At 63.6% G+C, this 115343-nt stretch carries 101 protein-coding genes, 2 tRNA genes, 5 pseudogenes and 1 other annotated feature (1 of these 109 running past the window's edge); of the genes and pseudogenes, 44 read left to right on the top strand and 64 right to left on the bottom strand.

The window, feature by feature from the left end:
- Window positions 1–5 precede the first annotated feature (5 nt).
- From A7W11_RS27815 to A7W11_RS00020, 6 genes are all read right to left on the bottom strand, one after another.
- A complete protein-coding gene (locus A7W11_RS27815; protein WP_156522943.1) occupies window positions 6–296 on the bottom strand; it encodes a hypothetical protein in 291 nt (96 codons plus the stop codon).
- Between the two features lie 108 nt (window positions 297–404).
- Window positions 405–1436, bottom strand: coding sequence for a YagK/YfjJ domain-containing protein (locus tag A7W11_RS27155; RefSeq protein WP_162270233.1), 1032 nt, complete (start codon window positions 1434–1436; stop codon window positions 405–407).
- Window positions 1437–1640: 204 nt separating this feature from the next.
- Window positions 1641–2021 carry a helix-turn-helix transcriptional regulator gene (locus A7W11_RS28635; protein ID WP_235816759.1) on the bottom strand — a complete coding sequence of 127 codons (381 nt, stop codon included), beginning with the start codon at window positions 2019–2021 and terminating at the stop codon, window positions 1641–1643.
- Between the two features lie 687 nt (window positions 2022–2708).
- A complete protein-coding gene (locus A7W11_RS00010; protein ID WP_066406232.1) occupies window positions 2709–3071 on the bottom strand; it encodes a helix-turn-helix transcriptional regulator in 363 nt (120 codons plus the stop codon).
- Window positions 3072–5193: 2122 nt separating this feature from the next.
- Window positions 5194–6525: a tyrosine-type recombinase/integrase gene (locus A7W11_RS00015; protein ID WP_066406236.1), complete on the bottom strand. Its 1332-nt coding sequence runs from the start codon at window positions 6523–6525 to the stop codon at window positions 5194–5196.
- Between the two features lie 209 nt (window positions 6526–6734).
- Window positions 6735–6811 (bottom strand) — tRNA-Arg (locus A7W11_RS00020).
- A 152-nt stretch (window positions 6812–6963) separates the two neighbouring features.
- Between A7W11_RS00020 and A7W11_RS00025 the strand changes: the two genes are divergently transcribed.
- On the top strand, window positions 6964–8268 hold the full coding sequence (locus A7W11_RS00025; protein WP_066406238.1) for a phospholipase A: 1305 nt from the start codon (window positions 6964–6966) through the stop codon (window positions 8266–8268).
- 46 nt (window positions 8269–8314) lie between these two features.
- Here A7W11_RS00025 and A7W11_RS00030 read toward each other — a convergent pair whose 3' ends face one another.
- The 12 genes from A7W11_RS00030 to A7W11_RS00085 all read right to left on the bottom strand — a co-directional run bounded on the left by A7W11_RS00030 (window position 8315) and on the right by A7W11_RS00085 (window position 18884).
- Window positions 8315–9049 (bottom strand): flagellar brake protein, encoded by a 735-nt coding sequence (locus A7W11_RS00030; protein WP_082852834.1) that lies wholly within the window; start codon window positions 9047–9049, stop codon window positions 8315–8317.
- A gap of 204 nt (window positions 9050–9253) precedes the next feature.
- Entirely contained in the window at window positions 9254–9988 is a 735-nt protein-coding gene (locus A7W11_RS00035; protein ID WP_066122618.1) for a flagellar brake protein, read from the bottom strand.
- A gap of 243 nt (window positions 9989–10231) precedes the next feature.
- A complete protein-coding gene (locus A7W11_RS00040) occupies window positions 10232–10837 on the bottom strand; it encodes a glutathione S-transferase family protein (RefSeq protein ID WP_066122620.1) in 606 nt (201 codons plus the stop codon).
- Between the two features lie 32 nt (window positions 10838–10869).
- Window positions 10870–12069 carry a class I SAM-dependent rRNA methyltransferase gene (locus A7W11_RS00045; protein ID WP_066406240.1) on the bottom strand — a complete coding sequence of 400 codons (1200 nt, stop codon included), beginning with the start codon at window positions 12067–12069 and terminating at the stop codon, window positions 10870–10872.
- 107 nt (window positions 12070–12176) lie between these two features.
- Window positions 12177–12410, bottom strand: a complete 234-nt coding sequence (locus A7W11_RS00050) for a hypothetical protein (RefSeq protein WP_066406243.1) — start codon at window positions 12408–12410, stop codon at window positions 12177–12179.
- Window positions 12411–12462: 52 nt separating this feature from the next.
- Entirely contained in the window at window positions 12463–13398 is a 936-nt protein-coding gene (locus A7W11_RS00055) for a DNA/RNA non-specific endonuclease (protein ID WP_066406245.1), read from the bottom strand.
- Between the two features lie 121 nt (window positions 13399–13519).
- Window positions 13520–13765 (bottom strand): hypothetical protein, encoded by a 246-nt coding sequence (locus A7W11_RS00060; protein ID WP_066122632.1) that lies wholly within the window; start codon window positions 13763–13765, stop codon window positions 13520–13522.
- A gap of 12 nt (window positions 13766–13777) precedes the next feature.
- On the bottom strand, window positions 13778–15277 hold the full coding sequence (locus A7W11_RS00065) for a S8 family serine peptidase (protein ID WP_066406250.1): 1500 nt from the start codon (window positions 15275–15277) through the stop codon (window positions 13778–13780).
- Window positions 15278–15405: 128 nt separating this feature from the next.
- Window positions 15406–16107, bottom strand: coding sequence for a GntR family transcriptional regulator (locus A7W11_RS00070; RefSeq protein ID WP_066122641.1), 702 nt, complete (start codon window positions 16105–16107; stop codon window positions 15406–15408).
- Between the two features lie 91 nt (window positions 16108–16198).
- Complete coding sequence (locus A7W11_RS00075; RefSeq protein ID WP_066122644.1) at window positions 16199–17020, bottom strand: ABC transporter ATP-binding protein; 822 nt, start codon at window positions 17018–17020, stop codon at window positions 16199–16201.
- Window positions 17021–17025: 5 nt separating this feature from the next.
- Window positions 17026–17868: an ABC transporter permease gene (locus A7W11_RS00080; RefSeq protein WP_066122647.1), complete on the bottom strand. Its 843-nt coding sequence runs from the start codon at window positions 17866–17868 to the stop codon at window positions 17026–17028.
- A 2-nt stretch (window positions 17869–17870) separates the two neighbouring features.
- Window positions 17871–18884 carry an ABC transporter substrate-binding protein gene (locus tag A7W11_RS00085; RefSeq protein WP_066122650.1) on the bottom strand — a complete coding sequence of 338 codons (1014 nt, stop codon included), beginning with the start codon at window positions 18882–18884 and terminating at the stop codon, window positions 17871–17873.
- A 465-nt stretch (window positions 18885–19349) separates the two neighbouring features.
- On the opposite strand from A7W11_RS00085, the gene A7W11_RS00090 reads away from it, so the two are divergent.
- The 9 genes from A7W11_RS00090 to A7W11_RS00130 all read left to right on the top strand — a co-directional run bounded on the left by A7W11_RS00090 (window position 19350) and on the right by A7W11_RS00130 (window position 29339).
- Entirely contained in the window at window positions 19350–19736 is a 387-nt protein-coding gene (locus tag A7W11_RS00090) for a nuclear transport factor 2 family protein (protein ID WP_066122651.1), read from the top strand.
- A gap of 29 nt (window positions 19737–19765) precedes the next feature.
- Window positions 19766–21154, top strand: a complete 1389-nt coding sequence (locus tag A7W11_RS00095) for an NAD(P)/FAD-dependent oxidoreductase (RefSeq protein ID WP_066406255.1) — start codon at window positions 19766–19768, stop codon at window positions 21152–21154.
- Window positions 21155–21222: 68 nt separating this feature from the next.
- Window positions 21223–22797: an ABC transporter substrate-binding protein gene (locus tag A7W11_RS00100; protein ID WP_066122655.1), complete on the top strand. Its 1575-nt coding sequence runs from the start codon at window positions 21223–21225 to the stop codon at window positions 22795–22797.
- On the top strand, window positions 22794–23759 hold the full coding sequence (locus A7W11_RS00105; protein ID WP_066122658.1) for an ABC transporter permease: 966 nt from the start codon (window positions 22794–22796) through the stop codon (window positions 23757–23759). Before A7W11_RS00100 ends, A7W11_RS00105 begins: the two co-directional genes overlap by 4 nt.
- On the top strand, window positions 23756–24628 hold the full coding sequence (locus tag A7W11_RS00110) for an ABC transporter permease (RefSeq protein ID WP_066122661.1): 873 nt from the start codon (window positions 23756–23758) through the stop codon (window positions 24626–24628). Before A7W11_RS00105 ends, A7W11_RS00110 begins: the two co-directional genes overlap by 4 nt.
- 1 nt (window position 24629) lies before the next feature.
- Window positions 24630–25640 (top strand): ABC transporter ATP-binding protein, encoded by a 1011-nt coding sequence (locus tag A7W11_RS00115; RefSeq protein ID WP_066122662.1) that lies wholly within the window; start codon window positions 24630–24632, stop codon window positions 25638–25640.
- Window positions 25637–26689: an ABC transporter ATP-binding protein gene (locus tag A7W11_RS00120; protein WP_066406259.1), complete on the top strand. Its 1053-nt coding sequence runs from the start codon at window positions 25637–25639 to the stop codon at window positions 26687–26689. Before A7W11_RS00115 ends, A7W11_RS00120 begins: the two co-directional genes overlap by 4 nt.
- A gap of 32 nt (window positions 26690–26721) precedes the next feature.
- A complete protein-coding gene (locus A7W11_RS00125) occupies window positions 26722–28371 on the top strand; it encodes an amidohydrolase (protein ID WP_066406261.1) in 1650 nt (549 codons plus the stop codon).
- On the top strand, window positions 28368–29339 hold the full coding sequence (locus tag A7W11_RS00130) for a CobW family GTP-binding protein (protein ID WP_066122671.1): 972 nt from the start codon (window positions 28368–28370) through the stop codon (window positions 29337–29339). The genes A7W11_RS00125 and A7W11_RS00130 overlap by 4 nt, the downstream gene beginning before the upstream one ends.
- 26 nt (window positions 29340–29365) lie before the next feature.
- On the opposite strand, the gene A7W11_RS00135 is transcribed toward A7W11_RS00130, so the two are convergent.
- The 6 genes from A7W11_RS00135 to A7W11_RS00160 form a co-directional block, all read right to left on the bottom strand.
- The gene (locus tag A7W11_RS00135; protein WP_066122674.1) at window positions 29366–30118 is read right to left on the bottom strand and encodes an SDR family oxidoreductase; all 753 of its coding nucleotides are present in this window, start codon (window positions 30116–30118) and stop codon (window positions 29366–29368) included.
- A 10-nt stretch (window positions 30119–30128) separates the two neighbouring features.
- A complete protein-coding gene (locus A7W11_RS00140) occupies window positions 30129–30863 on the bottom strand; it encodes a sulfite exporter TauE/SafE family protein (protein WP_066122677.1) in 735 nt (244 codons plus the stop codon).
- A 124-nt stretch (window positions 30864–30987) separates the two neighbouring features.
- Entirely contained in the window at window positions 30988–32457 is a 1470-nt protein-coding gene (gene pdxR / locus A7W11_RS00145) for a MocR-like pyridoxine biosynthesis transcription factor PdxR (RefSeq protein ID WP_197488071.1), read from the bottom strand.
- Between the two features lie 179 nt (window positions 32458–32636).
- Window positions 32637–35141: a branched-chain amino acid ABC transporter ATP-binding protein/permease gene (locus A7W11_RS00150; RefSeq protein ID WP_066406266.1), complete on the bottom strand. Its 2505-nt coding sequence runs from the start codon at window positions 35139–35141 to the stop codon at window positions 32637–32639.
- Entirely contained in the window at window positions 35138–36016 is an 879-nt protein-coding gene (locus tag A7W11_RS00155) for a branched-chain amino acid ABC transporter permease (protein WP_066122685.1), read from the bottom strand. Before A7W11_RS00155 ends, A7W11_RS00150 begins: the two co-directional genes overlap by 4 nt.
- A gap of 10 nt (window positions 36017–36026) precedes the next feature.
- Window positions 36027–37211 carry an ABC transporter substrate-binding protein gene (locus A7W11_RS00160; protein ID WP_066406270.1) on the bottom strand — a complete coding sequence of 395 codons (1185 nt, stop codon included), beginning with the start codon at window positions 37209–37211 and terminating at the stop codon, window positions 36027–36029.
- Window positions 37212–37483: 272 nt separating this feature from the next.
- Between A7W11_RS00160 and A7W11_RS00165 the strand changes: the two genes are divergently transcribed.
- The 4 genes from A7W11_RS00165 (at window position 37484) to A7W11_RS00180 (ending at window position 40988) form a co-directional block, all read left to right on the top strand.
- Entirely contained in the window at window positions 37484–37927 is a 444-nt protein-coding gene (locus A7W11_RS00165) for a nuclear transport factor 2 family protein (protein ID WP_082886999.1), read from the top strand.
- Window positions 37924–38829, top strand: coding sequence for a polysaccharide deacetylase family protein (locus A7W11_RS00170; protein ID WP_066406275.1), 906 nt, complete (start codon window positions 37924–37926; stop codon window positions 38827–38829). The genes A7W11_RS00165 and A7W11_RS00170 overlap by 4 nt, the downstream gene beginning before the upstream one ends.
- Before the next feature lie 12 nt (window positions 38830–38841).
- The gene (locus A7W11_RS00175) at window positions 38842–40080 is read left to right on the top strand and encodes an amidase (RefSeq protein WP_066406281.1); all 1239 of its coding nucleotides are present in this window, start codon (window positions 38842–38844) and stop codon (window positions 40078–40080) included.
- Window positions 40081–40301: 221 nt separating this feature from the next.
- Entirely contained in the window at window positions 40302–40988 is a 687-nt protein-coding gene (locus A7W11_RS00180) for a GntR family transcriptional regulator (protein ID WP_235816760.1), read from the top strand.
- Window positions 40989–41000: 12 nt separating this feature from the next.
- Here A7W11_RS00180 and A7W11_RS00185 read toward each other — a convergent pair whose 3' ends face one another.
- On the bottom strand, window positions 41001–41600 hold the full coding sequence (locus tag A7W11_RS00185; protein WP_066406282.1) for a nitroreductase family protein: 600 nt from the start codon (window positions 41598–41600) through the stop codon (window positions 41001–41003).
- A 156-nt stretch (window positions 41601–41756) separates the two neighbouring features.
- Complete coding sequence (locus tag A7W11_RS00190; RefSeq protein WP_066406284.1) at window positions 41757–44078, bottom strand: hypothetical protein; 2322 nt, start codon at window positions 44076–44078, stop codon at window positions 41757–41759.
- A 162-nt stretch (window positions 44079–44240) separates the two neighbouring features.
- Here A7W11_RS00190 and A7W11_RS00195 point away from each other — a divergent pair, with 162 nt between their 5' ends.
- From A7W11_RS00195 to cynS, 8 genes are all read left to right on the top strand, one after another.
- Window positions 44241–45800, top strand: coding sequence for an argininosuccinate lyase (locus tag A7W11_RS00195; protein WP_066406291.1), 1560 nt, complete (start codon window positions 44241–44243; stop codon window positions 45798–45800).
- Between the two features lie 150 nt (window positions 45801–45950).
- Complete coding sequence (locus tag A7W11_RS00200; RefSeq protein ID WP_066406296.1) at window positions 45951–47111, top strand: sensor histidine kinase; 1161 nt, start codon at window positions 45951–45953, stop codon at window positions 47109–47111.
- Between the two features lie 55 nt (window positions 47112–47166).
- Window positions 47167–47805 (top strand): response regulator, encoded by a 639-nt coding sequence (locus tag A7W11_RS00205; RefSeq protein WP_066406297.1) that lies wholly within the window; start codon window positions 47167–47169, stop codon window positions 47803–47805.
- A gap of 143 nt (window positions 47806–47948) precedes the next feature.
- A complete protein-coding gene (locus A7W11_RS00210) occupies window positions 47949–48632 on the top strand; it encodes a DJ-1/PfpI family protein (protein WP_066406299.1) in 684 nt (227 codons plus the stop codon).
- A 16-nt stretch (window positions 48633–48648) separates the two neighbouring features.
- A complete protein-coding gene (locus A7W11_RS00215; protein ID WP_066406300.1) occupies window positions 48649–50001 on the top strand; it encodes a CmpA/NrtA family ABC transporter substrate-binding protein in 1353 nt (450 codons plus the stop codon).
- Window positions 50001–50852 carry a nitrate ABC transporter permease gene (ntrB, locus tag A7W11_RS00220; RefSeq protein WP_066406303.1) on the top strand — a complete coding sequence of 284 codons (852 nt, stop codon included), beginning with the start codon at window positions 50001–50003 and terminating at the stop codon, window positions 50850–50852. The genes A7W11_RS00215 and ntrB overlap by 1 nt, the downstream gene beginning before the upstream one ends.
- Window positions 50853–50856: 4 nt before the next feature.
- Window positions 50857–51648 carry an ABC transporter ATP-binding protein gene (locus tag A7W11_RS00225; protein WP_066406307.1) on the top strand — a complete coding sequence of 264 codons (792 nt, stop codon included), beginning with the start codon at window positions 50857–50859 and terminating at the stop codon, window positions 51646–51648.
- A 15-nt stretch (window positions 51649–51663) separates the two neighbouring features.
- The gene (gene cynS, locus A7W11_RS00230; protein ID WP_066406632.1) at window positions 51664–52107 is read left to right on the top strand and encodes a cyanase; all 444 of its coding nucleotides are present in this window, start codon (window positions 51664–51666) and stop codon (window positions 52105–52107) included.
- Here cynS and A7W11_RS00235 read toward each other — a convergent pair whose 3' ends face one another.
- Window positions 52108–52485 (bottom strand): T6SS amidase immunity protein Tai4 family protein, encoded by a 378-nt coding sequence (locus A7W11_RS00235; protein WP_066406311.1) that lies wholly within the window; start codon window positions 52483–52485, stop codon window positions 52108–52110.
- A gap of 249 nt (window positions 52486–52734) precedes the next feature.
- Between A7W11_RS00235 and A7W11_RS00240 the strand changes: the two genes are divergently transcribed.
- Both A7W11_RS00240 and A7W11_RS00245 read left to right on the top strand, forming a co-directional pair.
- Complete coding sequence (locus tag A7W11_RS00240; RefSeq protein WP_066406312.1) at window positions 52735–54729, top strand: PIG-L family deacetylase; 1995 nt, start codon at window positions 52735–52737, stop codon at window positions 54727–54729.
- 107 nt (window positions 54730–54836) lie between these two features.
- Window positions 54837–55901: a suppressor of fused domain protein gene (locus A7W11_RS00245; protein WP_173678798.1), complete on the top strand. Its 1065-nt coding sequence runs from the start codon at window positions 54837–54839 to the stop codon at window positions 55899–55901.
- A 52-nt stretch (window positions 55902–55953) separates the two neighbouring features.
- Here A7W11_RS00245 and A7W11_RS00250 read toward each other — a convergent pair whose 3' ends face one another.
- Together A7W11_RS00250 and A7W11_RS00255 are read right to left on the bottom strand one after the other, a co-directional pair.
- Window positions 55954–57264 carry a PQQ-dependent sugar dehydrogenase gene (locus A7W11_RS00250; RefSeq protein WP_066406313.1) on the bottom strand — a complete coding sequence of 437 codons (1311 nt, stop codon included), beginning with the start codon at window positions 57262–57264 and terminating at the stop codon, window positions 55954–55956.
- Window positions 57257–57700 carry a hypothetical protein gene (locus A7W11_RS00255; protein ID WP_066406317.1) on the bottom strand — a complete coding sequence of 148 codons (444 nt, stop codon included), beginning with the start codon at window positions 57698–57700 and terminating at the stop codon, window positions 57257–57259. The genes A7W11_RS00250 and A7W11_RS00255 overlap by 8 nt, the downstream gene beginning before the upstream one ends.
- Window positions 57701–58065: 365 nt before the next feature.
- Here A7W11_RS00255 and A7W11_RS00260 point away from each other — a divergent pair, with 365 nt between their 5' ends.
- The gene (locus tag A7W11_RS00260; protein ID WP_066406320.1) at window positions 58066–58725 is read left to right on the top strand and encodes a YrbL family protein; all 660 of its coding nucleotides are present in this window, start codon (window positions 58066–58068) and stop codon (window positions 58723–58725) included.
- 7 nt (window positions 58726–58732) lie between these two features.
- Here the strand turns inward: A7W11_RS00260 and A7W11_RS00265 are convergent, their stop codons facing one another.
- Window positions 58733–59683, bottom strand: a complete 951-nt coding sequence (locus A7W11_RS00265) for an OmpA family protein (protein ID WP_082887002.1) — start codon at window positions 59681–59683, stop codon at window positions 58733–58735.
- A 142-nt stretch (window positions 59684–59825) separates the two neighbouring features.
- Window positions 59826–60509 (bottom strand): annotated as a pseudogene (locus A7W11_RS27165) (tripartite tricarboxylate transporter permease); the annotation flags it as partial.
- A gap of 204 nt (window positions 60510–60713) precedes the next feature.
- On the opposite strand from A7W11_RS27165, the gene A7W11_RS29190 reads away from it, so the two are divergent.
- Together A7W11_RS29190 and A7W11_RS00280 are read left to right on the top strand one after the other, a co-directional pair.
- Window positions 60714–60797: a small membrane protein YohP gene (locus tag A7W11_RS29190; protein WP_456236467.1), complete on the top strand. Its 84-nt coding sequence runs from the start codon at window positions 60714–60716 to the stop codon at window positions 60795–60797.
- A gap of 211 nt (window positions 60798–61008) precedes the next feature.
- Entirely contained in the window at window positions 61009–61374 is a 366-nt protein-coding gene (locus tag A7W11_RS00280; protein ID WP_066406635.1) for a PRC-barrel domain-containing protein, read from the top strand.
- Window positions 61375–61460: 86 nt separating this feature from the next.
- Here A7W11_RS00280 and A7W11_RS00285 read toward each other — a convergent pair whose 3' ends face one another.
- From A7W11_RS00285 to A7W11_RS00305, 5 genes are all read right to left on the bottom strand, one after another.
- Window positions 61461–61832: a DUF3325 domain-containing protein gene (locus tag A7W11_RS00285; RefSeq protein ID WP_066406338.1), complete on the bottom strand. Its 372-nt coding sequence runs from the start codon at window positions 61830–61832 to the stop codon at window positions 61461–61463.
- Window positions 61829–63712, bottom strand: coding sequence for a PepSY-associated TM helix domain-containing protein (locus A7W11_RS00290; RefSeq protein WP_082887003.1), 1884 nt, complete (start codon window positions 63710–63712; stop codon window positions 61829–61831). The genes A7W11_RS00285 and A7W11_RS00290 overlap by 4 nt, the downstream gene beginning before the upstream one ends.
- Window positions 63713–63714: 2 nt before the next feature.
- Window positions 63715–66195 carry a TonB-dependent siderophore receptor gene (locus A7W11_RS00295; protein ID WP_066406340.1) on the bottom strand — a complete coding sequence of 827 codons (2481 nt, stop codon included), beginning with the start codon at window positions 66193–66195 and terminating at the stop codon, window positions 63715–63717.
- A 155-nt stretch (window positions 66196–66350) separates the two neighbouring features.
- The gene (locus tag A7W11_RS00300) at window positions 66351–67343 is read right to left on the bottom strand and encodes a FecR domain-containing protein (RefSeq protein WP_066406348.1); all 993 of its coding nucleotides are present in this window, start codon (window positions 67341–67343) and stop codon (window positions 66351–66353) included.
- Window positions 67340–67846 (bottom strand): sigma-70 family RNA polymerase sigma factor, encoded by a 507-nt coding sequence (locus tag A7W11_RS00305; RefSeq protein WP_066406638.1) that lies wholly within the window; start codon window positions 67844–67846, stop codon window positions 67340–67342. Before A7W11_RS00305 ends, A7W11_RS00300 begins: the two co-directional genes overlap by 4 nt.
- 153 nt (window positions 67847–67999) lie before the next feature.
- Here A7W11_RS00305 and A7W11_RS00310 point away from each other — a divergent pair, with 153 nt between their 5' ends.
- Window positions 68000–68203 (top strand): hypothetical protein, encoded by a 204-nt coding sequence (locus tag A7W11_RS00310; RefSeq protein ID WP_066406349.1) that lies wholly within the window; start codon window positions 68000–68002, stop codon window positions 68201–68203.
- Window positions 68204–68375: 172 nt separating this feature from the next.
- Here A7W11_RS00310 and A7W11_RS00315 read toward each other — a convergent pair whose 3' ends face one another.
- Window positions 68376–68738: a hypothetical protein gene (locus A7W11_RS00315; RefSeq protein ID WP_066406350.1), complete on the bottom strand. Its 363-nt coding sequence runs from the start codon at window positions 68736–68738 to the stop codon at window positions 68376–68378.
- 24 nt (window positions 68739–68762) lie between these two features.
- Window positions 68763–68933 (bottom strand): hypothetical protein, encoded by a 171-nt coding sequence (locus A7W11_RS27820; protein ID WP_156522944.1) that lies wholly within the window; start codon window positions 68931–68933, stop codon window positions 68763–68765.
- 302 nt (window positions 68934–69235) lie between these two features.
- On the opposite strand from A7W11_RS27820, the gene A7W11_RS00320 reads away from it, so the two are divergent.
- Window positions 69236–70759, top strand: coding sequence for a tyrosine-type recombinase/integrase (locus A7W11_RS00320; protein WP_081398509.1), 1524 nt, complete (start codon window positions 69236–69238; stop codon window positions 70757–70759).
- A 51-nt stretch (window positions 70760–70810) separates the two neighbouring features.
- Here the strand turns inward: A7W11_RS00320 and A7W11_RS28950 are convergent, their stop codons facing one another.
- Entirely contained in the window at window positions 70811–71350 is a 540-nt protein-coding gene (locus A7W11_RS28950) for a JAB domain-containing protein (protein ID WP_054505142.1), read from the bottom strand.
- Window positions 71351–71602: 252 nt separating this feature from the next.
- Here A7W11_RS28950 and A7W11_RS27175 point away from each other — a divergent pair, with 252 nt between their 5' ends.
- Entirely contained in the window at window positions 71603–71743 is a 141-nt protein-coding gene (locus tag A7W11_RS27175; protein ID WP_306653495.1) for a DUF3606 domain-containing protein, read from the top strand.
- A gap of 33 nt (window positions 71744–71776) precedes the next feature.
- A pseudogene (ligD, locus tag A7W11_RS28645) lies at window positions 71777–71995 on the top strand (non-homologous end-joining DNA ligase LigD); the annotation flags it as partial.
- Between the two features lie 265 nt (window positions 71996–72260).
- On the opposite strand, the gene A7W11_RS00330 reads toward ligD, so the two are convergent.
- From A7W11_RS00330 to A7W11_RS00340, 3 genes are read right to left on the bottom strand one after another with little or no spacing between them, the layout of a single operon-like run.
- Complete coding sequence (locus A7W11_RS00330; protein ID WP_063589394.1) at window positions 72261–73487, bottom strand: NAD(P)/FAD-dependent oxidoreductase; 1227 nt, start codon at window positions 73485–73487, stop codon at window positions 72261–72263.
- Window positions 73488–73496: 9 nt separating this feature from the next.
- Window positions 73497–73814, bottom strand: a complete 318-nt coding sequence (locus A7W11_RS00335) for a non-heme iron oxygenase ferredoxin subunit (RefSeq protein WP_063589393.1) — start codon at window positions 73812–73814, stop codon at window positions 73497–73499.
- On the bottom strand, window positions 73811–74971 hold the full coding sequence (locus A7W11_RS00340; protein ID WP_063589392.1) for an aromatic ring-hydroxylating oxygenase subunit alpha: 1161 nt from the start codon (window positions 74969–74971) through the stop codon (window positions 73811–73813). The genes A7W11_RS00335 and A7W11_RS00340 overlap by 4 nt, the downstream gene beginning before the upstream one ends.
- 131 nt (window positions 74972–75102) lie before the next feature.
- Between A7W11_RS00340 and A7W11_RS00345 the strand changes: the two genes are divergently transcribed.
- The gene (locus A7W11_RS00345; protein ID WP_063589391.1) at window positions 75103–76413 is read left to right on the top strand and encodes a citrate/2-methylcitrate synthase; all 1311 of its coding nucleotides are present in this window, start codon (window positions 75103–75105) and stop codon (window positions 76411–76413) included.
- On the opposite strand, the gene A7W11_RS00350 is transcribed toward A7W11_RS00345, so the two are convergent.
- On the bottom strand, window positions 76405–77322 hold the full coding sequence (locus A7W11_RS00350; RefSeq protein WP_235816761.1) for a LysR family transcriptional regulator: 918 nt from the start codon (window positions 77320–77322) through the stop codon (window positions 76405–76407). The two genes, A7W11_RS00345 and A7W11_RS00350, sit on opposite strands and share 9 nt — an antisense overlap.
- A 70-nt stretch (window positions 77323–77392) precedes the next feature.
- Between A7W11_RS00350 and A7W11_RS00355 the strand changes: the two genes are divergently transcribed.
- The 4 genes and pseudogenes from A7W11_RS00355 to A7W11_RS00375 all read left to right on the top strand — a co-directional run.
- Window positions 77393–79021 (top strand): FAD-dependent monooxygenase, encoded by a 1629-nt coding sequence (locus A7W11_RS00355; RefSeq protein WP_063589389.1) that lies wholly within the window; start codon window positions 77393–77395, stop codon window positions 79019–79021.
- Window positions 79022–79069: 48 nt separating this feature from the next.
- Complete coding sequence (locus A7W11_RS00360; RefSeq protein WP_082886977.1) at window positions 79070–80074, top strand: Bug family tripartite tricarboxylate transporter substrate binding protein; 1005 nt, start codon at window positions 79070–79072, stop codon at window positions 80072–80074.
- 39 nt (window positions 80075–80113) lie between these two features.
- Window positions 80114–81363, top strand: a protein-coding gene (locus A7W11_RS00370; RefSeq protein ID WP_123786977.1) for an IS3 family transposase whose coding sequence is annotated in 2 segments (ribosomal slippage) — window positions 80114–80408 and window positions 80408–81363 — 1251 coding nt in all. Because the reading frame shifts where the segments join, the coding sequence is not laid out codon by codon here.
- Window positions 80407–80523 (top strand) — a sequence feature (AL1L pseudoknot). It overlaps the preceding gene by 117 nt.
- 173 nt (window positions 81364–81536) lie before the next feature.
- A pseudogene (locus tag A7W11_RS00375) lies at window positions 81537–82113 on the top strand (LysR substrate-binding domain-containing protein); the annotation flags it as partial.
- On the opposite strand, the pseudogene A7W11_RS29100 reads toward A7W11_RS00375, so the two are convergent.
- Window positions 81996–82810 (bottom strand): annotated as a pseudogene (locus A7W11_RS29100) (SDR family NAD(P)-dependent oxidoreductase). The pseudogenes A7W11_RS00375 and A7W11_RS29100 overlap by 118 nt on opposite strands.
- 443 nt (window positions 82811–83253) lie before the next feature.
- Here A7W11_RS29100 and A7W11_RS00380 point away from each other — a divergent pair.
- The 4 genes from A7W11_RS00380 to A7W11_RS00395 all read left to right on the top strand — a co-directional run bounded on the left by A7W11_RS00380 (window position 83254) and on the right by A7W11_RS00395 (window position 88200).
- Window positions 83254–84765 carry an aldehyde dehydrogenase family protein gene (locus tag A7W11_RS00380; RefSeq protein ID WP_063589230.1) on the top strand — a complete coding sequence of 504 codons (1512 nt, stop codon included), beginning with the start codon at window positions 83254–83256 and terminating at the stop codon, window positions 84763–84765.
- A gap of 16 nt (window positions 84766–84781) precedes the next feature.
- Window positions 84782–85309: a cupin domain-containing protein gene (locus A7W11_RS00385; protein ID WP_063589229.1), complete on the top strand. Its 528-nt coding sequence runs from the start codon at window positions 84782–84784 to the stop codon at window positions 85307–85309.
- Window positions 85310–85362: 53 nt separating this feature from the next.
- Window positions 85363–86340 (top strand): tripartite tricarboxylate transporter substrate binding protein, encoded by a 978-nt coding sequence (locus A7W11_RS00390; RefSeq protein ID WP_082886979.1) that lies wholly within the window; start codon window positions 85363–85365, stop codon window positions 86338–86340.
- A gap of 72 nt (window positions 86341–86412) precedes the next feature.
- Window positions 86413–88200 (top strand): thiamine pyrophosphate-binding protein, encoded by a 1788-nt coding sequence (locus A7W11_RS00395; RefSeq protein ID WP_063589227.1) that lies wholly within the window; start codon window positions 86413–86415, stop codon window positions 88198–88200.
- A gap of 108 nt (window positions 88201–88308) precedes the next feature.
- On the opposite strand, the gene A7W11_RS00400 is transcribed toward A7W11_RS00395, so the two are convergent.
- The 11 genes from A7W11_RS00400 to pcaH all read right to left on the bottom strand — a co-directional run bounded on the left by A7W11_RS00400 (window position 88309) and on the right by pcaH (window position 98887).
- Window positions 88309–89088, bottom strand: coding sequence for a sulfite exporter TauE/SafE family protein (locus tag A7W11_RS00400; protein ID WP_054505147.1), 780 nt, complete (start codon window positions 89086–89088; stop codon window positions 88309–88311).
- Between the two features lie 182 nt (window positions 89089–89270).
- Entirely contained in the window at window positions 89271–89816 is a 546-nt protein-coding gene (locus tag A7W11_RS00405) for a MarR family winged helix-turn-helix transcriptional regulator (RefSeq protein ID WP_054505148.1), read from the bottom strand.
- A gap of 74 nt (window positions 89817–89890) precedes the next feature.
- Window positions 89891–91084 (bottom strand): Gfo/Idh/MocA family protein, encoded by a 1194-nt coding sequence (locus A7W11_RS00410; RefSeq protein WP_054505149.1) that lies wholly within the window; start codon window positions 91082–91084, stop codon window positions 89891–89893.
- 14 nt (window positions 91085–91098) lie between these two features.
- The gene (locus tag A7W11_RS00415) at window positions 91099–92070 is read right to left on the bottom strand and encodes a PDR/VanB family oxidoreductase (protein WP_054505150.1); all 972 of its coding nucleotides are present in this window, start codon (window positions 92068–92070) and stop codon (window positions 91099–91101) included.
- A 42-nt stretch (window positions 92071–92112) separates the two neighbouring features.
- Entirely contained in the window at window positions 92113–93102 is a 990-nt protein-coding gene (locus A7W11_RS00420; protein WP_054505151.1) for an ABC transporter substrate-binding protein, read from the bottom strand.
- Between the two features lie 12 nt (window positions 93103–93114).
- Window positions 93115–94431 carry a Rieske 2Fe-2S domain-containing protein gene (locus tag A7W11_RS00425; protein ID WP_054505152.1) on the bottom strand — a complete coding sequence of 439 codons (1317 nt, stop codon included), beginning with the start codon at window positions 94429–94431 and terminating at the stop codon, window positions 93115–93117.
- Between the two features lie 116 nt (window positions 94432–94547).
- On the bottom strand, window positions 94548–95564 hold the full coding sequence (locus A7W11_RS00430) for a Bug family tripartite tricarboxylate transporter substrate binding protein (protein WP_081398533.1): 1017 nt from the start codon (window positions 95562–95564) through the stop codon (window positions 94548–94550).
- Window positions 95565–95805: 241 nt separating this feature from the next.
- Window positions 95806–96180 (bottom strand): 4-carboxymuconolactone decarboxylase, encoded by a 375-nt coding sequence (gene pcaC / locus A7W11_RS00435; RefSeq protein WP_054505153.1) that lies wholly within the window; start codon window positions 96178–96180, stop codon window positions 95806–95808.
- A complete protein-coding gene (locus A7W11_RS00440) occupies window positions 96167–97573 on the bottom strand; it encodes a 3-carboxy-cis,cis-muconate cycloisomerase (protein WP_054505154.1) in 1407 nt (468 codons plus the stop codon). Before A7W11_RS00440 ends, pcaC begins: the two co-directional genes overlap by 14 nt.
- Window positions 97574–97583: 10 nt before the next feature.
- Entirely contained in the window at window positions 97584–98174 is a 591-nt protein-coding gene (gene pcaG, locus A7W11_RS00445) for a protocatechuate 3,4-dioxygenase subunit alpha (protein WP_054505155.1), read from the bottom strand.
- A gap of 2 nt (window positions 98175–98176) precedes the next feature.
- Window positions 98177–98887 carry a protocatechuate 3,4-dioxygenase subunit beta gene (pcaH, locus tag A7W11_RS00450; protein WP_076472461.1) on the bottom strand — a complete coding sequence of 237 codons (711 nt, stop codon included), beginning with the start codon at window positions 98885–98887 and terminating at the stop codon, window positions 98177–98179.
- A 95-nt stretch (window positions 98888–98982) separates the two neighbouring features.
- Here pcaH and pcaQ point away from each other — a divergent pair, with 95 nt between their 5' ends.
- From pcaQ to A7W11_RS27825, 3 genes and pseudogenes are all read left to right on the top strand, one after another.
- Window positions 98983–99924, top strand: coding sequence for a pca operon transcription factor PcaQ (gene pcaQ, locus A7W11_RS00455; protein WP_054505156.1), 942 nt, complete (start codon window positions 98983–98985; stop codon window positions 99922–99924).
- 90 nt (window positions 99925–100014) lie between these two features.
- Window positions 100015–101245 (top strand): annotated as a pseudogene (locus A7W11_RS00465) (IS3 family transposase).
- Between the two features lie 900 nt (window positions 101246–102145).
- Window positions 102146–102577, top strand: a complete 432-nt coding sequence (locus tag A7W11_RS27825; RefSeq protein ID WP_155257655.1) for a hypothetical protein — start codon at window positions 102146–102148, stop codon at window positions 102575–102577.
- 117 nt (window positions 102578–102694) lie between these two features.
- On the opposite strand, the gene A7W11_RS00470 is transcribed toward A7W11_RS27825, so the two are convergent.
- A complete protein-coding gene (locus tag A7W11_RS00470; RefSeq protein WP_026384017.1) occupies window positions 102695–105625 on the bottom strand; it encodes a DEAD/DEAH box helicase in 2931 nt (976 codons plus the stop codon).
- Window positions 105626–108048: 2423 nt separating this feature from the next.
- Window positions 108049–108125: transfer RNA gene (locus A7W11_RS00475), tRNA-Pro, on the bottom strand.
- 303 nt (window positions 108126–108428) lie between these two features.
- Between A7W11_RS00475 and A7W11_RS00480 the strand changes: the two genes are divergently transcribed.
- The gene (locus A7W11_RS00480; RefSeq protein WP_066406352.1) at window positions 108429–109442 is read left to right on the top strand and encodes a ProQ/FinO family protein; all 1014 of its coding nucleotides are present in this window, start codon (window positions 108429–108431) and stop codon (window positions 109440–109442) included.
- Window positions 109443–109717: 275 nt separating this feature from the next.
- On the opposite strand, the gene A7W11_RS00485 is transcribed toward A7W11_RS00480, so the two are convergent.
- The 7 genes from A7W11_RS00485 to A7W11_RS00515 all read right to left on the bottom strand — a co-directional run.
- Complete coding sequence (locus tag A7W11_RS00485; protein WP_066406354.1) at window positions 109718–110158, bottom strand: hypothetical protein; 441 nt, start codon at window positions 110156–110158, stop codon at window positions 109718–109720.
- A 263-nt stretch (window positions 110159–110421) separates the two neighbouring features.
- On the bottom strand, window positions 110422–110889 hold the full coding sequence (locus A7W11_RS00490) for an RES family NAD+ phosphorylase (RefSeq protein ID WP_156522945.1): 468 nt from the start codon (window positions 110887–110889) through the stop codon (window positions 110422–110424).
- A gap of 14 nt (window positions 110890–110903) precedes the next feature.
- Complete coding sequence (locus A7W11_RS00495) at window positions 110904–111290, bottom strand: MbcA/ParS/Xre antitoxin family protein (protein ID WP_235816763.1); 387 nt, start codon at window positions 111288–111290, stop codon at window positions 110904–110906.
- A 43-nt stretch (window positions 111291–111333) separates the two neighbouring features.
- A complete protein-coding gene (locus A7W11_RS00500; RefSeq protein ID WP_066406639.1) occupies window positions 111334–112338 on the bottom strand; it encodes a peptidylprolyl isomerase in 1005 nt (334 codons plus the stop codon).
- A 63-nt stretch (window positions 112339–112401) separates the two neighbouring features.
- Entirely contained in the window at window positions 112402–112908 is a 507-nt protein-coding gene (locus A7W11_RS00505; RefSeq protein WP_066406361.1) for a YbjN domain-containing protein, read from the bottom strand.
- Window positions 112909–112992: 84 nt separating this feature from the next.
- Window positions 112993–113730, bottom strand: coding sequence for a DNA repair protein (locus A7W11_RS00510; RefSeq protein ID WP_235816764.1), 738 nt, complete (start codon window positions 113728–113730; stop codon window positions 112993–112995).
- A 5-nt stretch (window positions 113731–113735) separates the two neighbouring features.
- Window positions 113736–115343, bottom strand: partial view of a putative porin gene (locus A7W11_RS00515; protein ID WP_066406362.1) — the 3' portion only. It continues 114 nt past the right edge of the window; 1608 of the gene's 1722 nt are visible here — the last part of the coding sequence; its start codon lies beyond the right edge, outside the window; it ends in the stop codon at window positions 113736–113738.

Consider the following 115343-nt stretch of genomic DNA (forward strand, 5'->3'; position numbering starts at 1 on the left):
CTTGCTCATGGCTCGCATTCTCTCAAGAGTTGGAGCCTCCGCAAAACCCGGGGCGATTCAGAGATCTTCTTGAGCGATGGCGTGATCGATGCTGCAAGTCCCGTTCCGATCCCTCCCGGCGCCAGGCTAGCTGGCGCATAAGCATCAAGACCGAAATCTTTCTTGCGCTGCCGGGCGATAAGCTCGGGCCAGCGCAACTTGCCAATCACGACCGCCAGCCCCTGAAAACGCATTCCCTCTTCTTGAGAGGCCAGCTCATCAAGGGCTCTTTCGATGTCAGTTCTAAGAGTGACCATTTTGTGAAATTAGAAAGAAGCAGAGCGGCATGATGAAGATCCAATCCGAGCAGAGCTGGCAAAACGGAGCCTGCTTTTTTCATGATGCCACACTGCGTTCCGAACAACCTACGATTCCAGTCCCGCTCGACGGCGTCCTCGCTGAGAGACTTTTCGCGGAGTGTTTCCTTTGCCGAATCTCCTCTCTCCATTCATCACAAGAGGTAGATACATATCAGGCTTAGTGAGGTAGGACACGACAAATTCAGAAAGTATTTCTCTCTTCTTCTCGTCACTCCAGTCGATCGGCCCTAGCGCCGCGTACTTGTACTTCTTTGCGTTGCAGTTGAAGTAGAGGCCTTGGCCATCTGGAACAATTCTCTGCCAACACTCACCCACTTTTCTTGCAATCAAAACATCCTTCCTAACTTTCGAACCATCGAGAAGCAGCATGATATGAATATGGAACTTCTTTTCAGGACCGTACTCAATCTTGTATGCAAATCCCTCGAGCTCGATTTCAGAAAGATCATTCTGTAAAGCGCTATACATCTTTGACCAGTCGTTTTTCACAAGCGACATCTGCAAGCGTCGCTCTATTGCTCCCGGGTCATCAACTCTTTTCCTATACGTTAGGTCCACACGAACAACCAATAGCCGAGCTCTTTTTTCAAAAATTGCATCGACATAGCGATCCAACTCCCTCTTATTCTTGGCAGATGACCTGGTGAAATCCTTCAGATCTCGCTGGAAAACTGCATCCATAGACTTGGTTCGCATCTCGCGAATGGCACGGTTTATTCTTTTAGCTAGGATCTCGGATGTCGCTCTGGATGACATCTCTTTTTTCGATAGCCACCTATGCGCAGCCCGTTCAGCACGCCCCCCTTTCGCAAAAGCGTCATCTACGAGAGCAATATATGGATTTTCTCTGTAACGCGGGAGAGCCTTTCGAAGGCGCGGCAAATAAGTTTGAACGGCCTGCGCTATTTTTCTGCATCCGCCAAGATGAGACGATACAGAAGGGCTCGCAACATCTAGCGAGAAGAATCGGCACTCCGAACTGAGCGCCAGCTTCGCTACCTCGACAACTCTATCAACTGCAGTAGCGAGATCCTCGTTTGATCCAAAGAACTTGAGAGTGTCATCAGTTTCTAGCACCGACGCTCCATCCACATGCGAGCTGCGATGTGAAATATCTAAGTTCGAATGTGCCCTACGGTTTGATTTCAATTCAAATAACATAAGAACCAGAACCCTTCAGATAAAATTGGTGCACTCTTCTTGCTCTGGCATAGAAAAACGCATATTTTTCATCTGGCCATGTTGTGAAAGTTAGTGTTTGATCTGCCCTTCTCTTTGAAGCTACAGTTCAATCAACGCGCGGATTTCTTTCACATTCCACACGGTGATCCTAGGACCAAAGATCCTCACGGGCTTCGGGAATCTTCCTGACTTGACGCCCGCCCACCAGGTGGATTTGCTAACAGGAATTGGCCCATTAGGAGCGATGATCTGCTTGATGCGCACAAAGCCCTCAAGGGGAAGTTGTGACTGCGCGGTGTTGGGTACGGTGGAGTGCATCGAAACCTTCAGACGTGACGCCATGAACCGGCAAGACAACATGCCCATCCATTGCGTGTAGATTCTTGTTGAGCGGTGCACTCGATCGAAGTGCACAAGCCCGATAGCGAGCTCAAGACCATTAACAAGAATCGCCGATGCAAAAAAACCGCGATAAACCACCGTTTTTTGGCTTGCAGGCGTCGATGGCCCAACAACCTAGGCGCGAACCACTAGATCGTTCTTCGTCACGACAACTACAAAGACGAAGTCGAGCTGCGAGTCACTGGTCAGCAGACCAGTTGACGAATTTGATGCTGGCTAGCTGATGTCTCGTGTGATTGCATATAGAAGCGGCGAAGAAAGCGGAGGCACGACGCCCGCCCAACGAGCGCAGCACTCTCGGCAAGACCTACCATGCGGCTCACACAACGTGGAAGGCCGGGTCTGCAACCATGATGGGCATCGCGATACCGCCCAACAACCGCATACCTAGACGAATCAGAGTACACAGTTGGTGCACGACTGGCGGAGGCCGTCACTAAGTTTTTTCTCGCATTAGGACATGCCTAGCCCGATCGCGTTAGCCAGCAGAGAATCTTCTGCTCTCGCATAAACGCGATCTCGCAGCAAAAGCTCGCGAAGGAATCAAGCAAAAATTTTAGTGCTGAGGGGTCACAGCGCGAGAACTCAGAGGCTTGAAAGCTTCGCGGTGCCTCCGTAGCTGGCGCGTCTTGGCCAGCACTTCTCGCTCATTACGAATAGGTTTGCGAGCAGGTCTCAGCCTAGATCTCCGAGTGGAACTGATCACGCCCAAGCTGCGCTTCAAGAGATTCTTCAACCAGGTTCTGTGTGCCAAGAACCGATTTTTTATACGTCAAAGTCATCCGCAGCTTTGCTCAGCCGCTTCGAGAGACGCTCAATGATTGCAAGGATCAGAGTTCGGTCTGATTCGCTGAGCCCCTCCAGCATCCTGGCGACGCGCTCCCCCACATCACTAGGCCTCCGACTACCTTCGACAAAAAAACTTTCGATTCCACAGTCGAACAAATCGGCGAGCTGGAAGAGTTTCGGAAATCCCGGACTGACAAGACCACGTTCAATTCTCGAAACCGCCTCGCTGCCGATTTCCAATTTATCTGCAACTTGTTCTTGCGTGTAGTCAGCCGCTTTCCGCTTCTTGGCGATCGTTCGCCCCAGTCTCTTCAAGAACTTTTGTTCATCTTGTGTCATTACCAACTCCAACTGTGCAGGTGGAGATGGTTAGGCTTTAACACGAATGACGTAACACACCAAAAGGTTGATTGTCAACCTATTTAGTTGAAATTGACATCTGGATAATTTGTCACTCAACCTTTAAAGTCTAATTTGTCGACTTTCTAAGGTGGATGGAACATGAGCTGGGCATCAAACCGATGCTTCGTCATTGGGCGCGGACTCTTGGCGATGTATCTCTCTACAGTTGGTTGGGCCGCCCATAGTGCGCAGCCGACAGAAGCACACAGGCATGTGCAGACGTACTACAACGCGCATGATCAATGCGCCGGCAGCTCAGACACGAAGGTGCAGCAAAAGTATTGCCCCATTCGGGATCAAGAGAGCAAATGGCTCCGAGAGCACGGTTGGTGCTATGGCCCCGAGGATGCTCCGTCTTACAAGCAAGGTTGGGCGCCTTGCTCACCCAAAACCGCCGCAAGGAAATCACCTCCTACAGAAGTCAAGTTAGCCGCCCCTTTGCGCAGTGCTTCGGATCAAGATTGGTCCGGAGGCACTTTCGTTGGAGAAGCCCCTGGGTGGTACCGGTATGTGGCTCAAAAGTGCATGGAAGGTGATCGAATCTCCTGCGAATGGGCAACTACTGCTGCGCAAAGCCTGCGATCAGCCGGTTGGTGTACATCGGGCGTCGAGTCAGCCCCATGCCCTGGATATGTCCTAGCTACACCAGATCAGTGGAACGCCCACTTAGCTGATCTCGAACGGCAGAAGCCTCGACCGAAGTTGGATCCAAACAATCCTTACGCACGTGAGTTGGCTCGCCGCCTGAAAGACATGAAGGATTGGGCAGAGTATCAAGAAGCCATCAATCCGTACTGACGTCAGTCAGCCAACTCAATCCAATTTGCAGACAATCTCTCGATCACCCACGAAGTGTTCGAAATTTACGCCGCTCTGGGTCAGTCGGCGCAGTGCCTCGGTTCCCGTCCGAGTTGCACGCTGATCCGTAGCGGCAGCTTGCTGATTAACAAGATCAAAGAGTACGAAGAGTCTCCAAAGTGCTGAGAGACTTACTACTCTGCGGCGGATCTCACGCACATGCGAAAACCTGAAAGAAAGAGCGTGCCGATGTGCCGGACGATGCTGTGGCTAGACAGTAGGACTAGGTGAGCGAGCAGCAAGCATCTGCAGCCTTTTCATCACGCCCCTCTTGATCAACCGAAGAGAACGCGAAGAGAGCCGAAGAGCTTAGAGAACGCGCAACTTTCATGTAGAGCAATGAGAAGACTACTGAGAAATAATTTTGGTGGAGCCATCGATGAGCCTTCAAAGCTTGCACCAGCCCAAAGCTTGCACTCCTTGACTGCAGCTAAGAATTTCTGCCGGAGAATCATTAACAGGAAGGGCCGAAATCCGCGAGAAATTGCGGTTTTTTGAGGAATAGCCGTGTCCGCCCCCCCCTGCAGTGGCATGATTAGAGAATTTTTCGGATCGCGGATTGCAAGCGCAAGGTCTACATGACCTTGCCCACCGTCCGCCAAGCCGCAAAATTTCTCTCGAGCCCTGTTTCGAAAGATGCTACGGACATAATACGCCAGCAACTTTCTGCTAGCAGTCCGCACAATGCAAGTCTGGACATAGGGTTTGGTGGCACTCTTCGATGAGCCTGCACAAGCCAAAAGCGTGCACTCCTTGCCGGCAGCTAGGAATTTCCGCCGGAGAGTCATTAACAGGAATGGCCGAACTCCACGAGAAATCGCGGTTTTTTGAGCCCCCTCCGGTGCCGGCTGCTCCCCTGCAGTGGAGTGAGTAGAGAATTTTTCGCCTCGCGGATTGCAAGCGCCAAGTCTACGTGACCTTGCCCAACGTCCACCAAGCCAAAAACGTTCTCTCAAGCTCCGCCTCGAAAGATTCGGCGGACATAATGCGCCAGCAACTTTCTACTAGCAAATCCGAACAACGCAAGTCTGGACTTTGGATACGCCCAGGAATCCTGGCCGAAGCATCATAGAAAAAAGAAACGAACATGGTCGAAATCTGTGAGAAATCGAGGTGTTCAAGGAGCAGCGACGGCCAGCACCCCACCTCTGCAGTGGCGCGCGTAGCGGTTTCTGCGCCTAGCGGACATCTAGCGCTAGAGCTACGTGCTCGTGTCTTTACTCTCCGCCAAATCAAAAACCTCCTCGAAAGCTCCATCCCAGGAGGTGCTGCGGACACAATGCGCCTGCATCTTTTCGTCCAAATAATCTGCCCACATTTGCATCACCGCTTTACGCTCATCCAAGAACTGAGTCCGGTCATACGCGGCCTGCACATCATCTTTCTTGGCATGTGCCAATTGGGCTTCCAGCACATCGACGTCAACTTTCAAACGCTCTCGTGCCAACGTACGCAGAGACGCCCGGAATCCGTGCGGGGTATGCTTGCCGCGGAACCCCATATCCCGCAAGGCTTTGGATAGCGCGTCTCTGTGAACATGTTCTTGGTTCCACCCCCCCATAGGCGGAAACACGAATTTCTGCTTTCCTGTCAGCTTTGCCATTTCCCTCAGCATCGACACTGCCTGGCGTGGAAGCGGGACGATGTGATCGAATCCCATCTTCATTCGATTCGTGCCGTCTTCGTTCTGGCCACGGATGTGCCATTCTGCGCGCCGCAGATCAATCTCATCCCAACGTGCACTGGCGACCACGCCTGGCCTTAAGATGGTCCATGAGCAAAGCAGCAAGGCGTCACGCACGACAAAGCCGCCGTACCCGTGAATGGCTGTCATCAACTCGCCGATGAAGCGTTCGTCCGTGACGCCTGGGATATGCTTCTTGCGCCTTTTCTTGGGCAAGACGCCTCGAAACTGAAGGCGTTGATCTTCTTCCCGAATGTTCTCTGCAATGCAGTAGTCAATCATGCCGTAGATGCAGCGCATGGCAACCTCTGCCTGAGCCGGTGTGTCAGCGGCCATGCGACGAAGCATCGTAGTCAGATCCCCACTACGAAGGGTGCGCATATCCAGGTTGCCGACTTGGGGCTGAAAGTGTTCCTCAACGATGTACCGCACCTGGTAGTTCGTTTTTGCGGCATGGGTTCGCGCGTATTCCTCAAGCCATTTTTTGGACACGGCCGTCAAAGAGTACGACTGCCAGTCCTCGTTCTGGTCTTCCCAACTGGTCGCGCTTGCCTCTTCACGTCGAGCCTTGCGCTCGGCCCGAGCACCCGAGATCGTTTCGCCCGCCTTCACATTCATTCGCAGCTCGGACGACTTGGCTCTGGCTTGTGCCAGCGCCATTGCGGGGTACTCGCCGATCACCACTGCGTTCTGCTTGCCGTCGACTCGATAACGGAACGACCAAGACTTCTTGCCCGCAGGCGATACGACCAGAGACAGCCCCTCGCCATCCGCCAAGGAATACGCCTTCTCTTTTGGCTTCGCGTTCTTGATCGAACGGTCATTTAGCCCGGTTGCCAGCTTGGGCATACGGCAAATCCTTTTAGTGATGACTGATAAGTTTGTCTCGTCTTTAGCGAGCCAATCTTACCAAAATTTTACTCAAAAGTTTACTTACCACCGCTGGATTCCGTTGAAGCACCTTGGACAAGGTTGGACTACAAAAAGAAAAATCCCCATCAAGATCAATATCTTAAATGGGGATTCTGGAATTTATCGGACCAATCCGGACGATCAATTGGCCCGCCCTACACGATTCGAACGTGTGACCGCTCGCTTAGAAGGCGAGTGCTCTATCCACCTGAGCTAAGGGCGGCCGGGGCCGAAATGCGGTGCATATTATAGAGGCCGAAACCGCCGACATGCACCGACACGCGCTTTGCAGCCACTCTTACACGGCGTAGCACCGCGCTTACAGGCGGGTGATACAGTTCAGCGACCCTTTTTCGGCCTCGATACTGGACCGTCATGCAAGCTTCGGCCCCTTCCGCTTTCCCCTCCCGCCACGCCTGGCGCACCATTTTCGCAGCCGCCACATTGGCCGCCGCGTGCACGCCCGCCCTGGCCGGCGTCACCTACAAACTGGACCGCCCCGCGGCCTCGCCCGGCGACACGGTGCGGCTGGAGGCGGTGTATTTCAACGACGGCGGCACCAGCGTGCGCTGGAATGCCCCCCGCCAACTCGTGCTGCAATGGCGCAGCGCCGCCGGCGTCATGCGCACCGTGGCCACCCTGCCCGGCGAGCCGGCCATCCTGACCATCCCCGTCAACAACTTCGCGCGCGTGGCCTGGGACGTGGTCGTCCCGACGCAGGCGCGCGGCGTGCAGGCCGTGTCCATCGAAGGCGAACCCGCGCTGCTGGCGCTGGAAGCCACGGGCCGCGACGACGGCCGCAGCATCACCGCCGCGCCGGCCAACGTACCCGTGGTGGATGCGCGTACCGGCCAACCGCTGTCCGATGCGCAGGTCACGCAAGCCGGCGCCTCGCCGACCTCCGGCCCCGCCCCCGAGGCCGCCGTGGCCGGACGCGCCCCCGTCGACCACAACTCGGGCTTCGACACCTTCCGCAGCGCGCTGTCGGCCTATCAACCCTCGTATTTCGTAGTGGGCACGCGCGAGCGCACCAGCGCGCGCTTCCAGCTCAGCGCCAAGTACCGGCTGTTCACGCCGCCCAGCGACCGGCCGGCCACCTTCGCCGAGAACCTTTACCTAGGCTATACGCAGACGTCGCTGTGGGACTTGGAAGGCGATTCCAAGCCCTTCGTCGACACCACGTTCAATCCCAGCTTCTTCTGGTTGAAGGATGACGTGTGGCAGTCCGCCAACCAGAACTGGCGCCTCGGCATGAACGTGGGCGTGGAACATATGTCCAATGGCAAGGACGGCGCGGATTCGCGTTCGATCAACGACGGCTACATTCAACCCTCGCTGCACTACCGCTTCGACAGCGGCAGCACGCTGAGCTTCGGCCCCAAGATCAAGGGCTATTTCGGCAAGGCGTCCGAGAACAAGGACTACAGCGACTATGCCGGCCATGTCGACTGGAACGTGCGCTGGGCGCTGGACAACGGCCCCGTGCTGTCGGCCATGTACCGCCAGGGCGACCAGCGCCGCCGCACCACGCAGGTGGACTTCGCCTGGCCGCTGCGCTCGTGGTTCGACATGAACGGCTACGTGCACCTGCAGTACTTCAACGGCTACGGCGAAACGCTGCTGGGCTACAACCAGCGCAACGAGTCGCAGTTCCGGATCGGCGTGTCGATCGTGCCGTAAAGGTTCGCGGACGCCCTGGCTGCCTGGCAGCCGAGGCGTCCGGACATCAGGACAAGCCGCGCTGCTTGGCGATCTGTATGCGTTGCAACGCGTCCACATACGACTGCACCCGCCACGACGCCATGCGGCCCAGCTCATCGAAGATGCAGCCGATGCGGCGAATGCGTCCGCCCATGGCCAGCCACTCTTCCTGGTGATGCACCACTTTCAGGTGGAACTCGAAGGCATCGACGTCGGGCAGCTTCAGGCGCGCGCGGTATTCGGTGCCCGGTGTCACGGGCAGCGACCGCGAGCTGTCGACCAGGGCGATGCCCGTGCCGCTGATATCGCGCACCTTCAGCCGGAACGGCGTCTTGCGGGTGCTGCTGATGGGCCAGAGCTCACAGACCAGGCCGTGGCTGGTCGGGATGTCGACGCGGAAGGTATCGCGGCGTTGCGCATACGAGGCGCGCTCGGGTAGATGGCTATGCAGCGCCGGGTGGCCCGAATAGTCGATCAACGACAGGCCAGGCGTTTCGAACATCAGGCCAAGCTGGTCCGCCGGCGTCTCGAAGACGACGCGGCCGCCGCGCACCAGCATCCGGTTCACCGCGTCTTCGCGGACCGGTTTCATCAGCAGGGTATTCGAGGCGACATCCGCGTGCAGGACCGCGGTCACGCCGGCAACGCTGTCGCTGGACAACGAGACCGTCAGCGGAACGCGTTGGGACTGGGCCAGCTCCAGCAATCGGACGATTTCGAGAGGCGAGTTCGCCACGCGAGATGGAAACGTCGAATCCATCGACAGGACATCCTTGAGACAGGTCGGACGCGCTACGCGTGCGACCGGGGCGCCAAGGCAGTCCCGATCGAGGCCGGTTCAGTGAGATATCTCCGGCAACGTAGCAAACAGCGTCAAAAGTCTCCAAATCCTATCAAAGTGTTCCGTCAGTTTTTTGACAAACGCGGTGTGGCACACCGCGTTTCTCGATGAGGGTGAGCGAGATCAGGACAAGCCGCGCTGGCGCGAGATAAGTTCGCGTTGCAGCAGGTTGACGTAAGCCTGAATACGGATGCCGGTGGAGCCGTCCAGGCCATCGAACTGGCAGCCGACCCGGCGAGCCAGGCCGCCCTTGGCCAGTTCGTCGTCATGGTGGTGCACCACGCGCAACGACAGCTCGAACGAGCCCACGCCGGGCAGTTCGAGGTTGCAACGGTACTTCGACCCCGGCGCCACGTTGATGGCCATGGCGGTGTCGGCCAGGGCCAGGCCCGTGGAGCTGATGTCGCGCACGACCAGACGGATCGGCGCGGAATCGTAATCGTGTTCGGCCCACAGTTCGCAGATGGCGGGTTGCTGCATCGGCACGTCCATGCGGAAGTTGTCGCGGCGCTGGGCGTACGAGGCAGCTTCGGGCAGTTGCGAGTGCAGCGCCGGATGGCCTTCGTACTGCACCATCTTCACGCCCGAGGTTTCGAACGCCAGCGTGATGCTGTCGATGGTGGTCTCGAACAGCACGCGGCCGCCGCTGATCATGCGGTGGTTCAGCTCGACATCTTGCGCGGCATCGAGGTACAGCGAATCGGCGTGGCCGTCGGCGTGCAGCACCGTGGTCAGGCTGGTGACCGGACGGCCAGGAATGCGCATCAACACCAGCGCGTTGCGGGTTTGGGCGAGGTGCAACAGCCGGGCGATCTCGAGCTTCGAAGTCACCGAATAAAACTGATTGGAGTCGTTCATGGCATTGTCTGCGGGGCGACGAAACACGCGTGGATGACAGCCTGCCCCTGAGCGGTCGGCAGGCGCCTACTGACGGCAGATACGCGCTCGCCGCCGTATAAAAAAGTAACAACTGTCGGGAAATCTTACCAGAGAGATTTCACCGGCTCTGCGACATTCACGTTTCTTTTCTGTAACTGTGGAGATGTTCCCACGGTGCGCCGCTCCCGCGGCCATGCGCCGCGGGACGGCAGGGATGGAGGCTTACTGCGGCGGCAACGTTTGCTGCATCGACGAACGGGCGTTGAACGAGGCGAACCACTTCGCCGCGCTCGGGTACTGGCCACGCCAGTCCAGGCCGGCGAAGCGGAAATCCAGGTAGCCCAGCGCGCAACCCAGGGTGATGGTGCCGATGTCGAGCTTGTCGCCGAAGCCGCCAGCCAGTTGTTCCAGGCGCTCGAGGCAACTGGTGATCTTTTCGTTCTGGCCGCGCTTCCAGTCTTCCCAGCGCAGCGCCTCGGGACGCGGACCGACTTCATAGCGCACCAGCAGCGCCGCATCCAGCAGGCCGTCGCCCAACGCCTGGTTGGCCAGCGCCACCCAGCGGTCCTGGCCCGCCGGGAACATCTTGCCGCCGCCCAGGGCATCCAGGTACTCGCAGATCACCCGGCTGTCGAACAGCGCCAGGCCGTCGTCGGTCACCAGCGTGGGCACCTTGCCCAGCGGGTTCACCGGCACGATGCTCTGGTCGCGGTTGATCGGGTTGGCGGCGGCGGGCAGCCGTTCGATGCGGCCGTCCAGTCCCAGTTCGAGTGCCAGGACCACGCACTTGCGCACGTACGGGGAGGTGGGCGAGTAGAAGAGCTTCATGTCGGTTTGTCTCCGGGGGGTTGAATCGTCGTTCAGATGCGTTGCAGCCAAAGCCCTTTCAGGTACTCGCCTTCGGGGAAGCTGGCCAGCATGGGATGGTCGGCGCCCGCGCCCAGCCGGTCCAGGATGCGCAAATCCACGCCCGCGTCGGCCGCGGCGTCGGCCACGATCTTCTGGAACAGCGGCGCGCCGATGGCGCCGGAACACGAAAACGTGGCCAGCATCCCGCCAGGCCGCAGCAGCTTCAGGCCCGTCAGATTGATGTCCTTGTAGGCGCGCGCCGCGCGGTCGACGTGCTGCTGCGAGGGCGCCAGCTTGGGCGGATCGAGCACGATCAGGTCGAACTGCCGGCCTTCCTGGTGCAGCGAACGCAGGGTGCGGAACGCGTCGGCGTCCAGCCATTGGGCTCGCCCGGCGTCGAAGCCGTTGGCCAGCACGTTGGCCCGCGCATGCGCCAGGGCCTCGCCCGAGGAATCGACGGACAGCACGCTGGCCGCCCCGCCCTTCAGGGCTGCCAGCGAAAAGCCGCCCGTGTAGCAGAAGCAGTTCAGCACGTCGCGGCCGGCGGCATGCCGCGCGATCAGGGCCCGGCTGTCGCGCTGGTCTATGTAGAAGCCTGTCTTGTGGCCGTTGCGCACGTCGATCTGATAGCGCACCCCGCCCTCTTCCACCAGCAGCAGTTCGGGCGGTTCATCGCCCGCCAGCACGCCGGTGGTCTGGGCCAGGCCTTCCTTCTCGCGCACGGACGCATCCGAGCGTTCGTAGACGTGTCCGCAGCCGGTCTCGCGCACCAGGGCATCGACGATGGCCTGCTTCCAGGCCTCGACGCCGATGGCCATGAACTGGCAGACCAATTGCTGGCGTTGGCCGTCCAGCGAACGGTAGTGATCGACCACCAGGCCGGGCATGCCGTCGGCCTCGCCGAACACCAGGCGCACCGCGCCGGTGCCGCTGACCTGGTCGGCGCGCAGGGCCAAGGCGCGCTGGATACGGCGCTTGATGAAGGCGTGATCGACGGGCTCGGCCTCGTCGAAGGTCCAGACGCGCGCCCGGATGGCGGATTCGGGACTGTAGGCGGCCCGCGCCAGGAAACGGCCGTCGCAGGCGTGCAGCGCGACCGTGGCGCCGGGCGAGACCCGGCCCTCGACACGATCGACCGCACCCGCGAACAACCAGGGATGCCGGTGCAACAACGAGCGTTCCTTGCCCGGCTTGAGAATCAACCTGCCCATGCGGCCTTGCTATGTGCGGGGCCAGCCGGCGCCGGCTGGCCCGTGGAGAAAAGGAAACGGGGCGCGGTCTTGCGAACCGCGCCCCGCGAGGATCGTATCACGCTGGACTAGTTCGTCAGCACGATGAACACCCCCACCAGCACCGCGAACAGCACCAGGATCGCCAGGGCGGAATAGGCCGGGGGGATGGCGTCGCGGTCGGGTTCGATGACCTCGCCCTCGACTTGCCGGACCTCCCTCGGCGCCTTCTTCACCCAATGCCAATAGACCAGCCGGCCCACCAGCGCCGCGATGAGCGCAAGCAATACACAGAACACACCGATGGCGATCTGTTGGTGCATGTCTCCTGGTGCCCGTAAATGTGTTTATTTGTCTATAGGCGGCAGGATACCGCTACGCGAGCATGATGTCGCGTACGTCGCGCAGCGCCGCCGCAAAATCGGCGCCCGCCCCCGCCAGCACGTCGCACTGCGCCAGGTCCGGGAAGGTCAGGCCGGCCAGTTCCTCGATGGCCGCCAGCGGACGCTGCTGATGCTCGATGTCGCCGAAGACGAAGGCGGGCCGCAGGTCCGAGATGGCCTTGGCCTGCGACGCCAGGTAGCCCGATGCCGCCAGTTGGCCGGTTTCGTCATGGATGAAGGCCACGATCTTCCAGAAGCGCACCGGGATCTGCACGCCATGCACCACCGGGTCGTCCTCGGCGAAGACCGGTCCGGTGAAGACGCTGACCCGCATGTTGTCGGTGTCGGCGTTCTCCAGGATGTAGTCCTCGATGCGTCCCCACAACCCGCCATTGAAGAACTGCACCTGCGGCGCGGCGTTGGTGGCGTGGAAGGTGTCGGCATCGGCCAGGGTCGCCACTTTCTTGCTGCCCCAGTTCGGATCCTGCCGGCGCGTCATGTGGCCCCGGCTGAAATAGCCCTTCTGTTCGGCGCCGTAGGCTTCGCGCAGGATCTGGTACTTCTCGGGAATGCGCGGATCGATCTTCCACACATTGCTGCGCGGCACCGAGCGCAGGTTGGCGCCGTCGATGTTGCAGGCGCTGAAGATCGGCAGGCGGCGCGACTTGGACACGGCCGTGGAGAAATGCGTATAGGGCAACACGTGGGTCTTGGCGCCGCGCCAGGCATGGGTGGCGGCGTCCCGCTGCAATGCCTTGCCCAGCACGGGCAGGCCGACGGGCCGCTGCGGATCGATGAACGCAGGGTCGTAGCCCTCGCGGTCGCCGTAGCTTTCCAGCGGCTCGGGAGCCGTCTTGACGCGTTCGATTTCGAATTGGGTTTCCGGGGCGAACCGGAACCGGGGAGCGGTCTTGCCTGACTTCGCCATTGCTGTGCTGCCTCAGGGTGGAAACGCAGGTTGAAGAAATCGGAGGTCTGCGCCGGACGCGGCTATCCGGCGGCAAAACAAAAGCCCGGGCGGCCGGGCTTTGGATGTCGACACCTGCCGCTCAGGCAGGCTGCTTGATGTGCTTGCGCGGCGGCCGGATGCGGACGCTGCGTTCGGGGGTGTATGTCCAGTGTTCGAGCCGGTCCAGGGCGGCGGCGATGTCGGCCTCGATGCCGTCCACCAACAGGGACCCTGGCATTTGCTCGATGACCGTGGCGGCATGCTTGTTCAGGGACGACATGACCTGACGTTCCTCTTTGCGGGGAGGATCGCAATCGCCCTGATAGCAGATGACGTAGCGGCTCATGATGAATTCATCCTACACCAAAATTCCGGCCCCCTCAAAGCCCGCGCCCAGCCCCAGTGGCCGGGCCGCGTCGAGTGCCATTTTTACGACAGCGTCGGAACGGTTTTGGTTCCGATCCATCCCCAATATCCTGGGCGAACGCGCCAGCAGCCGGGCCGCCGCGCCGACGATGGCCGGGCATGCCATCGAGGTGCCGTCCATCACGGCGTAACCGCCTGGATAAGCGGAAACGATACCCACGCCAGGGCCGATCAGGCTGATCTCGCTGCCCACGTTGCTGAAGTCCGCCACGTAGTCTTTCGGATCGGTGCCGAAGGGCTTGGCGGCGCTGAGCACCTGGGCGGCGTGCGCGGGATAGACCCCCTTGCGGCCGCTGGCGCTGACGGCGAGCACCTGGCTGTAGCGGCCCGGGTAATCCACCTCGGAACGGTAGTCGTTACCGGCGGCGGCAATGCAGACCACGCCCATGGCGCGGGCGCGCTGGATCTCGCGCAGCACGTCGGGCACCTCGCTGTCGCCGCCCAGCGACAGGTTGACCAGGTCGCAGCCGTCGTCCACCGCCATGCGGATGGCCTTGGCGATGTGGAAGGAAGAGGCCGTTTCCTCTTCCTTGCCGAAGACCTTGTAGACGTGCAGGTCGGCGCCGGGCGCCACGCCGCGCACGCCCTGCCCCGGCCTGCCGCGTCCGGCGATGATGCCCGCGACGTGCGTGCCGTGGCCGATGTGGTCGGTGACGTCGGCGGGCGGCTCGCCCTTGACCACGTTGCGGCCGCGCCGCACGTGCAGGTCGGCATGCCGGGACGCGCCCGTGTCGATCACGCCCACCTTCACGCCGTGGCCGTCGGCATCCTCGCCGATCAGTTTGAAATGGCTGCGGATGTCCTGCGCGGCCAGGTCGATGGGCGGCGCCTGCAGGCGCGCGCGGCCATCGGCCAGGGAAACGCGCCGCACATAGGCCGGCCAGTAGCCGGACTCGGGAATGGCCTCGACCGATTCCAGCGACGTCACGCTGGCCGGAAAGGCCAGGCGGGCGATGCCGCGGGCGTTGGTGCGGCCGGTGTTGCCGACGCGCTCGGCGCGATCGGTGAAGCCGACCACGTCCACGCCGGCCAGCGGCTTGCCGGTGGCGGCATCCACCACCTCGACGTCCAGCGTCTGCTTGCGGCCGGACGACGCGCCCATCACGGGCGAGACGTCGATACGGCGCAGCCACAACGGCGCGAGCCGCGTGACGGGCACGATGCGCAGGCCGGGATACTCGCGTTGCAGGGCCAGGCGCTGTGCCTGGTCCAGGGACAGCAGCACCGTGTCATTGGGCGCCACGCGGTCCAGCGCCGCGGCGGCATGGATCATCGCGGGCCGCGCCGGGGCCTTGGCCTCGGGACCGCGCACCGCCATGCGGCTGGCCGAACGCATGAAGGACTGGCTGCTGCCGGGATCGTCGGTGTTCCACACGTTGACGTTGGGAAGCACCACGAACAGCAGGGAACGCTTGGGATCGGCCTGGACCACTGGGTTGCTACTCCTGTTGGTGACGGGATCGCTGAAGGCGATGCCTCGTGGCAGCAGGCAATTATGCAAAGGACCGTGGGCGGCGTCCGTATCCGTCGGTAAGGATGACGGTCGTGTGACAGTACCGTTCAACCACGCAGGCGAGCGAGGTGTATCTCGTGCAGCGTGATCTTGCGCACCTCGGCCTGGCTGGCGGCGATGTGCTCGCCAAGCAGGCCGCAGGCCTCATCGGCCTGGCGTGCCAGGATGGCCCGCAGGATGGCGCCGTGCTCGTCGTAGGTCGCCGACACCCGTGACTGCTTGGTGAAATCCAGGCGACGGATGATCCGGATACGCTCCGTCAGCTCGCGGTGCACGCGCGCCATCTCGTCATTGCCGGCCGCCGCTACCAGGGTGCAATGAAAAGCCTCGTCCCACACGCTGACTTGCGCCATGTCCGCGCAGCGCTCGGCCACGCCGCACAGCCAGATCGCCTGCAATCCATCGAGCGCGGCAGGGTCGATGTCCGGGCCTGCCGAGCAAAGGCGGCGAACTGCTTCCGATTCCAGCACGCGACGCAGATCGTACATGGCATCGAACCGGGCAAAGTCGAACGGCAGCACCCGCCAGCCGCTGCGGAACATCACTTCGACAAACCCCTCCTGCTGCAGGCGGAACAAGGCCTGGCGCACGGGCGTTCGCGACACGCCGAGCCGCTGGGCCATATCGCCCTCCGTGAACCTGTCGCCAGGCAGCAAACGGAAATCCGCGATGGCGCGCTTGACCAGCGCGTACACGTCATCGGCGCGCGTGCGATGCGTGGACGGCGACCGCATGACGCCGCCGGGCATCTGCCGAGTCCCGGTCGGCGGCCGTTCGGCAGCCCACCCCTGCGTCATGCCCGGTATCCCGGCGCAGGCATCCGGCCCGATGCGTCCTGGCTCATCGCCGCACCTCGCGCTGGAATATCTCCAGGCTCAGTTTCTTGGCCGCCACGAAACTGGGCTGCGACAGCGTCTCCACCGTGCGCGGGCGAGCATCGTCGTAGGCCAGTATCTCCGCGACCTTGGTCGGCCGCTTGGTCAGCAGCAGTATCTGGTCCGCCAGATACACCGCCTCTTCCAGGTCGTGCGAGACCAGCAGCATGGTCGTGCCCGTCTGCATGAAGACTTCCTGCAGCTTCTCCCGGATGAACAGCGTCATCTCGAAGTCCAGCGCGGAGAACGGCTCGTCGAGGAACAGCACCTCCGGCCGAGGCGCCAATGCGCGCATGATGGACGCGGTCTGCTGCTGGCCGCCGGACAATTCGTAGGGATAGCGGTTCAGGTCGAACTTGACGTCGAACGAAGCGACCAGCTCTTCCATGCGGCGATCGACCTCTGCCTTGCCACGGCCTTCCAGCAGCAGGGGATAGGCGATATTGTCGATGGTGCGCATCCAGGGAAACAGCGCTTCCCGGTAGTTCTGGAAGACGTAGCCGATGCGGGTGTCCTTCAGCGATTTGCCATCGAACAGGATCTCGCCGCGATCGATCGGGACAAGCCCCGCGATCATGTTGATCAGCGTGCTCTTGCCGCAGCCGTTCGGGCCGAACACCGAGACGATCTTTCCCTTCGGGATGTCCAGGTCGAAGTTCTCGTACAGCGGCCAGCCGGCGAAGTACTTGGTCAGGCCGCGGATGGTGATGTGCGTGCCTGCCGGGCCGGGCGTGAAGCGCGGCGCCGGCACGTCGGCGTAAGCCGGAGGATTGATGACGATACTCATTGAATCTACCTTCCGCTCCAGTGGACCACGCGCCGCTCCAGCACGAGGAACAGGATGTTCAGCACGTAGCCCAGCGCGCCGGCCGCCAGGATCGCGGCGTACATGGTCTTGACGTTGAGGATCTGCTGGGCATCGATGATGGCGTGGCCCAGGCCGTTCTCGGACCCGATGAACATCTCGGCGACGATGACGATCACCAGCGACATGGACACCGCCGAGCGCAGGCCCACGAAACTGGGCTGCAGGCTTTCCCAAAGCAGGACGTCCTTGAAAATGCGCCAGCGCGACGCCCCCATGACCTTGGCCGCCATCACGCGCTGCTTGCGCGCATTGATCACGCCGTAGGCGCTGTTGAACACCACGATCAGCAATGCGCCGAATGCCGCGATGGCCACCTTGTTGATGTCGCTGACGCCGAAGACCAGCAGGAACAACGGAATCAACGCCGACGACGGCGTGGACCGGAAGAAGTCGATCAGGAACTCGACGCTGCGGTAGGCCCGTTCGTTGCTGCCCAGCAGCACGCCCAGCGGCATGCCGATCACCGCGGCGATCACGAAGGCCTGCACGGTGCGCATCACCGTGACCAGGAAGTCCGTCAGCAACGGCCCGCCCGCCAGGCCGGAGACCAGCGCCACCAGCGTGTCGGCCGGACTGGGCAGCAGGATGGCCTTGATCATCCCCGCGCGCACCACGAGGTCCCAGATGAGGAACAGCACGACGGGGCCCATGAAAGGCAGGAGCCGGTCGCGCAAGGGCGCCCTGGGCGGCGCCGCGTCGTGCGAGGCAGGCGGCGCCCAGCCGGGCGCGGCGTCCGCCTGCGTGGAGGAAGTAGACGCCTTGGACATGGTCAGGCCTTGTAAAGCAGCGAGGCGACGTCGACCTTCTTGGCGAAGATGCCCTTCTCGGTGAACAGGTCGTAGAACTTCTGGAAGTACGCCACGTCGCTGTCCTTGAACTCGTCGTGCAGCATGTAGGCGGCCAGCGGCACTTCCTTGGTCAACTGGCCCTCGATGGCCGTATAGCCCTTCATGAATTCGCGTGCCTCGTCCGGCTTCTGCCGCACGAGATCGACACCGCGCTTGTAGGCGGCGATGTACTTGGCCGTGGCGTCGGGATGCTTCTTGATGAACTCCGTGGTCAGGCTGGCCGCGCCGCCATGCCAGGGCGCCAGGGGATCACCCAGGATGTAATGCGCCACGACACCGGCTTCCAGCACGCGGGTCGTGCCGTTCAGGCGCCCCACGGTGCCGGTGGGTTCCAGCGTGTAGGCGCCGTCCACCTGGCCGGCGGCGATGGCGGCGACGTGCTGGCCGATGGGCAACTCGGTCACGGTGGCGCCGGTGGCGCCGGCACGCTCGAGCATGGTCTTGGCCAGCGTCACGTTCTGGATGCCCGGGCCGCAGGCGACGCGCTTGCCCTTGAACTCCGCCGCGGTCTTGATGGGGCTGTCCTTGGCAACGAGGAACTCCTCCAGCACGTTCCTGGCATTGCTGGGGTTGGTGCAGAAGATCTTGAAAAGGCCGGGCTGGGCGATCTCGCCGATGGCCAGGTTGGCCGCGCCGGTGCCATTGGCGCTGCCATCGCAACGTCCGGCCAGCATGCCTTCCATCACCTGCTGGGGCCCCGCGAACTTCAGGGCCTCGACGTCCAGTCCGGCTTCCTTGAAGTACCCCTTCTCGATCGCGGCGAAGAACGGCAGTCCCGCCGCCACCGGCCAATAGCCGACGCGGATCTTCGGGCTGGACTGCGCGCGCACGAACGCGGGCGCGGCCAGCACGCCCAACGCCGCCGCGCCCGTCAACAACGTGCGGCGCCGTCCGGCATTCGGCGGGCTGGCGAGGTCGGCAATACGGTTGCTCATGAAGAACTCCAGGATCGTTGACGAGGATGCCGGAGACAGCAAGGCGGCCAGGCGCACCACTGAATCCAAGCTTGTGTACAAGTTTTCGAAGCAACATCCGTGCCAGCGATGCGGGCAGCCTCGCCCCAGAAGAAAAGACGCCGATCGACCGCCTTTCAGACGGCAATGCGCCCTGCCCGGAGGGGCAGTGGCTTCTCGCAGAGGGCTGAAGGTGCATGGCGGATCCGACATGCCTGGCACCAATACCATGCATGACCCGCACCACCCGCGGGCGGCGCACTGTATCGATGCGCCGCATGGCCAGCGTGGCATCCGACGATGCGGATCGTCCTGGGCCGGGCGTGTGGACCACTGGCTCCAACATCCCTCGGCGCTGGATCTATGGCTCGCATCCGAGGCTGCGTAAGGTCTAGTCCCATGCGAGGCCGTGCTGGCCTCATTCACGACATGGAAACAGACGCACACATGGAAACCACACCCGACGCGGCAATGCTGGAAGCGTTCAGCGCAGCCTGGAACCGCCACGACTTGCCGGCCCTGATGTCCTTCATGCACGAGGACTGCGTGTTCGAAACGGCCGCCGGTCCCCTGACCTGCGGTGCGCGCCACGAAGGCCACGAGGCCGTGGCCCGCGCATTCGCGGGAGCATGGCAGACCGTGCCGGACGCGCAGTGGGAAAACGGCCGGCACTGGGTAATCGGCGACCGCGGCGTCTCGGAATGGACTTTCACGGGCACCGCCGCCGATGGCAGCGCCATCGAAGTCGATGGCGTGGACATCTTCACGTTCCGCGAAGGAAAGATCCTGGTGAAGAACGTGTTCCGCAAGCAGCGCATCGCTGCAGCGGCCTGAGCCGCACGCGAACATAGACAGGATCGATCATGGATACGTCAGCACGCCCGACACGCAGCCAGGCCTACAACCCCACCTACGATCCCCTGGTGTCGCCGGGCCCCGGCAGCGGACAGGACTATGCCCCCACGTACTGGGTGGACACCGCGGGGGCGCCGGCGCAGGACGACGGCCCGATCGCGGGCGACCGCGACGTCGACGTCGCGGTCATCGGCTCGGGCTTCACGGGCCTTGCCACCGCGTTGTTCCTGGCGAAAGAACATGGCATCAAGTCCGCCGTGCTGGAGGCCAACCAGATCGCCTGGGGCTGCACCAGCCGCAACGGTGGCCAGGGCCAGAACGCCAGCGGCCGGCTGTACCGCTCGCAATGGATAGCGCGCTGGGGCATGGATATCGCGCGGCGGCTGGACACCGAGATCCGAACGGGCTTCGCCACCTTCAGCGAACTGGTCTCCAGGATCGATTGCGATCCGCAGCCCGGCGGCCATCTGTACATCGCGCATCGCGAGAAGAAGATGGCCTTCCTGCGCAGCGAGGCCGCATTGATGCGGGATCAGTTCGGCTATGCCACCCGCGTTCTGAGCCGCGACGAGGTGCATCACGACTACGTGCGCGACGCCGAAACCCACGGCGCCATGCACGAACCCGACGGCATCAGCGTGCATCCGCTCAAGCTTGCCCGCGGCTACATGCGCATGGCAAGAGAACACGGCGCGACGCTGCACCCGTGCAGCCCGGTCACCGGCTGGAAGACAGAGGGCGAGCGGCACCTGCTGCGCACGCCAGGCGGTACCGTGCGTGCCCGCGCCGTGGCCATCGCCACCGGCGCCTACACCGCCGCAAGCCTGCACCCGAGCCTGGCGGGACGCTGCTACCCCATCCTGTCCAACAGCATCGTGACGCGTCCCCTCGACGACGCCGAGCTGGCGGCGACGAACTTCCTGACCCACGAAGCCATCACGGATACCCGTACGCTGCGCTTCTATTACCGCCTGCTGCCCGACCGCCGCGTGCAGATCGGCAGCCGCAGTTCCATCACGGGCGCGGATGCCCGGCATCCGAAACATGAACGGCTACTGGTCAATGGCCTGTACCGGAAGTTTCCCGCCCTGCGCGGCATCGACATCGATTACTCGTGGTGGGGATGGGTGGACGTCAGCCACGACATGATGCCCCGCATCGCGCAGCCTGATCCACGCCAGAACGTGTATTACGCGCTGGGCTACGGCGGCAACGGCGTCAGCTTCTCCGCGCACGCGGGGCGGCGCATGGCCCAACGCATCGCGGGCCGCGCCGACCCGGCGTTCGACCTGCCCATCTACGACAGCAGCCTGCCCACCCACCCGCTGGCGCCGTTCAGGCGACTGGGCCAGGCGCTGCTGTACCGCTGGTATCACCTGAAGGACGAAGTGCTGTAGAGCAAGACCGCGGCACACCGCGGCTGCATGAGCCGATCAAGGCGAGAAACTCATTCAAGGGAAAAACGATGCGTACACCCAATCTCCGAAGACTCCTGGCCGCCTGCGGCCTGGCCCTGGCCACGGCGGGTGCCCCCGCCGCGCACGCCGCCGGCGGCACGCTGGTGGTCGGCAGCACGGCCGTGCCACGCCACCTGGACGGCGCGGTGCAGTCGGGCCTGGCCACCGCCATGCCATCGACCCAACTGTTCGCCAGCCCGCTGCGATTCGACGACAAATGGAATCCCCAGCCCTATCTGGCCGAATCGTGGGAGTTGTCGCCGGACAATCGCACGCTGACGCTGCACCTGCGCAAGAATGCCGTGTTCCACGACGGACAGCCCGTCACGTCGGCCGACGTGGCGTTCTCCCTGATGGCCATCAAGGCCAACCACCCCTTCTCGACCATGCTCGCGCCGCTGGAGAAGGTCGACACGCCAGATGCGCATACCGCCATCCTGCGCATGAGCCAGCCGCACCCGGCCATCCTGCTAGCCATGTCGCCGGCCCTGGCTCCGATCCTGCCCAAGCACATCTACGACGATGGCACGGACCTGAAAAACCATCCGCGCAACACCAAGGACGTGGTCGGGTCCGGCCCCTTCAAGCTGGTGGAGTTCGTGCCCGGCCAACGCGTGGTGCTGGAACGCTTCGACAAATTCTTCCTGCCCGGCCGCCCGAAGCTGGATCGGGTGATCTTCAACTATATGCCCGACCTGTCCAGCCTGACCCTGTCGCTGGAGCGCGGCGACATCCAGATGCTGCCCAGCCTGAGTTCGCCGGTCGAACTGCGCCGCCTGCAGGGCAACCCGAACCTGGTGGTGACCGACAAAGGCTACGAAGGGATAGGCGCGATCAACTGGCTGGCCTTCAACCTGCGGCGCGAACCGTTGTCCAAGCTCGAAGTGCGGCAGGCCATCGCGCACGCGGTCGACCGCAACTTCATCTCGAAGGCGCTGCACGCCGGCTTCTCCAAACCCGCCATCGGCCCCATCGTGTCCGGCAGCCCCTTCGCCGCCAAGGACCTGGCACCCTACGCGCTGGACCTGAAGAAGGCGGCTGCGCTGCTGGACGCCGCTGGCTACCCCGCCAAGGACGGCGGCGAGCGCCTGAAGCTGACGGTGGATTACATCCCGGGCAGCGACGACCAGCAGAAGAACGTGGCCGAGTATCTGCGCTCGCAACTGAAAAAGATCGGCATCGCCGTCGAAGTGCGCGCGTCGGCCGACTTTCCCTCGTGGGCCAAGCGCATCGCCAGCGGTGATTTCGACATGACGATGGACAACGTCTTCAACTGGGGCGATCCAGTGATCGGGGTGGCGCGCACCTACCTGTCCAGCAACATCAAGCCCATCATCTGGACCAATACCCAGGCGTACGCCAATCCGGCGGTCGACAAGCTGCTGGAGTCCGCCGCCGTCGAGCCCGATCCGCAACGCCGCAAGCAGCTCTACGTTGACTTCCAGAAGGCCGTCACGCACGACCTCCCGATCCTGTTCATCAACGAGGTGCCCTACCGCACTGTCACCAGCAAGCGCGTCGGCAACGTTCCCACCTCGATCTGGGGGCCGCTGGCGCCGTACGACGAGGTCACCTTGCAATGATCCGCTTCCTGCTGTCGCGCGTGCTGCGGGCGGTGACGCTGGTCGCCCTGGTCGTGGTGCTGAACTTCCTGCTGGTGCACAGCGCGCCCGGCGATCCGGTGGAAACCATCGCCGGCTCGATGGGCGGCATGTCCGAGGCGGCCATGACCGCGCTGCGCCAGCAGTACGGGCTGGACAAGCCGCTGCTGACGCAACTGGGCCTGTACCTGGCGCAGATGTTCAGCGGCGACCTGGGCTACTCGTACTATTTCAACCTGCCGGTGGCCGACCTGATCGCGCAGCGCGTGCCCGCCACGCTGCTGCTGGTCGTGTCCTCGGTACTGTGCGCCATGGTGTTGGGCACGGCGCTGGGTGTGCTGTCGGCGCGGCGCCCCAACGGCCTGCTGTCCCAGGCCGTCACCCTGGTCTCGCTGGTGGGCTTCGCCGCGCCGGTGTTCTGGACCGGCATCATGCTCATCATCCTGTTCGCCGCGACCTGGCCGATCTTTCCGGTGGGCGGCATGCGGGCCGTGGACGCGGTCCAGGGCGGCTGGCGCGACGTGCTGGACGTAGCCCACCACCTGGTGCTGCCGACGCTGACGCTCAGCCTGATCCACCTGGCGCAGTACAGCCGGCTGGCGCGCGCCAGCATGCTGGACGTGCTGGGCGCGGACTACGTGCGCACCGCGCGCGCCAAGGGTCTGCCGGAATTCCTGGTGCTCTACAAGCATGCGCTGCGCAATGCCGTGCTGCCGGTCGTCACCCTGGTGGGCCTGCAGTTCGGCAACGTGCTGGCGGGCGCCATCCTGGTCGAGACCGTCTTCAACTGGCCCGGCCTGGGCCGCCTGGCCTCCGATGCCGTGCTGCGGCGCGACTACCCCACCATCCTGGGCACGCTGCTGTTCTCCTCGCTGGTCGTGGTGGTGATGAACCAGCTCACGGACCTCTGTTATCGCCTGGTCGACCCACGGATCAAGACATGACTACCGCTACCGCTCTGGCGCCCGCGCCCGCCCATCCCCTGGCCGAGGCCGCGCGCATGTTCGCGCGCAACCCGACCGCCCTGGCCGGCCTGGCCCTGCTGGCACTGATTCTGGCCGTGTCGCTGCTGGGTCCGTTGCTGCTGCAGGCCGACCCCTTCGAGATCGTCACCGCGCCCTTGAGCCCGCCCGGCTCGCCCGATGCCTGGCTGGGCAGCGACTATCTGGGCCGCGACGTGCTGACCGGCCTGATCTACGGCGGCCGCGCCACCCTGCTGGTGGGCGCGGTGGCGGCCATGCTGTCGGTGCTGATCGGCATCACCGTGGGCGCGCTGGCCGGCTTCTACGGCGGCACGGTCGAGAACGTGCTGATGCGGGCCACCGAGTTCTTCCAGGTGCTGCCCACGCTGCTGTTCGCCATGGTCATCACTACCCTGTTTTCGCCCACGCTGCTGAGCATCACGCTGGCCATCGGCGTGGTCAGCTGGCCCAACACGGCGCGGCTGACGCGCGGTGAATTCCTGAAGTTTCGCGAGGTGGAGTTCGTGCGCGCCGAGCGCAGCATCGGCGCGGGCAACGCGCGCCTGATCTGGCGCGTCATCCTTCCCAATGTGCTGCCGCCCCTGATCGTGTCGGCCACCCTGGCCGTCGGCAGCGCCATTCTGTTCGAGGCCGGCCTGTCGTTCCTCGGGCTGGGCGATCCCAATCTCATGAGCTGGGGCCTGATCATCGGCTCGAACCGCCAGTACGTGCTGGCCGCCTGGTGGGCGGTGACCTTTCCCGGCCTGGCCATCTTCCTGACCGTGCTGGCGGTCAGCCTGGTGGGCGATGGCCTGAACGACGCCCTCAACCCTCGTCTGCGGGAGCGCTGACATGACCGCATCCACTGTTCAACACGACAACGCATTGCTGCAGGTGCAGGCGCTGCGCGTGGAGTTCCAGACGCGGCGTGGCCGTGCCGCCGTGCTCAACGGCGTGGACTTCGAAGTGCGACGCGGCCAGACCCTGTGCATCGTCGGAGAGTCCGGCTGCGGCAAGAGCATGACCGCGCTGGCGATGCTGCGGCTCATTCCCACGCCGCCCGGACGCATCGCCGGTGGCCACGTGCGCTACGACGGCAACGATCTGCTGGAACTGGCCGAAACCGACATGCGCGCCATCCGCGGCAACCGCATCTCGATGATCTTCCAGGAACCCATGACGGCGTTGAATCCGGTATTCAGCGTCGGCGACCAGATCGGCGAATCGCTGCGGCGCCATCAGGGCGCCGGGGGCCGGCAGGCGCGCCAGCAGGCCATCGAACTGCTGCGCGCGGTCGGCATCCCTGCCCCCGAACGGCGCGTCGAGGAGTATCCGCACCAGTTGTCGGGCGGCATGCGCCAGCGCGTCATGATCGCCATGGCGCTGGCGTGCGAGCCGGACATCCTGATCGCCGACGAACCGACCACGGCGCTGGACGTCACCGTGCAGGCGCAGATCTTCGATCTGCTGCGCGACCTGCAGGCACGGCGCAACACGGCGATCGTGCTGATCACCCACGACATGGGCGCGGTGGCCGAAATGGCGGATCGCGTGATCGTCATGTATGCCGGACGCGTCGTCGAACAGGGCAGCGTGGACGAGGTGCTGGGCGCGCCCTCCCATCCCTACACGCAAGGCCTGATCGCCTGTCTGCCCGAGCTGGGCGCCAGCCGGCAGGACACACGCACCGAGCTGGCCGAGATTCCCGGCATGGTGCCTTCGTTGTGGGAACTGGGCGAGGGTTGCGCATTCCGCGAACGATGCCCGCATGCCATGCCACGTTGCGCGCGGCAGATTCCCCCCATGATTGCCGACGCAGGAGGCCATGGCGCGGCTTGCTGGTTGAAGGAGACGCCTCAATGACATCCGCATCCGCTACGCTGGCGCAGGGCAGTCCCGCCCCCGCGGTGCTCACCGTGACCGATCTGAAAGTCCATTACCCGCGCGGCCGCTCCGGCTGGTTCGGCAAACCCGAGGTGGTGCGCGCCGTCGACGGGGTGTCGTTCGAAGTGCGGCGCGGCTCGACGCTGGCCATCGTCGGTGAATCGGGCTCCGGCAAGACCACCACCGCCATGGCAGTCATGCGCCTGGCCCCCGTGTCGCATGGCAGCGTGCGCCTGGGCATCACCGACCTGAGCCTGCTGAGCGGACCCGCCCTGCAGGAAGCGCGGCGCCGCGTCCAGGTGATATTCCAGGACCCGTTCTCGTCGCTGAATCCGCGCCAGCGCGTCGGCGACGCGGTGCGCGCGCCGCTGGAGCTGATGCAGATCGGCACGGCCGCCGAGCGCACCGCGCGCGTCGACGAACTGTTCCACGCGGTGGGCCTGCGCCCCGAACAGCAGCGGCTCTTTCCGCACCAGTTCTCGGGCGGACAGCGCCAGCGCATCAACATCGCACGCGCCCTGGCCACGCGGCCCGAACTGGTGGTCTGCGATGAACCGGTGTCGGCGCTGGACGTCGCGATCCGCGCCCAGATCCTGAACCTGCTGGGACGGCTGCAACGCGAGCTGGGACTGACCTATCTGTTCATCTCGCACGACATGGCCGTGGTGGAACACATCTGCGACGAGATCGCCGTGATGTATCTGGGCCAGATCATCGAGCGCGCGCCGCGTCGCGCCTTCTTCGCGGCGCCCTTGCATCCCTACAGCGTGGCGCTGCTGTCCGCGGTGCCCACGGTGGGCGGCGGGCGGCGCCGCGCGGCGCGCCGCATCATGCTGCAAGGCGAGCCGCCCAGCCCGCTGGTGCCACCGCCGGGCTGTCGCTTTTCCGCCCGCTGCCCGGTGGCGGAACCGCAATGCCGCGCCAGCGAGCCCGAGCTGCGCAAGGTCGCGCCCGACCATTGGGTGCGCTGCCACCGCGTCACGCTGGATGCGGGCCTGCCGCGCGCGCCCCTGTCCATGCCCGACTGAGTCCATTCTTTTCCTTCATCCAGAGCCGATCCATGCATCCCATCAAAGTCTTTCGCGCCCGCAAGATCCTCACCATGAACCGCAGCGCGCCCGAGGCCACGCACGTGGCGGTACGGGAAGGCCGCATCCTGGCGGTCGGCACCCACGACGACGCCCTGTCCTGGGGCGCAGCCGACGTGGACGACCGCTACGCCGACCAGGTGCTGATGCCCGGGCTGGTCGAAGGGCACAGCCACCTGATGGCGGGCGGCCTGTGGAATTTTCCGTTCGTGGGCTACTACGCGCGCACCGCGCCCGACGGCAAGGTCTGGGAAGGCTGCCGCGACTTCGAGACCGTGGTGCGCCGCCTGCAGGAAGCCGAGCGCGCCCTGCCGCCCGGCGACGAACCCCTGCTGGCCTGGGGCTTCGACCCGATCTTTTTCGGCAAGGCGCGCATGACCCGCCAGGACCTGGACCGCGTCTCTTCGACCCGGCCCATCGCAGTCCTGCACGCCAGCCAGCACCTGATGAACGTGAACAGCGCCATGCTGTCGCGGGCGGGCATCGACCAGGACACCGACATCGAAGGCGTGGTGCGCTTCCCTGACGGCACGCCTACCGGCGAGCTTCAGGAATTCGCCGCCATGTTCCCTGTCAACCGGATCATCGGCAACGTCTTCCGGGTCATCGGCATGTCGGCCGACGGTCTGGAGAAATTCGGCCAGATCGCGCGTCTGGCCGGCGTGACCACCGCGACCGATCTGGTCAACGACCTGTCCGACCACACGATGGCCGCCTTGCGCGAGTCGACGCTGCGCCCCGGCTATCCATGCCGCATCGTGCCGGCCTTCAACAGCCTGTACGGCGGGCTGAGCCTGGAAGAGAGCATCGCGCGCGTCCTTCAAGCCCGTACACAGGGCAACGCCAAGCTGCACCTGGGCGCGGTCAAGATCGTGGCGGACGGTTCGATCCAGGGCTTCACCGCAAGAGTGCGCTGGCCCGGCTATTTCAACGGCGCGCCCAACGGCATCTGGATCCTGCCGCCCGACGAACTGCGCGCGCGCATCGCGGCCTTCCATCGCGCCGGCCTGCAGATGCACATCCACGTCAATGGCGACGAAGCCACCGAACTGGTGATCGACGCGCTGGACGCGGCCTTGCAGCAACAGCCGCGCGCGGACCACCGCCACACCTTGCAGCACTGCCAGATGGCGGACGCCGCGCAGTTCCGCCGCATGCGCGCCCTGGGCATCTGCGCGAACCTGTTCGCCAATCACATTTTCTACTGGGGCGACGCCCACTACGGCATGACCATGGGCCCTGACCGCGCCAACCGGATGGACGCCTGCGGCACCGCCCTGGCCGAAGGCGTGCCGCTGGCCATCCACTCCGATGCGCCCATCACGCCGCTCGGCCCTTTGTTCACGGCGTGGTGCGCGGTGAACCGGCTGACGTCCTCGGGCCGGGTGCTTGGCGAAGGGGAACGCATCGGCCTGTCCGACGGACTGTACGCCATCACGCTGGGCGCCGCTTATACGCTGAAGATGGACCATCTGATCGGCTCTATCGAAGTCGGCAAGTACGCGGACTTCTGCGTGCTCGAGGACGACCCCTCCCGCTGCGCGCCCGAGGCGCTCAAGGATCTGTGCATCGCCGGCACCGTGCTGGGCGGCGAACCGACGGACGGGCCCGCCGCGCCATGATCCCGCCACGCATACCGTTGACAGTGCTGGGCGGCTTTCTGGGCGCCGGCAAGACCACCTTGCTCAATCGCATCCTGACGCAATGGCGGGGCCGTCGCTGGGCGGTGCTGGTCAACGACTTCGGTGCGGTGAACGTGGATGCCCGGCTGGTCGCGGCGCAGGATGACACCCTCATCAGCCTGGCCAACGGCTGCGTCTGCTGCCAGATCGGCGACGATCTCGGCGACGCCTTGATGCGCGTGCTGGCCTTGCATCCCCCACCCGAGCACGTGCTGATCGAAACCAGCGGGGTCTCGGATCCGTGGAGGGTGGCCCAGGTCGGGCTGGCCGATCCCGCGCTGGCGCTGGACAGCGTCATCGTGCTGGTGGACGCCGAGGCCGCGCTGGACCAGGACGGCGACGCCCTGCTGCGCGACATGGTCAGGCGCCAGTTGCAGGCTGCCGATCTGCTGGTGGTCAACAAGTGCGACCGCGCCACCGCCGAGGAGATGGAGGCCTTGCGCGCCTGGCTGGATCACCTGGTGCCCCACACGCCGCGCTACGAGACCGAGCAGGCGGACGTGCCCGAAGTACTGCTGCACGCGCCGGATCTGGAACACCCGCTGCCCGCCGCGCCCGCGCTCTTGCCATCCGGGCCCGCCGAGCATGGCTATCTGTTTGAAAGCTGGGACTACGCGACCCCGCATGCGCTGGCCGCCGACAAGCTGCGGGCGCTGCTGCGCGACATGCCGGCAGGGGTGCTGCGCCTGAAAGGTCTGATCCGCACCGATCGGCACGATGCAGCCGTGATGCAGTTCGCCGGCAAGCATGGTTCGCTGCGGCGGGCCGACGCGGGCTGCACGGTGCAGCGGGCCGGCCGCGTGGTGGCGATCGGCCTGCGCGGGCAGTTGCCGCGCCAGGCCTTGCAGCGCGCTTTCGACGCTGCCAACCTCGTGGACCTCAAGGGTCTGTTCCAGTCTTCAGAATGAGCGCGGGCGGGCCCCGCGCCCGCCCGTCAATCGCGCTGCACGGCGAAGTTGCTCCACGATTGCTGCACCGGCATGACTTCGACGCTGTTGATGTTCAGATGCGCCGGCCTGCTGAGTATCCAATGGATCGTTTCGGCGATGTCCTCGGGCGTGATGGGCTGTACGCCGCGATACACCGCGTCGGCGCGCTGCGCGTCGCCGCCGAAGCGCACCAGCGAGAATTCGCTCTCGCTCATGCCCGGTTCCAGGTTCGTCACCCGCACGCCGGTGCCGGCAAGGTCGCAGCGCAGGTTGAGGGAAAACTGCCGCACGAAGGCCTTGGTGGCGCCATAGACATGGCTGCCGGGATAGGGCCAATTGCCGGCGATCGAGCCCAGGTTGACGATGCCCGCGCCGGCCCCATGGGCGATCAGGCGAGGCAGCAACAGACGGGTGGCATACAGCAAACCCTTGATGTTGGTATCCACCATGGTGTCCCAGTCATCGAGGTCGCAGGCCTGCGCGGGCGCAGTTCCCAGCGCAAGGCCGGCATTGTTCACCAGGGCGCGCAAGGTCGAGAACTCGGTGGGCAGCGTGTCCAGGGCGGTCTGCATGGCCTGCCGGTCACGCACGTCCACGACCAGGGGGAAAGCCTGCTCGCCCAACTCGTGCGCCAGCGCCTGCAGCCGCTCCTGGCGCCTGCCCGTGATGATCACGCGCCAACCCTGCGCGGCAAAGCGGCGGGCGGTGGCCGCGCCGAATCCGGAAGTGGCTCCGGTGATGAAGACAGTATCTTTCACGTATTGCTCCTCAGGAAGTCAGGGTGCTCGCCAGGCCAAGCAAGGATAGCGCCAGCAGCAACCATTGCGTGCAGGCCACCGCCCGCTGCGGCGACACCCGTTTGAACAGGTATTGCCCCAGCCACAGGCCCAGTGCGGTCGCCGGCAGCAGCCAGGCCACGCGCAGCGGCGTGGCCGGGCCCAGATGGCCGCTGGCGGACATGGCCGCCACCGACACGGCGTCGACCAGGCCGAAGAACAGGATCAGGGTGGCGCGCAGCGTGGCAGGCGACATACCCGCGTGCGTCAACCAGGCCACGACCAACGGCCCTCCCACGGAGAACGCCGACAGCAGCGCGCCCGTAACGCCCCCCACGGCGCATGCCGCGCCCTGGCCTCCCGACACGGGCAGCGGCACGCGCGCCAGGCCCAGCATGGCCAGAGTGCCGATCAACAGGTAGACCGCCACGGCCATCCAGTGGCCATCGACATAGGCCAGGCCCAGCAGGCCGACCGGTACGCCGCACAGGGCCGACAGCAGCAGCGGACGCGCCATGCCCCAGTCCACCAGCCCGCGCGCGCCTGGCGCCAGCAACAGGCTGGCCAGCACCTCCAGGCACAAGACCACGGGCACGGCCTCGCGCACGGGCAACAGAAAGACCAGGCCCACCACCGCGAAGGCCGCGAAGCCGAAGCCGGTCAGGCCGCGGATGACGCCGGCCACCAGCACGATCAGCCCGGCGGGCAACACAAAGGAAGACAACATGCGCGGTTCCCGGCAGTTCAGCGGAAAGTACGCACTGTAGAGCCCGCGCGCGCGGCGCGACAGAGCCAGAGGCCCCGGCCTTTGGGTCCAGCCCCGGCCAGGGGCAGCGCACGGGCCGCGCCGCTCAGGCAGTCATTTCCGCCCAGGCCTCGGCCAGCGCCAGGATGCCGGGCTCGATGGCGTCGTGCGCGATGGCCCCATAACCCAGGCGGAAATATTCGGTGGGCTGCGGCGTCTGCAGAAAGTGGATGTGGCCAGGCTCGATCAGCACGCCGCGACGCGCGGCCAGCCGCTGCAAAGCCCACGCGTCGGTGCCCGTGGGGCCGCGCAGCCACAACGCCGAGCCCCCCGAGGTGCCGCTGGCGGTCACCTCGGGCAGATGCCGGGCGACGGACTGGCTGATGGTGCGCCACTTGCGCGACAGCGCCTCCCTGAGCCTGCGGGCGTGCGCATCGAAGTGCCCCATGCCCAGGAACAGCGCCAGGATGCGCTGATTGTTGGACGGCGGATGCCGGTACAGGTAGCGACGCAACGCGCGCAACTCGTGAATGAGCTCTGCGTCGGCCACGATGAATCCCAGGCGCACCCCAGGCAGCAGGCTCTTGGTCAGGCTGCCCAGGTAGATCACTCGCCCGGAGTCGTCCAGGCTCTTGAGCGCCGGATGGTTCTTGCCCAGATAGTTCTGCTCGTTCTCGTAGTCGTCCTCGATGACGACGAAGTCCGCCGCCGTGGAGCGCTCCAGCAGCGCCATGCGCCGATGCAGCGGCATCGTCACCCCGGTGGGCGATTGATGGCTGGGCGTGCAGAACACCATCCGGCACGCATCGAGGCGTTCATCCACCACCAGGCCCTGCGCATCGACGCGCAAGGGCCGCAGTTCGCACCCCGCCAGGGCGAAGATATTGCGCGCATCGACATAGCCCGGCTCTTCCAGGCCGAACGTCATGCCCGGGCGGGCCAGCAGTTGCGCCAGCATGAACAGCGAGTTCTGCGTGCCGATGGTCACCAGCAGTTGTTCGGGCCCGACCTTGATACCGCGCCGGGGCAGGATGCGCTGGATGATCTGCTCGACCAGCAGGCCGTCGTCCTGCGCCACCTGGTCGTCCAGCCAGGTACGCGCGTGCACGCCCGAGGCAGCCAGCCGTGCGCACTCGCGCCATTTCACCGCGGTGATCTCGTCGTATTCGACCTGGCCGTAGACGAACGGATACTGGTATTCACGCCAATTCCGTGGCTTGACGATGGCTCTGAGCCGGGATGGATGCTGTGCCAGGCGAGCCTCCCAATCGGGCGCCTCGGCAGGCCGTTCGAACAGCTTGTGCGGTGCGGCCTTCAACCGGGCGTTGAGCTGCTCTCGCAGGTACTTCTCGTTGATGTAGTAGCCGCGCCGGTTGGAGGCGATCAGGTAGCCCTCGTGAGCCAGCTTCTCGTAGACGATGACGACCGTATTGCGGGAGATTCCCAGGGCCTCGCTGAGCCGGCGGCTGGATGGCATGGGCTCGTGTGCGGGCAGCGCGCCCTCGAAGATGGCGTCCAGCAGCTTCTCGCGCAACTGCTCTTGCAGGCCGCGAACCGTGTCGAAAGGCGGGAACAAGTCTTGCAGAACGTAGCCCCTCGGCGGCAATGCCGACAAGCCGGCATGATTCGGTGAAGCCTGATTCTACCCCCGCTTGCCGCGCGGCCAAACCAAGGATTCACAGGGATCGCGGCGGGCCTGCTGCCCGCTTGCAGGGTGACAGCCGCCGCGCGCGGCGCGGCAGCTCCGCGAGGAAATCAGCCGTGTCCACCCAGATAAGCTTCGGCCAGACTCTCATTGGCGGCGATCTCGGCGGCCGTCCCCTCTGCCACCACCTTGCCGTTCTCCAGCACATACGCGCGGTCGGCCAGGGCCAGCGCCAGGCCGGCCATCTGGTCCACCAGCAGGATGGTCATCTGCTCATCGCGCAACGTATCCAGCGAAGCGAACAGCTCGGCGATGATCTTGGGCGCCAGGCCCAGCGAGGGTTCGTCCAGCAGCAGCACGCGCGGCAGGGCCATCAGGCCGCGCGCCACGGCCAGCATCTGCTGCTCGCCGCCCGACAGCAGGCCCGCGCGCTGATGCTGCCGTTCACGCAGGCGCGGGAAACGGCGCAACATGTCCTGCAGACGCTCCTCGCGGCCCTTGGGGTGCAGGAAGCCGCCCAGGCGGATGTTGTCCAGCACGGACAGCTCGGGGAAGACCTGGCGGCCTTCCGGCACCAGCACCAGGCCCAAACCGACGACTTCCTCGGCGGGCCGGCGCTCCAGCGAATGGCCGTCCATGTGCATGGCGCCCGACTGGCTGGCGTGCAGGCCGGCCAGGCAGCGCATCAGCGTGGACTTGCCCGCGCCGTTGGCGCCCAGCAGCGCCACCATCTCGCCGCTGCGCACGCGCAGGCTGACGCCATGCAGCACCGGGTCGGCCCCGTAGCCGGCCACCAGGTCGGCCACGGCCAGCAACTCGGGGGCCGGCATGGCCAGCGGCGAACGGGGAGTTCGCGGCGCGACCGTCATCGACTCGCCCAGATAGGCCTGCCGCACGGCGGGATCATTCTGCACGTCCTGCGGGTTGCCCCAGGCCAGCTTGCGGCCGGCGTCGAGCACCAGGACGTGATGCGAGATGCCCATGACCAACGCCATGTCGTGCTCGACCAGCGCCACGCCGACGCCGGCGGCGCTGATGCGCGACAGCAGCGCCGCCAGCGCGTCCTTGTCCTCGCGGGACAGGCCGGCGGCCGGCTCGTCCAGCAGCAGCACGTCGGGATCGGCGGCCAGCGCGCGCGCGATCTCGACCAGGCGCCGGTCCACGTGCGCCAGTCCGGCGGACAGCTCTTGAGGATCGCCGCGATAGCCGCAGAACGCCAGCAAGGCGCGCGCACGGGTACGCGCCTGTGGATCGGCGAAGCGGGCCGTGCCGAACAGGCCGCCCAGCTTGCCGCGCCCCATCGCCAGCACCACGTTGTCTTCCACCGTCAGGCTGCCGAACAACTGCGAGGTCTGATAGGTGCGCGCCACGCCGGCCCGCGCGATGCGGTAGGCGGGCAATCCGGCCAGCGGCACGGTGGCGCCGCCGGCCGTGGACAGTTCGAAACCACCGGCCGAGGGCTTGTAGAAGCCGCTGAGCATGTTCAGCGCCGTGGTCTTGCCGGCGCCGTTGGGGCCGATCAGGCTGGTGATGGCGCCGCTGACCACCTGCACATCCAGTTCGGCCACGGCGCGCACGCCGCCGAAGGTCATGCCCAGGCCGCGTGCCTGCAACCGGCCACGCGGGCGTTGCGCCAGTACCGAGGACGCTTCGGCCGGCACGGCGCCCACCGCGCCCGTGGCCTGGGCCTGCTTGCGGCCGAGTATCTGGCGCGCCAGGCCGGCAATGCCGTCCGGCGCAACCCACAGCACCAGCAGCAGCAAGGCGCCGAACAGCAGCAGGCGATAGGCTTCCAGCGACGCCAGCAGCTCGGGCAAAGCCCCCACCACCACGGCGCCGATGACGGGACCGCCCACGGCACCCGCGCCGCCCAGCACCACCACCAGCACGAACAGGATGGACTGCATGAAGCCGAAGGTCTCGGGCGTGACGAAGCCGGAGAGCGGCGCGAACAACCCGCCCGCCAGGCCCGCCGCGGCGGCCGACAAGGTGAAGGCCACGGTCTTCATCACCAGCGGGTTCAGGCCGATGGAGGTCGCGGCGGTCTCGCTGTCTTTCACCGCGCGCATCGCCGCGCCCCATGCGCCGCCCGACAGCCGCGCATAGGCCAGCACCAGCACGGCGGCCAGCACGATGGCCAGCACCGCGATGGTCTGCTCCGGGCCCCAGCCCGGCCACAGTTCGGGCGGCATCAGGCCCATGATGCCGCTCTGCCCCCCGGTCAGATCATGCATCTCGACGATGGCATGCTGCACGATGAAACTGAAGGCGATGGTGATCATCGCCAGGTACGGCCCCTTCACGCGCAGGGCGGGCAACGCCAGCAAGGCGCCCAGCGCGGCCGCCAGCAGCGCCCCCGCCACCCAGGCGGGCCAGAAGCTCCAGCCGGCCTTGGTGGTGAGAATGGCCACGGTGTAGGCGCCGATGGCGTAGAAGCCCGCGTGGCCGAACGAGACCTGCCCGGTCAGGCCCAGCAGCACGTTCAGGCCGATGCCCACGACGGCCAGCAAGGCGATGCTGGCCAGCACGAAGACGTAATAGCTGTTCAAGGTAAGCGCCAGGCCGATGCCCAGCGCGGCGACCAGAAAGGTCGCGATGAGCAGTCTGCGGTTCATACCTTCTTCACCTCCGCGCGCCCGAACAGCCCGTTGGGCTTGCAGGCCAGCGCCACGATCACCAGCGAGAACGTGATGATCTGCGTGTAGCTGGAGCCCAAGGTCACGGTGATCAGGCCTTCGGCCACGCCGAACAGCAGGCCCGCCACCATCACGCCCCAGGCGCTGCCGATGCCGCCGAGAATGGCGACGGCGAAGGCCTTCAGGCCGAACAGCGTGCCCATGTCGGCATTCACGTTGAACAGCGGCGCGATCAGCATGCCGGCCACGCCGGCCAGCAGCGTGGACAGCGCGAAGGCCGCGGCGATGGCGCGCTTGATGGGAATGCCCATCAGGCGCGCGGCGTCGCGGTTCTGCACCACCGCCAGCAGCGCGATGCCCCAGCGCGTGCGCCGGGCCACCACATGCAGGACGGCCGCCAGCAGCAGGCCCACCACGGGAATGAGCAACTGCAGCGGATAGATGCCCAATCCCAGGCCCGCCACCTCGACAGGCGAACTGGCCAGGGGGGATGGCAGGCTGCGGGGCTCCTTGCCGAAGGTATGCATGACTACGTTGTCCAGCACGATGCCCAATGCCACGGTGGACATCAGCCAGGCGTTGGAATCGCGGCTGGCGAAAGGCCGCACGGCGGCGAACTCCACCACCAGGCCGTAGGCCGCGCACAGCAATAGCGCCAGCAGGATCGCCAGCGGCATGGGCCAGCCCAGCGTCTGCGCGAAGGTGAAGCACAGCACCGCCCCCAGCATCATGGAGCTGCCCTGCGCGAAGTTGACCGTGCCCGATACCGAGTACGTAATGTGAAAGCCCAGCGCCATGAGACCGTACATGCTGCCCAGTCCCAGGCCGCTGATCAATGCGGCCAGCAATTGCATCGGCTTTGCCTTATTTCGCCATGCCCACGGGCACGATGCGGTTGTCGATGAACTGCGCCCACACGTAGTCGGAGGACGACAGCGCGTCATGCACCTCGGGCGTGAACGGCTGCTTGTAGGTCTTGATCAGGCCTTCGTAGCTGTCGATCTTGTAGAAGCCCTCGCGGATGGCGTCGCCATCGGTCGAGCCCGCCTTCGCGATGGCCAGCGCGGTCAGTTGCATCGCGTCGTAGGCGTTGGCCACGCCCACGGCCGGCGTGATGTTCTCCGGACCCTTGATGTCGGAATACTTGGCCTTCAGCGCCGCCACGACCTTCTCGCCCACCGGCGACTGCTTGCCGAAGAAGCTGTAGGTCTGCACGAAGTGCACGTCGCGCGCGCCCGGGCCGGCCAGTTCCGTGAAGCGGCCGCCCGCCGGGCCCCAGTGCGATACCACCGGCACCTTCCAGCCCATGCGCTCCAGCGACTTCACCACCTGGGCCGACGGGCCCACGTTGCCCACCATGAACAGCGTGTCGGCGCCCGCGGCCTTCAGGCGGCTCAGTTGCGGCACCACGTCCACGTCGCTGCCTTCGAACTTCTCGCTGCCCACGGGCTTCATGCCCTTGGCGGTGAGCGCGGCCACCAGGCCCTTTTCGTTGGATTCGCCCCACGGGTTGTTGACCATGATGAGGCCGAACTTGCTGGTCTTGAAGGTCTTCTGCGCGTACTCGACCATGCCCCGATCCACGATCTCGTCCACGGCGGACACGCGGAACACGTAGTTTGTCTTGGCGCCATTCTTGGTGATGGGCGTGCCGGCGGCCCACGGACCCATGAAGGGCATCCTGGCCTGGTTGACCAGCGGCACGATGGCCATCGACACCGGCGTGTCCAGGCCGCCGAAGATCACGGCCACTTTCTCTTTGTAGATCAGCTCGCGCGCGGCCACCACGCCCTTGGCGGGGTTTGCCTCGTCATCGCGGCGCACCAGCTCCAGCTTGCGTCCGCCCAGCAGGCCGCCCTTGGCATTGATCTCGTCGATGGCGACCTGCATGCCGCGCGTCAGCGATTCGCCGGCCAACGCGGACTGCCCGGACAGCGCGGTGATCAGGCCGATCTTGATGGGTTCGGCGGCCAGCGCGCCGGACGCCCAGCCCGTGGCCATCGCGGCCAGTGCGGCGGAAACGAAGGTGCGGCGAGTGAAGCAGGACATGGAACTCTCCCCAGGGGGTGTTGAATGGACGAAGGGCGGACGCACCGCCGGGCAACCCTGGAGCTAAAGCAAAACGCATGCCATCTTCGGGCGTGGCGGCCGCGAAACATCGGTTCTTGTTTTTTTGCCGTCAATCAATCACTATTTATTGCCGACAATAAATAAGATTTTTGTCGTCGAAAAATTTTTTACCGGATGCGCAAAGCCGACCGCAATGCCGGCATTCGCAAGCCAGGCGATGCACCAAACCAGAGCAATTCATGGGGAAAAACATGCACGATGCACCACTTTCGGGCACCAACCCGATGCACGATGCCGTCACCTCGGCGCGCGACCTCGTCGACACTTATCTCACCGTGCTGATGAAGCCCGATCCCGAAGGCGCGCGTCAATACGTGGCGCCCGGCCTGCGCATCCGCTTCACCGGCGGCCGCGCCATGAGCGATCCCGCGCAGTGCACCGCCTTCAACCAGTCGCGCTACCGCTGGGTGAAGAAGCGCTTCGAATCCACCGACGTGGTGGCCGGCGCCACGCACGGACTGGCCGTGGTCTACAACCGCGGCACGCTGTACGGCGAATGGCTGGACGGCACGCCCTTCGAAGGCAACCGCTACGTCGACCGCTATGTGGTGCGCGATGGCCTGATCACCGAGATGGACGTCTGGAACGACAGCGCCGAATGGCTGCTGGTGCGCGCCGGACTGGCCTCGGCATGAGCGCGGCCGAACGCCACGGTCCGCTGGCCACGCACGACCGCTTCGACTACAGCCCCATCACGCAACGCCCGCACTACAGCTGGCCCGACGATTGCAAGCTGGCGGTGTACCTGGGCTTCAACATCGAGCACTTTGCCTGGGGCGACGGCATGGGCGCCAAGCTGGGCGCCAGTTTCGGCGAACCCGACGTGCTGAACTACAGCTGGCGCGAGTACGGCAACCGGGTCGGCGCATGGCGCTGCCTGGAGCTGTTCGACGCGCTGGACATGCCGTCCGGCATCATCGCCAACACGGCCATCCTGGACCACTGCCCCGAACTCATCGAAGCCTGCGTGGCGCGCGGCGACGAACTGATCGGCCATGGCCACACCAATGCCGAACACCAGGGCCGCTTCGATGAGGCGCAGGAGCGCGCGCTGCTGCAACACTGCCAGCATCGCCTGGCCGCGGCCGGCGGCGCGCCCGTGCAGGGCTGGCTGTCGCCGTGGATCGCCGAGTCGCCGTGCACCACCGACCTGCTGGCCGAGACCGGCTACGGCTACACGCTGAACTGGTGCCACGACGACCAGCCCGTGCGCATGCGCACGCGGCAGGGCACGCTGTGGTCCCTGCCCTATCCGCAGGAAGTCAACGACATCCCGATGATCGTGGCGCGCCAGATGGACGGCAAGGATTTCGCGCAACTCATCATCGACAATTTCGACGAGATGCTGATGCAGTCGCAGCGCCAGCCGCTGGTGATGGGCATCGCGCTGCACCCCTACCTGGTCGGCCAGCCCTATCGCCTGCGCCATCTGCGGCGCGCGCTGGCGCACATCGCGGGACACCGCGCGCCGGGCCAGGTGTGGGTCACCACGCCGGGCGAGATCTTCCGCCACGTCGACACCCTGTTTCCGCTGTAAAGGACTACGCACATGCATGCTTTTCAACCCCTGCCGTTCGAGGACAGCGTCGGCGCCTGGGTGCCGCACGGCCGCTTCCAACTGGCGTCCAGCGCGCCGGGTCCGCTGGACGGCCTGCGCTTCGCCGCCAAGGATCTCTTCGACGTGGCTGGCCAGCCGACCGGCGCCGGCAATCCCGACTGGCTGGCCACGCATGGTCCCGCCCTCGCGCATAGCGCCGTGGTGGACACCCTGTTGCGCGCCGGGGCCACGCTGATGGGCAAGACCGTCACCGATGAACTGGCCTACAGCATCCACGGCGACAACGTGCACTACGGCGCGCCGCGCAACACCCGCGCGCCGGATCGCGTCACCGGCGGCTCGTCCAGCGGTTCGGCGGCCGCCGCAGCCGCCGGCCTGTGCGACTTTGCGTTGGGCACCGACACCGGCGGCTCGACGCGCGTGCCGGCCAGCTACTGCGGGCTCTGGGGCCTGCGCACCACGCATGGCCGCTTGTCCGCGGAGGGGCTGGTGCCGCTGTCGCCGCGGTATGACACCGCGACCTGGCTGGCCGCCGACGCCGATGTCTTCGCGCGCGTGGGCGAGGTGCTGATGGCGGGTGAACCCGCGCGGCGCTGGCGTGGCGCGGTGGTGCTACAGGATGCCTGCGAGCAGGCGGAAGCGCCCTTCCAGTCATTGATCGAACGCGTGACCGCCCAGGCGGCCGACATGCTGGGTGATGCCGTGCAGGCCACGCGTGCCTCGGCGACCGATCTGGAAACCTGGCGCGGCGCCTACATCACCCTTTCCGCGCAGGATGCGTGGCGTACCCACGGCGCCTGGATCGAGGCCACGCGACCTCGCTTCGCGCCCGCCGTTGAAGGGCGTTGGCGCGCGGCGGCGTCGGTGGATGCCGAGGCTGCGGCACGAGCCGCCACCTTGCAGGAAACGCTGCGCGCGGAACTGCGCGCATTGCTGGGTGAAGACCGCTACGCCATCCTGCCTTCCGCATCCAGCGCGGCCTTGCGGCGCGACGCCGACGCGGCCACGGTGGACCGCGTGCGCGCGCAGACCTTCCGCATCACTTCGCTGGCCGGCCTGGCGGGCCTGCCGCAGGTCAGCATTCCCTTCCTGGGCGAAGACGGCCTGCCGTACGGCGTGTCGGTCCTGGGTCCGGCGGGCAGCGACCTGGCGCTGATCCGGTTGGCCGGGGAACTGGGCAAACGCGCAGGCGCACTGGGCACGGCAGGCGCACAGGCGGTGGCACAATAGCGCACGCTTGGCCTTTCCCATTGCTCATGACGAAAGCCGTTCCCTCGAAGCCCAGACCGAAGCCCGCGCCCAAGCCGGCTTCGGCACCGGCAGTGCAGCCGAAGCCGACCGGGCCCAGGAAGAAGGCCTCTGCGGCGCCCGCGCGCACGCCCCGCGGTGCGCCGGCCGTTCAGGTGGCCCCCACACGCGGACGCCCGCGCGTCCGGCCCGGCGCATTGGCGATGGAAGCCCCCGCAGCGGGGGACGACATCGAGACCCGCATCTACGAAGCCGTCGTCGGCAGCGTCATGAGCCAGCGCCTGAAACCCGGCACCAAGCTGCCCGAGGCCGCGCTGTGCGAGCTGTTCGGCGTGGGCCGGTCGGTGGTGCAGAAGGTGTTGCAGCGGCTGGCGCACGACCACGTGGTGGAGCTGCGCCCCAACCGCGGCGCCATGGTGGCCATGCCCAGCCGTGAAGAGGTCGGCCAGTTGTTCGAGGCGCGCCGTGCGCTGGAAGCCGCCATCCTGCCTCTGGTCGCGCAATACGCCACGCGCGCCGATTTCGCCGCGTTGCGCCGCCAGCTACGCGCCGAACACCGCGCCATGCACGACTACGCGCAGACCGAATGGGCGCGGCTGGCCAGCGCCTTCCACCAGCACCTGGGCGAACTGTCGCGCAATCCCATCCTGAACCGCTACCTGAACGAGATCATCTCGCGCTGTTCGCTGGTGGTGGCGATCTTCCAGCCGCCCGGCAACGCCACCTGCGAGCACGACGAGCATGCGCGGGTGGTGGACTATCTGGAACAGGGAAAAGTGGCCGAGGCGGTGGCCGAGATGGATGCGCACCTGCGGGCGCTGGAACAGCATATCCAACTGGTGCGGCCTCCGGCCGAGCAAAGCCTGGCGGGCATGCTCGGCCTGGAGTGAGGCGGGTGCTGCTTAGCCGGCGGTCTTGAAGCGCTCGGCGTCGTCCATGAAGGCCTTGTCGCCGAACGGGGCTTCGTTCGAGCCGAACGGCATCTGCGCGCGCAGCTTCCACGAGGCCGGCACGTTCCACTCGGCGGCCACGGCATTGTCGATCAGCGGGTTGTAGTGCTGCAGGCTGGCGCCCACGCCCTCGTTGGCCAGCGCGGCCCAGACGGACAGTTGGGCCATGCCGCCCGCCTGCTCCGACCACACCGGGAAGTTGTCGGCGTACAGCGCGAACTTCTCCTGCAGGCTTCGCACGACGTCCTGGTCCTCGAAGAACAGCACGGTGCCCACGCCGGCGGCGAAGCTGTTGAGCTTGGCCTCGGTTTTGTCGAAGCCTTCGGCCGGGGCGACCTTGCGGACTTCCTCGGTGGCCAGCTTCCACAGCTTCTGGCTTTCGGCGCCGAACAGGATCACGGCGCGCGAGCTTTGCGAGTTGAACGACGAGGGGGAATGCTTGATGGCTTCCTGGATCAGTTCGACCAGGGCTGCCTGGGACAGCGAGACGTTGCGGCCCAGGGCGTATTGGGTGCGGCGCTGCTTCAGCGCGTCGATGAAAGCGTTGCTCATGGCGGTTAACCTTCAGTGCTTGGGAGGGTGCGGGAATTCTACGTGCGGCGGTCGCGCGCGCGTAGTGTTCTGCCAGGTGCATGTCCGGAACAAACTGTTCCAGGAATGATTCCAATGAGCCGTTTCAGGCTCGTCGCCCCCAATACGGCCACGCCCTCAGACGAATCCCGTCCGCGGCAGGGTCATCACGGGCGTGCGCAGCACCCAATCCAGCACCATGGGCGTGGAAGGCTGGGCGCCGGACGCCAGGCGGTCGAGCCGGGCTTCATAGGCCCGCCGCACGGAGTCAGGCACGCCACGCACCGGCGTATCCACCCTGCCCGCGTCAATATCCTGGTTCAACTCCCGCACCACCGCCGCGCGCAATGCGGGCTCGTTGTCTCCGTCTTTGCCCGCGTGGTAGACCCCCACGGCATCGCGCAATCCCGGCGACAGCCCTTCTTGCACGAATGCCTGGGCACCGACAGCGCCGCACAACGCCCCCGCGGCCCTGTCGACGAAGTCGGCTTGCTTCAGATGGCGCGTGGCGATCACCTCCTGGACGAAGCTTTCCGCATCGGCGTCGCCGAGGCCTTCGCGCGTTTCCGCCAGATAGGCGCGCAGCATGGTGCGGTCGTCGCTGGTGAAGTTGGCCTGCCCGTGGCTGACATACGCGGGCATGATGCCCGCCAGCGCGGCCGAGGCCGCCTTCACCGTGCCCAGTTGCGGGGACTGCACGACCGACGCAACCGTGGTGCTCGACTGGTTACCCAGCTCCAACGCCACGCCGCGCGCGGAGCGGTCCCGCCCGGCGAAGTATTCCCGCGCCTCGAACAGGTGGTCGAGGGCGAATTTCAGGCCATCCATCGGCCGCGTCAGGCCTGCAGCGGAGACTTCCGCATCGAAGGTGCCGACCTCCGTCTTGCAGGTCTCGTAGGCCGACATGATGGCCTCCTTGCTGGCCCCCTCGGTGATGAGCCGGCGCAGCGTCGCCCCGTTTTCGTAGCCTGGATAGGCCAGGAACTCGGACGCAACGAGCGCGTTGCGGTCGGCCCGCTCGAGATAGTTGTGGGACACCGATGGCGCGATCTGGGCCACCGCGGCTCCGACGATGACCAGCCCCTTGCTGGAATCCGACCCCTTGCTCTGCAGCCCGAGCACCGTCTTGTAGGCCGCGTCGCTGAACACTTGGTCGTTGTCGTAAACGGGTTCGAGATCGCGTGCCAAGGCGCCCAGGCAGGGCAGGATGGCCCCGGGCGCCTCCGCGTCCTGTCCCAGTGCATAGACGTAATAATCGGCGCGCAGGTCGGGAGCGGGATCGCCGCTCAAGCCCGTTCCGGTCAGGTGCAGTGGCGGATCGCCTTCACCCCTCGCGATGGCCACATCGCCGACGTGACGCAGCACCAGCATGCTGTCTTCCGTGGCTTCCGTCACCGCAGTGAGCTGGTTGGCGTGCTGCAGCAGATTGCGGTCCAGCAGCACGGGATCCGTCGAGCGCACCAGCCAGTCGACCCGCGCGCCTTTCTCGCGGGCGCGCTCGACGGCATCGATACCCGCATTTGGACCATGCACCACCACGCGCTTGCCCGAAAGGTCCTCCGTCTCGCTCAGGCGCATGAAACTGTCCAGGTCCATCACCCGCGGCGCCACGACCTCGTCCTCGTGGTCGTAGGAAATGTTCAGCAGCATGCGTTCGGCGCGGGTCATCGGGATGCCCGCGATGGCGCCTTCCAGCTCGCCTCGGGCGGTGTCATCCAGGCCCAGCGTTTTGAGCGCGGCATCGCGTTTTTTCGCGTCGGTTCCCAGCAGATCCGAACGCTGCTGGGCATTCAACAGGCCGCCCCTGCCCTCCGGCAGGTCGGCCAGCAATGCGTTCAGCGCCGCGCGGGCGATCTGCACATTCGGCACGCTGCTGTGCGGTCCGGCGCCCATGCCCAGGATCAACTGGCGGGTCTCCAGCGTGCTGCCATCCCCGAGCGTGACCTGGAAATTGCCGTTATCCAGGCGCTCCACGCTACGCAGCGGCTGTTCATGCACATCGGCGCCCAGCTCCCGGGCGCGTCCGATCTGCTCGCGGTTCTGCTCCACGAGTGTGTCACGATCCATATAGGCGGGCGCATGCCCGGGCGCGCCGATCGCCCACTGGCCAACGATCTCTTCCTGGTGATTCAGGACGCCGCGGCCGCGCACGGCGGGCGCCCAGGCATCCTGCTGCCCGACGATGGCGACGCTACCCGTATAAGGGCCGGGCTCGGCGTGGTCGCCCGGCGTCCAGGGCTGGTGCCCGTCAGGCGCGTACTGGCGGTTCATGCCGTTCAGCAGATAGGCTGTGCTGCTGCCCACGCCGACGAAAACGACATCGCGCACGCCGTGGAGCGTGCGTGGCGCCTCGCTGGAAACGGGAGAAACCGGTTCGGCGCCGCCGACCTCCGAAGACCTGGCCACATCGACGTCGGGCGTGACGACGGGTTTGAGGGTGGGTGACGCACCGATCAACATGGAAAGCTCCTTGGGACCATCGAACAGGGCGGGTCGAGGGCTGCCTGCCCCCGCGCAATCCGCTGAGTAACGCCATGCTCGCCAAAGTTCCACGCGGCGCCGGCCCCGGCCGGCCTCATGGCTTACACTGGCCGCTGCTCAATCCAGCCCCATAACGACACCATGAGACAACGTCCCTTATTGCGCGCCGCCGCGCTGGCCGCCGCCCTGGCTTGCTGCACCGCAACGGCCCAACAGGCTCCTTCCGCAGGCAAGCCGCCCGCCGTCCAGCAGACGCCGCCCCGCGACCCCTTCTTCTGGCTGGGCGAGATGAACAAGGCCACCGCCGTCATCAACACCGACGAAGGCCTGCTGGACAAGGAAATGGCCCCGCGCCTGGCCGCCGGTGTCGCCAAGGTGATCGCAGACGGCAACCAGCCCGGCGGCAAGCGTCCGGCCACCGTCATCACCTTCGAGCCGCTGCTGATCCAGGCCGCCGGCCAGGACATCACCCTGCTGCACGCGGGCCGTTCCAGCCAGGACATGCACGCCACCTATCGCGCCGCCATCCTGCGCGACAAGCTGCTGGACCTGGCCGACCAGTTGAACGCCACGTCCAAGACGCTGGTGGCGCTGGCCGGCAAGCACGTCGACACCATCGTGCCCAACTACACCAACGGCGTGGCCGCGCAGCCCAACAGCTACGGCCACTACCTGCTGGGCTTCGCCGCCGCGCTGGACCGCGACGCGCAGCGCATCCGCGAAACCTATGTCCGCGTGGACCGCTCGCCCATGGGCACCACGGTGCTGAACGGCACCAGTTGGCCGCTCGACCGCAAGCGCATGGCCCAATACCTGGGCTTCAACGCGCTGGTGGACAACGCCTACGATGCCTCGCAGTTGTCCTCGATGGACGAGCCGGTCGAAGTCGCCTCCATCGTCACCGCCATCGCGCTGCACACCGGCAACTTCGTCGAGGACGTGATGACGCAGTATGCGCAGTCGCGCCCGTGGATCCTGCTGCAGGAAGGCGGCGGCAACACCTATGTGTCCAGCGCCATGCCGCAGAAGCGCAATCCCGGCCTGCTGAACGACACGCGCAGCGACGCCTCGACCGCGCTGACGCTGGCGATGGGTCCCGCGATCCAGACGCACAACATCACGCCGGGCATGAGCGACCCCAAGGACGTGAAGCAGAACTCGGCCATGGTCGACAGCGCCATCAGCGCATTGAAGCGCTGGGACCGCGTGCTGAAGGCGATGGTCATCAGCCCCGAGCGCGCGCTGGAAGAGCTGAACAGCGACTGGACGGCCTCGCAGGAACTGGCCGACGTGCTGATGCGCAAGTACAAGCTGCCGTTCCGCGTGGGCCATCACTTCGCCTCCGAAGTGGTCGAATACGCCAAGGCCAAGAACATCAAGCCGCTGGACTTCCCGTACGACCAGGCACGCCGCATCTACGAAGAAGCGGTCAAGGGCAGCAAGTATCCGCAGGAACTGCCGATGGACGAGAAGGAGTTCCGCTCGACGCTGGACCCCATCGCCATCGTGAAGAACCGCGCCACCAGCGGCGGCCCGCAACCCGCCGAGATGCAGCGCATGCTGAAGGAAGCCAACGAGAAGCTGGCGGCGCAGGATACGTGGATCAAGGAACGCCGCGCGCACATCAGCAGCTCGCTGGCCGAACTGGACCGCGCCTTCGAGAAGCTGGCGGATAGCGGCAAGGGCGCCGGCAAGAACTGATCGGCGCTGGTGCAAACCCTGCGGTGACAGCGTCCTCGGGGCCGGCATACACTGCCCGCTCCGAGCCGCGCGCCAGACGCGGCCACACGGCATGGCACGAGGCGCGCCGGCACACGCCACGGCGTTCCCGTGCAAGCCATTGGGGATTGCATGTTCGCCGACCTGAATCACCTGTCGCACCACGCGGCCTGGCGGCGCCAGCTGGAAATGCTGCTGGAGTCCGCCGGGTCGGGCATCTATGGCATCGACCTGCGCGGCCGCTGCATTTTCATCAACGGCCCGGGCGCCGCCCTGCTGGGCTACACGCCTGACGAGGTAGTGGGCCGCAACATGCACTACCTCATCCACCACTCGCATGCCGATGCGCAACTGATGCCGGTGCACGACTGCCGCATCTTCAAGGCCTTTCGGGAAGGACGCGGCGAGCAGGCCGACGACGAGGTGCTGTGGCGGCGCGACGGCAGCAGCTTTCCCGCCGAGTACGCCTCCTATCCCATACTGGACCACGAGCAGGTGATCGGCGCGGTCGTCACCTTCGCCGACATCTCCGAGCGCAAGCGCATCGAACGGCAACTGCAGGCCTCGCACGCGCTGCTGGAGCGCCGCGTGGACGAACGCACCATCGAGCTGCAACGCGCGCAGGAGTCGCTGCGCCGGCTGGCGGCCCACCTGAGCATGCTGCGCGAAGAAGAGCGCGCCCGCATCGCACGCGACATCCACGATGAACTGGGCGCCTCGTTCACCGCCCTGCAATTCGACCTGAACTGGCTGGCTCGGCGCCTGCCCGATGAGCCCGCGCTGCAGCAACACCTGTCGCGCATGATCGACGTGACCACCAGCGCCGTGGGCGCCACGCGCCGCATCCTGAATGACCTGCGGCCGGTTACGCTGGACCACCTCGGCCTGTGGGCGGCGCTGGAATCCCTGCTGCAGGACGTCCAGATGCGCGGATCGCTGGCCTGCCGCTATGCCTGCACGCCGCAGGCGGAACGGATGCGCCTGGGCCGGGCCGCCGAGATCGAGGTCTACCGCATCGTCCAGGAACTGCTGACCAACGTACAGCGCCATGCGCGGGCCAGCCAACTCTGCATGGACATCGCCATCCGCGACGGCGCGCTGGAACTCGTGGTGCGCGACGACGGCGTGGGCCTGCCCGCCCAGCCCGCACCCACGCAGTCGTTCGGCATCCTGGGCATGCGCGAACGGGCGCGGGCGATCGGCGCCGTGCTGGCGCTGGACAGCACCCCGGGCGAGGGCACATGCGCCACGCTGCGCATCGAAGGCCTGAGCCTGGCCGCGCCCACGCCATGAACGGCATCCGTTCGGCCACGCCTGCCCCCCGCGCGCGCATCACCAAGAGATCGCCATGAGCCTGCACATCCTGATCGTCGACGATCACCTGATCATCAGGCGCGGCCTGGCTCGCCTGCTGGTGGAAGACCCGCGAATCGGCCGCGCCGACGAAGCGGCCGATGCCCCCTCTGCCCTGCGCGCCCTGCGCGCGGCCCATTACGACGCGGTCGTGCTCGACGTGGCGCTGGGCGAACGCGACGGGCTCGACCTGCTGAAGGCCGTACGGGCCGAGCATCCCCGCCTGGGCGTGGTGATGCTGTCGGTGTATCCCGAGGCGCAGTTCGCGGTGCGCGCCATGCGCGCCGGCGCCCATGCCTATCTCAACAAGGGTTGCGACCCCGAGTCGCTGATGGGCGCCCTGGCCAACGCGGCGTCGGGCAGGCCCTACATTACGCCGGCGGTGGCCGAGTTGCTGGCGCACAGCGTACGGCAAGACCATCCCGATGCGCCGCACGAGGCCCTGTCTGACCGCGAGTTCCAGGTCCTGCAGTTGCTGGTGGCGGGCAAATCCGTGTCGGCCATCGCCGAACAACTCGCCCTGTCCTCAAATACCATCTCCACCTACCGCGCGCGCATCTTCGAGAAACTGGACGTGCATTCGCTGGTCGATCTGGCGACCTACGCGCATCGGCACCACCTGGGTGCGAACTAGGCGCGCGCACCCGTCCGCGCACCACGAGGGCGCTCCCCACGCACCACGTAGTGCGGCCACTACACGGGGATCATCGAAACCGGGATAGGCACCGCGCCCGCCCGCTCGCATCATCTGTCCGACATCATTCATGAGCGGACAGGATGAAGATCCCCGGATTCCGGTTGGGCATCTACGTATACCGGGATGCCGAGATACTCGACTACGCGGCGCCCTGCGGCGTGCTGTCGGTGGCACGGCGCTTCGCGCCCGAGATCGACATCTGCGCCATCGGCGAAACGTTGCAGGCCGTCAGCACGGCCAGCGGCCTGGCCGTACTGCCCGCCTTCGGCATGGCCGACGCGCCCGACATCGACGCGCTGCTGATCCCCGGCGGCCCGGGCGCCAGGCAGCAGATGCACAACCGCCGCCTGCATCGCTACATCGCCTCGCTGCCCCCCTCGTGCCTGCTGGCCGGCAGCGGCTCCGGCGTCTGGGTATACGCGTGCATGGGGTTGCTGGACGGCCTGGCCGCGACCAGCCGCAAAGAGCCCGACCGCATCGAAGCCTCGCACCTGGGCTGCTCCCCCATCGACCGCCTGGCGATGCTGGCGCCAGCTTGCCGCACGCAGCACGCCCGCATCGTCGACAGCGGGCGCATCGTCAGCGCGGCGGGCCCAGCGGCGGGCATCGACCTGGGCCTGCACCTGCTGCGGCGGGCCGGCTACGCCGAAGCCGTGCTGGAAGAAGTCGCCCGCGTCATGGAGTACCGGCACGCCTACGACCTGTATCGCGCCGACATCGAGTACGCCCCCTCGGGGCTGCCATCCACCCTGGTTTCCCACTGAACCGCCGGAGTCCGCCATGTCTCTGTTTCGCAATCCCTTCGACCCCCATGCCCGCCTGGGCTGCGCCTGCGGCCGTCACGCCAGTCCGGCCGAACACGATCGCGCGCTGCCCGAACACGCGGCGCAGGACCGCGCGGTGGAAAGCGCGGTCATGCGCGCGCTGTTCCCGAACGACGCGCTGCGGCGCCGCTTCCTGCGCGCCGTCGGATCGGGCACCGCGCTGGCGGCGGTGGCCTCACTGTTTCCCCTGGCCGCGGCCAAAGAGGCCTTCGCACAGGGTACGGGGCCCCTGGAAAAGCAGAAGCTGAAGGTCGGCTTCATCCCCATCACTTGCGCCACCCCCATCATCATGGCGCACCCGATGGGGTTCTATGCCAAGCAGGGACTGGACGTGGAAGTGGTCAAGACGGCCGGCTGGGCGCTGGTCCGCGACAAGGCCATGTCCGGCGAGTACGACGCCGCCCACATGCTGTCGCCGATGCCGCTGGCCATCACGCTGGGCGCGGGCACCAGCAGCGCGCAGCCGTGGACCATGCCCGCGGTGGAGAACATCAACGGGCAGGCCATCACGCTGTCGATGAAGCACAAGGACCGCCGCGATCCCAAGAGCTGGAAGGGCTTCAAGCTGGCGGTGCCGTTCGACTACTCGATGCACAACTACCTGCTGCGCTACTACCTGGCCGAGCACGGCATCGATCCGGACCAGGACGTGCAGATCCGCTCGGTACCGCCTCCGGAGATGGTGGCCAACCTGCGCGCCGACAACATCGACGGCTTCCTGGCGCCCGACCCGGTGAACCAGCGCGCCGTCTATGACGGCGTGGGATTCATCCACACCCTGTCCAGGACGATCTGGGACGGCCACCCCTGCTGCGCCTTCGCCGCCAGCAGGCAATTCGTGACCGGCATGCCCAACACCTACCAGGCGCTGCTGAAGGCCATCATCGAAGCCACGGCCTATGCGCGGCTTCCCGCGCACCGCAAGGAAATCGCGGCCGCCATTTCCACCCCCAACTATCTGAACCAGCCCGTCACCGTGGTCGAACAGGTGTTGACGGGCACCTTCGCGGACGGCTTGGGCAACGTGATGAACGTGCCCGAGCGGATCGATTTCGATCCCATGCCCTGGCAGTCCTTCGCGGTATGGATCCTCACGCAGATGAAGCGCTGGGGCCAGATCAAGGGCGAGGTGGACTACGCGAAGATCGCCAACGACGTCTTCCTGGCCACCGATGCCGTGCGGCTGATGCGCGAGGCAGGCCTGACGCCGCCGTCCGGCACGACCAAGCCGTTCTCGGTCATGGGCAAGCCCTTCGACGCCAGCCAGCCCGAGGCCTACCTGGCCGGCTTTCCCATCCGGAGGAGCTGATGCGCGCCACTGCCGTCCACGTGCGGGTCCGGGCTGCCGTGCTGTCCCTGGCGATACTGATCGTCTTTCTGGCCAGCTGGCACGTCGCCACGCGCCAGCCCGCCGCCGCGGCAACGGTCGATCCGGCCTACGCGGCCTTGGTCGGCAACGCCGCGGCCAGCGGCGGCAAGACGCCGTTTCCCGGCCCGGCAGAGGTCGGCGCGCAGTTGCTGCGCCACCTGGGCGATCCGTTCTACGACCGCGGACCGAACGACAAGGGCCTGGGCATACAACTGGGGCATTCGATCGCGCGCGTGCTGGCCGGGTTCATCCTGGCCGCGCTGGTCGCCATCCCGCTGGGCTTCCTGATCGGCATGTCGCCCGTGGTGTACCGCGCCTTCGATCCCTACATCCAGGTGCTCAAGCCGATCTCTCCGCTGGCCTGGATGCCGCTGGCGCTCTACACGATCAAGGACGCGAACACCTCGGCCATCTTCGTGATCTTCATCTGCTCCGTCTGGCCGATGCTGGTGAACACCGCGTTCGGCGTGGGATCGGTGCGGCAGGACTGGCTGAACGTCGCCCGCACGCTGGAGGTCTCGCGCCTGCGCACCGCGCTGCAGGTGGTGCTGCCGGCCGCCGCGCCCACCATCATGACGGGCATGCGCATTTCGGTGGGCATCGCCTGGCTGGTGATCGTGGCCGCGGAGATGCTGATCGGCGGCACCGGCATCGGCTATTTCGTGTGGAACGAGTGGAACAACCTGTCCATCACCAACATCCTGTGCGCCATCTTCTTCATCGGCCTGATCGGCATGCTGCTGGACACCGCGCTGGCGCGCGTCGCGCGGCTGGTCAGCTACAAGGAGTAAGCGGATGACCGCCCCTTTCCTGCAAGTCCAGGGCCTGGCCAGGCGCTATCCGGGCCGCGCCGGCCAACCGCTGCAAACCGTCTTCGAGAACATCGACTTCGGCATCGAGCGAGGCCAGTTCGTCTGCGTGATCGGCCATTCGGGTTGCGGCAAGACCACCATCCTCAACATCCTGGCCGGCATCGACGAAGCCAGCGACGGCGTGGTCATCATGGATGGCCGCGAGATAGCCGGCCCCAGCCTGGAACGCGGCGTGGTGTTCCAGGCGCATGCGCTGCTGCCCTGGCTCACGGCCCTGCAGAACGTCGAATTCGGCGTGCGCTCGCGCTGGCCGGAAAAGCCGCGCGACGAGGTGCGCGAGCACAGCATCCGGCATCTCGAAATGGTCGGCCTGAAGCATGCGCTGAACAAGCGTCCCAGCGAACTGTCCGGCGGCATGAAGCAGCGCGTCGGCATCGCCCGCGCCTTCGCCATCCAGCCCAAGATGCTGCTGCTGGACGAACCCTTCGGCGCGCTGGACGCCTTGACGCGCGGCACGATCCAGGACGAGCTGCGCGCCATCGTGCGCGACTCCCGCCAGACCGTGTTCATGATTACGCACGACGTGGACGAGGCCATCCTGCTGTCAGACCGCATCCTGCTGATGAGCGCCGGCCCCAATGCCCGCATCGCCGAATCGCTGCACATCGACCTGCCGCGCGACCGCACCCGCGCCAGCCTGCATCACGAACCTCGCTATTACGAGATCCGCAACCACCTGGTCGACTTCCTGGTCGACAACGCCGCCACACACTGAAGGAGCAATGCCATGATGACTCGCAACGACGTCACCGAACTGGTGGTCACCCGCCGCCTGGAAAAGCAACTGAGCTGGGCCGCCATCGCCGAGGCCGTGGGCCAGAGCAAGGAGTGGACCACCGCCGCCCTGCTGGGCCAGATGACGATGACCCGCGAGCAGGCCGAGGCCGCGGGCCGCCTGCTCGACCTGCCGCCCGACGCGGTGCTGCAATTGCAGGTGGTGCCCTACAAGGGCTCGCTGCCCACCGTCGTGCCCACCGATCCGCTGATCTACCGCTTCTACGAACTGGTCAGCGTCTACGGCACGACCTTCAAGGCGCTGATCCACGAAGAGTTCGGAGACGGCATCATGAGCGCCATCGACTTCAAGATGGACCTGGCGCGCGAAGCGAATCCCAATGGAGACCGCGTGCAGATCGTGATGAGCGGCAAGTTCCTGCCGTACAAGATGTATTGATCAGCGAAAAGGCTTGATCAACGCCTGCAGTTCGGGATCCACCGGGAAGTCGAGGCACTGCATCACGTGCAGCGACTTCCCACTTTTCGCTTGATACGGCGTGGACAGGTATTTCCTGGCCAGCGCCCCGATGGCCTGATAGGTATCCACGTCCGCCCTTCCCAGTTCGACATAACCGCCCAATGCGCGGCCGGCATCCTCCGCCATCGGCGTACCCGGAAACGCGGTAATCAGGCATTGGGCGACGGCGAACTTCTCCAGTCGCTCCGACTCCGGCATCGTGTGGGTATGCGGCTTTTCCTGGCGGGGATCGTCCCTGGCCAGGGTCGACACCGGCAATGACAGCAACAGGCCGGCGGCAATTCCCATCCACTTCATTGCAACTCCTGATCGTCGAGTTATCCCCCGGAAAAGACGTTTTCGCCGGGGCTTTCGTTGCGCGCTCACGACAACGCTTGTAACCGCACGGGCCACAACGCACAAACGGTCCCACCGTTACCCCTTACAAAAAATCTCGTCGCTATACTCAGCCCCGCAGTATCACCTCACATCGTGTCGCAGTCTGTAAAGGCGCGCCAGCTTGCGTGCCCATTTCTCGGGGGCCTGACCGCCCGTTTGCGAATCGCCATGCCAGCCACCGCGGCCATCCGCCGCATCCTTGCCCGCTTCGTCCTGCCTTGCGTGGCAGGCCTCATCACCGCCCCCTCCGCCAGCGCGGCCGCCACGGCCCCCACGCTGGAAGACTGCCACGGCATCAAGGACATGGCGTTCGTCGCGCACCTGGACGACGACCTGCTGTTCATGAACCCGGACATCGCCTCGAACATCGAGGCCGGCGGATGCGTGCGTGTCGTCTACCTGACGGCCAGCGATGCCGGCGAAGGCGACGGCTATATGCTGGGCCGCGAGAAAGGCGTGCGCGCCGCCTATGCCTACATGGCGCACCAGCCCGACCTGTGGAGCACCGACACCCTGCAGGCCAACGGCCACGCCATCACCCGCGTCACGCTGCAGGGCAACCCGCGCGTGCAACTGGTGCACATGCGCCTGAAAGACCCGTGGCTGGGCAAGGGCTGGGGCAGCCTGACCCCGCTGAGCCGCACCGAATCCGATCCGCAGGTCACGTCCGACACGCTGGGCCCTAACCCGGAAACCTATACGCGCGATGCGCTGGTGAAGACGCTGGCCGCGCTGATCCGCGACTACGGCCCCACCACCGTGCGCCACCTGGACGATCAGACCCCGGTGCCCTACACCCAGTTGTGCTGGCGCTGCACGGGCCACAGCCATCCCGACCACATCGCCAGCGCCCGCCTGACCCGCGAGGCCATGGCGCTGGTGCCCGGCAATTACGCCGAGGCAGGCTACGTCGACTATCCCTCGCAGGAACGCGCCGCCAACCTGAGCGACGCCGAGACCACCCTCAAGTCCGAGATCTTCCGGCGCTATGCGTGGGAGGACTACAAGTACTGCAAGGGTCCGCAAGGCTGCCAGGAACCCGCCGGCCCCGCCGCCGCCTGGGTGCAGCGTTCTTATTACGTCTCGCGCCAGGACTTCGCCCCCGAGCTGTACAGCGACGCCCGCCACGGCCTGCTGGTGTTCGCGGCCGGCGAGGCCAACGACGCCGTCAACCTGTGGGACGCGCGCCAGGGCCGCTGGACCTCGCTGGGCGGCCGCACCGCCGGCTCGCTGGTGTCCTTCGCCTATCCCGACGCCACCGCCGGCGTCTTCGCCCGCGACACGCTGGGCAGCCTGTGGGTGAACAAGCAGAACCTGGACGGCAGCTGGAAAGGCTGGCAGGCCATGCCCGGCGTGCGCTTTTCGAACAGCCCGGTCGTCGCGCCGCGCGACGCCGCCGCCGTGGCCATGGGCTATGACGGCCGCTATTACTGGACCTCGCCCTCGGGCATCGGCGGCGGCTGGAACGCCTGGCAGCCGCTGCCCCTGCTGGCCGACGCCATGGGCAGACCCGCCATCGCCATGAACGCCGCGGGCCGCTTCGTGGTGTTCGCCATCGATCGCGCCGGCAATGCCTGGTCGACGACGCAACATGCCGCCGGCCACGAAGGCGGCTGGGCCGCCTGGCAGCCCGTGCCGGTCGCCGCCAGCGCCGGCGGGCTGGCCGCCATGCGCAACGCCCAGGGCCTGGTCGAACTCTATCTGCGCGACCGCGGCAACCGGCACCTGATGCGGGTGGTCGAGGAAAAACCTGCCACGGCGCGCGCCACCGCCATCCACTGGACGGCGGCCGAGGACCTGGGCGTGGAATACGTCGGCAAGCCCGCCATCGGCCCCGACACCCAGGGCAACGTGCTGGTCAGCGTGCTGGAACGCGCCGGTGGCCCGCTGTGGCTGGTCGAGCGCGGCCGTGCCACCCTGCTGGAAGCCACCGCCAGTTCGCTGCCCGCCATGCGCATGGTCGACGGCACGCTCTACGTGGTCGCGCGCAGTTCGGGCAACCCGCAGACCTACCGGATGCTGGCGCGCCGCGGTGGCGTGTGGGGGCCCGCCACGTCGCTGGCCACCTTGCCCGCAGGCGGCGGCGGTGCCTTCGGCAAGACGATTCCCACTGTCATCGCCACCACGGCGCCGCCAGTCGCGGACGCACCGCAAGGCAGGTGATACACCTCGGTACAAGACGCGACACTCGCGTCTCATATCGAGAAAATGAGGGCGGTACGATACCGGGGCACTTGGCTTGGCCCCTCCAATCCACCGGAACCGCTTTCATGACGGATATCGACGAAGACGAGGTTGCGCATGGCTGGGACGCCATCGACGCGGCCTGCAACACGATCTACCCGACGCAGGAACCCAAGCACTACGGCACCATCATCAGCTATCGGCTGGGTGGCAACGATCCGCTGCAAGGCATCAGCGCCTACAAGCGCATGGATCCGGCGCCACACTGGCACTACGTCACGTATGGCTTCACCGAGCTCTACAGCAAGGAATCGGACGACGCCGAGATCAGCGGCTACGGCTTCGAGCTGACCCTGCGCCTGCGCTGCGAGCCCGACGCGGAAGATCCGCCCATGTGGGTGATCAACTTCCTGCAGAACCTGGCGCGCTACGTCTTCAAGACCGGCAACATATTCCGCGACGGCGACTGGCTGGCCGCCAACGGCCCCATCGCGGTCGAAGAGGACACCAGGCTGACCTACGTGGCGTTCACCGCCGACCCGGAACTGCCCACGCAGCAGACGCCCAATGGCGAGTTCGAATTCCTGCAGGTCATCGGCCTGACCGAGGACGAGGCCTACGCGGCGCGGCTGTGGCGCACACTGGACCTGCTGGAAGTGCTGAGGCCCCACATGCCGCTGTACATCACCGACCTGGCGCGCGACTCGCTGCTGGGCCAGCCGGGCGTGCAGGACAGCATCGAGCGCGGCCGCAAGGAAAGCGGTTCTTCCACTGGCTACGTCTACACCGACGAGCTGGACTGGCGGCAGGAGAAGCGCCTGCTGGGCAAGCCCACCACCATCGTCACGCTGGGCGCGCTGCAAGTGCAGGAAGCCACCACGCTGCTGCCGCTGCGCCTGCCCTTCGGCCGCGACCTGCGCCTGCTCAGCAACAACAAGAACGTGGTGTTCGCGCCGGGCGAGAACGCGCTGCGCACGGAAGACGACGTGTTGTACGTCACGCTGGACGATGCGACGGTCGACGAGATCGCCTCGCTGCTGCAACCCAGGCGCGGCGAGTATCCCCTGAAGTCGTTCAAGGGCTTGCGCATCGACGTGCGCCCCACCGAGGTCAAGGACCCCAAGGGCAACGTCGTGCAGACGATAGGCTAGGCAGCGCCCGGACCGGCGGCGCGTCGCCACGCGCCGCCAGCCAGCGCCGGCTTCACCCGCCCGCCGACACCCGCCAGACGACATTGCCCACGTCGTCCGCGATCAGCAGCCCGCCCTCGGCATCCTCGGTGATGCCCACCGGCGCGCCATACAGCTGCTTCTGGTCTTCCGACACGAACCCCGTCACCACGGGTTCGACCGTGCCCGTCGGCTTGCCGTCCTTGAACGCGATGAAGCTCACCTTGTAGCCATTGAGCGGCGTGCGGTTCCAACTGCCGTGCTCGCCGATGAACACCCCGCCGCGATACTTCGCCGGCAGGTTGTTGCCCTTGTAGAACCACATGCCCAGCGGCGCGACGTGCGAACTGATGGCGTAGTCCGGCTTGATGGCCTTCTTCACCAGCTCGGGCTTCTGCGGCGACACGCGCACGTCGACGTGCTGGCCGAAGTAGCTGTAAGGCCAGCCATAGAAGCCGCCGTCCTGCACCGAGGTCAGATAGTCGGGCACCAGATCGGCGCCGATCTCGTCACGCTCGTTCACGATGGCCCACAGCTTGCCGGTCTGCGGCTCCCAGCCCAGGCCCGTGGGGTTGCGCAGCCCCGAGGCATAGATGCGGCTGCCGCGCGAGGCCACGTCGACCTCCAGCACCGCCGCGCGCCGGTATTCCACGTCCAGCCCGTTCTCGCCCACGTTGCTGTTCGAGCCCACGCCCACATAAAGCTTGCGGCCATCGGGGCTGGCCAGCAGTGCCTTGGTCCAGTGATGGTTGATCGTATCGGGCAGGTCGGCGAATTCGCGGCCCGGGTCGGTGATCTTCGTGGCGCCCTGGACATAGGGATACGCCATGATCCTGTCGGTGTTGGCCACGTACAGCGTGTCGCCGATCAACTGCACGCCGAAGGGCGAATTCAGCTTTTCCAGGAACACGTGCTGCTGCCACTTGCCCCCCTCGTTGCGCAGCAGCGTGATGCGGTTGCCGCCCTTGCCGCTCTTGCCGGACTTCGTCTTCACCAGTCCCGACAGCGCCGCCTTCGGCGTGGTGACGGGCGCGGTGCCGGGGCCATTGGCCTCGACCACCAGCACGTCGCCATTGGGCAGCGTGTACAGTTGGCGCGGATGCAGCAGCCCGTCGGCCACCTTCTCGATCTTCAGGCCCGCCGCCACCTTCGGCATCGCATTGCCCTGCCAGCCCACGCCTTCGGGCACCTGCATGGGCGGCATCAGGAAACTCTGCGCCGCAGGCAGCTTCGGATCGGGTCCGATCTGTTCCTTGGGATCGACCGCCGCGCCATCGTTGCAGGCCGCCAGCATCGCCACCACCACCGCGGCGCCCACCGTTCTCACTCGCATGGCGTCATTCATGGGTCAGCCCTCCGGCCGGCGCCTTGTCCGTGACCAGCACGATGCGGCCCAGGCACAGCAGCGCCACGGTGATCGCCGACAGCCACATTCCCAGCGGCATCACACCGAACGCATCGCGGCTGTGCACGAAGGCGTTGACCACGCCCGAGACGATGGCCAGCAGGTTGAACCAGAAATCGAGCCGCTCGGCGCCGGACACGGTGCGGCGCGACACGACCCACACATGCGCCAGATTGATCAGGCGCGGAACGATGGCGAACACCAGCGCCAGCGTCACCAGCCAGGCGGCTCCTTTCACCCACATCACGATGGGCGACGACAGGTAGATCACGTCGAAGATCAGCGCACCGACGAACAGGCCGAACACCACGGGGTCGAGCAGATCGAATAGCGCCGTCGCCAACCGGGATCGGCACTGCAAGGCATGGGATTTCATGGCACCTCTTTGAAGAAAGGTAGAGACGGCAGGCAGAAAGATCCGAAGGGAATTGCCTGGCCGACGCGCCGCCTTGCAGCAAGCCGTGTGCCGCGGCACGCTCCACCGGGGAAGCGTGGCGTCGCCATTCGGGCGCGCCACGGGCGGATCACGCGAGACTCTGCGCATTGTGCCCGTGCAGGACTCGCAATGCGCACCCATCCATACCCACATTCGTAACAATTAGTATTGATTAAAACGATAAATCGTCTTGTTGCGCGTAACCCGCGAGATCAAAATGACGCCACATTACAAATTCGCGACAGTTCGAATAACACCCAGCGAATACGACAATCGCCGTAATACCGAATGGGGAGGATTGGGCATTGGGACTACTGATCCTGAAAGAAAAGATCGGCGCCGGACACCTGCGTGAATGCTGGCGCCACCCGGAGCACCCGGCGCGCTGCGTCAAGATCGCCAAGGACAAGCCGCGCGCGCACCTGCAGAACCTGCTGGAAAGCCATTACGCTATCCATCTGCAGCAACGCGGCGTGGCCGACGCGCGCATCCCGCGCGTGCACGGCTGGGCCATGACCGATCGGGGCTGGGGCCTGGTCCTCGACCTGGTGGTCGACGCGCAAGGCATGCCCGCCCCTACGCTGCGCCAGGCACGCGCCGCGGGACACCTGCCGGACGAGGCCGCGGCCGCGCTGCTGGACGACGCACTGGATTGGCTGGCCCGCAATGGCGTCGTCTGGGTCGATGCCAGCCAGGACAACGTCGTGATGCAAGCCACGGAGAATGGTGGAACCCAACTGGCGTTCATCGACGGCCTGGGTGGCCGCCATTTCGACATGGAATACCGCGTGCGATGCATGTTCCGTGGCGTCGAACGCGTGACGGCCCGGCTGAAGGCCGCCAAGCATCGCGCCCGCATCCACAGCAGGCTGCTGGCGTCGGCGCCGCGCCGGCTGGACGCGATGGATCTGCTCGGCCAGCACGACACCGATGCGATGGCGCCGCCCTCCGTGCCGTCCCGCTGACCCGGCCTTATTGCTTCACCAGCTCCACGCGCCGGTTCATCGCCTGTCCCTCGGCATTGTCGTTGCTGCCCACCGGCGCCAGCGAGGCCACGCCCTGGGCGGCCAGGCGCCTGGCATCCACCTGATACTGGTCCGTCAGCGACTTGACCACCGCATCGGCGCGCTGCTGCGACAGCGCACGGTTGTGCTCCAGCGAGCCCTGGTTATCGGTATGGCCCACCACGTAGAGCTTCAGCGCGGGATTGTCCTTCAGCAGCTTGCCCATCTGGTCCAGCGCGGGCTTTGAATCGGCCTTGATCTCCGCCCGGTCCGTATCGAAGTGCACGCCGTAGATGGCGACCTTCCCCGACTGCGCCAGCGCCTTCTGCATGGCGGTGGCGTCCAGCGCCTTCACCTGGCCCTGCTCCATCTTCCTGGTCTCGACCACTTGCTGGTACACCGGCGTGTAGTGGTTGCTCTCGTCCTGCATGATGTCCAGGAAGACATACACGTCACCGGTCCCGATAGCCTTCTTGGCCAGCAAAGCGTAGTACTTGCCGCCGAACACGGCGTCACCCTGGCCCGTCAGCTTCACCTTGCCGCTGTTCATCACGTAGCCCTGGAAATCGTTGCCGCACTGCTCATCGCTCTTGCACAGGAAGATGACCTCGAAACCGCCCTGCTCCAGCGCGGCGTCGTAATTGCGGTAGACCTCGAGCGCCGACTTGTTGCCCGGAATGCGGTAGCCGATGCGGGTGATCTTGCCCTCCACCTCCAGCAGCTTGGCCTGGGAGTCGTCCGCAATCGCCTGGTTCGGCAGCAGCGCCTCGTCGTAGTCCTGCACGCTGTAGGCGTTGATCTGCGCCCCCGTGAAGCGCGTGAGCATCGGATGGTCTTTCGACCCTTCCTTGTCCTGGGCCCAGCCCGGCTGCGCCGCCAGCATCAGCGCGCTCAGCGCCATCCCAATACCCGCCCTCATTGCCCGCATCACCTGCCTCCTTTTCCTGTACGAGAAAACCGGCCACGAAGGCCGGCTTGCACCCTGGATCGGGCGTCATTATGCCGATGCGCGCGGACACGCCTGTGTCGAATGTGTCTCAGGGCGTATCCGCAGGGAGGGCTCAGTCCGCGCCGTGCGGCGCCTGTACAGCGGCCGCATTCCTGCGCTTGCGGTTGGCGCGCAGGAACGACACGATCTGCCACACCACGATGGCGCCGATCACCGCGAACAGCGTGCCGCTGATGGGACGCTCGACGAACACCGCGAAGTCGCCCCGCGACAGCAGCATGGTGCGGCGGAAGTTCTCTTCCAGCATGGGGCCGAGGATGAAACCCAGCATCAGCGGCGCGGCCTACGGTGTACCGGATCTTGAACACCGACAGCCAGTAACGCACCAGCGGCACGTTCAGGATCAGCAGGAAGCAGTTGCCGACCCACATGCTGGCCACCAGCCCCCAGAACAGATCCGGGGGAGGTGCCGATCATGTTGGGGCCGGGCTGCACGCCCTTGACGATGAAGGCCGCCAGCATCAACGCCATCACCGCGTTCTCGGGAATGCCGATCGCCATCAGCGGAATGAAGCTGGTGCGAGCCGCCGCCGGGCAGGATGCCCAGCACCGAGCCGATGACGCTGCCGCGCAGCGCGCTGGGGATGATGCGCTTGAACTCGGGCCAGGTCGGGATCAGCTTGATCTTGCCATTGAAGGGCGTCAGCGTGCTGCGGTTGTCCAGGTTCTTCACGATCTCGGCGATGCCGAAGCAGCCCAGCGCGATGCTGATCAGGCCCACGCCGTCCTGCAGGAATGCCTGGAACACAAGGCGGCAAGCCATCCAGAACCTGCCGGAGGCCGGGCGCGTGGCGATGCTAGTGAGATAGGCGCGGGGCTCGCGCAGTCTGCCTGATGGCTGGGCACGACGCTTGCTAGGCTGACCGTCAGCGTACGCCTTTTCATTCCGCGGCCCTGGCCGCACCCCTACGGCAAACCTGAAGCCATAAAAGGAAGAATCATGAAAATACTGCTGTGGATCATCGCGATCATCTTCATCGTCGGCCTGCTGACCGTGACGGGCATACTGAAGCTGATCTTCTAGGCGCTGCCGACTTCACACTGCCAAGGCCCAGGGCGTTCCCCCTGGGCCTTTGTCATTGTTCCCTCGACATCCGCGGCGATGCGATAGCGTCAGAACATGCCGTTGCGCGCCTTCCAGAATGCCCGGCACGTCGCTTGCTGAAGAGACAAGCGTTCCGGCAACCGCCGCGATCACGCGAAACCGTTCATAGGAGGATCACCATATGAATGCGATGACGACCCCCACCACGGGCACCAGTGCGTCGAGCACCATTTCGTCCAAGCGCGTCGAAGGCACGAAGGTCTACAACCAGCAGGGCGAAAAGCTCGGCTCCATCGACAATGTGCAGATCGACAAGCACTCGGGCCACGTTCGTTACGCCGTGCTGGAATTCGGCGGCTTCCTGGGCATCGGCACCGACCGGTACCCCCTGCCCTGGAACATGCTGAAATACGACACCGGCCTGGACGGCTACGTCGTGCCGCTGGACAAGTCGACGCTGGACAAGGCGCCGCACTACGAGCACGAAAAGGCGCCCGAATTTACCGACGAGTACGGTCGCCGGGTGCATGAGCACTACGGGGTGCCCTGGCAGTAAGAAGAGGGAGAAGGGCTTGCGGAGGATGCTCGCAAGCCCTTTTTTCCATATCGTCGCGGGAGGAGCGTCTGCCCGCGCACGAAGCACTACGACGATATCCCGCCTGTATGCTTCAGGGCGTAGATCACTACGGCAAGCGCCGATGCCCCGGCGACCGCGGCTGCGCGGATGAGCCAGCGGGGCGCGTAACTCAGCACCAGCGTCGTCATCAGCGCGGCGCAGGACAGGATGCCGAGCCACACGATGGCCGCGACTGGCGCCCCCCAGGGTTGAAGGCAACATGGCAAGGCCAGGCTCATCAAGAGCAGGCCGCGCGCGCGCAAGCCCATGCAAACCGTCCCCGCGAGGCCTTCCCGGCCTGTCGCCTGCTCGTGGTGCCGTTCCATGGCGAGCGCAAACGCCGCGAACCCTGCGAAGGCAAGACCCAGCGCCGCCGCCACTGCCTGTGTCGTGGTCATGGCGCTGCCAACTGCCACGAAAACACGCCCGACACCACGACCGCCGCCAGCAGGCCGGCCCACGCCCAGCGCGCCGCGAATACCCACATGGCGGCCAAGGCATAGACAAGAAAACTCAGCAGCGTGACGTAGACCACGACGATCGAGCGGCTCGCCAAGCCGAGCGCCGCCATGCCCTGCGCCAACGCCATGGCCGCCAGCATCGCAAAAACGTAGCCGCCGACAATCGCGCACGCCCCCCTTCCCAGCACCTGCCAGCGGTAGCCCCGGGCGGTCGCCGAGATCCGGCCTGGCTTCGGTTGTGCCCATGCGCCGTCGCGCAATCGCCACGTCAACACCGCGAACACACCGCCCATGACCAACACCACAGACTCCACGCAGGCCGCCTGCCAGTTTCCCGCCAGCGCATAGTTCAGTCCGTGCTGCCCCGTCGTCAGCACATTGACCACCGGCAGCCCCAGGCACAGCACCGCCGTACACGCGAACTGCTCCACCCAGGCGCGCTGCACCGGCCGAACCAGGGCATGCAGCAGGCTGACCGCCCACACGGCGAAGAATGCCTTGATCTCCCATTCCTCGCGGCCCGACAGCGCCGCGGGAATCAAGCGATTCGCATGGAAGTACGCAATACAGGCCAGGCAAGCCCCGGCGATGGCCGCCACGTTCAGCGACTCGGCCAAACGGTAGAACATCGGCGTATAGGCGCCAAACTCACTGTCGCTTTTGTTGCGCCGCTTGAGGGTGAACAGCACCGCGCCGGTCGCCATCATCAGCGTGCCGGCCAGGCCGCAGACGAAGTACAGCCAACGTATCGTCCAGCCGCCGTACGCCGCCAGGTGCAGCCGATCCATCACCTCGTGCACCACGTCCGGTGAAGCATGCGCGTCTGGCCGCTGCAAGGCGATGAACTCGCCCGTCGCGCCCTGGAACGTGGCACGGCCGGCTGAACTGAGCAGTTGCCGCACCGAGGCCTCGGCGTCCGGCCGCATGTAGACGCTGATGCGCTCCGTCGCCTGTCCGGGCCTCTCGACCATGACCATGCGCGCCTCGCTGTCCAAGGCTTGTTGCGCCGCGTTCATCAGGATGCCCGCCTGCCATCGCGCCGGCTGCCGGCCATCCAGCGCGGGACGCGCGGGCAGTACCGTCGCGGTGCCCGGCTCTGCCGCCTGACGAGCCAGTTCGGCCTGCCATTGCTGATGCCCGTTCTCGCCATACATCGCACGCAACGGCCCTGGCATGTAGCTGGTATAGAAAATGGCCAGTCCGGTGTAGGCGATCATCAACTGGAACGGCAGCGTCAGCACCGCCGAAGCGTTGTGCCCATCGAGCCAGGCCCGCTGCCCTCGCCCCGGCCTGAAGGTGAAGAAATCCTTGAAGATGCGCTTGTGCACGACGATGCCCGACAGCAGCGCCACCAGCATGCCTACCGTCAGCCAACCCACCAGCCAGAAGCCGAAATTGCCGGCATACAGGGTGTAGTGCAGCGTCATGAAGTGACGCCCACCCTCGGTCTTGCGGCCCCAAGGATGCGGCAGTACCGCGCCGTTGCGAGGATCCATCGCGGCCTCGTGCGTGCTTCCATCCGCCGAGCGCCAGACCAGCTTCATCGCCTGGCCCGACTCTCCCGGCAGCTCGATGCGCCAGAAGCGCGCGTTGCCGTCCTGCTGCTGCAGGAAACGCGCGGCCGCCGCGATCACGGCCTCCTGACCGAGCACCGCCGATACCGGCGGCAGCGCGGGCTCGGCCGTCATCCAGCGCGTGATGGGCGCTCGGAACACGCTGATCGTGCCCGCCAGGAAGATCAGGCACAACAGCCAGGCGCACACCAGTCCGCACCAGGTATGCAGCCAGCTCATGCGCTGGCGCAAGCCGGGCTTCATTCTCAGAACGTGCCGCGCAGCGTCAGCATGGCATTGCGCGGTTCACCGTAGTGGATGCCATTGACCAGGTTGCCGACCGCCGTGTAGTAAGTCTTGTTGAAGATATTGTTGACGTTCAGGTGAGCCGCCCAGTTGGGATTGATCTGGTACTTCGCATAGGCGTTCCAGACCGTGCGTCCGCTGGCGCTCGCCGTCGACGCGCCGATCTGGCGCGACTGGCCGCTCTGCACATTGACGCCGCCGCCCACCGTGAAGGCGCTCAGGTCGCCTGGCAACTGATACGTCGTCCACAGTCGGAAGATATGCTTGGGCGTGTACCACGCAAACGACTGGCCTTCGCTGCTGATGTCCTTCAGGTACTTGGTCGTGTTGAAGGTGTAGCCGGCATACAGATTCCAGCCACGCGAGATCTCGCCGTTGATCTCCGCGTCGAAGCCCTGACTACGCACCTTGCCGGTATCGGTATAGCAGTAGTAATCCGCCGCGCACGTCGGGCTGCTGGTGAAATCCTCCTGCGCGCGATGGCTCTGGTCGATACGGAAGATGGCGAACGCCGCATTCAGGCGGCCATCCAGCAGCTCGCCCTTCAAGCCCAATTCATAGTTCTCGCCGACGACGGGCCGCAGATTCCTGCCCTCCTTGTCCACGTTGTATTGCGGCTGGAAGACATCCGAGTAGCTGAGATAGGTGGTCCACGACGGCGTCAGGTCCAGCAGCAGACCCGCGTACGGAGAAAAGTGCGAGTTGCTCTGCGCGGTCTGGCTGATGTCCTGCACACCCGCCGTGGTCGTGTCGGTATCCCAGATTTCCGTGGACCGGCTGAAACGCCCGCCTACCACCAGTTTCAGCGGGTCCGCCAGTTGCAGGCGCGTGGTTCCGTAGAAGCCCAGTTCGCGGTTGAAGCCGATCCGCTTCTCATTGGTGCCGGCGCGCAACGCAGCGTTGGTGGGCTCGGGAATGTCGGGATCGAACTGGAAGGCGTTGAACGTGTGGTAGTTCACCAGATAGGCATACGAGGTATCGATCTTGTTGTGCGAGTACGTCGTGCCCAGCACCACCTCGTGCGTACGCCCGAAGGCACGGAACTTGCCTGTCAGGTTCGCGTCCAGGCCCGAGGTATCAATGTCCGCATGCGTCATCGCGGCATTCACCAGCGCCATCTGCGTCACAGGATTCACGGCGCGGCTGGAGGTCGAGTACTTCAGGTACTGCTTTTCCTTGACGTAGGCGCCGCTCAGCTTGAAACGCCAGTCGTCGTTGAAGGCGTGCGTGAAGTCGGCGAAGAAGCCGTCGTTCGTGGTTTCCTGGCGGTTCCAGTTGGCGCCGAAGTTGGTCGAGCGCTTGAAACCGACCTCCTGGCCGTTGCTGTAGCGCGGCAGCCCCGACATCGTCGGCGTGCCGCGCAGGTCCTCGTGGCTGTAGCCGATATTGAGCTGCGTGCGCGGCGAGAAGTCGTACTCGAGCGTGCCGTAGAACGTGGTGTTCTTCAGGTGCACGCGGTCGATGAAGGAATGGTTGTCCTGGCGGTCCACCAGCGCGCGGGCCCGCAGGCTGCCGTCTTCGTTCAACGCGCCGCTGCTGTCGACCTGCATGCCATAGCGGTCCCAGGTGCCGGCCTTGGTCTCCACCATGAAGCGGTCTTCGGGCAATGGGCGCTTGCGCACCAGGTTCACCGCGCCGCCCGGCGATCCCGCGCCTTGCAGCAGGCCGGCCGCGCCGCGCAGCACTTCCACGCGGTCGTACATGGCGGTGCCGCCGGAATAGTTGCTGGCTCGGCCGTACATGCTGCGTTGCAGCGGCACGCCGTCATACTGGATGACGGTGTCCTGGAAGCCGCGCGAATAGATGTACTTGCCGCCCTGGGGGCTTTGCTGCAGCGTCACGCCGGTCGTATTCTCCAGCGCATCGTAGACCGAGTTCAGGTTCTGTTCGTCCAGCCGCTGGCGCGTCACCACGCTGATCGACTGGGGAATGTCCTTCAAGCGCTGCTCGCCCTTGCCTATCGTCACCGCCGGCGTGTTGTAGCGGCCCGAGCCTTCGCTCATCACCCGGTATTCCTGGCCCGTCACCGTCACGGGCGCCAGCGTCGTCACGCCGCCGCCGCTGGGTAGGCGGCGCACGGAGTAGCCGCCGCCGGGCAGCAGCACACCTTCGAAGCCCGACCCCGCCAGCAACGCGGCCAGGCCGCGGCTGTGGGTGTAGCGGCCGTTCAGGCCCGACGTGCGCAGGGATTCGACCTGGGCGGCATCGAACGACACGTTGACGCCCGACGCGCGGGCGAACTCGTTCAGCGCCTGGTCCAGGGGACCCGCAGCAATGGCGTAGGTGTGCTCCGACTGCTGCACCGCCGGGGTGGACTGGGCCAGGGCATCGGGCGCGGCCCAGGCCAGCGAGGCGCCGAACAGCATGCCGTACAGGGCCGTGGACAATACCGAGGGGACGGGCGCGCGGCGCGCCGACTGACGATTACGAGCGGGGGTCATGAGGTCTTCTTGATAGCCGGGTTTACGTTGTCTTTCCCTGTAGGCCGGTCAAGAAATCAAATCCCCTCAATTTTTCTTGAAAAAAGTGTTGGGCGCGGTGATCTGCTGTTGTAGCCGCGGACCGGACAGCCTCGCCCGGCTCTCGCCTTTGGGCCTCAGGCGGGGCCGACCGATACCCAGAAGCGGGTCCAGTAACGCACGCGGATCGGCGTCGTCTGCGCCAGGAACTGCAAGGCCTGGTCGATATCGTTGAGATGGTACGTACCCGATACGCGCAGATCCGCCACTTCGGGCGCGCAAGTGATGCGGCCATGGCGGTAGCGCGACATCTCCGCCAGCACGTCGGCCAGCCGCATGTTCTTGCCGGCAATGGCGCCCTCGACCCATGCGCCGCTGTCCATGGCGGGCGCGATGACCTGGCGCACCTTCTGGCGATCCAACACCCACTGCTCGCCTGCCCGGGCGATGGACTGCACGGCGCTGTCGGCGGGCCGCAATTCGACAGCGTCCTCCTGCACGCTGACCCGCGCACCGCGGTTTTCCAGCCGCACCACGAAGCGCGTCCCGAGCGCCTCGATCGATCCGAAGGACGTGCGAACAAAGAACGGCCGCTTCACCGCGAAGGCCGCGTCCGCGCCCGTCTGGATCGAGATTTCGCCGCGATGCAGCGTCACGATGCGTTGCGAGCCGTCCAGGCTCAGGCTGACGGCGCTGTCCGTGTTCAGCACCAGCCGCGTGCCATCGGCCAACGTCAGCGGGTCGCGCTGGCCGACGCTCGTGCTGACGTCAGCGACCAGGCGCTGCCACGGCGTCTGCTCGCGGACCACCCAACCGCTGCCCAGCAAACCTCCTGCCACGGCCAGCCCCTTCAACACGGCGCGGCGCTGTTGCCGGCGCGCCGCGTGGGCGCGGGAATGGTCCATGGCCATCAGCGCGTCCAGCGCCAGCCCCTGCGGCACCGACGCGAAATCCGCGTTCAGGGCCTGCATCCGCGACCAGGCGCGCTCGTGCTCGGGCGCGGCCTGCCTCCAGCGCTCGAAGGCCTCCCGCGTACAGGTGTCCGCCTGGCTGAAGTTGAGTTTGACAGCCCAGGCGATGGCCTGGTCCACGACCGAAGACGGGAGGGGAGCCGCGGCGATGTCGCTCATTGGTCACCAAATCGGAAGGCATAGCACTGGCGCAGGCCGGCGGCCACGTAGCGCTCCGCGGTGGCCAGCGAGACATCCAGGCGCAGGGCGATCTGCGGGCAGGTCAGGCCTTCCAGTTGCGCCCAGAGAAAAGCTTGCCGGACCTTGGGTTTCAGGGTGTCCAGCATCTGATCGATCTTGATCAAAGCCTCCAGGATGAGCATGCGGCTTTCCGGAGAAGGAGCCTGTTCTTCGGGGGTACGGGCCAGGACGTCCAGCCAGGCGCGCTCCAGTTCGCGGCGGCGCCAGTGGTCGACCAGCAGGCCGCGGGCGATGGTGCTGAGGTAGGCGCGGGGCTCGGACGCGTCCACCGCCGTGGGGCGGCGCAGCAGGCGCAGGAAGACGTCGTGGGCCAGGTCGGCGGCTTCGAAGGAATTGCCGAGCTGGCGGCGAAACCAGCCATGCAGCCAGGAGTGGTGATCCGTGTACAGCGTTTCGACTTGGTCGTGCGTGCTGAGGGGCATGGCCGTGCGCCCCTGCTGGGCGTGCAAATGATAATTATTGTTATTCTAAGCCGGCCCTCGGGAACCGGGCAAGGAGGACGGCGCGCCCGCTCTCCGGCCGTTGGGAACACGATGTGCTGCTTGGACGGGGAACACCCTGCCCCAGGAGGACACATGAAAACCCAGATCTCATTCAAACAACTGGATGGCGATGACGGCGTTGCCTTGGTCAACGGCAACATCACCAATCCCCAGGAAGCCAAACGCATACTGGCATCCAAGCTGGACCTGCCTGGCGAGCAGGAGGACATCGACGCCCGGCTGAAGCGAGGCGGCATCGATCCCGCGTCGATCCGCACCACGCATGTGAGCGAGTAGGACGACGAATGACGACAGGGCCAAGCGGGGGGCTTGGCTAGCTGTCATCGGGCGTGGCGCGGGACGAAGAGCGCCGTCATCATCGATGAGCAGATCAAGAAATTCTGGAAGAGCAATGCTTGCTGCTATGGTCAAGAATACGTAGCGTGCCCCGCACCCGCGTGACCTGCCCTCAGCTCGGATAGACAACTATACGAGGCTCGTGGGAAACAGTGCCATGCAACGCCCATTCTTGATAAGGTTTTGCGCCCACAAGATAGTCCGGCAGCCGCGCCGTAAGGTCGGCCCACGCTGGCGCATCCTCCGCCACCGTCAAAGTGCGGCCGTCTTTCAATGCAATGGCCAGTACGAGCATGCTGCCGACCATCTGTTCAGTACGCGTCGCGACGATTTCAGCAATGTCTTGCCAACCGATGTGCTGCTTCCCTTGCCTGCCGCACACCTGCAAGCCGGAGTCGTCGACAACGATATCGACAGACGATCTGCGCGAAGGCAGTCGGCTGACAAGCCACGCATTAATCCTGTTCACGATCATCTGATCCGCCACTCCCGTTGCTTGCTAATTCCATTTGATGGAAGCCAGCCGCCACACCTCGGCCGCCGCCACTTTGCTCGCGTCATGGCTGATCCAGCCCGCGAAAAATCCGCCAATGATGCCGCCAAGCACGATGAACCGCCCCGATGCAAAGGTCGTCGAGTGGCTATTGGAAAAAAAGATGGAGCGTCGCAAGGTTGCTCGCAGCCCCACTCACTAGCAGTTCGGTGGGGTAAAAGGTGAGGTAAAACGCCAGAAAATAAAAAGGCCTTACAGAGCAACCTCTGTAAGGCCTTGAATTCATTGGTCGGGGCGGTGGGATTCGAACTCACGACCCTCTGCTCCCAAATTAGAAACGCGCGAACGTCGGCGAACGTCAGCGAACGAATAACCAACTGATTCATAAGGCTTTATACAAATTTCCTTGTTCATCGACGTTCGCTAATGTACGCTGACAGCCGCGAAAATGTTGTCCCATATGTTGTCCCATATGGCGCATGAGGCAGAAGAATGGAGAGATTCGAGGAAATATGACGAGATACCCAAAACGCGGAAAAGGTGCGCGGTGGACCGTCAAAGAACTGGAAGCGGTACCGGCGGAATGGGTCGGTGATCACCTGGCCGATGGGGACGGCCTGACTGGGGAAATCCGCATTCAGCGCGGCACGATGGCCGTGGTGTGGCGATACGCCTATCGCATGGGCGACAAGGTAAAGAGATTCTACTGCGGCTCATGGCCGGAGCGCACACTCGACGAGATCCGCTCCGCCAGGAACAAAGCGCGGGCGGACATTAAGGCGGGCCGCAATCCGTCAGCCGTCCGCGACTTGGAAAAAGCCCAAATGCGGGAAGCTATGGCAGCTGAATCTGCCGCTGTAACCGCCGCTGAAGAAGAGGCCACGACCGACGCCCTGTCGTTCCAAGAGATGTATAAAAGCTGGCTAGAATCGGGAGTGAAGCGAGCAGATGGCAACACCGAGGTGAAGCGCATCGTTGAAAAGGACGTGCTTCCCTTGATCGGTGATACTCCCGTGCGATCAATTCGCGAGAAGGACATTGAGCGAGTGATCCGCTCGATTGTCGGCCGCGGTTGCAATCGGCTTGCCGAGGTGACCTACCAAATACTGGGCCAGATGTTCCATTGGGCAGAAAAGCGCCAACCATGGCGAAAGCTGCTTTCGGAAGGAAATCCGGTTGAGCTGGTTGAGCTCGGGGTGCTCCTGGCGGACGATTACGACCCGGATAACGCGCGCGAACGCGTTCTCCCGCCTATTGAGATTGTCGAGCTCCAGACTCGATACCGCGAGTTGGAGGAGCAGTATCTCGCTTCGGATGACAAGCGAAAGAGGAAGCCTCCATCCAAGGCGTTGCAGGCAGTTTCCTGGATCTGTTTGAGCACGCTATGCCGGATAGGGGAACTGCACCTAACCGAAATTACGCATCTCGATCTCCGAGAAGGTACGTGGTTCATTCCCAAGGCGAACGTCAAGGGCAGAAAATCACAGAAGCGGGACCACCTGGTCTTTCTGTCACCCTTCGCAGTCAAGCATTTCGAGACCCTTGTCAGCCTGGCAGGATCATCCCGCTGGCTCCTACCTTCGCGCGACAATGATGACGCGGGGGTAGACCAACCGATGTACAAGCAGGCCTTTACTAAGCAAATCAAAGATCGGCAAGCCATGTTCAACGGACAGCCCAAAGCACGCCGCGCTTCGGACAACTCCCTGGTGCTCGGCAAAGGCCATAACGGCAATTGGACGCCTCATGATTTACGGCGAACGGGGTCGACCATCATGGAATCACTGGGCATCGATCCAAACATCATCGACCGCTGCCAAAATCACGTCATTCACACGGGCAAGAACCGTGTCAGGCGGCACTACCAGCTCTACGACTACGCCGACGAGAAGCAAGCAGCATGGGCGAAGCTCGGCGACTATTTGGGAAGACTGCTGTCGGGAGCCGTGGCGCCAGCCGAGCTTCAAAAGCGGCTGACCGCCAAGCAACTACTCGCGGCGTAAAAAAAGCCGAAGACCGTTCGGTCTTCGGCTGTTGGACGCAGGCGGGCAAGCCTAGATCAAGCCCATCTTGGCCATAGAATGGCCGCTACCTGCCGCCACGATCACGTGGTCGACCAATGTCACATTGACCAGAGCCACGGCGTCCTTCAAGCGCCGCGTAACCTCAACGTCCGCCCTGCTTGGCTGCGACGAACCCGAGGGATGGTTGTGGGCAATCAAGATGGAATGCGCGTTGTGCCGAATAGCCGCCTTGACGACCTCGCGTGGATACACGCTCGTCTCAGACAGCGTGCCTCTGAACATTTCCTCGAAAGCGATCATTCTCAATTGCGCATCAAGGAACATTACGCCGAACACCTCCACGTCCGACAGCGCCAGGCGCGTCACGATATAGTCGATGGCGGCGGACGGCTTGTCCACTGGCAAGCGACTACCCAGCGCCCCCTCCAATTGCTGTGCAGCCGCACGTAGCAGCTCTTCCGGGGTTGCGGCTCGATAGAGGCCGCCCGCCTCGCATACAACCGGGGCGCCCTGGACATCCTGCGGCACCTGCCTTTCTCCTGCCCAGGCGCGACTGAAACTTAGTTGCATTGCTCTCTCCAATAGCAAGGGTTGCCTACCAACCCATTAATGATCGGTCGTCAACAATGGAGGGTGTCAGAATTGGGGACTCGCCATGCGCAGTCAGCTCTTACCAATGGACATTGGGCTATACCTAGAGCTCACACCTAAGAAGCCAGCTTTCCCGGGCACGCCATTTGCTAACTGGACTCGGTTCCACCTTCTCAAAGGAGCGGCAATGTCTGACGATCTTAGTACCGCGGCCCGCAAGACCGCGCCCGCGTGAACGTCAATGAGGCTCACGAGCTCAAATATTGGTCGCGTGAATTCGGCGTCACCGAAGACAAGCTTCGGCAGGCCGTAAAGGAAGTTGGCGTTTCCGTCGACGCGCTTCGGAAGCACTTCTCGTCGCCCCCACGCTGAGGCGACGCATCCCCACCCTTGGCTGGCAACCGCCATTTGTCGCAGACGCTGCCACAACTGTTCGTTGCTAAGAGCGGGCCCAAGATCCGAATAGGCATAATCTTTGTCGATTACCTTCGCATCGGATTTAGCGCCACGACCGCTTCGGCGTGGTCAGCAAGGGCGCGGCCGGGACTCGGTGTCTCCGTGCCGCTCTCTTGGGAAGAACTGCCACAGCTGTCCAGCTGGGCGCAATGGACCATCACCAACGTAGTCGCTGACAAACGTCCGTTGTGCCTGAAAATTTGACGAGCGTGGCTTGCTTGATCAACCGACTGGCATGGGTCAGGTGCGGTCTGTCACCAAGGACGGATCCCGGCCAGAAGCGGTCATCGGCGATTCTCTTTGGTGCCGTATACCTAGCGGTCTGGTCGCCAACCTCTCGAGTCTAGAAGGTGAATGAGGCCAGCACGAAATTGACGTCGCATTTCGGCACGCTCGACCTTCCCACTGATTCCTGTAGTTCACGGCGCGCATGCTACCCCTTAAATTTCTCCAGGCGGTATGCGGAGTCTTCCAGTTGGGTCGCGCTGGGAGAATTGCCTGCCAGCATCCACCGCTTCGCCAACTTGAGGTCCCGCGCAGCGTTGACGGCAATCACAGAATGAAGCCGACCATCGCGAAACTGGAAGAGGCTGAACTTGTCCCCTGTCATGTCACCCCGAACGACATAGGGCTCTTCGGCAGAGGGCAATCCGAGCACCTGCAAATTTAAATTGTATTGATCCGACCAAAACCATGGGATCTCGGCTACTGAAGCAGGTAGCCCCGCCAGGGATCGTCCCACCGCAATACCCTGGTTCTGAGCGTTCGCCCAGGACTCGAAACGAATACGCGCGCCACCTTGTGTACTTGGCCAGCCGCAGGGTTGGTTTGCCACATCACCCACCGCGTAGATATCGGGATCAGACGTGCACCCAGTTGCGTTGACCAGGATGCCATTGTCGACGTCCAGCCCGCATTCGACAGCAAGCTCAACGCCTGGCGCGAGGCCCACTCCGATCAGCACTAGGTCTACCGTCTGCCGGCCCTGGCTAGTAATGGTGTCGAGGCTCCCCTCTGAATTCCGCTCGATGGCTAAGAGTGAGCTGTTTAGCCTGATGTCGACACCGTTATCGCGATGCCTTTGCATCAGGAAATCCGAGATCACGGGCGGAACAGATCGCGCACACAAGCGCGTGTTTCCTTCCAGCAATGTCACCTGCGTGCCGAGCTGAGTGGCCGTCGCGGCGACCTCCAGACCAATCCAGCCGCCACCAAGAACAAGCAATCTGCCCCCGCCAGCTCGTTTTAGCGCGATCCGTACATTCATCGCGTCGTCCCAACTCCGCAGTGTATGGACGCCGGGGAGCGCTATGCCAGGAAAATTCGGAACGCGGGCGCGGCCCCCTGTGGCAATAACAAGCTTGTCGTAGGAGATATGGTCGCCACTGGACAAAGAAACTACCTTGCAGTGCCTGTCGATCCCAGTTGCCCGGATACCGAGCCGCAAGTCGATTCCAGCCAATTGCGCCTGCTCAACAGATAGCAGATACGCCGGTTCGCTTTCCGAACCGGCCAGTATGCTTTTGGACAATGGAGGACGCTCATAAGGTGCGAGCGCTTCTTCTCCGATCAGGGCAACCTCGGCATCAGGCATGTGCTCGCGCACGGTGCGTGCGACCCAGGCGCCGGACTGACCGGCGCCGATGACCACAGTTTTCATTTCGATTTCCTAGCGGGCCGCGGGACGCAAATAGATGACCCCGCCCTCCACCTTGATCTCATGGCAACGCAAATCCTGCGTGCAGGGAGCTCCCTTCGCCTCTCCCGTACGAATATCAAAAGTGCCTTCGTGAAGGGGGCATTCGATCAGACCGCCCTCCTGAATAAGGCCATCCGACAAGGCCGCGTCGCCATGGGTACATTGGTTATCCGTGGCGAAGACTTTGCCGTCCAGGTTGTAGAGGCAAATTTTCTGCCCATCGACCTCTATGGGTAAAGTCTCCTCGCCTTCGATATCTGCGTACGGCGCCACGTTGATCCAGCTCATGATTGCGACCCCTTCAGTGGTTCGTCCGTCATCAAGTCGATGTAATGGTTTTCCATGTGGTGCAGCGCCTCTTCCAGCGGCGCCATCGGGCCAGGCTGGAAAAATCTTGACCCCGAAGCGTTTTGCAGCGATTCAACCATCACCGCGTCCTCTGCGATGATTTGTTTGACAAAGGCTCGATACTTAGTCAGTTCTTCCTCGTAGTTGGGAATGGAGAAGGCCGCTTCGGGGAAAAGCAGATAGCAGACGACGCGTGTTTCGTTGGGCGAGATCGGCCAGACGTGCCACATGCGCAGGCTGTCCGAGCGCATGGATAGATTCAAATTGGGATAGATCCCTGCCTTGCAGGCGATGCCCGACGACTTGTCGGTTGCCCACGGCAGCGTGGGGAACACCTGCTGGCCGCTCGTGGAGTGCGGCCGAGCTTCGTACTGCGTGTGCCAGCCGCCATTGGCCTCGAGCTGAAATTTTAGCTTCTCGCCTTTAACGAAGCCGCCAAAAGTACTTTTATGAATCACACCAACGTGATAGATGTCGATGAGGTTCTCGACAAGAAATTTCCAATTGCATTTGACATCGATCTCGACCTTATCCGCGAGCTTGCACTCGCCAGACTGAAACCACCACAGTCCTTTCTCGTACGGCGCGATGTATTCCTCGAATGACATGGGACTTTCGGCGAAATTGGTGAAGATCCAGCCGCGCCAGATCTTGACCGGCAACGGCTTGAGCCGGGCGCCGCTCATGTCGACTTCGGATTCCTTCATGCCCGGTGCGGCAATTAGCTTGCCACCGACGTCGAATAGCCAGGCGTGATAGGGACAGCTGAAGTCCTTGGCGTGGCCGCACCCACTGGCAACAGCCACCCCTCGATGCAGGCACATGTTCATGCACACCTGGATTTCGTTCTCGGCCGGTCGCGAAATCAGGATGGGCTCGTTCATGACGCTGAAAGTCATGTAGTCGCCGACATTCGGAATTTCTTCGACGCGGCCGACGGAAAGCCAGTGTGTCATGAAGATGCGCTCTTTCTCCAGCGCATAGATTTCTTCGGAACTGTAGACGCCGCCGGGCAAATGGCGCGCACGCAGAAGGCTCTCGCGGGTTTTCTCGAAGCGGGGCGATAGCTCTCTCAGCTGGATGGTAGCGGTTTGCATCTGGTGTCTCCGTGGGCAGTTAATACTGTGGAGAGAAGTTTATGATTGACATCGATCAATGTATAGATCGACTATCAAATCGATATAAAATTACGCGACAATGACCCCAATATTTGAAGAGGAAACTGCCCATGGGTAAGCCGCACCAGTCTTCAGACGATGCCGTCGCGCTCACTCCCGGAGAATCCGGCCGCCGCGTCAACGACGTGGACTATGTGCGCCGTGACGAAGCCCTAGCCATGTTGGGAATCAAGAAGGAATCGCTTTACACATATGTCAGCCGTGGCCTGATCAAGACGCTGACCGAGCCCGGACGGCGCACCAGCCTGTATCGCAAATCCGATCTAGAGAAGCTCAGTACCCGCGTCGGCGCCAAGGGCGGCGGCGCGCCAGTGGCTCAGTCGCTGCGTTATGGCGAACCGGTAGTGCAGACTTCTATTTGCGAAATCAGCACGGCAGGGCCGAGGTACCGCGGGCAGCCAGCCACCACCTTGGCCCGGGAAGGCCGTTCGCTGGAATACGTGGCGGACCTTTTGTGGGGCGGTCTGCCGCCGGCGCGCGATCGTCCGTGGCCAGTCATGGAAGATGAATCGGCCGAGATGCGGGGCAAACTGGTTTCGATGCCGCAGCAGGCCGACGCCTTTTCGCCAATCCGTGTCCTGGCGATGGCAGCGCTGCAACTCAGCGCGCTGGAGGCCGCTGGCGACGCTCGCGGCCACGGCGATGCACGCGTGAGCGGATTGCGGCTGATCAACGCCTTTTCCGGAATATCCGGATACTTTGGGCCGGACCACGCTTACGCTACCGTGATTGCCGACGAATTCGTGGCGTGGCGCGTGCTGCGTGGCTTCGGCCTGGCCGGGCGGCCTGACGCGGACCAATTGCTTGCGGCGATCAACGCTGCCCTGGTGCTCAGTGTGGACAACGAACTGTCGGCTCCCACCTTTTGCGCACGTATCAGTTCTTCCACCGGCGTCGACATGTACGCCTGCGTGGCCTCAGCACTGATGGCCCAGGCCGGCCCCATGCAGGCTGGCGGCATGATGGATCTGGAGCAGTATTTGGCCGAGGTGTTGTGCGCCGACCGTCCGATGGCGTACACGGGAGTGCCGTGCTTCGGCCATCCCTTATACGATCGTGACCCTCGAGCCGAGCTGCTGCTGGAGATGGTGCGCGACCTGTCGGGCGCGGCGGCGACGCGGGAGCGGCTACTCGAATTCGTCGACGCGGTGCATCGCAGAACCGGCGCCTACCCCAATTTGTTCGCCGCATTGGTGATTTTGGCGCACGTACTAGGCCTGCCTGCGGGCGCGGCGGTGTATCTGCACTGCCTCGGCCGAACCGCCGGCTGGGTGGCCCATGCAGCTGAGCAACGGCTGTCCGGCGTCATGCTTCGCCCGCGCGCGCGATACGTGGGCGCGCGTCCGGCTGGCTCATTCTAGGATTTGCCCGGAAATTAGCTGGCGCAGCCATTTGTGTGCCGCGTCGGTATGCGCGCGACGATGCCAAAACTGTCGCACGCGCGCCTTAGGCATTCTAAAGGGCAGCGGATAGGCCTCCAGCCCTTCCATGCCTTTAACTGCGTTGCCCGGCACCGTGGCGATCAAGTCCGATTGCAGGACGATAGCAGCGCAGCGGTGGTAGTGCGTGACGGTGAGCTTCACGTCGCGTCGCTGCCGGCGGCCAGACAGCGCTTCTTCCACCAGGGCATCAGTGCTGCCCGCGGTGGACACCACATGCTGCTGGGAGAGGTAGAGCGCCAACGTGAGCCTGCCCCCCAGGCCTGGGTGGCCCTTGCGCGCGATGCAGCAATACCGGTCGTCGAACAGATGCTGCTGGTAGAAGCCGGTATGTAAGAAGCTGATGTTGCCGATTGCCAGGTCGGCTTGGCCGCTTCGCAAGGCCGGGGCATAGTCGGCCTGGGGGATGCGCGAGGCTTCAATGCTCACTCCCGGCGCGACGGCCGCCAGGGCACGCATAAGCCGTGGCAGCACCACCATCTCGCCGACGTCGGACATGAGCAGGTGGAACGTGCGGCTGCTAGAGGCTGGACGAAAATCGCCGACATGCTCGAAGCAGGTCTCAATGCCGGTCAGAGCGGTCTCAAGCGGCGCAAATAAGCTATTGGCGAGGGCGGTGGGCTCCATCGCGCGGCCCGAGCGCGTAAATAGGGGGTCATTGCACTGTTCGCGCAAACGGCGCAGTGCATTGCTCATAGCCGGCTGAGTCAGGCCGATGGCGGTGGCAGCGAGCGAAACGCTGCGCAGTCGATACACCATCACAAACACCCGCAATAGGTTCAAGTCGAAATTCTTGATATTCATGGCATGAATTGAGGAACGTTCGATCATTGATTTGACCATAGCCAGGCCGCACCGCGAACATCCAGGCTATGCGTACTTTGATCGAAAGGTAGGAGTCATGTCGGAAGCAATAGAGGAAGTACCGGTCTTGATCGTGGGCGGCGGACCCGTCGGCTTGGCCATGAGCATCGACCTAGCGCGGCGCGGTGTGCACTCAGTGTTGCTGGAGCAGGGTGACGGCACGATCGAGCATCCCCGCACCGGGCTAGTGGCGATACGCACAATGGAGGCATTTCGCATGTGGGATATCGCCCGTCAGGTGCGGGACTGCGGTTTTCCGGAGGACTACAACCTGTCGATGGTGTTCTGCACTTCGCTGAATGGCCTGCTGCTGGACCGCGAACCATATCCTTCCATGCGCGACAGCCCCACGCCGCCCGAGACACCCGAGAAGAAGCAGCGCTGCCCCCAGTTATGGCTACAGCCCATACTCACCGAAGCCGCGTTAGCCAGTCCGGAGGCCCGCATCCTGTTCGAGCACCGTTTCCTGCGCCTGGAGCAACACGGCGAAGCGGTATCAGTCGTCGCAGTCGACACGCGTACTGGCGCGACGAAATCATTCCGCGCACGTTATGTGCTCGGGTGCGATGGCGCCACCAGTCAGGTTCGCGAGCAACTAGGTATAGCTTTGCAGGGCCGGTTGCTGAGCTATTCGGTCAATATCCTCATCCGGGCTGTAGCACTGGCCGACCGGCACGTAATGGGACAAGCCGAGCGCTACATGTTCGTCGGTCCCGACGGCATGTGGGGAAACCTCACAGTCGTGGACGGCGCTGACATTTGGCGCCTAACAGTGCTGGGTTCGGAGGAAAAGATGGACCTGGCGTCGTTTGACGCCGAGTCCTGGGTGCGGCGGGCGCTAGGTGGCCCGGGCGCGCCCGAGATAGAGTTTGAGGTCCTCTCGGTCACGCCGTGGCGGCGCAGCGAGATGCTGGCCGACAGTTATGGCCACGGGCGCGTATTCCTTGTGGGCGATTCGGCACACACTATGTCGCCGACCGGGGGAATGGGGATGAACACCGGCATACAAGAGGTGCTGGACTTGGGCTGGAAGCTGCAAGGGATGCTGCAAGGCTGGGGTGGTCAAAATCTGCTGCGAAGCTATGAACTCGAGCGCCGCCCGATCGCGCAGCGCAACATCAGCTTTTCCACGCAGAACTTTCGCGCCTGGCAAGACACGCCCGATCCCAGCGCCGTATGCGACGACACGCCTGCGGGCGCACGCACCCGCGCGGCACTGGGCCGGAGGCTGCGCGATTCAACGCGAGTCGAGTGGGAGTCGATGGGGCTGCAGATCGGCCACCGGTACGAGCAGTCACCAATATGCGTTCCAGATGGCACAGCGCCCGTGCCTGACGACTTCCGGATCTTCGTACCTAATGCACGTCCCGGAGCCCGAGCTCCTCATGCATGGCTGAAGGATGGGCGGTCGACCCTAGATCTGTACGGCGAGTCGTTCGTGCTGCTCGATTTCGGCGGGGATAAATCTCCAGATGTGCATACTCTGCTAGCCGCGGCGCAGCGCGCGCGCGTGCCGCTGCGACGAGTGATCCTGGATGAACCGGAGGTAGAGCGCCTGTACGCAGCCAAGCTCGTACTGGTGCGGCCCGACGGGCACGTCGCGTGGCGGGGGGGGGCAGTCGGCGACGCCCGGCTCATCATTGATGTAGTGCGGGGCGCCACCTGAGGGTCGGTGATTCCGCAAAAACACGACAAAATAGCGAAGGAGACAAAAATGAATCAATCCACCAAGCGAAAATTCTTGCGCACCGCACTCTGTGGCCTAGTTGCCGGGTTGTGTCTGCCTACATCGGCGGCGCACGCCGCAGACGAGGGTTATCCGAGCCGGCCCATCAAGTTCGTAGTGCCGTATACCGCCGGCGGTAGCAACGATGTGGTGGGCCGTGTGCTCGCGCAAAAATTGTCCACGTACTGGGGGGTGCCCATCATCGTAGAGAACAGGCCAGGCGCGGGCGGCAACCTGGGCGCGGCGCAGGTCGCACGTTCCGCGCCGGACGGCTATACGTTCCTGGTCACGCCAAATAACCTGCTGACGATGAATCCGTATATCTATAAGAAGACCGGCGTGGGCTACGACCCGATCAAAGATTTCGCTCCGGTGTCGCTAATGGCGACTGGACCGATCCTACTGGCGACCAATGCCAAATTGCCGGTAAATTCTGTGAAGGATCTGATCGCATATGCCAAGGCAAATCCGGGAAAGTTGAGTTATGCGTCCGCCGGCATCGGGACGCCGCATCATCTGAGCGCCGAGTTGTTCAAGTCGCTGACCGGCATCGAGATGGTGCACGTGCCATACAAAGGGGCGGTGCCGGCGATCAGCGACCTGACTGCAGGCCGCGTAGATGTCATGTTTGGGATTCCCAACAGCCTGATGCCCTTCGTAAAAACCGGCCAACTGAAGGCATTGGCAGTCAGTGGCCTAAAGCCCTCCTCACTGCTGCCGGAGCTGCCTACCGTAGACGCGTCCGGCGTGCCCGGCTTCGACTCCTCGCTGTGGATCGGCCTCAGCACGGCGGCCGGCACACCTTCGGCGGTGATCACCAAGGTTACCCAGGGAATTGCGCAGGCCATGCACGATCCTGAGGTGAAAGCTAGTCTAGAGGCGCAGGGGCTTTCTCCGGTTTCGAGCACGCCGCAGGAACTCGAGGCGCTGATCCAGCACGATGCGGCGCGGTGGTCCAAGTTGATCGATGAGCGCCAGCTGACCGCGGATTGAATCGCCCCGGGTTTTGCGGAGGCTCCTACTCTTGAGAGAATGCGAGCCATGAGCAAAAACAACGCGAACAAGTTTTCCCCTGAAGTGCGCGAGCGCGCGGTGCGCTTGGTGCAGGAGTCGCGCAGCGAGTACCCGTCGCTGTGGGTGGCGGTCGAGTCCATCGCGCCCAAGATCGGCTGCTCGGCGCAGACGCTGCTGACCTGGGTCAAGCGCCACGAAGTCGACAGCGGACAGCGCGAAGGCGTCACCACCAGCGAGCGAGAACGCATCAAGGAGTTGGAGCGGGAGAACCGAGAGCTGCGCCGCGCCAACGACATCCTGCGCACCGCCAGCGCTTTTTTCGCGCAGGCGGAGCTCGACCGCAAACTGAAGTCGTAAACACCTACATCGACCGGCACCGGGAGGTTTACGGGGTCGAGCCGATCTGCAAGGTGTTGCAGGTTGCCTCGTCGGCCTATCGGCGCCATGCCGCGCGGCTGCGCGATCCGGCGCGGCGCAGCGACCGTGCGCGGCGTGACGAACAGCTCATGCCGCACGTCCAGCGAGTCTGGCAAGAGAACCATCGCGTCTACGGCGCCGACAAGGTCTGGCGGCAGTTGAATCGCGAAGGCGTGATGGTGGCCCGTTGTACGGTCGAACGACTGATGCGCGCTCAGGGCCTGCAAGGCGTGCGGCGCGGCAAGCGGCAGCGAACGACCATCACTGATGATGCGGCCAGCCATCCAATGGATCGGGTCAACCGGCAGTTCCGGGCCGAGCGGCCGAACCAGTTATGGGTCTCGGACTTTACTTACGTCTCGACCTGGCAGGGCTGGCTGTACGTGGCTTTCGTCATCGACGTCTACGCCCGGCGCATTGTCGGCTGGCGCGTGAGCAAATCCATGACGACGGACTTCGTGCTTGATGCGCTGGAGCAGGCCCTATACGCCCGCCAGCCTGGCAACGATGGTTCTCTGACCCATCACTCCGATAGGGGATCGCAGTACGTTAGCATCCGCTATAGCGAACGCCTGGCCGAAGCGGGCATCGAGCCGTCCGTGGGCAGCCGTGGTGACAGTTACGACAACGCCCTGGCCGAGACCATTAACGGCTTGTACAAGGCTGAACTGATTCACCGCCGCGCACCCTGGAAAACCAGGGAATCTGTCGAGCTGGCAACGCTGGAATGGGTCGCCTGGTTCAACCATAAGCGCCTGCACTCATCCATCGGCTATATCCCGCCGGCCGAGGCTGAGGCAAACTACTACAACCTACTCGGCACATCCGCCGGTGAGGCTGTTTTACTTTAACCAAACAGCCTCCGCGAAAACCGGGGCGATTCACCGTCCCAAGTTGTTGCGATCCAGGTGAACTCGCTGTGGTCGTTAGGGCGAGAGGAGTTTCCACACAGCCTCGGCCAGAAGCAGACATTAGGGGCAGAACTGTCATTGAGAGTTACGCTGTCGAATGTGCCGCCAGATGCCCGGGCACAAAGCTCGAATTCGACGAGAATTACGGATTCCGGGACATCGTGGCCGACCGTTACGACGCCGGCTTGCGCATGGGCAAGACCACCGACAAGGACATGATCGCCGTGCCTAGCGGCCCACCGCTGCGCCTAGCCGCGGTGGGATCGCCGGAGTATTTTGCGTCCCGTCCCACGCCAAGGTGCCAGGGCCTCATGCAGCAAGCCTGCATTAACCAGTGGATGCGAAGTTCGGGCGACCTGTAGTCTGGGATTTCGAGCGCCGTGGCCAACACGTCGACGTCCGCGTGGACGGCCGTTGATCGTCAACACCACGCAGCCCCAGATCGATGCGACCGGGCCCGGACTGGGCCTGCCGCTGCTGCCGGACGATGAGCTGATGCCTTACCCAGGATCAGGCCGGCTGGTCCGGGTGCTGGAGGACTGGTGTCCCAGTTTCGAGGGCCATCACCTCTACTATCCCAGCCGGAGACAGCCGTCACCGGCGTTTTCGCTGGTGGTGTGCGCGTTACGGGCAACCAAGCTTCTGAGCAGGCCTGCCGCCAGAAAGCCGCCATCGACCGCGAGCGTCTGACCCGTGATGTACGCCGTATGTTCACCGCACAGAAACGCCACCGCTTCCGCGACCTCATCCGCTTCGCCATAGCGCCGGGCGGGAATCGTGCGCAGGGACTCCGCCCGCGTATCGGCAGGATGATGCGCGCGCTTGAAGGGGGTATCGATAGGCCCGGGAGCGACACAGCTTGCGGTAATCCCTGCGCCGGCCAGCTCGTGGCGATCTGCCGGGTCAAGGCGCCCAACACGGCCTTCGGCGTGCCATAGGCCGCCCGGTAGACACTCGCCCGGTCGCCACCGATTGACGTGATGTTCACGATCCAGCCCCAGGCGCGCTGTTTCATCAGGCGAAGCGCCTTTTGGCAAGCCAGCATGGGACCATTCAGGTTGACCGCCATCACCTGCTGCCACCGATGCACGGGATAGTCCTCGAAAGCGCCTGGATGGGCGATGCCGGCATTGTTGACCAGGATGTCGCACCGTCCAAACTGAGCGTTGACCGCATCAAACAAACTCCTGATGCTGGCCGGGTCACTCGCGTCAAACCTGATCGCGCTCGCATGAGCGAGGTTCGCCGCAACCTCGCTGGCCGCCGGGCCGTCCAGATCCCCGATGAAGACATGATGGCCGCCCGACTCCAGCCGCCGGGCGGTTGCCGCCCCGATCCCTTTCGCCCCACCAGTCACCACCGCGACATGCCTGGCGACACCCTTCACCAGGGCCCCTCGCGCCAATCACAGGTGAGATCGCGGGCCTACCGGCGCGGGCGCGCACAGCGGCCAAAGGGGAGACACTCGGCAAACACCATGGCCACGATTCAAACGGGAGTCGTACCGGCCTGAACGGTGACGCATCCGCAAGCGAAATGTCCACGGTATGTACGTGAAGGCCGTAGGGCATCTACCAGTATCCTTTTCATTAGCGATCTAAGTATTCTGATTGAAGCCCGCAAAGACGGGCCGGCCCTTTCCGTTGCTCACGATCAGGAGACATCCCATGTGCCCGCCCAGCGCCCGGCCTCCCTAGCTGCCGTCCATCATCAAGATCCGGCGTTACGGATCGACCATCGTGAGCCCTCAGCGCTCAACAGCACAAGAATCCCTACCTGTCCCGAAAAGGAATGGCAAGGGACGAGCTCGTCTTTGAAAGAGGAAGCTTGATGAACTCTGATTCACCCAATGTTGCGCAGGAAATACCAGGCCTGAACGCAGCGATGCCTTCGAACTTCGATCTCTATTACGGGGGATCGTGGCATCGCCCAGCGCACGCGTGCTACTCCGTTATTCGTAATCCCGCGACAGGGGGGAAGATCTGTGACGTCGCGCAAGGGTCGACCGCGGATGTGGAGAGCGCGATTACCGCCGCGCATGCCGGTTTCCTGGCCTGGAAGTCCATCCGCCCCCTGGAACGCGCCAAGTCGATTCGCGCCTTTGCCCAACGTCTTCGGGAGAACGCCAAGGAACTTGCGCTGATAGACGCAGCGACGGGGGGAAATCCGTGGCGCGATTTGATCATGGACGTTGAAATTGCCGCATCGCAACTTGACTTCTTTGCCGGATTGGTAACTGAGATGAAGGGGCATTCTGTGCCCATGGGGCCAGGCGAATTTTCGTTTTCGGTGCGTGAGCCTTTGGGCATTGTTGCCCGCATCATTCCCTTCAATCATCCCCTCATGTTCTCCGCTGGCAAGGCAGCCGCCCCGCTCGCAGCCGGGAATTCGCTGATCATCAAGCCGCCGGAGCAGGCGCCCGTTTCTGCGCTGCGACTCGCAGAGCTGTCCGAGGGCCTGTTTCCCGCCGGCGTATTCAATGTGATACCTGGCGGAAAGGACGTAGGAGCGGAATTGGCGTCGGACCCGCGCGTTGCCGCCGTTGCGGTCATAGGGAGCGTCGCAACGGGGATCGCTGTGGGCCGGGCCGCCGCCGAGACCGTAAAGCCCGTACTGCTGGAGCTTGGGGGAAAGAATGCGCTGATCGCATACCCCGACGTCGACCCTGCCACGGTCGCATCCGCGGTCGTCGCAGGGATGAATTTTTCCTGGTGCGGTCAATCCTGCGGCTCGACGAGCCGAGCGTTCATTCACGCCGACATCTACGACGAAGTAAGCCGGCTCCTCATCGACCACTGCCAGGCGTTTGTCCCCGGTATCCCGACGGACCCAGCCACCACCATGGGCTGCATCATCAGCCGTGCGCAATACGATCGCATCCGCCAATACATCGAGCTTGGGAAACAGGAAGGAGCGCGTCTGCTGTGTGGCGGCAAGCCGCCCGCGGATCCTCGGCTTCAAGGCGGCTTCTTCCTGGAGCCCACCGTATTCGTGGACGTCAAGCAGGACATGCGCATCGCGTCCGAAGAAATCTTCGGCCCGGTTCTATCAGTGCTCAAGTGGGAAGACGAGGACGCGATGCTGCAGGACGTGAACGCCCTGCCCGTTGGCCTCACCTGTTCGATCTGGACCCATGACCTGCGGCACGCCCAGCACTGCATCGCGACTGTCGAGGCTGGCTACGTGTGGGTCAACGAAACGTCGAAGCACTTCCTTGGCACCCCGTTTGGCGGTCACAAGCAGTCCGGCCTGGGACGAGAGGAATGCCTTGAAGAACTGCTGAGCTTCTCCAAGGAGAAGAACGTCTACCTGAAGGCGGTGCCCAGCCATCGGGCCGCGTAACCCCTGGAGAGTGTCGATGAAAACCCCTGAAGAAACCAGAAGCCGGCCCGTCGCTCCTATCGTTAACAGCGCCGATGACTGGCGAGCCGAAATTCTGCGGCTTGCCCAGAAAAAGACGCCGAGCTTCTTCCATCTGACCGCCCCGCTTCCCTCAACGGGCCGTACCAATCAGGTGCTCGGCGCCACTGACATGCTGAGCGTCGTCCTCAAGACGTACGCCGAGGGTGGCGAAAACGAATTGCACGCCCATCCCAACGAAGACCACGTGTTTGTTGTGCTGCAGGGGGGGGCGCGGTTCGAAGGACCCGCTGGAGAGGTGCACGAGGCGCGGCGTTACGACTGCGTCCTGCTGCCCGCCGGGAGCTTCTACAAATTCCAGGCGTTCGACGATGAAGCGTTGGTCCTGCTTCGAATCGGCACGGCCGTTTCGCCGGACGTGGACGTCCTGCAGCGTATTGGAATGGACGGCCGCCCTTTCGATGGCTATTCGGCAGAGAACAACGAGATTCCACCAACCTTTATGGCAGGGCGTTACTTCGCCTGATTGGCGCAGACCGAAAAAAACATAAAGGCTCCATGCGAGCCGAGGAGGAAGACATGAAAATCACTATCGCGTCCGTGCTCTGCGCGCTCTGTGCCTCATTTGCCGCAACGCCCGCTGCTGCCACAGGGCAGTACCCTGAGAAGGCCGTGAAAATGGTCATTCCGTTCACGCCCGGCGGCAGCAACGACGTCCTTGCCCGCGTCATCGCCCAGGAGCTCAGCGCAAATTGGGAACAGCCCGTCATCGCTGAAAACAAGCCTGGGGCCGCCGGCAACATCGGCGCCGAATTCGTCGCCAGGTCTCAGGCAGACGGGTACACGCTGCTCATCGCCGCCAACAACGTGATGTCCGTGAATCCTGTCATGTACCGGCAGAATTTCGATCCGGCCAAGGACTTTGCCCCGATCACCTTGCTTGGGACGGTTCCCGTTGTGTTGGTCGTCAACCCCTCGGTCCCGGCAAAATCGCTGCAGGAACTCGTCTCGTACGCCAAGGCGCACCCCGGCAAATTGAATTACGCCTCCTCGGGAGCCGGGTCTCCCCAGCACCTCTCGGCCGAACTATTCAACAGCGTCGTCGGCATAAGCATGACGCACATCCCCTACAAGGGCGCGGCCCCCGCCACCGCCGATCTTCTGGCGGGCCAGGTCCACGTGCTGTTTGCGCCGTTGAACTCGGTCCTGCCCCACATTCAAGCCGGTAAGCTTCGGGCGCTCGCGCTCGGAAGCAAGGATCGTTCAGCCTTGCTGCCGGGCGTTCCCACCATCGCCGAAAGCGGATATCCGAGCTACGAAAGCGACATATGGGTGGGTCTGGCTGCCCCTGCCGGCACGCCCGCCGGAATTCTGCAGAAGATCAATCAAGACACCCGCGCGGTCCTGACGAAGCCCAGCGTGCAAAAGTCACTGTCCGAACAAGGCATCGAAGCTAAGACAAGCACACCCGAGGAATTTCGCGAACTTGCGGCACAAGACCTCAAGCGCTGGGGCCAAGTCATCAAGCAAGCGGGAATCTCGGCGGAAAGCCGCTAAGCCTTCCTGCGTTTCCGCCAGAGCACCGCCCGTGCCTGCGCACCCGATCAAGATCATCAATGTGAGTTCGATATGAGCAAGGACTACCCTCGTCGCGATGTGCCCGTGCCCTCTCCGTCTGAAAGTGGATGCTGGGGAAGCGACGTCATCGCCGACGCGATTCGAGACGTCGGCATCCGCTATCTCTTCGTCAACCCGGGCGCAAGCTTTCGTGGGCTGCACGATAGTCTGGTGAACCACCTGGGCAACCACCAGCCGCAAATGCTACTGGTATTGCATGAGGAGCACGGCGTCGCCATGGCGCACGGCTATGCCAAAGTGACGGGAGATCTGTGCGGCGCCATTGTTCACAGCAACGTCGGCCTGATGCACGCATCAATGGCCATCTTCAATGCCTGGGCGGACCGCACCCCGGTCCTCGTACTGGGAGCGACCGGCCCCGTAGACGCAGCGAAACGCCGTCCCTGGATCGACTGGATACACACTGCGCAGGACCAGGGCGCGTTGGTTCGTCATTTCGTCAAATGGGATGCGCAGCCGGCATCGCCCAAAGCCGCGCAGGAGGCGATCGCCAGGGCGGTGATGATGTCGAACACGGCGCCGCAAGGCCCCACCTACGTCTGCTTCGACGCGGCGCTACAGGAAGCGCCGGTCAATGACCGGCTGCCTCGGCTGGACCGGACCCGCTACCCCCAGCCCGCGGGCGGGCGGCCGCTGGCGCGGGACGTGCGCCAAGTAATGGAATGGGTCCGGGCCGCGCGGCGACCCGTCGTCCTCATGGGGCGAGTCTCTCGAAAAACCGCCGACTGGGAGCAGCGCGTGCGGCTCGTGGAAAGCTGGGGGGCCTTGGTCTTGACCGATCTGAAACTTGGCGCTGCCTTTCCCACCTCGCACGGCGCACATGCCGCCGCCCCTGGGTTCTTTCTCTCTCACCAGGCCGCGGAGACACTTAGGCAAGCCGACCTGATCATCAGCCTGGACTGGCTCGACCTGGCAGGGACACTGGGCCAGGCCTTTGGCGACGCTGCATGCCATGCTCGCGTCGTCCACGTGTCTTTGGATCAGTACGTCCACAACGGCTGGTCCATGGATCACCAGGCCCTGCCCCAGACAGATCTCACCCTCTTGTGCGACCCTGACACCTTCGTGGCGTCGGTAGTCGAAAACCCTGATTTTTCCCAAGCGGAAAAACGGCCCTCCTCCAGCGAGCGCCCATATCCGCGCAGCCAGATTTCAAAGTCGGACACGATTTCCATCGCTCAGCTTGCCGCCGATGTCGAGGCGGCCGCCGCTGAGCTGGACATGAGCCTGATCCGCCTGCCGCTGGGATGGTCCGGCGACCTTTGCGACTTCGACCACCCGCTCGACTATCTTGGCTACGACGGCGGCGGCGGAATCGGGTCAGGGCCAGGCATGGCGGTAGGCGCAGCGCTGGGGCTCAAGGACTCCGGCCGGCTTCCCGTCGCGATCATCGGCGACGGCGACTACCTCATGGGGGTGTCCGCACTCTGGACCGCCGCCAACGCCAGAATTCCATTACTGATAATCGTCGCCAACAATCGATCCTTCTTCAACGACGAATTGCACCAGGAACGCGTCGCGCGGGATCGCAGCCGGCCTATCGAGAACCGGTGGATCGGGCAACGCATCGATGATCCTGCGCCTGATCTGGCAGGGCTGGCCCGCGCGCAAGGCCTTACCGGCTTTGGCCCTGTCTCCGAGCCGGCGGAATTGGTGGGCGTCTTGCGCAACGCCGTGGAAATCGTGCGCGCCGGGGGTAGCGTCGTCGTCGATGTCCACGTGACACCGGGATACAGCCCGGCAATGTCATCGGGCATGACACGGTCGCACGACGATTAGCCGCAGATATCCTGGCAGGCTGCGGCCGGCCTGCCGCAGCCCCCCTGCATCGGTAAAGCAGCGCCACAGATAGGGGAGCCCGCGCGAGGACATCGCAGGGCGGATTGCTCAAGCCCCCTTGGAAACCAGCAGCACCGCCACCGAAGCCAGGAAGCCCAGCAATACTCGTCGAAAGGCCTCTTCGCTGAGGAACGCGCGCATTCGCCGGCCCATGATCATTCCCAGCGCCATCGGCGCAAGAGCCAGCGACGACATCGACGTCTCGACCAAACCAAGGCGACCGTAGTAGGCAAGCGCAAGGTAAAGCGGAATCATCCCGAACAGGTAGATGATGCTGATGCTGCCCACGAACTCGTCCCGCGGTAGCTTGAGCGCGAGCAAGTACGTGATGATGAAAGGGCCTGTCATGGACGACAGTCCGCCCATCATGCCCGCCAGGACGCCCACCCCAATTCCAAGCGGAAGCTCCCGTTCAGGCGGTATCGAACCCTGCGGCTTGTACATCATCAATACCACCGCACAGATGACCGACGCGGCCACAAGCACACTCAAGACCTCGGTGGGAAGCGCGAGCGACAACCGGACGGATACCACCGTGCTCACCAGCAGGCTCAGCGACAGCCATTTGAAACGCATGGCATACCCTACTGGCTTGTCGGCCTGCCACGCCTGCCAAAGATTGGAGATGAGCACGGGAACCACCAGCAGGCTGATCGCTGTGGGCGGCGGCAGCACTAGCGACAATAGCGGCACCGCGACGAGCGGCAGCCCTACCCCCAGGGTTCCCTTGACGACGCCTGCCCCAAAAAAAGCAAGTCCGGCAAATCCCAGAAGCGCAAGCTCTGGGATCCCTGCGAAAGTCCACGGCACCTGGGACAGCAAGTCCATTTTTGTCTCATCCATTGTTTGCGCCAACACCAGGAACGCCAAGCGGCGCTGGGTTGACCATGAACGAGAATATTAGAGATCTAACTTTATTGCAACAGCGATGCACGCCGCAGCACTCGGGCTGGACGAGATCAATCCAGCCCAAACACCTTGCCTGGGCGCGTGGATCGATTAGCGGCGGCTCACTCGGCCGATGATATCCGGCGGGACAGCTCCCGGGTCGAGGGTACCTTGCGCTCGGCGTTCTCGAGGGCGGCTTCGTCTTCCGCCAGGTTGGTAATGATTGCGAGTAGCACTTTGCGCGTGGTCTTTATTTCGACCTCGGTCAGGCCGCGTGTGCCGATCGCGTTGATTTCTTCCGCAAGCGGTACCAGCTTCTTCTTGAGCGCGCGGCCGTTTCGCGTCAGGAAGATATGGATGTTCTTGTTGTTCCCCGGCAGATGTTTACGTTCGACATAACCGAGCGACTCCATCGCCTTCATCGCGGAGAACGTTGTTGGTTCCATTACCCCAGCCTGCTCACTCAGCTCCCGCTGAGTCAGGCCATCCTCCTCCCAGAGGATTCGCAGGAAGGTCCAGTGACCGAACGACACGTTGTAGTCTGACAAGCGGACTTGCAGGCCCCGGACAAGAGCGCGCGTGGCATCCTTAATCAGGTGTGCAAGCCTATCGTCTGGAACAGCCTCGCGCCAGTGGTCAAGGACTGTCCTGGTTTCTTTCGAAGTCATTGGCTATAAGAAGTTTCGTGTACTTAGATGGCTAAAAATGATACCCGAAACGGTCTTAAGCCGGCTGTCACAGATCAAACGTCGCGCATAACCCCGGATAAGACGACATCTCTCGACACTCGGGACGACTCGATCATGGCAAGGCAGATCTCCAGCGTGCGCCGGGCCCATTCCCCTCCGTGCAAGCATGGCTGCCCGGCATGAACGGCGGCATAGAGTTCGTCGATGACCTCGGCTCTTGGAACCAGGGGAGGCTCGATGTCGATGAGGTATTTCTTGTCGTCTTCGTAGACGTAGATACCATCCGGAAGCGGCCGAAGATCCGCTTTATCGCACGACACGACGAAGGGTCCGAAGTGTTGATGGCGCGCCACGCTGGGCGCCTGCCGGTTGGGCGGCGTATAGGCGCTCCCGCCATATGTGCCCGCATTTTTGAGCGCGGACTCCTCCGCGGGGCCTGCAATTGACTTCAACCGCCGCCGGGCCGCGCCATAGTCTTCCGACGACTTGGGCAACCCCATTTCGCCGGTCCACCCCATCCATTCATCGGAGTCGAAATGGCCATACCCGTTGTAATTCAATGCCGCGTATGCACCGCCGTGAAACCACATCAACGCGCTGTAGGCCCCTTCCGTTGGGCGGCTTTCGTCCCAGTTACCCAGGGCGCTGCGCACGCGCTCAGGCTCCTGGCACGCCAACAACCGCACAATGTCGACCTGGTGCGCGGCCTGGCTGAACACTGCCCCGCCTCCCTGTTCCGTCCGTAGTTCCTCCGGCCTGCGCGGCCGACAGATATAGTCCGTGAAGTTCAGGGCATGGATCATGCGGACGGCGCCGAATCTCCCTGATTGCACCAGTTCCCGCGCTCTCAGATAAGGCGTGTCAAAGCTGTGGCAGTGACCGATGAGCAGATGGACGCCGGCCCGCGCGCAGGCGTCGATCATGGCATCACATTCGGCCAGGCTTAGCGCCATCGGCTTTTCCACCAGGACATGCTTTCCATGATCGGCGGCAATCTGTGTATGCCGCGCGTGAAACTGATGCGGGCTGGCGATGTATATGACTTCGACCTTGGGGTCAGCGGCCAGCGCTTCCACCGCCTCGTAGGCAGGCCGGGAGAAATCTCGGCTGAACTGATCCCTGGCCGCCGCGCGCGGGTCGCACCCTGCGACGAGTTCGACCCGGGAATCCGCAAGGAACGTGGGAAGCATCAACGAAAACGCCCGCCCCAGGCCGACCACGCCGATACGCAATTTTCCGTTTTTCATGATTGGGGGTTCGGCTACAGATCGAGGACCAGCTTTTCGCACGTGGCTCGGGAAACGCAAACCATGATCTGGGACTCTTGCTCTTCTGGAAGCAACACCATATCGCGATGGTCTGCCGTTCCTTCGAGCATCCGCGTCCGACAGGACCCGCACGTCCCGCTTTCGCACGAATAGCCGACACGCACGTCCGCAGCCTGCAATACCGACAGTATCGACTTGCCCACGGGCACTTCAAGAGTTTTGTTCGACTTGGCGAGATCCACCAAGAACGGCTTGTCTTCAGGCCGCTTTCCCCCGCCCTCTAAGAAACTCTCAAAATGGATCCGCTTGGGCGACCAATGACCCGACATATCGCGCACGGCTTCCATCAGACCCCTCGGCCCGCAGCAATATACGTGCCCTCGGTTCGGCTTCTCGAGGATTGGCCATAGGTCGAAGCAGGCGTCCGGATTGCCGAGGTCGTGGTGTATCTTGACATTCGAACGGTACCGGTCCGAGCCCAACTCCCCGAGGAACGCCGTTGTCTCCGCAGCTTGGCTCAAGTAGTACAGCTTCCAAGGCGCGGGAGGGAGCTCGCCGAAGGATCGGATCATTGACAAGATGGGCGTGATTCCTATGCCCCCGGCAATGAACGTCAGCGATCCCGGATTGTCGACCAAAGGAAAGGCGTTATCGGGCGGCGCGACCAAAACGGTATCGCCCTCTTTCGCCTCATCGACCATGCTGACCGACCCTCCTCTACCCTGCGCCTCTCGCTTCACGGTAATGACATAGCGCTGGCGTTCGGAGGGATCGTTACACAACGAATATTTCCGCCACTCTCCGTTGGGGACTTGAATTTTGATATGCGAACCCGCCGAAAATTCTGGTAGGCCGGTTCCATCTTCGCGTCCGAGTTCGAATGAACGTATGCCTTTTGCGGCCTGGTGCGTAGCAAGAATTTTCAGCGACATCAATGTCGCATTATCGGTCGTGGGATCTGCCATGATTGCCTCCTTGAGCAGGGAAGCATTGCCTCCCGCCCGCCTTCATATCTTGTAGGACTCGTACGTGCTGGGATGGAACAGTTCCGAGACACCAACCTGACGCTCCGAGAGCCCCTGCGCGTGATGATGCCGAGTAAATGCCTCCAGCGTGGGTAAGCTCTTTTCAACGCCATAGGCCCAATAATCCGCTCCCAATGTGTCTCTTGCCGCCTTCAGTTGCTCCTCCACGAACGGCAAGGTCACCTTGGTGGCCGAGGTGTCGGACAGCTTTTCCAGCGCAGCAAGCTTGGACTGTTCGAAGGCCTTCAAGAGCGTGCTTGGCAGCCAGGGGTGCTGTTCCACCAGCGTTTTTCTCACGCCCACGACGTGCATGATCGGAAAAACTCCGGTTCGCCGGTAGTAGCCTTTTGCGGTCTCGGTCGGGTCGTCGAACAGCCAACCGATATTGGGATTGAATCGGGCATTACCCGACGGGGCGCGCGGCGCCATGAAGCCATCGATATCTCCTCGGTCCAACATGTCTGAGATGGTCGTATCGGCGGGCGCATCGATCATCTTCACGCTGGCCGGCAGCTTCAACTTGATCTTTTCGGGCCGGCCGGGCTGGTCGATACCGCCCCGTACCCAGGTCACGTCCGACGGCTTCACCCCATAGTCTTCTTCCAGGATGGCGCGGGCCCAAACATTCGCGGTCAGCTGATACTCCGGGATCCCGATGCGCTTGCCCTTGAGATCTTCAGGGCGGCGAATTCTGTCCTTACGGACATAGATTGAGGTGTGCCTGAATGCGCGAGACAGGAACACCGGGATGGCGATGTACGGGCATTGCCCGGCCGCATGCTTGACCAGGTAGCTGGAAAACGACAGCTCACTGACATCGAAATCCTGGAAGCGGAATGCACGGAAGAACATTTCTTCCGGGTTCAACAGCGCATACACCGGATTGACGCCATCGATCTGTACGGCCCCGTCATACAAGGCGCGATTGCGATCGTAGTCGCCCATTGCGATAGACAATTGAAGTTTAGACATGCACTGTTGCCCCTAAGCGGTAGTTTCGTAGTTGCTTTCGAGCTGCGGTCCAGAACCGACGCCATACACAGGCTTCGCTTCGAAATCCCGCCAGTCGACGGTCTTAGGAACAATGGCTTGGAATGAACATACGCTGGGTAGAACCTGCTTGTCGCCAGTGCCGATTGCGGCCTGCCCTCGGGAAAATTCCTCGACCGCCTCAAGCATCTGGCGACGGAACTCGACGATAGCCAAGTCACTGGCCCCGAGGCGATCGTTAGAGCGATCGGCGATCGGACCCATCGTTACCCACATTGCGATGTCCTGGTTCGGAAAGCCCTTGATACCCGTAAAGTTACCTGCCTTCATCGCTTGGCGATCCTGCCAGAACCGGTTGTCCACGTTACGCAGCGGGCGGTACTTATCGTCAAGATCCGAGCCGATACTGGTGCCAAGGAATTTGCGCCAGGTTTCGGTGTCTGGTGTCGTGGCGCGGTCCCCCCACGCGATGAAGTAGAAGACCGAATTGGTGTCATCCATCGGCACGTTGACGTTCGCCACGTTGTACAGATTGTTTGGCGGAATCAACACGGTGCCGGGAGCTACGAAAACCGTCGATCGGACATAGTCGGTCTGTGCGGCATTCGTAATGGGGCGTCGGATGGCCGCGTAGCGGAAGCCATAGTCGGTACGATGGACCTGCATGCGCGGGGCCTTGTCCGTCGACGGCCTCAACCAATTCTTTTCGGTTGCCTCCGCCCCCCCCACGCGTGCTGGCACGAAGTCCGAAGAATGCAGACTGGAGCTATGGGCCGAGTCAATAGCGCCTTCCAGGATCTGAGCCCAGTTGCACGGGATCAGGACCTTCGCGATGCTGACTTTCGCGGACTTCTCCGGCGCCCAGGGCGGAGGCACGAACGCTGGGATGCGGGTTTGGTCTCCCATGAACGCCCAGATCAGCCCCGCCCATTCTTGGACCTTGTACGCCTTGTGCTTCACCTTCTCGGCCATGGTGCTGGCTGCCGGCTCCGAGACCATCTCTATGACGGTTCCCTCGACATCCATTTTCCAGCCGTGATAGAGGCAACGCAGCCCACAGTCTTCGTTTCTGCCGTAAACGAGCGACACCCTCCGATGCGGACAGTACTCGTCCATCACGCCGACCCGTCCCTCGGTATCACGAAAAACGACTAGATCTTCGCCCAGGATCCGCGCATGGACGGGATCTCCGTCGGGTTCGCTCACCTCTTCGCTCAGGCAAATAGGTATCCAGAAATTGCGCATCAACTGCCCCATCGGCGCGTCACCTTCAACGCGACAGAGCAGCTCGTTTTCTTTATTCGTCAACATACATCCTCCTCATCCTCAGATCTCTCAGCACACGCATGCGGCGTCTGGCAAATCAATTATATTAGAGATCTAAGTATTTTTTCAATGCTGGATTTCCAACTTGATACGGCGACGGTTCAATTGGCCTTGATCCCGGCATCCTTAATCGCACTTTCGTAGCGCTTGCCTTCAGCCTCGATCGCGTCCCGATACGCTTCAGGCGTACCGCCCACGGATTCAATGCCTAGGGTGTTGAACTGCTTCACCACGGCAGGGTCCTTGACTGCTTTCGCGATTTCCTCGCTCATGCGCTTGACGGCGTACGGGGGAATTCCGGACGCGCCCAAAGCGCCCACGGTGACGGCAAAGTCGAAACCGGGAACGATCTCCGCGATAGCGGGAATGTTCGGGGCAAGTGCGGAACGCTGGCCGCTATTGGTCGCCAGGATCTTGGCCTGTCCCTTTTCCGCGAAGCCGGATAGGGACGGCAGCGCCGCGAACACGACGTCGACCTGGCCCCCGATCATTGCGGGAACGGACTGCCCCGAGCCGCGGAAGGGCACATGGGTGATCTTGGAGTGGAGCGCGACGTTCAACGCTTCCATCGTGAGGTGGTGCGAGCTTCCCACGCCGGAAGAGCCATAGTTCATCTTCGCGCCATCACGCTTCGCGCGCTCGACGAACTCCTGGAGCGTATTGATGTTGCTCTGGCTGTTAGCCGCGAGAAACAACGGAGAAGTGGCGATCAGCGAGACGGGAACGAAATCCCGCTTGGGGTCATATGAAAGATCTTTGTAGAGTGCCGGATTGATGGACATCATCGATCCATCGGTCACGAGATACGTATACCCATCGCGCGGACTGCTCGTGAGCGTCTGCGCGGCTATCACACCATTTGCGCCCGGCTTGTTTTCAACCACGACAGGCTGCCCGAGGTTCTGGCTTACGCGTTGAGCGACAACGCGCGCAACCGTGTCGGGAAGTCCGCCTGCGGCGTAGGGAACGATGAAGCGGATCGAATGAGAGGGAAACTTCGCTGCATCTTCTGCAAGGGCATTCGCCGACCATGTCAGCGCGGACAAGACAGCGGCGATCGCAAACCTTCGCCGCGCAAAGTGACAGGACGGAATGCGCTTCGAGAAACTATTGAACATGATTGTCTCCGTTGGATCCGCGCCTTCTCGTGAGGGTGAATGTCGACGTTTCTTGCGGTCTGACACCAACCGGGCGCATTTCAAAATAATATTAGAGACCTAAGCATTGTTCAATCAGCTAATGCTTTTTTTCCGTTCGCGTTTTCCCTGAGAACAAGATGCCGCGCCGCTTTCGGGCGAACAAGCGCCAGCATCCCCGCGATCCATTGCAGGGATACAAGGCGCGCCTCTCACGCCGGGGCTACTCGGATGCGAACAGGCTGTCGAAGAGATGAAAGGCCGAGTTTGCTGCAGGTACTCCGCAGTAGATGGCCGTCTGAAGTAGCACCTCTTTTATCTCTTCGGGAGATACGCCATTGTTCTTCGCTGCTTTGAGGTGCAGCGCAAGTTCCTCCTGGCGGTTCAGGGCAACCATCAGGCCTATGGTGATGAGACTGCGCGTATGCCTGGGCAAGCCGTCGCGCGTCCAGATCTCTCCCCATGCGTAGCGCGTGATGAGGTCCTGGAACTCTGTGCTCAATGCGGTGCGGTTGCTTAAGGAACGCTGCACGTGCGCTTCTCCGAGCACCTTGGACCGGACTTCCAATCCTGCCTCATAGCGGTCATGCTCGTTCATTGTCTTCCTCCGTTTCATTCGCCGCGTCGCCGCGCGCAACCGGACCGCTCGGTCGCCTGTGGTACTTGGCAAGAACAGCATCCACATAGACGGTCGACTGGCCGCAATAGTTGAGCGGGCTCAACAGCTCGGCGAGCCTCGCAGGGGACAGATAGTCCGTTACCGCGGCGTCCCGCGAGAGAACCTCCAGCAAGGGAAGATTTGACGCGACCGCCAGGCGCGATGCCCTCTCGACCACCTCGTGCGCAGGAAGGCGCCCGATGTGCATACCTAGTGCCAGCATGACGGCTTCCGCCTGGATCAGGCCCCGCGTAATGTTCAGGTTTTGCAGCATCCGGTCTGTGTGCACCTCCAACCCCGACATGATGTCGGCAGTCGTCGCCACGGCACCGCCAGTGACCACTGCGAGCTCCGGCAAGACGTCCCACTCTGCTTGCCAACCGCCAAGCGCCCTTTCGTGCTCCTGGACCATGCCGCTGAATAGAGTCGCCACCAAGTGTGGCGCCTTCACTCCAGCGCTGAGCACGACGGCGCAACCGACCGGATTGCGTTTGTGCGGCATGGTCGAGGAGCCTCCCTTGCCCTTTGCACTGGCTTCCGCGATTTCGCCGACTTCGGTCTGGGCCAGCAAGCTCATGTCGCGCGCCATCTTCGCGCATGCTCCCGTCAACATGCCCATCCATGCCGCCACGGATACGAGTCTGTCTCGTTGCGTATGCCAAGGGATGTCGGGCAGGTTCAGTCCAAGGTGACGCGCGAGGGACCGGGAGACAGCCGATGCCTGGTCACCCAGGCTGGCCAAAGTGCCAGCGGCTCCCCCAAACTGCAGCACCGCCACGTTCTCTTGATGCCTCGTGAGGTCATCCTGCAGACGGGCCACGGCATCGAGATACTGCGCGAATTTCAGTCCGAAGGTCATCGGCAGGGCCTGCTGCAACCACGTCCTGCCGACCGTCGGCGTGGTACGGTGCTCGCTCGCCCGCGCGGCCAGGCTGGACGCAAGGCGGTTGATCTGCCGCTCAAGGATCACCAGAGAGGAACGCAGTTGCAGTACCAGGCCGGTGTCGATGACGTCCTGGCTCGTCGCGCCCCAGTGCACAAATCCCGCCGCCCGGATGTCCGCGCGCTTCACTTTTGCCGTGAGCTCCCGAACAAGCGGAATGGCCAGGTTTCCGCCGGCCGATGCCTCGTTCTTGAGGGCATCGATATCGAACAGATCGGCACGGCATGCGGCAACGATGGGCGCCACCGCGTCTTGAGGAATGACGCCATGCTCTGCACAGCTACGGGCCAACGCCGCTTCGACATCGAGCATGGCCTGAAGGGTCCCGGCTTCAGACCAGACATGGTTCATGGCGGGATGACCGCGCAGCAGATCTGTCAGCGTACCCATCGGCGCTCCTTCAGCAGTCAAAGAAGACCGTTTCGTCCGGACCTTGCAGGTGGATGTCGAAGCGATACTGCTTCACCCCCGAGCCGGCGACCTGCTTGGCGATGAGCGTTCGGCGGCGGGCTGCGGGAACAACGTTCAGGACAGGGTCGCTCTCATTGGCCGCCGGCTCATCCTCGAAATAGAGCCGGGTGAAGGCGTGCATCAACATGCCGCGCATGTGAAGGATCACATCAATGTGGGGAGCCGAACCAGTGGCAACTGGTCCTGGCTTGATCGTACGAATCACGAACCTATTGCCCTCCTCCGTGCCTGTTCCGACACGGCAGAAGCCTTTGAATCCGCGAGCGATCGCGTCATCGTGGCTGGCAACGTATTGCCCCGAGGCGTCGGCCTGCAGGGACTCGACGATGGCGTCGCCCACCGCGGCTCCGCTGCCGTCGTAGACCGTGCCCGTGATGATGATGTGCTCGCCCGCCACGCCGGGTTCGGCCGCATTGGCGGTGAACAGGCTTTTCAAATCAAAGTTGTATTGCTCCGGACAGAGGCCATATGCGAAGAACGGGCCGACCGTTTGGGAGGGAGTCTGCTTTAGTTGGCTCATGGTTATTCCGTGGGGGTCTGGCGCGCGCCGCGCAGCACGATATCGAATTCGTAGCCGAGAGCCACACCTTCCTGGGTCGCGGCAAGAGAGAACCGCGCCACGAGGCGGTCGCGGGCCTGTTCGGGCACGCCCTGGAAGATGGGGTCCAACGCGAGCAACGGGTCGCCCGGAAAGTACATCTGCGTCACAAGCCGCGCCCCGAAGTACTGGCCAAAGAGCGAAAAATGAATGTGATTCGGACGCCACGCATTGCTATGGTTGCCCCACGGGTACGCACCCGGTTTGATTGTGACGAAGCGATAGCGCCCCTGATCATCCGTAATACAGCGCCCCGCCCCAAGAAAATTGGGGTCGAGCGGCGCGTCATGCTGATCGCCCTTGTGAACATACCGGCCCGCCGCATTGGCCTGCCAGATTTCCACCAGCGTATGGCGAACGGGCCTGCCTGACTCATCCAGCACCCGGCCCGTCACGATGATGCGCTCGCCGAGGGGGGCTCCGTTCTTGACCGCGTTTAGGGTCAGGTCGTTATCCAAACTCCCCAGCTGCTCGCTGCCGTACACGGGCGCAAGCCGATTACCCAGCGCGCCCTTCAGAGGCACCAAGGGCAGCGACGGACTGCGCAATACAGAGGACTTGTACGGCGGATGACTGTAGGGCGGATTTGCCTGCCAATCGCGAGGCGTAAGGAGGATAGCGTCTTCGTGGCTCAAAGTAGACCCCGGTCGTAGGTGGAATAGGACGACTTTAACCACGCCAGAAAGTTATATATAGTGATCTTTTATATCTACAAGATGCCGAAAAAGTTATGGATATCGACATACACGGGAATCGCATCAAACTACGGCATCTTCAATGCTTTATCGCGGTCGCCCAACTTCGCAGCCTGCAAAAAGCGAGTGAAGCGCTTGCCATCACTCAGCCTGCGGTTTCCAAAACCCTGGCGGAGTTGGAGTCGGCGACCGGCGCTCGCCTGTTCGAGCGCGGACGTAAAGGAGCGGAACTCACCGATCACGGCCGGATGTTCGCGCCTTATGCCAACGCAGCCCTGTCGGCTCTACAGGAAGGTGTGCAAAAACTCCGGGGCGGAAATCAAGCACCTCCTTCCGTCGTGCGGGTCGGCATTCTTCCCACCCTTGCCCAGGTGTTGTTCCCAGCGGCATTGGCGGAATTCCGGCGGGAATTTGCGACCGTGAGCATTGACGTCCACACGGGACCCAACTTGGAACTGCTGCGCAGCCTCAAAGCGGCTGAGGTCGATTTCGTCGTTGGCCGGTTGGGCGAGCCATCATCCATGACGGGAATGAGCTTCGAGCACCTCTTTCGCGAACCGCTCACGATCGTCGTCCGCGCGGAACATCCCATCCTCCGGGGCGCCATCACAGCAAGCACGCTTGGTTCCTATGACCTCCTTTTGCCGACCGCGGGCACCCTCATCCGCCAGTCGGCGGATAGCGTCTTAGCCGCATTCGGCGTGCCCGAGAGCGCGGCAAGAATCTGCAGCCTGTCGGTCTCGCTGAATCTTCAACTCACGCTGCAGAATGAAGCAATCTGGTTCGTTCCTGCCAGCCTGGTCGACAGCTATGTCGCCAGCGGTGAACTGGTGCGGGTTCCCATGCCGGTTGGCGGAACCGATGAGCCAATAGGCCTATTGCGGCGCACCGACGTGACGCTCTCATCCCACGGAGCCACGCTATTCGAGGCATTCAAGGCCGCAGGCCTGAACCAAAACCGCCAACGCAGCGCCTGAACGCGGCCCGCCAAAACGATTTGAAAGCAGGCTGTTTGGAGTTGACCCGGTATCGTGGACACATCATTCTTTGTGTTCAAGGAGCCGCAAATGTCCAAGGTCAAACCGCCGTACCCGGCGGAGTTCAGACAGCAGATGGTCGAGCTGGTGCGTGCCGGGCGCACGCCAGCCGAACTCGCCCGCGAGTTCAACGTCACCGCGCAGTCCATCACCAACTGGGTCGGCCAGGCCGCCATCGACAGTGGCAAGCCGTTGCCCGGTAAGGAAGGCTTGAGCACGGCTGAGCGCGAGGAGCTCAGCCGGCTGCGCCGCCAGGTTCGCCAATTGCAGCAAGAGCGCGACATCCTGGCAAAGGCTACGGCCTGGTTTGCCGGTCGCAGCGATGCGACTTCAACGAAGTCTTCGGACTCGTGATGGCGAACCAGGCCGACTTCCCCGTGTGCACCATGTGCCGTGTTCTGGGCGTCTCTGCCAGCGGCTTCTACGCCTGGCGCGAACGCGCTCCTTCGCTCCTTCCCAACGCAGCATCACCAACGCGGTGATGACCGAGCGCATCCGCCAGATTCACAAGGACTCCTACGAGTCCTATGGCATGCCACGTGTGCGGGCCGAGCTCGTCGAGCAAGGCGTGTGCATCAGCCGCCAGCGCGTCGCACGCCTCATGCGCACAGCGGGCATCCGGGGCATCAGCCGCCGCCGGGGCTTCACGGTGACCACGCGGCGCGACAAACGCGACTCGCCGGCCCACAACCTGGTCAAGCGCCAGTTCCGGGCCAGTGGCCCCAATCAGCTCTGGGTGGCCGACATGACCTACGTGCCCACCTGGACAGGGTTCCTGTACCTGGCGGTGGTCATCGACGTGTGGAGCCGGCGTGTGGTAGGTTGGTCCATGGGCGAGCGCATGACGGCCGAGCTGGTGCTCTCGGCGCTCAACATGGCGCTGACCCAGCGCAAGCCGCAAGGCGTCATCCATCACAGCGACCAGGGCAGCCAGTACACCAGCCTGACCTTCGGCGAGCGCTGTCGTCAAATGGGCGTTCGCCCTTCAATGGGAACCGTGGGCGATGCCTATGACAACGCGATGGCCGAGAGCTTCTTCGCCAGCCTGGAGGCAGAACTCATCGAGCGCAACAGCTTCGAGTCCAAGGCGCAGGCCCGCATGGCCGTCTTCACCTGGATTGAAGGTTGGTACAACCCCAGGCGCCGCCACAGCGGCCTGGGCTACCTCTCACCCCTGAACTTTGAAAGGAGCCAGCAGACCCGATTCAATGCTCCCGAGCATGACCCACAGTATGCTGACGGGGCACCTCAAATGGTTTGAGAATCAAACCGGAAACCGTCCACCGGACCGGCTCAACTCCAACTCCAACTCCATCATGCAGAATCATCGTGAGCAAGCTAGCACGACTTCGCTGCAAGTGCGCGGGTTGCGTCATAGACCGTATACCGTGAACAGTGTTAAAGGCGGGGTGCAGATGGTTCTTACTCCGCCGACTGACGGATCTTCACCGGATCGGCAAGTCACGCAATCTCTCTGTGCCATTACCTCGGTGAAGCCGTAAGAGATTCCGGCTCTCGAGCAACCCATAGCGGGCTGGGGCACCCTGCTGAGCTGTCGACATTCAGCATGCGAGGGGACGGCATCACCGTCAAATCAATAGCCGTGGCTTCACGCCGGCCGAGACCCACAGGGGTAGGGGGCTCCCCCCCCCTGCAATCGCACCGGGAAATCAGACCTTCAGAAGGAAAACCTGGCCGGAAGCCGCGCCAGTGCTTGTATATCGAAAATTCTCGATTCCCAAACTGGATGACGTAAATCCCAAGTTGGATGAATTTCGACAGCAAGACGGCGCGGCGCCGGGTCGAGTGCGTCCGGGCCGTCAGGTGCTGCCGCAACGTCGATTCCGCTTCCCATCATCACCCCCCCACGCCACAAAGAATGGCGGGCCTCATAGGCATTTGCCGACCAAAAGCCGCCGCTGGGCAAGAGGAGATCGATTCGCCTCGTTACCGTACCTACATGAAGGAATGTACGGTACGCAACTTTCCCAGGTACGACCGTACCTCGCTCGGAGCCGAGGCCACCGACATCAGGTGAAAGTTCGGGCTGGTGAGTTCCGCCTGGCAAGAGATAAGGTAGTCCCTGCCAAAGCCGAGATTGCTCCTCCCCTCTATTGCGCGCTAACCTCGTCGCGCCCCTATATCTCATGCGAGCGCCCCCGTGAAGAGTCCTGCCGACCATAAAGCCGATTTTGCAGAAAATGACGAACGATTTTTTCGGCTCGTTCCTCCAACAGCGGACGAACTCACAGTAATACTGAAAGGGCACCTCCTGGTCGAAGAGCAACTGCGATCCATTACCCGTTCGTCAGTCGCCAACCCTCGCTATTTTGACGAAGCGAAGCTCACATTCTCTAATGCCTTGTGCCTGGCAAGAGCAGTCGCCGGACACTTTAATGAGGGCGGATGCTGGGTTGCTGCGGAGCAACTCAATACGGTACGGAATAAGATCGCCCACAGAGCCGAACCTGGACCAGCCGCCGCACTCCTCGACAGGTTTTATTCAGTGAGCGAAGCGGAGAGCCGCTGGTCCGCCTGGTCATCGGCACCGCGAAGCACGGCAAAGCTTTCCCAGTACATTTGTTGCATCTGAGCCACCTTCGACGCGTTGCGAGCAGTTGTCCAAGTTTGTTCAGAAACCACTTCAGTGTTGCGCCCACGCCTTTAAGTCTCCGGTGACAAAGGCGGCCCCACCTGATGGAAGTCTCGGCTATGCATTCACCAACCATTTCCCAACGGCCGCGCCCCCTCTTTTCACGTAGTCAATACTGAAGGCCATAAGATCAGCGAGGTGGGCATCAATCTGTCCTTTCGAAATCCCCGGCTGCACGCCATAGATGGCGAAACTGACTTTGTCCGCGCTCCGGTTCATCAAGATCTCTTGCAACATTGCAAGATTGCCGACCTTGAAGACTGAAGGACGCCTATGCCGCCTTTCATTTATCCGATGCTCCACATGCTCGACCAACACACGGGATTCGCAATAAACAACTGACTTTAGTAGCTGGCAGGTGACTTCGTAGACGTCGTCAACACGGGCACCATTCGGTTCGCCCCCAGCTCCCTTGCAGTGATACAGACTGACGAGGACTCTGTCGTCTTCTTCTCGTGTGACCGCGATGTAGTCGGCGGCCTCCCCAGTCCTGTGGTCATAAACGAGGACCTCGAGATTTTCCTGCGCCCTGATCCACAATTCCAAATGTCTGTGGACGGTCATTCGTTCGGGATTATCGGCGTCAAACTCTCTACCGATCTCACAGCCATCCCACCCAGGGTTCTCGACGTCCTCATCAAGGAGCCGATTGCTGGCCAGCTTCGGAGGCGGGTAGCAGTTCATCCCTTCGAACGATGACTTGTCGGCTGCGTAAAAGATTGGAGGGTGCATAGAAAGCCACTGGTCAAAATCCAACCAGTCATCGTGCGTGCTAGATATTTCGACTTCCCAACCAGCGCCGTGCTGTCGAAACAATGCGCCCCCGGCTAAAGACATGCGGTAGGGCACCGCATCTGAGTCCGAGACGATTTCGAAATCCAGGCCATCAGGTCCTGAGGCGAATGACGAGAGCTCTAGATCAGTGATTTGGCGATAGAGCCACTGCTGCTGCCCAACACGTCGATATCTCAGCCGATGCGCCTGCTTGTAGGCATTGCGCGACCAACTTCCACCAATAACAACATCTGGGATTCGCCGCAACGTCCGCGAATGCTGGACGAGATCTAGCTGAGACTCTGCCAGCGTTTCGTCGCCATTCAAGCGATTGTTCAGCTTCGATATCCACTCAAGGTATTGCGATACGGAGAGACGTTGATTGCTCCATATACGCGAGTTACTGCTTGCTCCGATGGTTTCACGCTCGCCATCTTCCAATCCACTCCCAAAGTAATGTCCCTGTACGTAGGCGCGCCCATCGCCCGGCGTGACCGCTCGCTCAGCACGAGGTCCAGTTAGCATGCGATAGGATTCTGCTTGCGAATTTACGGCCGTGTTACGCAAGCCAACAGCGTAGAAGCGCATATCCGTGAGGCCGGCGCGCGCACGGATGGTCTCCTCGAAGCTCAAAGGCCTATGGTGATCCTTGGCCACGACCTGCATTAGTGCGATATATAAGCGATCTGTTCTACGAGTGGAGCCAATGAAGCACAATCGCGTAGCGGCGTTGTAGGCCAGCAGGAAAACGTCGTGTCGTACATTTACGAGTACGTCAGCAGTCGCCCAGTTCGGCGGCTCATTGTCGACGGTCAAAAGCAGTGTGATCAATCCATCATCCGAGATCCACTGCTTAGCCAAGTGAAGCCGTCGCCCTATCAATGCCTCAAACAAAGTGAAGTCCGGGGCCTCGTCGCACTGAAAGATTCGAGCATGGGCATATAGCTCAAATGACATTGGCGACACGGCATCGTAGTCAGAGACTGTCTGCCTCTTCGGCTTCAAGATCTCCAAGATCGATTCATCGGCAGCCCCTTCGGCGAGCTGTCGCCTCGCCTCTTCGTCGATAAGGGAAGCGATGTCCACTCCCTCTTGAAAGAGCCGTGCAGTGGCATCCTGCAGACGACTCACAGTCGACACCAAAGTAGCGTTTCCCGTGCGTTCATCGTTTGTTCGCGCGAACCGCCCTATGAACTGTATCGTTGGAACCAGGGAGCGGTGCGGCGCATGGAGTGCTGCGATCTTCAGCTTTGGAAAGTCATAGCCCTCCCCGAACATGTCAACGCAGACTATTCCCTCCAGCTCCCCCTGGAGCAAGGAGACCTCCAGTTGCTCCTGCCTCCGTTTGGAAATTCCGCTGTCGATCGCTTCTACCCTCACCCCAAGCCCGGCGTAAATCCCCGTTACCTTCCTAGCAGCGGATATCGAGGATGCTCGCGCAAACAGTCGATGGTCGAATCCTTGCGCCTGATCTTCCCGCAGCTGTGCAATCGCCACCCTTGCGATGGCAAGGTCCACCTCGTCCTCATCGTGATCGTTATGCACAGGCGCTGGACGAAAGGAGACGCTCCCAAACGCTTGTTCGCGAGACGCCTTGGAAACTGGATAGCTATATGCCAGACGACCCGGAATTGCCTTTTTATCGCGCCTGAATGGAGTAGCCGTCAAGAAGACAAACTTGGCGCGGGAGTAGTGACCGAGATACGCACTCCAAGTGTCTGCTGGAGCATGGTGCGCCTCGTCAAAGATAATCAAATCGAATAGATCTGCGGGACTTACGGGCTCCAGGACCGGCGATGTGCTCGCTGGCGTGGACACGACGACATCGAAAGTTCGAAAGGCAAGCCATTCATCGGCGCTCAATGGCCTGCCCTTCTGTGGATGTACATGAGGATTTCCTGCCTCCGCCGGTAAGACCTTGAGCTTGCGTAGCGTCGACAGTTCGCCGAAGTGGGCCGAGGTCTGTCGTCTCAGCACATCCGTGGGTTCCACCACCAGCACACGGTTTGAGCCCAACAAAAAAGGAAGCGCCATGATCACGGCAGTCTTCCCATATCCAGTCGGCAAAGACACTATGGCCGGCTCGTCGTAGACCGAAAAGTGGGCCGCCACAGAATGAAGAGCGCCCAACTGGCCTGGCCTAAAACCCGAGTTCGGACTGCTAATGGGTTTCAAAGCCAGCATGTGGCTATGTTCAATGAAGAAATCGGCCACGTCCCCCTCCCGGAATGGACTAGATGACCAATTGTTACTTCAAAGAACATAATAAGCCAGCCTAATTTTTGAGACCCACTCCGAATTATTGCCGCTTCAGGTCTGATGGTCTTCTTTGTTGCGCCCTTCGGAACGAGCGATGTTATTCGCGACCCAAAGGCCGAATGCGATAACAGCTACAAGTACTCCGAGCATCACCGTAGTACCCAAGTCCATACGCTTTTCTCCACAAACACAGCCCTATCGGTACGCCTGATGATAGCAATCACCGCCGGATATGAACTGAGAATCCGCAGCGCAACGCAACATCGTTCGTAACAGGAAACCCGTTGGGATCCTGCTGGGTTCCTACTTGGTTAACCGCCGGTTCCCACATCAAAACCTAGAGCGGCACCTCGACCAATTTGGTTCTGAAACACGGCGTAAAGGAGCGCGCTGTGCCCCAGCACAGTTGCTCAGATCTTGAGGTCCATGAGCGCCGCTGACACAGGATCCATGGCGATCCTCATAGGAGAAACACCCACGAAGCGAGGGAACCTCGGGGCCTGTACCGGAAACCCAGCAGGTTATGGCTAGGTTTTACTTTCGAACCCAGTGCAAACCGGATGCAAAGCTACCAATCCCAATCCCAATCCCATTCCCAATCCCAAATCTTTTACTGGCTACGCCAGTGTCAACAGCGTCTGCGCCGCTGTCTGACCTGATAAGCCACAATAGGCCGGACCAATTCCAGATGGGACGCCCTCGTAGATGCAGTGATGGCCCTTAGACGCGTCCACAGCCCGCATGAGCGATCGAAACACCTCGGGTGACGGGGTAGCAGCCACTTTAGAGTCATTGCAGCCCAGAGCGCGTTCTGCGCGGTCTCGCGCTCTGTTTCTGAAACGCGAGTCGAATCTCCGAGTTTTTGCCTTGCAGGGTCTAGAAGAAGGTTGGCGCCGTGCAAAAGAACGTGGGCAAGTCGGAGGGTGTGGCCAGAGTCCTGTATTGCACAATCCAACGACTTCGCTCGCTAGAACGTGAGACCGCCGAGCCAGCCTTCCCTTCTGTCCATGGCAAGAATCGATGCCCACCGGGGCGCCAAGCTTCCCCGCACATTCGGAATATTTGATAGGGGATTTTGATAGGGTGTTTGAAACGGGCTTTGACTGATGGCGTCAACACTTGATCTCTACGCCAGCCAAGCACTCCGGATCTGTTCGATGGTCCACAACTGGACAGCCGCCCCGCCCCTCGCCCACTGTCAGTGAAGCTGGAACGATCAACGGTTGATGATGTTCCAGACTTACGTGACTAGGATGGCAACTGTCCGGCGCCGGCGTCTCAAGGTGGGAGTTATTTTTGCAACGCCACGAGCCGGACTCTTTTGACTGGGAACTGTTTGCCAGGCCGAGATACTCAAATACCCTGTCGGCAATTCAAGCCACTAACTTCTCCGCGACATGAACCGCGCTTTGGTCCAGCCATTGCCGACCTTTTTGCTGCGACCCACGTTCCGTGTTTCTGAGCATTAATCGCGCCCCACGCTCCTTCGGTGCAGCAGGATCCACCAAGGCCGCCCCCTCCACGATTCACAAGTGCGGACGGTTGCGGCGGGGTGAAATCTACGGACCTGCGGACAAGTTTCAGCGCCTCATACGCGGGATCGCGGCCAGCCCGGGGTCGACTCAGCGAAATAATCTGTTAGCCGCCTGAAAGACTCCGTGTCCCTGTCGCAGCCATTCAGACATTGCGCTGGCAACTCCTACTTCCATTGTCGAAAGGGCACCCCTCGTATCAGTACTAGGTTAAAGGATGCCCTATCCCCTCATTCCCGTACTAGGCCAAGTCTCCGCAGTTCGGGTCGGATAGACCGTCGACTTTGATTTCTCTCAGCGCAGCTCAGAGCGCATTTGACACTGAGGTGTGCAGTATGGTCTCAGTGCAATGCACACAGCACATGCAGAGTACAGGCCGCGACGCTTTAAAAGTGCAACCGCGGAAGACCGGTCCACAGCACCGCTCGGCATTTGGTCCGCTAACGAATAACGCCGCGAGGATGGAAGGGCCGAGGGGTCGTAACGATTCAACTGTCGCGTGGTGCCGCCGATGCTCTGCGACCTGGGCTCGGAACTCTCGCTTTGCTGCCCCAGCAACACAGCCTCAGATGAAGGGGTTTGGCCTGCCCCAAGCGCAACAGTCCCCAGAGCCCACCCAATTGGCCTGATGAGCCCAAAGTGCAGCGAGCTGCCCGCCCCCCCCAATCAAGCAGAGACCCGGCAAGTCCCGAGATGGGCTATTGCTACCGAGTGCACATCCTTGCCTTGATGCCGCCTGAACTTGCTCACCGCCAACTGCAAGTTCGTTGTCCCATATGTTGTCCCATATGCCCAGCAAAGAAAAAGGGTTAGCTCAACGACACTGAGCTAACCCTTTGATTTTATTGGTCGGGGCGGTGGGATTCGAACTCACGACCCTCTGCTCCCAAAGCAGATGCGCTACCAGGCTGCGCTACGCCCCGACGGATTGCCGATGAGCAACCCCATCGGCAACGGACACGGATTGTACCCCAGCCTGTCATTCATCTCTTCGAACCACGAAATGCGGCCTGACGCCCGGCCTTGGGCACACCAATTGCAGCGCGGGCGCTGATGCGCCCTGTGCGGCCCGTAGGCCGCCTCATGTCTCTGGCTATTCAAAGCAGGGCTGCCGACCGCCCATCAAAACTTACACTTCGACGCCCCCAAACGACACTGCCTCCAGCACTTCGCAATGTTGAATACAATGGCGGGCTAAACCGACCAAGCAGGCTATACGCAATAACATGGGATTCGAACAACTCGCCGCGCTGCGCGACATGCTGGCCAAGCAAGCGGCCGAAGAACGGCAGCAGCAGGGTAAGCAAGAGCCGCGCCCCAACAAGGGCGGCGGCAAGCCGGGCGACAGGCAAGGTGCCAAGGCGCAGGATGCGCAGCCGGGCGGCAAGCCCGCCGGCAAAGGTGGCGGCGATCGCCCCCACCGTGGCAACCCCAATCGCCAGGGCGAAGGCCGCTCCGGCAAGCCGGGCGAAGGCCGTGGGCCTCGTCCCCAGGGCGAAGGCCGCGGTCCGCGTCCGCAAGGCGAAGCGCGCGGCGGCAATCGTCCGCAGCAGCAGCGCCGCGAGCGCCCGGAAGAGCCGCCGCGCGATCCGCTGCTGGTGGCCATCGGCCGGCTGCAGAAGCACTTCCCCAAGGCCTTCCCGAAGCGCCCCGATCCACGCGTGCCGCTCAAGCTGGGCATCATCGAGGATCTGTACGCGCACTCGGCCAAGCTGAACCTCAGCGAGGACGAGATCAAGCAGGCCGTGGCCACGTGGTGCTCGGCGCAGCGTTACTGGGCCTGCCTGGTGAAGGAAGCCGCCCGCCTCGACCTGAACGGCGAGCCCAGCGGCACCGTCACGCCGGCCGAAGCCGCGCACGCCAGCTTCCTGGCGCGCAAGCAGCGCAAGCAGAAGGCGCAAGAGGAAAAGGCGGCTGCGGCGCAAAAGGCTGCGGCCAATGCGCCGGAAGGCACGTCGGCTGAAACGCAAGCGGCCACGACGGATGCTGAAGCGTCGGCGCAGGATGCCGACACGACGACGCCGGCTGATGCTGCGCCCGAACCTCAAGCGAACGCGGCAGTCAGCACCGCTGATACCGCCGACGCGGCGCCAAAGGCGGCCGAAGCCGAGGTGTCGGCGACGCAAGTTGCTCAAGCCGATGCCGAGGCGACCCAGCCATCCGCCGCCGCGGGTGCTGCAACAACGGAAGCCCCCTCGGATCAACCCGCTGACGACACCAAGCAGGATCGACAGTCCTGATCGGCAGTACCTCAACGGCGCGGTGACTCTGCCGCCCCGCCATTGAAGGTGTCACGAAAACATTTGGCCCCTGGCCGCGATAGCGCGGCCAGGGGCCAAATGTTTTTCATGACCGTGTACAACCATGCCGGACGGTGAACGGATCAAGGTGAACACTCCGATCACCCCAACCGCCCCGGATGCCCTTTCCGCGCCTCCGACAGGCATCCCGCTCCATCAAGAGCGCAACGCCATCAACAGCCAGCGTGCGTCAACGCTAAGCGATCAACCCGCGCTCAATGCGCCAGGCGATACGGCCGCCGGCGCGCACCGCTGAACACCGGCTGCAACTGGAGTTGCTGCGCGGCGCGGCGGGCACGGGCGCCCGACAGCGATTGCACGCTATGCGGTTGCCGGGATGCGTGGCGCGCATGCTTGCTTGCCCGAGCGTGATCGACCACTCCGGCCGGCCGCTTCATGTCGCTCATGTCGGCATCGATGCGAGCCATGTAGAACAGCAAGCCCACACAGGACAGCACGCCCGCGGCGATCAGCAGCCATCCCGCAAAACCCAAGGCCGGCACCAGCACCAGTGGACCGACCAGGCCGGTCAATGGCGCCAGCAGGGCGAAGGTCACGAGGGACCGCCTGCGCGCATTGTGCAACTCGTACCAGGCTGTACGGCTTTCTTCGTCAGACACCATGCTGGAACGATCGAACATCGTAGCAATCATCATCAGCTCCTCCTGCCGATTGATGGGCACGCACTGACAGCTTGCGCTTGAACCTGCTTCCAGGACGCCGGAAGCGCCGTGGTTTGTCTCTGGATTCGGATTATTTATCTAGTTGTCATAACAAATACTCCTTTCCCGGAGGCAGTGCAAGTTTGCACGCACCGGGATTTATCCCTATGGCGTGCAAAAACCAGGTACGAGAAAGGAGAATTGCGCCGTGCGGCGCCGGTTACCTGAGCAGGCCCAACCAGACGGAATCGCCCCGCTCAGGGCTTGGCGAGCCAATCCCGTTCGCTCGACCACGCCACGCCACCGCCGAACAGTTCGGGCTGGTCTTCGAACGGCTGGGTGGCCACGGAACGGACCTGGCAATCCGCGATGGCGGGATGGCCGCAGTTCAGCAGGTATTGCTCGCCGCCGGCCAAGGTAGGCACCTTGAACATGAGGTCGGCGCCGGCCTCGAGCCAGGCGTGCCCCAGCGCGCGAGTGGCGGGCAGATCGGTGCGCCAGTTGCGCGGCGCCGTGCACACCTGCGTGCCGGCTCGGCCGGGCACGCTGATCTCCAGCAGGCGGTACTGGCGGGGAAGCTTGCGGGGATGCTCGGCCTCGACCAGCGCCAACCGTGCGCAAATGGCCGCCAGGGGGGATGGGTCCAGCAGCACGACGGGCGCGCCGGCGGGCAGCCAGCGCCCGCCTGGGTAGAACCCGCCGCCCAGCAGACCGCTATTGCTCAAGCGCCACAGCTGCATCACGGACCATTCCCTTCTTCGATATTCAGCAACCAGCGCTCGATGTGGCCGGCATGGCGGGCCGAGCCGATCAGGCCGACCGGCACGGCGCCGTACAACTGCGCCTTGGGCGTGGACAGCCACTCGTGCGCCAGGCCCTCATCACCGAACACCAGTTCGGCCAGCCAGACCAGCCGCAGCAGGCGATACAACGCGATGGCCTCGGTGGGCCGCAGCGCGGCCGCATCCTCGGGATCGTTCAGCGTGACGATGGACGGCACCAGTTCGCGCCATTGAGGTTGCTGCGGAATCGCTTCGCGCAGCACCGGAAAGAGCTTTACGCCCAGCGTGGCGCTGCGCGTGGCGCGACTGTGGCCGACCAGCTTGCGCAGACGTGCATTGAGCACGTCGCGCACATTGCGAAACGGCGAATGGACAACGACGCCCGCTTTACTTGGCGCCGTCGACAGCGCCCTGGAGCGCCTTGCCGTCGATACTGACCGTGCCTGCATTGAGCAGTCCCTCCAGATAGGCACGCGCGGCGTCCTGCTGGCGCTGCGCGCGCATGGTGTCGCGCAACTGCACCTGCACCTCGGTCAGCGGGACCTGGCGCGAGTCGCGCAGGTCGACCAGCTTGACGATGTGCAAACCCGAGGGCAGTTGCACCACTTCGCTGACTTCACCCTTCTTCAGGCGCTGGACCGTGCTACGCAACTCCGGCACCACCTGCTGCAGGGGAATGAAGCCCGTGTCTCCGCCGCGAGCGGCGCTTTCCTTGTCTTGCGAATTCTCTTGGGCGAGCTGAGCGAAATCCGCCTGCGGCGCGCGCGCACGCTTGACGAGCTCCGCTGCTTTCTTGCGAGCGGCGGCCACGGCCTCGGCGTCGTTGAACGGCGCGGCCAGGAAGATCTGGCTCACGCGGTACGACGCGGGCTGGACGAAGCGCGCCTTGTTCTGTTCGTAGGCCTGCTGCAGTTCGGCTTCGGACGGATAGGTGTCCGGCGGCTGAGAGACGGAGTCCAGATATGAGCGGAAGACGATCTGTTCCTGCGCGGCCTGGATGGCGCGCTTGACTTCGGGCTTGTCGGCCCAGTTCTGCGCGCGGGCCTGACCCAGCAGTGCCTTCTCGGCCAAGCTGCTGCGCACGACCTGTTCGAGCGCGGCGCGGTTGGCCGTCAGTTGCTGGCGTTGCGCCGGGGACAGCGAACGCAACAGTTGTTCGAGGTCGCCTTGCGACACCGACAGCGTGCCCATCGTGGCAACGGCGGGCGAATTGGTGACGGGCGTCGCCGCGGGCGTGGCGGCGGGCTTGGTCGCTTGCGCGGCGGGCTTGCTCTCGGCGGGCTTCTGGGTCTGTTCGGCTTGGCCCTTGTCGCCGCAACCGCTCAACACCAGCGCCAGGCCAAAAGCACTCATCCAGCGCATACGCAGCGCTGCGTAATCCGACTTCTTCATTTCATTCATCCCATTCAAACAGAGCCATGCGGCGGGAACACCCCGGCCGCATGGGGGCACATCTTATTCCTTGCTGTCGGCCTTGCCGGCTTCAGCGACGGCCTCGGCAGCCGTCTCGGCGGCCTGCTCGCCCTGTTCAGCCTGCACGGCCTGCGTGGCGTACTGGCGCAGGAACAGCAGGAACTCTTGCAGCAGGCGGTCCCACAGTTCGGTGGTGGCGCGCAGATGGTTCTCGGCAACGCCGCCGGCGGCGATCACGTCCATTTCCAGGACCAGGAAAGTGCCTTGCTGGGCCAGGCGTGCGAAGCGCTTGCCGATGTTCCACGATTCGACCAGGCCCTGCGGCAGGTCACCCTGCACACGCAGCGCGCAGCTGAGCGTGTAGTCGACGAATTCGCCTTCGGTGTGCGAAGGATTGCCGAAGCGCACGGCGAAGCCGATGCCCTGCGTGGCGCTCAGCAGTTGCACCATGCCGTTCTGCTCGGTGCTGGTAACCCGATACCCCATGCTTTGCAGGATGTCTTGCAGCTTGGTTGCGCTCAGGGATTGGATCAGGGTGGTATCCGTCATGTGACAGTCTCGTATTGACGTGTGGAAAACGTCCCGGCGGCGCACAGCCGCCGGGGTAAGGCTGGAACGATATCGGCCAGCGCATTACTGTGCGGGCTTGGCTCCGGATTGCTGCTGCGGCACCAGGCGCGGGTCGTACTTGCTGTCGTACAGCTTGTCGCCGTATTCCTGGGCCTTTTCATCGAACTGCACGCGGGCTTCGCGCGCCAGCGGCTGCCGGATACTCAGCAGGTCGCCAGTGCTGAACGATTCGTACGCCGTCAGGATCTCCCTGCCGGCGGTGTACATCTGATCGTTCTTCTGCTCGCAGAGCTTCAGTTGCGAATCGCGCTCGGTGAGCGAGACCTGCAGCTTCTTGCCTTCGGCGTCCTTGGCGCGGGCGATGCCCAGCAGTTCGTCGTAGGCGGCCTTGAACTTGCCGATCTGCTCGTTGCTGGCGGCAGCCTGCGCACGCGCGGCATCGCGGATGGCGTCCTGCTGGCCCGCCAGTTGCTCGGCCTGGCCCTGGGCCTTTCCGAGCTGCGCACGCAGCTGTTCGACCTCTTTCTGCGCGGCATCGCGCTGGGTCTCGGCTGCGCTCTTGGCGGCGTTCAACTGTGCCTGCTGGCTCTGCAGCTGCTGCAGTTGCTGGGTGGCGCTGCGCAATTGGGTGCGCAGGCGTTCTTCCATGCTTTGCGCGTGGGCCGGAAAGACCGTCAGCATGGTGGCCAGCGCCGCGGCGGTGGCCTTCAGCGTCCAGGCGACCTGCCGCAACGCCGGGGACATCGGCGTCTTGGCAACGTCACGCTGGACGCGCGCGAGTTGGGAGGGTTGGTTGCGCATGATGATCAGAACCGTGCGTTGACTTCGAGCTGCAGGACGTCGATGGCCAGCGGGGGACCATAGATTTCCTTGGCGCTGCTCCAGCGCAGCAAGCCGTAGACGTTCTTGTCGAACGCATAGCCGCCGCCCAGGAAGTAGCCGCGCGCGTTGGTGCCGCCCAGGTGGAACGTGGAATCGTTGTAGGCATCGGGCAGCGCGTCGGGCTGGATGTACTTGTAGCCGGCGAAGGCCATCCAGTCGCCCTTGCGGGCCAGGTCGATACCGTCGCCGATGGTGGCCTGGAACATCCAGGCGTTGCCGCCGCTCTCGATGTCGTCCAGGTTCTCGCGCGAGTTGACGATGTTGGCGGCGCCACCGGCACGGCTGACCAGCTTGTTCTTGCTGTAGGCCAGGTTGCGGACGTAGTCGCCATCCAGGCGCATGGCCAGGTTGTCGAACAGGCGGGTATCCCAGCGCAGGTTCAGGTTCAGCAGGTTGAACTTGGACGCCAGGCCCACGTACTGGTATTCGCTCCAGTCGGCCTGGTCGGCCGAACTCTGGACGACATCACGCAGCAGGAACAGGGTGTTGCCCTTCTGCATGTAGGCCGGACGCGACCAATCGGTGCTGCAGACGGTCATCAGCGAATCGCAAGGCGCCGAACGCTCGCCCTCGATGTTCTGGAACTGGTAATACGCAAGCGCGCCGCGCAGCTTGTTCTGGCTGTCGATCTTCCATTCGGCGCCGGCCTGCGCGCCGAACAGCCACTTGTTCTCGCTCTTGCCTTCGGAGAAGGTGTCGCTGCTGAACGGGTTGTTCGAGTATTCGAGGGCGTAGGCGCCCAGCGAGCCGAACAGCGTGACGGGACTGCCGTTGCCCAGCGGACGCTTGAACGCGGCCGAGATGCCGTCGAAGTTCAGGTCGTTGGAGTACAGCATGTCAGAGGACACGAACGGGTTGGCCGCGCGGCCGGCCGTGATGGTGGCCCACTCGTACGGGCGATAGCTCAGGTAGGCCTGGTCGAGCCAGATGTCCTTCTTGGCCATGCCGCCGCCCAACGTATCGCTGGTGGACACGGGGCTGTTGTCGCTGCCGGAAGCCAGGCGGATACCGGCCATCCACTGCTCGGACAGTTGGGCCTTGACCCCCAGGCGGGCACGGATGCGCATCAGGTTGCGGCGATCCTGGCGCGCATTCATGTAGGGGATGTCCAGGCCGTAGGGCTGGCCCGCCACGAAGGTGGGAATCGGACCGTTGCGGTTCCACTTGGCGAAGTCGATCAGCTCGTCACTGTTGCCGCTGTCGAAGAAGCGCGACTCGTCGCGGAAGCGCACGTCGCCTTCGACGGTGATGCGCGACGCCCAGTCGGGGAACGTGTTGGGCGCGGCCCAGTTCTCGGCCTTGGCCTGCGCCATGACCTCGGTCTTGACCTCGTCGCGGATCTGGTCGCGGACGGTGGCGGGGATGTACGGGACGCGCACATCGCCCGGCTGCGCCATGGCGGCGCCGGCGCCACCCGCCACGGCCGGTGCGGCGGCGGCCTTGCGGGCCTGCGCGGCCTCGGCTTCGGCTTGCTGGATCAGGGCGTTGGCCTGGTCCTGCTTGAGCACGCCTTGCTGAACCAGCAGGCGGAT

Origin of the sequence: Bordetella ansorpii, from assembly GCF_900078315.1 — a bacterium.
Taxonomy (GTDB): domain Bacteria; phylum Pseudomonadota; class Gammaproteobacteria; order Burkholderiales; family Burkholderiaceae_B; genus Bordetella; species Bordetella ansorpii.

Excerpts from the sequence above, each read along its gene's own strand:
- A7W11_RS00345 (WP_063589391.1), top strand. The coding sequence starts at position 75,103 with ATGGGTAAGCCGCACCAGTCTTCAGACGATGCCGTCGCGCTCACTCCC.
- ntrB (WP_066406303.1), top strand. The coding sequence starts at position 50,001 with ATGCGCGCCACTGCCGTCCACGTGCGGGTCCGGGCTGCCGTGCTGTCC.
- A7W11_RS00195 (WP_066406291.1), top strand. The coding sequence starts at position 44,241 with ATGAGACAACGTCCCTTATTGCGCGCCGCCGCGCTGGCCGCCGCCCTG.
- A7W11_RS00060 (WP_066122632.1), bottom strand. The coding sequence starts at position 13,765 with ATGAGCCGCTACGTCATCTGCTATCAGGGCGATTGCGATCCTCCCCGC.
- A7W11_RS00100 (WP_066122655.1), top strand. The coding sequence starts at position 21,223 with ATGCGTACACCCAATCTCCGAAGACTCCTGGCCGCCTGCGGCCTGGCC.
- A7W11_RS00030 (WP_082852834.1), bottom strand. The coding sequence starts at position 9,049 with ATGGATTCGACGTTTCCATCTCGCGTGGCGAACTCGCCTCTCGAAATC.
- A7W11_RS00340 (WP_063589392.1), bottom strand. The coding sequence starts at position 74,971 with ATGCAAACCGCTACCATCCAGCTGAGAGAGCTATCGCCCCGCTTCGAG.
- pcaQ (WP_054505156.1), top strand. The coding sequence starts at position 98,983 with ATGGATATCGACATACACGGGAATCGCATCAAACTACGGCATCTTCAA.
- A7W11_RS00210 (WP_066406299.1), top strand. The coding sequence starts at position 47,949 with ATGAAGATCCCCGGATTCCGGTTGGGCATCTACGTATACCGGGATGCC.
- A7W11_RS00320 (WP_081398509.1), top strand. The coding sequence starts at position 69,236 with ATGAGGCAGAAGAATGGAGAGATTCGAGGAAATATGACGAGATACCCA.
- A7W11_RS00245 (WP_173678798.1), top strand. The coding sequence starts at position 54,837 with ATGACGGATATCGACGAAGACGAGGTTGCGCATGGCTGGGACGCCATC.
- A7W11_RS00185 (WP_066406282.1), bottom strand. The coding sequence starts at position 41,600 with ATGAGCAACGCTTTCATCGACGCGCTGAAGCAGCGCCGCACCCAATAC.
- A7W11_RS00415 (WP_054505150.1), bottom strand. The coding sequence starts at position 92,070 with ATGGCAGATCCCACGACCGATAATGCGACATTGATGTCGCTGAAAATT.
- A7W11_RS00350 (WP_235816761.1), bottom strand. The coding sequence starts at position 77,322 with ATGATCGAACGTTCCTCAATTCATGCCATGAATATCAAGAATTTCGAC.
- A7W11_RS00400 (WP_054505147.1), bottom strand. The coding sequence starts at position 89,088 with ATGGACTTGCTGTCCCAGGTGCCGTGGACTTTCGCAGGGATCCCAGAG.
- A7W11_RS29190 (WP_456236467.1), top strand. The coding sequence starts at position 60,714 with ATGAAAATACTGCTGTGGATCATCGCGATCATCTTCATCGTCGGCCTG.
- A7W11_RS00405 (WP_054505148.1), bottom strand. The coding sequence starts at position 89,816 with ATGACTTCGAAAGAAACCAGGACAGTCCTTGACCACTGGCGCGAGGCT.
- A7W11_RS00075 (WP_066122644.1), bottom strand. The coding sequence starts at position 17,020 with ATGAGTATCGTCATCAATCCTCCGGCTTACGCCGACGTGCCGGCGCCG.
- A7W11_RS00085 (WP_066122650.1), bottom strand. The coding sequence starts at position 18,884 with ATGAGCAACCGTATTGCCGACCTCGCCAGCCCGCCGAATGCCGGACGG.
- A7W11_RS00295 (WP_066406340.1), bottom strand. The coding sequence starts at position 66,195 with ATGACCCCCGCTCGTAATCGTCAGTCGGCGCGCCGCGCGCCCGTCCCC.
- A7W11_RS00180 (WP_235816760.1), top strand. The coding sequence starts at position 40,302 with ATGGAAGCCCCCGCAGCGGGGGACGACATCGAGACCCGCATCTACGAA.
- A7W11_RS27815 (WP_156522943.1), bottom strand. The coding sequence starts at position 296 with ATGGTCACTCTTAGAACTGACATCGAAAGAGCCCTTGATGAGCTGGCC.
- A7W11_RS00080 (WP_066122647.1), bottom strand. The coding sequence starts at position 17,868 with ATGTCCAAGGCGTCTACTTCCTCCACGCAGGCGGACGCCGCGCCCGGC.
- A7W11_RS00255 (WP_066406317.1), bottom strand. The coding sequence starts at position 57,700 with ATGAAATCCCATGCCTTGCAGTGCCGATCCCGGTTGGCGACGGCGCTA.
- A7W11_RS00225 (WP_066406307.1), top strand. The coding sequence starts at position 50,857 with ATGACCGCCCCTTTCCTGCAAGTCCAGGGCCTGGCCAGGCGCTATCCG.
- A7W11_RS00110 (WP_066122661.1), top strand. The coding sequence starts at position 23,756 with ATGACTACCGCTACCGCTCTGGCGCCCGCGCCCGCCCATCCCCTGGCC.
- A7W11_RS00025 (WP_066406238.1), top strand. The coding sequence starts at position 6,964 with ATGCAAGCTTCGGCCCCTTCCGCTTTCCCCTCCCGCCACGCCTGGCGC.
- A7W11_RS00510 (WP_235816764.1), bottom strand. The coding sequence starts at position 113,730 with ATGCGCAACCAACCCTCCCAACTCGCGCGCGTCCAGCGTGACGTTGCC.
- A7W11_RS00310 (WP_066406349.1), top strand. The coding sequence starts at position 68,000 with ATGAAAACCCAGATCTCATTCAAACAACTGGATGGCGATGACGGCGTT.
- A7W11_RS00040 (WP_066122620.1), bottom strand. The coding sequence starts at position 10,837 with ATGAAGCTCTTCTACTCGCCCACCTCCCCGTACGTGCGCAAGTGCGTG.
- A7W11_RS00035 (WP_066122618.1), bottom strand. The coding sequence starts at position 9,988 with ATGAACGACTCCAATCAGTTTTATTCGGTGACTTCGAAGCTCGAGATC.
- A7W11_RS00200 (WP_066406296.1), top strand. The coding sequence starts at position 45,951 with ATGTTCGCCGACCTGAATCACCTGTCGCACCACGCGGCCTGGCGGCGC.
- pcaC (WP_054505153.1), bottom strand. The coding sequence starts at position 96,180 with ATGAACGAGCATGACCGCTATGAGGCAGGATTGGAAGTCCGGTCCAAG.
- A7W11_RS00115 (WP_066122662.1), top strand. The coding sequence starts at position 24,630 with ATGACCGCATCCACTGTTCAACACGACAACGCATTGCTGCAGGTGCAG.
- A7W11_RS00120 (WP_066406259.1), top strand. The coding sequence starts at position 25,637 with ATGACATCCGCATCCGCTACGCTGGCGCAGGGCAGTCCCGCCCCCGCG.
- A7W11_RS00250 (WP_066406313.1), bottom strand. The coding sequence starts at position 57,264 with ATGAATGACGCCATGCGAGTGAGAACGGTGGGCGCCGCGGTGGTGGTG.
- A7W11_RS00315 (WP_066406350.1), bottom strand. The coding sequence starts at position 68,738 with ATGATCGTGAACAGGATTAATGCGTGGCTTGTCAGCCGACTGCCTTCG.
- A7W11_RS00285 (WP_066406338.1), bottom strand. The coding sequence starts at position 61,832 with ATGACCACGACACAGGCAGTGGCGGCGGCGCTGGGTCTTGCCTTCGCA.
- A7W11_RS00305 (WP_066406638.1), bottom strand. The coding sequence starts at position 67,846 with ATGCCCCTCAGCACGCACGACCAAGTCGAAACGCTGTACACGGATCAC.
- A7W11_RS00070 (WP_066122641.1), bottom strand. The coding sequence starts at position 16,107 with ATGCCCGGCGGCGTCATGCGGTCGCCGTCCACGCATCGCACGCGCGCC.
- A7W11_RS00390 (WP_082886979.1), top strand. The coding sequence starts at position 85,363 with ATGAAAATCACTATCGCGTCCGTGCTCTGCGCGCTCTGTGCCTCATTT.
- A7W11_RS28950 (WP_054505142.1), bottom strand. The coding sequence starts at position 71,350 with ATGCAACTAAGTTTCAGTCGCGCCTGGGCAGGAGAAAGGCAGGTGCCG.
- pcaG (WP_054505155.1), bottom strand. The coding sequence starts at position 98,174 with ATGAGCCAACTAAAGCAGACTCCCTCCCAAACGGTCGGCCCGTTCTTC.
- A7W11_RS00175 (WP_066406281.1), top strand. The coding sequence starts at position 38,842 with ATGCATGCTTTTCAACCCCTGCCGTTCGAGGACAGCGTCGGCGCCTGG.
- A7W11_RS00395 (WP_063589227.1), top strand. The coding sequence starts at position 86,413 with ATGAGCAAGGACTACCCTCGTCGCGATGTGCCCGTGCCCTCTCCGTCT.
- A7W11_RS00215 (WP_066406300.1), top strand. The coding sequence starts at position 48,649 with ATGTCTCTGTTTCGCAATCCCTTCGACCCCCATGCCCGCCTGGGCTGC.
- A7W11_RS00330 (WP_063589394.1), bottom strand. The coding sequence starts at position 73,487 with ATGAAAACTGTGGTCATCGGCGCCGGTCAGTCCGGCGCCTGGGTCGCA.
- A7W11_RS00130 (WP_066122671.1), top strand. The coding sequence starts at position 28,368 with ATGATCCCGCCACGCATACCGTTGACAGTGCTGGGCGGCTTTCTGGGC.
- A7W11_RS00170 (WP_066406275.1), top strand. The coding sequence starts at position 37,924 with ATGAGCGCGGCCGAACGCCACGGTCCGCTGGCCACGCACGACCGCTTC.
- A7W11_RS00380 (WP_063589230.1), top strand. The coding sequence starts at position 83,254 with ATGAACTCTGATTCACCCAATGTTGCGCAGGAAATACCAGGCCTGAAC.
- A7W11_RS00485 (WP_066406354.1), bottom strand. The coding sequence starts at position 110,158 with ATGATGATTGCTACGATGTTCGATCGTTCCAGCATGGTGTCTGACGAA.
- A7W11_RS00425 (WP_054505152.1), bottom strand. The coding sequence starts at position 94,431 with ATGTTGACGAATAAAGAAAACGAGCTGCTCTGTCGCGTTGAAGGTGAC.
- A7W11_RS00430 (WP_081398533.1), bottom strand. The coding sequence starts at position 95,564 with ATGTTCAATAGTTTCTCGAAGCGCATTCCGTCCTGTCACTTTGCGCGG.
- A7W11_RS00240 (WP_066406312.1), top strand. The coding sequence starts at position 52,735 with ATGCCAGCCACCGCGGCCATCCGCCGCATCCTTGCCCGCTTCGTCCTG.
- A7W11_RS00440 (WP_054505154.1), bottom strand. The coding sequence starts at position 97,573 with ATGGGTACGCTGACAGATCTGCTGCGCGGTCATCCCGCCATGAACCAT.
- A7W11_RS00480 (WP_066406352.1), top strand. The coding sequence starts at position 108,429 with ATGGGATTCGAACAACTCGCCGCGCTGCGCGACATGCTGGCCAAGCAA.
- A7W11_RS00010 (WP_066406232.1), bottom strand. The coding sequence starts at position 3,071 with ATGACACAAGATGAACAAAAGTTCTTGAAGAGACTGGGGCGAACGATC.
- A7W11_RS00105 (WP_066122658.1), top strand. The coding sequence starts at position 22,794 with ATGATCCGCTTCCTGCTGTCGCGCGTGCTGCGGGCGGTGACGCTGGTC.
- A7W11_RS00265 (WP_082887002.1), bottom strand. The coding sequence starts at position 59,683 with ATGAGGGCGGGTATTGGGATGGCGCTGAGCGCGCTGATGCTGGCGGCG.
- A7W11_RS00385 (WP_063589229.1), top strand. The coding sequence starts at position 84,782 with ATGAAAACCCCTGAAGAAACCAGAAGCCGGCCCGTCGCTCCTATCGTT.
- A7W11_RS00360 (WP_082886977.1), top strand. The coding sequence starts at position 79,070 with ATGAATCAATCCACCAAGCGAAAATTCTTGCGCACCGCACTCTGTGGC.
- A7W11_RS00420 (WP_054505151.1), bottom strand. The coding sequence starts at position 93,102 with ATGTCTAAACTTCAATTGTCTATCGCAATGGGCGACTACGATCGCAAT.
- A7W11_RS00150 (WP_066406266.1), bottom strand. The coding sequence starts at position 35,141 with ATGAACCGCAGACTGCTCATCGCGACCTTTCTGGTCGCCGCGCTGGGC.
- A7W11_RS00050 (WP_066406243.1), bottom strand. The coding sequence starts at position 12,410 with ATGCACCAACAGATCGCCATCGGTGTGTTCTGTGTATTGCTTGCGCTC.
- A7W11_RS00015 (WP_066406236.1), bottom strand. The coding sequence starts at position 6,525 with ATGCCCAAGCTGGCAACCGGGCTAAATGACCGTTCGATCAAGAACGCG.
- A7W11_RS00410 (WP_054505149.1), bottom strand. The coding sequence starts at position 91,084 with ATGAAAAACGGAAAATTGCGTATCGGCGTGGTCGGCCTGGGGCGGGCG.
- A7W11_RS00300 (WP_066406348.1), bottom strand. The coding sequence starts at position 67,343 with ATGAGCGACATCGCCGCGGCTCCCCTCCCGTCTTCGGTCGTGGACCAG.
- A7W11_RS00290 (WP_082887003.1), bottom strand. The coding sequence starts at position 63,712 with ATGAAGCCCGGCTTGCGCCAGCGCATGAGCTGGCTGCATACCTGGTGC.
- A7W11_RS00500 (WP_066406639.1), bottom strand. The coding sequence starts at position 112,338 with ATGAAGAAGTCGGATTACGCAGCGCTGCGTATGCGCTGGATGAGTGCT.
- A7W11_RS00190 (WP_066406284.1), bottom strand. The coding sequence starts at position 44,078 with ATGTTGATCGGTGCGTCACCCACCCTCAAACCCGTCGTCACGCCCGAC.
- A7W11_RS00155 (WP_066122685.1), bottom strand. The coding sequence starts at position 36,016 with ATGCAATTGCTGGCCGCATTGATCAGCGGCCTGGGACTGGGCAGCATG.
- A7W11_RS00235 (WP_066406311.1), bottom strand. The coding sequence starts at position 52,485 with ATGAAGTGGATGGGAATTGCCGCCGGCCTGTTGCTGTCATTGCCGGTG.
- A7W11_RS00125 (WP_066406261.1), top strand. The coding sequence starts at position 26,722 with ATGCATCCCATCAAAGTCTTTCGCGCCCGCAAGATCCTCACCATGAAC.
- A7W11_RS00355 (WP_063589389.1), top strand. The coding sequence starts at position 77,393 with ATGTCGGAAGCAATAGAGGAAGTACCGGTCTTGATCGTGGGCGGCGGA.
- A7W11_RS00165 (WP_082886999.1), top strand. The coding sequence starts at position 37,484 with ATGCACGATGCACCACTTTCGGGCACCAACCCGATGCACGATGCCGTC.
- A7W11_RS00205 (WP_066406297.1), top strand. The coding sequence starts at position 47,167 with ATGAGCCTGCACATCCTGATCGTCGACGATCACCTGATCATCAGGCGC.
- cynS (WP_066406632.1), top strand. The coding sequence starts at position 51,664 with ATGACTCGCAACGACGTCACCGAACTGGTGGTCACCCGCCGCCTGGAA.
- A7W11_RS00140 (WP_066122677.1), bottom strand. The coding sequence starts at position 30,863 with ATGTTGTCTTCCTTTGTGTTGCCCGCCGGGCTGATCGTGCTGGTGGCC.
- A7W11_RS00095 (WP_066406255.1), top strand. The coding sequence starts at position 19,766 with ATGGATACGTCAGCACGCCCGACACGCAGCCAGGCCTACAACCCCACC.
- A7W11_RS00280 (WP_066406635.1), top strand. The coding sequence starts at position 61,009 with ATGACGACCCCCACCACGGGCACCAGTGCGTCGAGCACCATTTCGTCC.
- A7W11_RS00160 (WP_066406270.1), bottom strand. The coding sequence starts at position 37,211 with ATGTCCTGCTTCACTCGCCGCACCTTCGTTTCCGCCGCACTGGCCGCG.
- A7W11_RS00505 (WP_066406361.1), bottom strand. The coding sequence starts at position 112,908 with ATGACGGATACCACCCTGATCCAATCCCTGAGCGCAACCAAGCTGCAA.
- A7W11_RS00090 (WP_066122651.1), top strand. The coding sequence starts at position 19,350 with ATGGAAACCACACCCGACGCGGCAATGCTGGAAGCGTTCAGCGCAGCC.
- A7W11_RS00045 (WP_066406240.1), bottom strand. The coding sequence starts at position 12,069 with ATGGGCAGGTTGATTCTCAAGCCGGGCAAGGAACGCTCGTTGTTGCAC.
- A7W11_RS00335 (WP_063589393.1), bottom strand. The coding sequence starts at position 73,814 with ATGAGCTGGATCAACGTGGCGCCGTACGCAGATATCGAAGGCGAGGAG.
- A7W11_RS00055 (WP_066406245.1), bottom strand. The coding sequence starts at position 13,398 with ATGGCGAAGTCAGGCAAGACCGCTCCCCGGTTCCGGTTCGCCCCGGAA.